Origin of the sequence: Pseudonocardia aurantiaca (assembly GCF_039526725.1) — a bacterium.
GTDB classification, from domain to species: Bacteria; Actinomycetota; Actinomycetes; order Mycobacteriales; family Pseudonocardiaceae; genus Pseudonocardia; species Pseudonocardia aurantiaca.
This window is the reverse complement of sequence record NZ_BAAAJG010000015.1, coordinates 55,232-165,629: the sequence shown is the minus strand read 5'-3', so window position 1 is coordinate 165,629 and position 110,398 is coordinate 55,232. Positions and strand designations below refer to the sequence as shown.

119 protein-coding genes, 2 pseudogenes and 2 riboswitches (1 of these 123 only partly in view) are annotated in these 110,398 nt (G+C 71.6%); of the genes and pseudogenes, 61 read left to right on the top strand and 60 right to left on the bottom strand.

What is annotated here, in order from left to right:
- The 8 genes from ABD143_RS22985 to ABD143_RS22950 all read left to right on the top strand — a co-directional run.
- Window positions 1-1,290, top strand: partial view of an aerobic carbon-monoxide dehydrogenase large subunit gene (locus tag ABD143_RS22985; RefSeq protein WP_343982056.1) — the 3' portion only. 1,107 nt of this gene lie to the left of the window's left edge; 1,290 of the gene's 2,397 nt are visible here — the last part of the coding sequence; the start codon falls outside the window, past its left edge; its stop codon occupies window positions 1,288-1,290.
- Window positions 1,287-1,874: an SRPBCC family protein gene (locus ABD143_RS22980; protein ID WP_343982053.1), complete on the top strand. Its 588-nt coding sequence runs from the start codon at window positions 1,287-1,289 to the stop codon at window positions 1,872-1,874. The genes ABD143_RS22985 and ABD143_RS22980 overlap by 4 nt, the downstream gene beginning before the upstream one ends.
- Window positions 1,875-1,890: 16 nt before the next feature.
- Window positions 1,891-2,151 carry a hypothetical protein gene (locus ABD143_RS22975; protein ID WP_343982050.1) on the top strand — a complete coding sequence of 87 codons (261 nt, stop codon included), beginning with the start codon at window positions 1,891-1,893 and terminating at the stop codon, window positions 2,149-2,151.
- Window positions 2,152-2,163: 12 nt separating this feature from the next.
- Window positions 2,164-2,391: a hypothetical protein gene (locus ABD143_RS22970; protein ID WP_343982047.1), complete on the top strand. Its 228-nt coding sequence runs from the start codon at window positions 2,164-2,166 to the stop codon at window positions 2,389-2,391.
- Between the two features lies 1 nt (window position 2,392).
- Window positions 2,393-2,647, top strand: a complete 255-nt coding sequence (locus ABD143_RS22965; RefSeq protein ID WP_343982043.1) for a hypothetical protein — start codon at window positions 2,393-2,395, stop codon at window positions 2,645-2,647.
- 1 nt (window position 2,648) lies between these two features.
- On the top strand, window positions 2,649-2,957 hold the full coding sequence (locus ABD143_RS22960; protein ID WP_343982040.1) for a hypothetical protein: 309 nt from the start codon (window positions 2,649-2,651) through the stop codon (window positions 2,955-2,957).
- Window positions 2,954-3,304: a hypothetical protein gene (locus ABD143_RS22955; RefSeq protein ID WP_343982037.1), complete on the top strand. Its 351-nt coding sequence runs from the start codon at window positions 2,954-2,956 to the stop codon at window positions 3,302-3,304. The genes ABD143_RS22960 and ABD143_RS22955 overlap by 4 nt, the downstream gene beginning before the upstream one ends.
- Window positions 3,305-3,613: 309 nt before the next feature.
- Window positions 3,614-3,874, top strand: a complete 261-nt coding sequence (locus ABD143_RS22950; RefSeq protein ID WP_379659702.1) for a WhiB family transcriptional regulator — start codon at window positions 3,614-3,616, stop codon at window positions 3,872-3,874.
- Window positions 3,875-3,922: 48 nt separating this feature from the next.
- On the opposite strand, the gene ABD143_RS22945 is transcribed toward ABD143_RS22950, so the two are convergent.
- The 4 genes from ABD143_RS22945 to ABD143_RS22930 form a co-directional block, all read right to left on the bottom strand.
- Window positions 3,923-4,237: a dihydrofolate reductase family protein gene (locus tag ABD143_RS22945; RefSeq protein WP_343982034.1), complete on the bottom strand. Its 315-nt coding sequence runs from the start codon at window positions 4,235-4,237 to the stop codon at window positions 3,923-3,925.
- Window positions 4,219-5,334, bottom strand: a complete 1,116-nt coding sequence (locus tag ABD143_RS22940; protein ID WP_343982032.1) for a lysylphosphatidylglycerol synthase transmembrane domain-containing protein — start codon at window positions 5,332-5,334, stop codon at window positions 4,219-4,221. Before ABD143_RS22940 ends, ABD143_RS22945 begins: the two co-directional genes overlap by 19 nt.
- Window positions 5,335-5,396: 62 nt before the next feature.
- Window positions 5,397-5,720 (bottom strand): DUF3040 domain-containing protein, encoded by a 324-nt coding sequence (locus tag ABD143_RS22935; RefSeq protein WP_343982029.1) that lies wholly within the window; start codon window positions 5,718-5,720, stop codon window positions 5,397-5,399.
- On the bottom strand, window positions 5,690-7,069 hold the full coding sequence (locus tag ABD143_RS22930) for an ABC1 kinase family protein (RefSeq protein ID WP_343982026.1): 1,380 nt from the start codon (window positions 7,067-7,069) through the stop codon (window positions 5,690-5,692). The genes ABD143_RS22935 and ABD143_RS22930 overlap by 31 nt, the downstream gene beginning before the upstream one ends.
- A gap of 291 nt (window positions 7,070-7,360) precedes the next feature.
- On the opposite strand from ABD143_RS22930, the gene ABD143_RS22925 reads away from it, so the two are divergent.
- Entirely contained in the window at window positions 7,361-7,864 is a 504-nt protein-coding gene (locus ABD143_RS22925) for a COG4315 family predicted lipoprotein (protein ID WP_343982022.1), read from the top strand.
- A 101-nt stretch (window positions 7,865-7,965) separates the two neighbouring features.
- On the opposite strand, the gene ABD143_RS22920 is transcribed toward ABD143_RS22925, so the two are convergent.
- The 3 genes from ABD143_RS22920 to ABD143_RS22910 all read right to left on the bottom strand — a co-directional run bounded on the left by ABD143_RS22920 (window position 7,966) and on the right by ABD143_RS22910 (window position 10,024).
- Entirely contained in the window at window positions 7,966-8,664 is a 699-nt protein-coding gene (locus ABD143_RS22920) for a Rieske (2Fe-2S) protein (RefSeq protein WP_343982020.1), read from the bottom strand.
- Complete coding sequence (locus tag ABD143_RS22915) at window positions 8,661-9,104, bottom strand: RNA polymerase sigma factor (protein WP_379659718.1); 444 nt, start codon at window positions 9,102-9,104, stop codon at window positions 8,661-8,663. The genes ABD143_RS22920 and ABD143_RS22915 overlap by 4 nt, the downstream gene beginning before the upstream one ends.
- Before the next feature lie 332 nt (window positions 9,105-9,436).
- Window positions 9,437-10,024: a sigma-70 family RNA polymerase sigma factor gene (locus ABD143_RS22910; RefSeq protein WP_343982014.1), complete on the bottom strand. Its 588-nt coding sequence runs from the start codon at window positions 10,022-10,024 to the stop codon at window positions 9,437-9,439.
- Window positions 10,025-10,204: 180 nt separating this feature from the next.
- Here ABD143_RS22910 and ABD143_RS22905 point away from each other — a divergent pair, with 180 nt between their 5' ends.
- The 3 genes from ABD143_RS22905 (at window position 10,205) to ABD143_RS22895 (ending at window position 13,193) form a co-directional block, all read left to right on the top strand.
- Complete coding sequence (locus tag ABD143_RS22905) at window positions 10,205-11,524, top strand: vanadium-dependent haloperoxidase (RefSeq protein WP_343982011.1); 1,320 nt, start codon at window positions 10,205-10,207, stop codon at window positions 11,522-11,524.
- Window positions 11,525-11,838: 314 nt separating this feature from the next.
- Window positions 11,839-12,237, top strand: coding sequence for a BlaI/MecI/CopY family transcriptional regulator (locus ABD143_RS22900; RefSeq protein WP_343982008.1), 399 nt, complete (start codon window positions 11,839-11,841; stop codon window positions 12,235-12,237).
- Window positions 12,234-13,193, top strand: a complete 960-nt coding sequence (locus tag ABD143_RS22895) for a M56 family metallopeptidase (RefSeq protein WP_343982005.1) — start codon at window positions 12,234-12,236, stop codon at window positions 13,191-13,193. Before ABD143_RS22900 ends, ABD143_RS22895 begins: the two co-directional genes overlap by 4 nt.
- A 95-nt stretch (window positions 13,194-13,288) precedes the next feature.
- Here ABD143_RS22895 and ABD143_RS22890 read toward each other — a convergent pair whose 3' ends face one another.
- From ABD143_RS22890 to ABD143_RS22870, 5 genes are read right to left on the bottom strand one after another with little or no spacing between them, the layout of a single operon-like run.
- Complete coding sequence (locus tag ABD143_RS22890; protein WP_343982003.1) at window positions 13,289-13,744, bottom strand: hypothetical protein; 456 nt, start codon at window positions 13,742-13,744, stop codon at window positions 13,289-13,291.
- The gene (locus ABD143_RS22885) at window positions 13,741-14,028 is read right to left on the bottom strand and encodes a hypothetical protein (protein WP_343982000.1); all 288 of its coding nucleotides are present in this window, start codon (window positions 14,026-14,028) and stop codon (window positions 13,741-13,743) included. The genes ABD143_RS22890 and ABD143_RS22885 overlap by 4 nt, the downstream gene beginning before the upstream one ends.
- 13 nt (window positions 14,029-14,041) lie before the next feature.
- Window positions 14,042-15,184, bottom strand: coding sequence for a vWA domain-containing protein (locus tag ABD143_RS22880; protein WP_343981997.1), 1,143 nt, complete (start codon window positions 15,182-15,184; stop codon window positions 14,042-14,044).
- Window positions 15,181-16,056 carry an AAA family ATPase gene (locus ABD143_RS22875; protein WP_343981994.1) on the bottom strand — a complete coding sequence of 292 codons (876 nt, stop codon included), beginning with the start codon at window positions 16,054-16,056 and terminating at the stop codon, window positions 15,181-15,183. The genes ABD143_RS22880 and ABD143_RS22875 overlap by 4 nt, the downstream gene beginning before the upstream one ends.
- Before the next feature lies 1 nt (window position 16,057).
- Entirely contained in the window at window positions 16,058-16,333 is a 276-nt protein-coding gene (locus ABD143_RS22870; RefSeq protein WP_343981990.1) for a hypothetical protein, read from the bottom strand.
- Window positions 16,334-16,458: 125 nt separating this feature from the next.
- On the opposite strand from ABD143_RS22870, the gene ABD143_RS22865 reads away from it, so the two are divergent.
- Window positions 16,459-17,406: a LysR family transcriptional regulator gene (locus ABD143_RS22865; RefSeq protein WP_343981987.1), complete on the top strand. Its 948-nt coding sequence runs from the start codon at window positions 16,459-16,461 to the stop codon at window positions 17,404-17,406.
- On the opposite strand, the gene ABD143_RS22860 is transcribed toward ABD143_RS22865, so the two are convergent.
- Complete coding sequence (locus tag ABD143_RS22860) at window positions 17,403-18,350, bottom strand: endonuclease/exonuclease/phosphatase family protein (protein WP_343981984.1); 948 nt, start codon at window positions 18,348-18,350, stop codon at window positions 17,403-17,405. The two genes, ABD143_RS22865 and ABD143_RS22860, sit on opposite strands and share 4 nt — an antisense overlap.
- Before the next feature lie 238 nt (window positions 18,351-18,588).
- Here ABD143_RS22860 and ABD143_RS22855 point away from each other — a divergent pair, with 238 nt between their 5' ends.
- Window positions 18,589-18,975 carry a hypothetical protein gene (locus ABD143_RS22855; protein ID WP_343981981.1) on the top strand — a complete coding sequence of 129 codons (387 nt, stop codon included), beginning with the start codon at window positions 18,589-18,591 and terminating at the stop codon, window positions 18,973-18,975.
- A gap of 160 nt (window positions 18,976-19,135) precedes the next feature.
- Here the strand turns inward: ABD143_RS22855 and ABD143_RS22850 are convergent, their stop codons facing one another.
- A complete protein-coding gene (locus ABD143_RS22850; protein ID WP_343981978.1) occupies window positions 19,136-20,371 on the bottom strand; it encodes a PucR family transcriptional regulator in 1,236 nt (411 codons plus the stop codon).
- A 177-nt stretch (window positions 20,372-20,548) separates the two neighbouring features.
- On the opposite strand from ABD143_RS22850, the gene ABD143_RS22845 reads away from it, so the two are divergent.
- From ABD143_RS22845 to ABD143_RS22815, 7 genes are all read left to right on the top strand, one after another.
- Window positions 20,549-21,343, top strand: a complete 795-nt coding sequence (locus tag ABD143_RS22845; protein WP_343981975.1) for an ABC transporter ATP-binding protein — start codon at window positions 20,549-20,551, stop codon at window positions 21,341-21,343.
- The gene (locus ABD143_RS22840) at window positions 21,343-22,074 is read left to right on the top strand and encodes an ABC transporter ATP-binding protein (RefSeq protein ID WP_343981973.1); all 732 of its coding nucleotides are present in this window, start codon (window positions 21,343-21,345) and stop codon (window positions 22,072-22,074) included. The genes ABD143_RS22845 and ABD143_RS22840 overlap by 1 nt, the downstream gene beginning before the upstream one ends.
- A 27-nt stretch (window positions 22,075-22,101) precedes the next feature.
- Window positions 22,102-22,980, top strand: coding sequence for a branched-chain amino acid ABC transporter permease (locus ABD143_RS22835; RefSeq protein ID WP_343981970.1), 879 nt, complete (start codon window positions 22,102-22,104; stop codon window positions 22,978-22,980).
- An 11-nt stretch (window positions 22,981-22,991) separates the two neighbouring features.
- Window positions 22,992-24,107, top strand: coding sequence for a branched-chain amino acid ABC transporter permease (locus tag ABD143_RS22830; protein ID WP_343981967.1), 1,116 nt, complete (start codon window positions 22,992-22,994; stop codon window positions 24,105-24,107).
- Window positions 24,104-25,450, top strand: a complete 1,347-nt coding sequence (locus ABD143_RS22825) for an ABC transporter substrate-binding protein (protein WP_343981964.1) — start codon at window positions 24,104-24,106, stop codon at window positions 25,448-25,450. Before ABD143_RS22830 ends, ABD143_RS22825 begins: the two co-directional genes overlap by 4 nt.
- A gap of 92 nt (window positions 25,451-25,542) precedes the next feature.
- Complete coding sequence (locus ABD143_RS22820) at window positions 25,543-26,307, top strand: HpcH/HpaI aldolase family protein (RefSeq protein WP_343981961.1); 765 nt, start codon at window positions 25,543-25,545, stop codon at window positions 26,305-26,307.
- A gap of 28 nt (window positions 26,308-26,335) precedes the next feature.
- Entirely contained in the window at window positions 26,336-26,800 is a 465-nt protein-coding gene (locus tag ABD143_RS22815) for a group II truncated hemoglobin (RefSeq protein WP_343981958.1), read from the top strand.
- A gap of 13 nt (window positions 26,801-26,813) precedes the next feature.
- Here the strand turns inward: ABD143_RS22815 and ABD143_RS22810 are convergent, their stop codons facing one another.
- On the bottom strand, window positions 26,814-27,389 hold the full coding sequence (locus tag ABD143_RS22810; RefSeq protein ID WP_343981955.1) for an IclR family transcriptional regulator: 576 nt from the start codon (window positions 27,387-27,389) through the stop codon (window positions 26,814-26,816).
- A gap of 195 nt (window positions 27,390-27,584) precedes the next feature.
- Here ABD143_RS22810 and ABD143_RS38305 point away from each other — a divergent pair.
- The 7 genes and pseudogenes from ABD143_RS38305 to ABD143_RS22785 all read left to right on the top strand — a co-directional run.
- Window positions 27,585-27,701, top strand: a pseudogene (locus ABD143_RS38305) (cupin domain-containing protein); the annotation flags it as partial.
- A gap of 119 nt (window positions 27,702-27,820) precedes the next feature.
- The gene (locus tag ABD143_RS22805; protein ID WP_343981952.1) at window positions 27,821-27,970 is read left to right on the top strand and encodes a hypothetical protein; all 150 of its coding nucleotides are present in this window, start codon (window positions 27,821-27,823) and stop codon (window positions 27,968-27,970) included.
- A gap of 174 nt (window positions 27,971-28,144) precedes the next feature.
- Window positions 28,145-29,109, top strand: a pseudogene (locus ABD143_RS22800) (DUF222 domain-containing protein); the annotation flags it as partial.
- A complete protein-coding gene (locus ABD143_RS38300) occupies window positions 29,086-29,427 on the top strand; it encodes an HNH endonuclease signature motif containing protein (protein ID WP_379659717.1) in 342 nt (113 codons plus the stop codon). The pseudogene ABD143_RS22800 and the gene ABD143_RS38300, both read left to right, overlap by 24 nt.
- Window positions 29,428-29,496: 69 nt before the next feature.
- Window positions 29,497-30,054: an isopentenyl-diphosphate Delta-isomerase gene (idi, locus tag ABD143_RS22795; RefSeq protein WP_379659700.1), complete on the top strand. Its 558-nt coding sequence runs from the start codon at window positions 29,497-29,499 to the stop codon at window positions 30,052-30,054.
- A 36-nt stretch (window positions 30,055-30,090) separates the two neighbouring features.
- A complete protein-coding gene (locus ABD143_RS22790) occupies window positions 30,091-31,035 on the top strand; it encodes a ribose-phosphate diphosphokinase (RefSeq protein WP_343981946.1) in 945 nt (314 codons plus the stop codon).
- A gap of 7 nt (window positions 31,036-31,042) precedes the next feature.
- Window positions 31,043-31,177, top strand: coding sequence for a hypothetical protein (locus ABD143_RS22785; protein ID WP_343981943.1), 135 nt, complete (start codon window positions 31,043-31,045; stop codon window positions 31,175-31,177).
- Between the two features lie 289 nt (window positions 31,178-31,466).
- Here the strand turns inward: ABD143_RS22785 and ABD143_RS22780 are convergent, their stop codons facing one another.
- Genes ABD143_RS22780 through glnT form a run of 6 tightly spaced genes read right to left on the bottom strand, consistent with a single transcriptional unit; the run spans window position 31,467 to window position 37,479 of the window.
- Window positions 31,467-32,003 carry an NUDIX domain-containing protein gene (locus ABD143_RS22780; protein ID WP_343981941.1) on the bottom strand — a complete coding sequence of 179 codons (537 nt, stop codon included), beginning with the start codon at window positions 32,001-32,003 and terminating at the stop codon, window positions 31,467-31,469.
- Window positions 32,004-32,046: 43 nt separating this feature from the next.
- Window positions 32,047-33,231 (bottom strand): NAD(P)/FAD-dependent oxidoreductase, encoded by a 1,185-nt coding sequence (locus tag ABD143_RS22775; RefSeq protein ID WP_343981938.1) that lies wholly within the window; start codon window positions 33,229-33,231, stop codon window positions 32,047-32,049.
- 5 nt (window positions 33,232-33,236) lie between these two features.
- A complete protein-coding gene (locus ABD143_RS22770) occupies window positions 33,237-34,568 on the bottom strand; it encodes an FMN-binding glutamate synthase family protein (protein ID WP_343981935.1) in 1,332 nt (443 codons plus the stop codon).
- A gap of 8 nt (window positions 34,569-34,576) precedes the next feature.
- Window positions 34,577-35,266, bottom strand: a complete 690-nt coding sequence (locus ABD143_RS22765; protein WP_343981932.1) for a GltB/FmdC/FwdC-like GXGXG domain-containing protein — start codon at window positions 35,264-35,266, stop codon at window positions 34,577-34,579.
- On the bottom strand, window positions 35,254-36,120 hold the full coding sequence (locus ABD143_RS22760) for a class II glutamine amidotransferase domain-containing protein (RefSeq protein ID WP_343981929.1): 867 nt from the start codon (window positions 36,118-36,120) through the stop codon (window positions 35,254-35,256). Before ABD143_RS22760 ends, ABD143_RS22765 begins: the two co-directional genes overlap by 13 nt.
- A gap of 12 nt (window positions 36,121-36,132) precedes the next feature.
- Entirely contained in the window at window positions 36,133-37,479 is a 1,347-nt protein-coding gene (gene glnT, locus ABD143_RS22755) for a type III glutamate--ammonia ligase (RefSeq protein WP_343981927.1), read from the bottom strand.
- A gap of 105 nt (window positions 37,480-37,584) precedes the next feature.
- Here glnT and ABD143_RS22750 point away from each other — a divergent pair, with 105 nt between their 5' ends.
- Window positions 37,585-38,238 (top strand): helix-turn-helix domain-containing protein, encoded by a 654-nt coding sequence (locus ABD143_RS22750; RefSeq protein ID WP_343981924.1) that lies wholly within the window; start codon window positions 37,585-37,587, stop codon window positions 38,236-38,238.
- 34 nt (window positions 38,239-38,272) lie between these two features.
- Here ABD143_RS22750 and ABD143_RS22745 read toward each other — a convergent pair whose 3' ends face one another.
- The 3 genes from ABD143_RS22745 to ABD143_RS22735 are packed head-to-tail and all read right to left on the bottom strand — an operon-like array spanning window position 38,273 to window position 41,470.
- The gene (locus ABD143_RS22745) at window positions 38,273-39,196 is read right to left on the bottom strand and encodes an MBL fold metallo-hydrolase (protein WP_343981921.1); all 924 of its coding nucleotides are present in this window, start codon (window positions 39,194-39,196) and stop codon (window positions 38,273-38,275) included.
- The gene (locus ABD143_RS22740; RefSeq protein WP_343981918.1) at window positions 39,177-40,115 is read right to left on the bottom strand and encodes a ketopantoate reductase family protein; all 939 of its coding nucleotides are present in this window, start codon (window positions 40,113-40,115) and stop codon (window positions 39,177-39,179) included. The genes ABD143_RS22745 and ABD143_RS22740 overlap by 20 nt, the downstream gene beginning before the upstream one ends.
- Window positions 40,112-41,470 carry an MFS transporter gene (locus ABD143_RS22735; RefSeq protein WP_343981915.1) on the bottom strand — a complete coding sequence of 453 codons (1,359 nt, stop codon included), beginning with the start codon at window positions 41,468-41,470 and terminating at the stop codon, window positions 40,112-40,114. Before ABD143_RS22735 ends, ABD143_RS22740 begins: the two co-directional genes overlap by 4 nt.
- Window positions 41,471-41,607: 137 nt before the next feature.
- On the opposite strand from ABD143_RS22735, the gene ABD143_RS22730 reads away from it, so the two are divergent.
- Together ABD143_RS22730 and sfnG are read left to right on the top strand one after the other, a co-directional pair.
- Window positions 41,608-42,099: a winged helix-turn-helix transcriptional regulator gene (locus ABD143_RS22730; protein WP_343981912.1), complete on the top strand. Its 492-nt coding sequence runs from the start codon at window positions 41,608-41,610 to the stop codon at window positions 42,097-42,099.
- Between the two features lie 284 nt (window positions 42,100-42,383).
- A complete protein-coding gene (sfnG, locus tag ABD143_RS22725) occupies window positions 42,384-43,538 on the top strand; it encodes a dimethylsulfone monooxygenase SfnG (protein WP_343981908.1) in 1,155 nt (384 codons plus the stop codon).
- Here the strand turns inward: sfnG and ABD143_RS22720 are convergent.
- The 6 genes from ABD143_RS22720 to ABD143_RS22695 are packed head-to-tail and all read right to left on the bottom strand — an operon-like array spanning window position 43,522 to window position 49,015.
- The gene (locus ABD143_RS22720) at window positions 43,522-44,070 is read right to left on the bottom strand and encodes an NAD(P)H-dependent oxidoreductase (RefSeq protein ID WP_343981906.1); all 549 of its coding nucleotides are present in this window, start codon (window positions 44,068-44,070) and stop codon (window positions 43,522-43,524) included. The two genes, sfnG and ABD143_RS22720, sit on opposite strands and share 17 nt — an antisense overlap.
- On the bottom strand, window positions 44,067-44,549 hold the full coding sequence (locus ABD143_RS22715) for a flavin reductase family protein (protein WP_379659716.1): 483 nt from the start codon (window positions 44,547-44,549) through the stop codon (window positions 44,067-44,069). Before ABD143_RS22715 ends, ABD143_RS22720 begins: the two co-directional genes overlap by 4 nt.
- A 32-nt stretch (window positions 44,550-44,581) precedes the next feature.
- Entirely contained in the window at window positions 44,582-45,427 is an 846-nt protein-coding gene (locus ABD143_RS22710) for a DUF1684 domain-containing protein (protein ID WP_343981899.1), read from the bottom strand.
- On the bottom strand, window positions 45,424-46,731 hold the full coding sequence (locus ABD143_RS22705) for an LLM class flavin-dependent oxidoreductase (protein ID WP_343981896.1): 1,308 nt from the start codon (window positions 46,729-46,731) through the stop codon (window positions 45,424-45,426). Before ABD143_RS22705 ends, ABD143_RS22710 begins: the two co-directional genes overlap by 4 nt.
- Window positions 46,728-47,870, bottom strand: coding sequence for an LLM class flavin-dependent oxidoreductase (locus ABD143_RS22700; protein WP_343981893.1), 1,143 nt, complete (start codon window positions 47,868-47,870; stop codon window positions 46,728-46,730). The genes ABD143_RS22705 and ABD143_RS22700 overlap by 4 nt, the downstream gene beginning before the upstream one ends.
- Complete coding sequence (locus ABD143_RS22695; protein ID WP_343981889.1) at window positions 47,867-49,015, bottom strand: LLM class flavin-dependent oxidoreductase; 1,149 nt, start codon at window positions 49,013-49,015, stop codon at window positions 47,867-47,869. Before ABD143_RS22695 ends, ABD143_RS22700 begins: the two co-directional genes overlap by 4 nt.
- Window positions 49,016-49,134: 119 nt before the next feature.
- Between ABD143_RS22695 and ABD143_RS22690 the strand changes: the two genes are divergently transcribed.
- Window positions 49,135-49,959, top strand: a complete 825-nt coding sequence (locus tag ABD143_RS22690; protein WP_343981886.1) for a CBS domain-containing protein — start codon at window positions 49,135-49,137, stop codon at window positions 49,957-49,959.
- A 122-nt stretch (window positions 49,960-50,081) separates the two neighbouring features.
- Here the strand turns inward: ABD143_RS22690 and ABD143_RS22685 are convergent, their stop codons facing one another.
- The 5 genes from ABD143_RS22685 to ABD143_RS22665 are packed head-to-tail and all read right to left on the bottom strand — an operon-like array spanning window position 50,082 to window position 56,326.
- Window positions 50,082-51,176, bottom strand: coding sequence for an LLM class flavin-dependent oxidoreductase (locus ABD143_RS22685; protein ID WP_343981883.1), 1,095 nt, complete (start codon window positions 51,174-51,176; stop codon window positions 50,082-50,084).
- Window positions 51,173-52,867: a dipeptide ABC transporter ATP-binding protein gene (locus ABD143_RS22680; protein WP_343981880.1), complete on the bottom strand. Its 1,695-nt coding sequence runs from the start codon at window positions 52,865-52,867 to the stop codon at window positions 51,173-51,175. Before ABD143_RS22680 ends, ABD143_RS22685 begins: the two co-directional genes overlap by 4 nt.
- Window positions 52,864-53,772, bottom strand: a complete 909-nt coding sequence (locus ABD143_RS22675; RefSeq protein ID WP_343981877.1) for an ABC transporter permease — start codon at window positions 53,770-53,772, stop codon at window positions 52,864-52,866. The genes ABD143_RS22680 and ABD143_RS22675 overlap by 4 nt, the downstream gene beginning before the upstream one ends.
- Window positions 53,769-54,713, bottom strand: coding sequence for an ABC transporter permease (locus ABD143_RS22670; protein ID WP_343981875.1), 945 nt, complete (start codon window positions 54,711-54,713; stop codon window positions 53,769-53,771). The genes ABD143_RS22675 and ABD143_RS22670 overlap by 4 nt, the downstream gene beginning before the upstream one ends.
- Before the next feature lie 11 nt (window positions 54,714-54,724).
- Window positions 54,725-56,326, bottom strand: coding sequence for an ABC transporter substrate-binding protein (locus ABD143_RS22665; protein ID WP_343981872.1), 1,602 nt, complete (start codon window positions 56,324-56,326; stop codon window positions 54,725-54,727).
- A gap of 174 nt (window positions 56,327-56,500) precedes the next feature.
- Window positions 56,501-56,595: riboswitch (SAM riboswitch) on the bottom strand.
- Window positions 56,596-57,054: 459 nt separating this feature from the next.
- Between ABD143_RS22665 and ABD143_RS22660 the strand changes: the two genes are divergently transcribed.
- Window positions 57,055-57,543 carry a beta-class carbonic anhydrase gene (locus ABD143_RS22660; protein ID WP_343981869.1) on the top strand — a complete coding sequence of 163 codons (489 nt, stop codon included), beginning with the start codon at window positions 57,055-57,057 and terminating at the stop codon, window positions 57,541-57,543.
- A 55-nt stretch (window positions 57,544-57,598) separates the two neighbouring features.
- A riboswitch (SAM riboswitch) is annotated at window positions 57,599-57,711 on the top strand.
- Between the two features lie 41 nt (window positions 57,712-57,752).
- On the top strand, window positions 57,753-59,117 hold the full coding sequence (locus ABD143_RS22655) for an aminotransferase class V-fold PLP-dependent enzyme (RefSeq protein ID WP_343981866.1): 1,365 nt from the start codon (window positions 57,753-57,755) through the stop codon (window positions 59,115-59,117).
- Between the two features lie 75 nt (window positions 59,118-59,192).
- Here ABD143_RS22655 and ABD143_RS22650 read toward each other — a convergent pair whose 3' ends face one another.
- Complete coding sequence (locus ABD143_RS22650; protein WP_343981863.1) at window positions 59,193-59,396, bottom strand: DUF397 domain-containing protein; 204 nt, start codon at window positions 59,394-59,396, stop codon at window positions 59,193-59,195.
- Window positions 59,393-60,229: a helix-turn-helix domain-containing protein gene (locus ABD143_RS22645; protein WP_343981860.1), complete on the bottom strand. Its 837-nt coding sequence runs from the start codon at window positions 60,227-60,229 to the stop codon at window positions 59,393-59,395. The genes ABD143_RS22650 and ABD143_RS22645 overlap by 4 nt, the downstream gene beginning before the upstream one ends.
- Window positions 60,230-60,370: 141 nt before the next feature.
- Here ABD143_RS22645 and ABD143_RS22640 point away from each other — a divergent pair, with 141 nt between their 5' ends.
- A complete protein-coding gene (locus ABD143_RS22640) occupies window positions 60,371-60,670 on the top strand; it encodes a hypothetical protein (RefSeq protein ID WP_343981857.1) in 300 nt (99 codons plus the stop codon).
- 38 nt (window positions 60,671-60,708) lie between these two features.
- A complete protein-coding gene (locus ABD143_RS22635) occupies window positions 60,709-61,371 on the top strand; it encodes an NADPH-dependent F420 reductase (protein WP_379659699.1) in 663 nt (220 codons plus the stop codon).
- Window positions 61,372-61,407: 36 nt separating this feature from the next.
- Here ABD143_RS22635 and ABD143_RS22630 read toward each other — a convergent pair whose 3' ends face one another.
- Complete coding sequence (locus tag ABD143_RS22630) at window positions 61,408-62,859, bottom strand: HNH endonuclease signature motif containing protein (RefSeq protein ID WP_343981851.1); 1,452 nt, start codon at window positions 62,857-62,859, stop codon at window positions 61,408-61,410.
- A gap of 50 nt (window positions 62,860-62,909) precedes the next feature.
- Entirely contained in the window at window positions 62,910-64,736 is a 1,827-nt protein-coding gene (gene pabB, locus ABD143_RS22625; protein WP_343981848.1) for an aminodeoxychorismate synthase component I, read from the bottom strand.
- Window positions 64,737-64,958: 222 nt separating this feature from the next.
- Here pabB and ABD143_RS22620 point away from each other — a divergent pair, with 222 nt between their 5' ends.
- Window positions 64,959-66,932 carry an acyl-CoA dehydrogenase family protein gene (locus ABD143_RS22620; RefSeq protein WP_379659698.1) on the top strand — a complete coding sequence of 658 codons (1,974 nt, stop codon included), beginning with the start codon at window positions 64,959-64,961 and terminating at the stop codon, window positions 66,930-66,932.
- Window positions 66,933-67,003: 71 nt separating this feature from the next.
- Here ABD143_RS22620 and ABD143_RS22615 read toward each other — a convergent pair whose 3' ends face one another.
- Complete coding sequence (locus tag ABD143_RS22615; protein WP_343981842.1) at window positions 67,004-67,369, bottom strand: VOC family protein; 366 nt, start codon at window positions 67,367-67,369, stop codon at window positions 67,004-67,006.
- Between the two features lie 116 nt (window positions 67,370-67,485).
- Here ABD143_RS22615 and ABD143_RS22610 point away from each other — a divergent pair, with 116 nt between their 5' ends.
- Window positions 67,486-67,857, top strand: a complete 372-nt coding sequence (locus tag ABD143_RS22610; RefSeq protein WP_343981839.1) for a YciI family protein — start codon at window positions 67,486-67,488, stop codon at window positions 67,855-67,857.
- Complete coding sequence (locus ABD143_RS22605; RefSeq protein ID WP_343981836.1) at window positions 67,854-69,083, top strand: RNA polymerase sigma factor; 1,230 nt, start codon at window positions 67,854-67,856, stop codon at window positions 69,081-69,083. The genes ABD143_RS22610 and ABD143_RS22605 overlap by 4 nt, the downstream gene beginning before the upstream one ends.
- Here the strand turns inward: ABD143_RS22605 and ABD143_RS22600 are convergent.
- Window positions 69,038-69,802, bottom strand: a complete 765-nt coding sequence (locus tag ABD143_RS22600) for a TetR/AcrR family transcriptional regulator C-terminal domain-containing protein (RefSeq protein WP_343981833.1) — start codon at window positions 69,800-69,802, stop codon at window positions 69,038-69,040. The genes ABD143_RS22605 and ABD143_RS22600 overlap by 46 nt on opposite strands.
- 137 nt (window positions 69,803-69,939) lie before the next feature.
- Between ABD143_RS22600 and ABD143_RS22595 the strand changes: the two genes are divergently transcribed.
- Genes ABD143_RS22595 through ABD143_RS22560 form a run of 8 tightly spaced genes read left to right on the top strand, consistent with a single transcriptional unit; the run spans window position 69,940 to window position 76,987 of the window.
- Complete coding sequence (locus ABD143_RS22595; RefSeq protein ID WP_343981829.1) at window positions 69,940-70,905, top strand: acyl-CoA desaturase; 966 nt, start codon at window positions 69,940-69,942, stop codon at window positions 70,903-70,905.
- Window positions 70,906-70,926: 21 nt separating this feature from the next.
- Entirely contained in the window at window positions 70,927-71,196 is a 270-nt protein-coding gene (locus tag ABD143_RS22590; protein ID WP_343981826.1) for a hypothetical protein, read from the top strand.
- Window positions 71,145-72,188: an RNA polymerase sigma factor gene (locus ABD143_RS22585; RefSeq protein WP_379659715.1), complete on the top strand. Its 1,044-nt coding sequence runs from the start codon at window positions 71,145-71,147 to the stop codon at window positions 72,186-72,188. The genes ABD143_RS22590 and ABD143_RS22585 overlap by 52 nt, the downstream gene beginning before the upstream one ends.
- A gap of 58 nt (window positions 72,189-72,246) precedes the next feature.
- Window positions 72,247-73,491 carry an MFS transporter gene (locus ABD143_RS22580; RefSeq protein ID WP_343981823.1) on the top strand — a complete coding sequence of 415 codons (1,245 nt, stop codon included), beginning with the start codon at window positions 72,247-72,249 and terminating at the stop codon, window positions 73,489-73,491.
- Between the two features lie 23 nt (window positions 73,492-73,514).
- Window positions 73,515-74,174 carry a class II aldolase/adducin family protein gene (locus tag ABD143_RS22575; protein ID WP_343981821.1) on the top strand — a complete coding sequence of 220 codons (660 nt, stop codon included), beginning with the start codon at window positions 73,515-73,517 and terminating at the stop codon, window positions 74,172-74,174.
- Window positions 74,171-75,121: a carbohydrate kinase family protein gene (locus tag ABD143_RS22570; RefSeq protein ID WP_343981818.1), complete on the top strand. Its 951-nt coding sequence runs from the start codon at window positions 74,171-74,173 to the stop codon at window positions 75,119-75,121. Before ABD143_RS22575 ends, ABD143_RS22570 begins: the two co-directional genes overlap by 4 nt.
- Window positions 75,121-76,497, top strand: coding sequence for a flavin monoamine oxidase family protein (locus ABD143_RS22565; RefSeq protein ID WP_343981815.1), 1,377 nt, complete (start codon window positions 75,121-75,123; stop codon window positions 76,495-76,497). The genes ABD143_RS22570 and ABD143_RS22565 overlap by 1 nt, the downstream gene beginning before the upstream one ends.
- A gap of 1 nt (window position 76,498) precedes the next feature.
- Window positions 76,499-76,987 (top strand): SRPBCC family protein, encoded by a 489-nt coding sequence (locus ABD143_RS22560; RefSeq protein WP_343981811.1) that lies wholly within the window; start codon window positions 76,499-76,501, stop codon window positions 76,985-76,987.
- Window positions 76,988-77,022: 35 nt separating this feature from the next.
- Here the strand turns inward: ABD143_RS22560 and ABD143_RS22555 are convergent, their stop codons facing one another.
- From ABD143_RS22555 to ABD143_RS22540, 4 genes are all read right to left on the bottom strand, one after another.
- The gene (locus tag ABD143_RS22555) at window positions 77,023-77,943 is read right to left on the bottom strand and encodes an alpha/beta fold hydrolase (RefSeq protein ID WP_343981808.1); all 921 of its coding nucleotides are present in this window, start codon (window positions 77,941-77,943) and stop codon (window positions 77,023-77,025) included.
- Window positions 77,944-77,951: 8 nt separating this feature from the next.
- Window positions 77,952-78,104 (bottom strand): alpha/beta fold hydrolase family protein, encoded by a 153-nt coding sequence (locus tag ABD143_RS22550; RefSeq protein WP_343981805.1) that lies wholly within the window; start codon window positions 78,102-78,104, stop codon window positions 77,952-77,954.
- 24 nt (window positions 78,105-78,128) lie between these two features.
- A complete protein-coding gene (locus ABD143_RS22545; protein ID WP_343981802.1) occupies window positions 78,129-78,332 on the bottom strand; it encodes a hypothetical protein in 204 nt (67 codons plus the stop codon).
- A 248-nt stretch (window positions 78,333-78,580) separates the two neighbouring features.
- Complete coding sequence (locus ABD143_RS22540; protein ID WP_343981799.1) at window positions 78,581-79,399, bottom strand: class I SAM-dependent methyltransferase; 819 nt, start codon at window positions 79,397-79,399, stop codon at window positions 78,581-78,583.
- A 420-nt stretch (window positions 79,400-79,819) separates the two neighbouring features.
- On the opposite strand from ABD143_RS22540, the gene ABD143_RS22535 reads away from it, so the two are divergent.
- From ABD143_RS22535 to ABD143_RS22525, 3 genes are all read left to right on the top strand, one after another.
- Window positions 79,820-80,992: a cysteine--tRNA ligase gene (locus tag ABD143_RS22535; RefSeq protein WP_343981796.1), complete on the top strand. Its 1,173-nt coding sequence runs from the start codon at window positions 79,820-79,822 to the stop codon at window positions 80,990-80,992.
- Window positions 80,993-81,210: 218 nt separating this feature from the next.
- Window positions 81,211-81,639 carry a response regulator gene (locus ABD143_RS22530; protein WP_343981793.1) on the top strand — a complete coding sequence of 143 codons (429 nt, stop codon included), beginning with the start codon at window positions 81,211-81,213 and terminating at the stop codon, window positions 81,637-81,639.
- A gap of 1 nt (window position 81,640) precedes the next feature.
- Window positions 81,641-82,423: a bestrophin-like domain gene (locus tag ABD143_RS22525; RefSeq protein WP_343981790.1), complete on the top strand. Its 783-nt coding sequence runs from the start codon at window positions 81,641-81,643 to the stop codon at window positions 82,421-82,423.
- A 184-nt stretch (window positions 82,424-82,607) separates the two neighbouring features.
- Here ABD143_RS22525 and ABD143_RS22520 read toward each other — a convergent pair whose 3' ends face one another.
- Complete coding sequence (locus tag ABD143_RS22520; protein ID WP_343981787.1) at window positions 82,608-82,733, bottom strand: hypothetical protein; 126 nt, start codon at window positions 82,731-82,733, stop codon at window positions 82,608-82,610.
- 963 nt (window positions 82,734-83,696) lie between these two features.
- On the opposite strand from ABD143_RS22520, the gene ABD143_RS22515 reads away from it, so the two are divergent.
- The 4 genes from ABD143_RS22515 to ABD143_RS22500 all read left to right on the top strand — a co-directional run bounded on the left by ABD143_RS22515 (window position 83,697) and on the right by ABD143_RS22500 (window position 89,501).
- On the top strand, window positions 83,697-84,227 hold the full coding sequence (locus ABD143_RS22515) for a CAP domain-containing protein (RefSeq protein ID WP_343981784.1): 531 nt from the start codon (window positions 83,697-83,699) through the stop codon (window positions 84,225-84,227).
- A gap of 91 nt (window positions 84,228-84,318) precedes the next feature.
- Window positions 84,319-84,801: a hypothetical protein gene (locus ABD143_RS22510; protein WP_343981781.1), complete on the top strand. Its 483-nt coding sequence runs from the start codon at window positions 84,319-84,321 to the stop codon at window positions 84,799-84,801.
- Window positions 84,802-84,831: 30 nt separating this feature from the next.
- The gene (locus ABD143_RS22505) at window positions 84,832-88,020 is read left to right on the top strand and encodes an ATP-binding protein (protein WP_343981778.1); all 3,189 of its coding nucleotides are present in this window, start codon (window positions 84,832-84,834) and stop codon (window positions 88,018-88,020) included.
- A gap of 74 nt (window positions 88,021-88,094) precedes the next feature.
- A complete protein-coding gene (locus ABD143_RS22500; protein ID WP_343981775.1) occupies window positions 88,095-89,501 on the top strand; it encodes a YlbE family protein in 1,407 nt (468 codons plus the stop codon).
- On the opposite strand, the gene ABD143_RS22495 is transcribed toward ABD143_RS22500, so the two are convergent.
- From ABD143_RS22495 to ABD143_RS22435, 13 genes are all read right to left on the bottom strand, one after another.
- Window positions 89,491-91,029 carry an AllF/FdrA family protein gene (locus tag ABD143_RS22495; protein WP_343981772.1) on the bottom strand — a complete coding sequence of 513 codons (1,539 nt, stop codon included), beginning with the start codon at window positions 91,027-91,029 and terminating at the stop codon, window positions 89,491-89,493. The genes ABD143_RS22500 and ABD143_RS22495 overlap by 11 nt on opposite strands.
- On the bottom strand, window positions 91,026-92,003 hold the full coding sequence (locus tag ABD143_RS22490) for a carbamate kinase (protein WP_343981769.1): 978 nt from the start codon (window positions 92,001-92,003) through the stop codon (window positions 91,026-91,028). The genes ABD143_RS22495 and ABD143_RS22490 overlap by 4 nt, the downstream gene beginning before the upstream one ends.
- 110 nt (window positions 92,004-92,113) lie before the next feature.
- Window positions 92,114-93,298: an ABC transporter substrate-binding protein gene (locus tag ABD143_RS22485; protein ID WP_343981766.1), complete on the bottom strand. Its 1,185-nt coding sequence runs from the start codon at window positions 93,296-93,298 to the stop codon at window positions 92,114-92,116.
- Window positions 93,299-93,784, bottom strand: a complete 486-nt coding sequence (locus tag ABD143_RS22480; protein WP_343981763.1) for an ABC transporter substrate-binding protein — start codon at window positions 93,782-93,784, stop codon at window positions 93,299-93,301.
- A 25-nt stretch (window positions 93,785-93,809) separates the two neighbouring features.
- Window positions 93,810-94,658, bottom strand: a complete 849-nt coding sequence (locus tag ABD143_RS22475; RefSeq protein WP_343981760.1) for a hypothetical protein — start codon at window positions 94,656-94,658, stop codon at window positions 93,810-93,812.
- A 9-nt stretch (window positions 94,659-94,667) separates the two neighbouring features.
- Entirely contained in the window at window positions 94,668-94,967 is a 300-nt protein-coding gene (locus ABD143_RS22470) for a hypothetical protein (protein WP_343981757.1), read from the bottom strand.
- A 5-nt stretch (window positions 94,968-94,972) separates the two neighbouring features.
- Complete coding sequence (locus ABD143_RS22465; RefSeq protein ID WP_343981755.1) at window positions 94,973-95,452, bottom strand: sigma-70 RNA polymerase sigma factor region 4 domain-containing protein; 480 nt, start codon at window positions 95,450-95,452, stop codon at window positions 94,973-94,975.
- Window positions 95,453-95,516: 64 nt separating this feature from the next.
- Complete coding sequence (locus ABD143_RS22460; RefSeq protein ID WP_343981752.1) at window positions 95,517-97,172, bottom strand: FtsZ/tubulin family protein; 1,656 nt, start codon at window positions 97,170-97,172, stop codon at window positions 95,517-95,519.
- Window positions 97,173-97,186: 14 nt separating this feature from the next.
- Window positions 97,187-97,486, bottom strand: a complete 300-nt coding sequence (locus ABD143_RS22455) for a hypothetical protein (RefSeq protein WP_343981749.1) — start codon at window positions 97,484-97,486, stop codon at window positions 97,187-97,189.
- A 30-nt stretch (window positions 97,487-97,516) separates the two neighbouring features.
- Window positions 97,517-99,061 carry a hypothetical protein gene (locus ABD143_RS22450; RefSeq protein WP_343981746.1) on the bottom strand — a complete coding sequence of 515 codons (1,545 nt, stop codon included), beginning with the start codon at window positions 99,059-99,061 and terminating at the stop codon, window positions 97,517-97,519.
- Window positions 99,058-99,378, bottom strand: a complete 321-nt coding sequence (locus ABD143_RS22445; protein ID WP_343981743.1) for a hypothetical protein — start codon at window positions 99,376-99,378, stop codon at window positions 99,058-99,060. The genes ABD143_RS22450 and ABD143_RS22445 overlap by 4 nt, the downstream gene beginning before the upstream one ends.
- A gap of 280 nt (window positions 99,379-99,658) precedes the next feature.
- Window positions 99,659-101,104, bottom strand: coding sequence for a DUF2252 domain-containing protein (locus ABD143_RS22440; protein WP_343982825.1), 1,446 nt, complete (start codon window positions 101,102-101,104; stop codon window positions 99,659-99,661).
- Between the two features lie 87 nt (window positions 101,105-101,191).
- Window positions 101,192-102,061, bottom strand: coding sequence for an MIP/aquaporin family protein (locus tag ABD143_RS22435; protein WP_343981740.1), 870 nt, complete (start codon window positions 102,059-102,061; stop codon window positions 101,192-101,194).
- Between the two features lie 408 nt (window positions 102,062-102,469).
- On the opposite strand from ABD143_RS22435, the gene ABD143_RS22430 reads away from it, so the two are divergent.
- Window positions 102,470-103,459, top strand: a complete 990-nt coding sequence (locus tag ABD143_RS22430) for a cyclase family protein (protein WP_343981737.1) — start codon at window positions 102,470-102,472, stop codon at window positions 103,457-103,459.
- Window positions 103,460-103,561: 102 nt separating this feature from the next.
- On the opposite strand, the gene ABD143_RS22425 is transcribed toward ABD143_RS22430, so the two are convergent.
- A complete protein-coding gene (locus tag ABD143_RS22425) occupies window positions 103,562-103,771 on the bottom strand; it encodes a CbtB domain-containing protein (RefSeq protein ID WP_343982823.1) in 210 nt (69 codons plus the stop codon).
- A 278-nt stretch (window positions 103,772-104,049) separates the two neighbouring features.
- On the opposite strand from ABD143_RS22425, the gene ABD143_RS22420 reads away from it, so the two are divergent.
- From ABD143_RS22420 to ABD143_RS22395, 6 genes are read left to right on the top strand one after another with little or no spacing between them, the layout of a single operon-like run.
- On the top strand, window positions 104,050-104,814 hold the full coding sequence (locus ABD143_RS22420; protein WP_343981734.1) for a phosphosulfolactate synthase: 765 nt from the start codon (window positions 104,050-104,052) through the stop codon (window positions 104,812-104,814).
- Window positions 104,814-105,722 (top strand): XcbA family protein, encoded by a 909-nt coding sequence (locus tag ABD143_RS22415; RefSeq protein ID WP_343981732.1) that lies wholly within the window; start codon window positions 104,814-104,816, stop codon window positions 105,720-105,722. The genes ABD143_RS22420 and ABD143_RS22415 overlap by 1 nt, the downstream gene beginning before the upstream one ends.
- The gene (locus ABD143_RS22410) at window positions 105,707-107,032 is read left to right on the top strand and encodes a class-II fumarase/aspartase family protein (RefSeq protein ID WP_343981729.1); all 1,326 of its coding nucleotides are present in this window, start codon (window positions 105,707-105,709) and stop codon (window positions 107,030-107,032) included. The genes ABD143_RS22415 and ABD143_RS22410 overlap by 16 nt, the downstream gene beginning before the upstream one ends.
- A complete protein-coding gene (locus ABD143_RS22405; RefSeq protein ID WP_343981727.1) occupies window positions 107,029-107,976 on the top strand; it encodes a 1-aminocyclopropane-1-carboxylate deaminase/D-cysteine desulfhydrase in 948 nt (315 codons plus the stop codon). Before ABD143_RS22410 ends, ABD143_RS22405 begins: the two co-directional genes overlap by 4 nt.
- Window positions 107,973-109,484 carry an argininosuccinate lyase gene (gene argH / locus ABD143_RS22400; protein ID WP_343981724.1) on the top strand — a complete coding sequence of 504 codons (1,512 nt, stop codon included), beginning with the start codon at window positions 107,973-107,975 and terminating at the stop codon, window positions 109,482-109,484. The genes ABD143_RS22405 and argH overlap by 4 nt, the downstream gene beginning before the upstream one ends.
- Window positions 109,481-110,278, top strand: coding sequence for an oxamate carbamoyltransferase subunit AllH family protein (locus ABD143_RS22395; protein ID WP_343981721.1), 798 nt, complete (start codon window positions 109,481-109,483; stop codon window positions 110,276-110,278). Before argH ends, ABD143_RS22395 begins: the two co-directional genes overlap by 4 nt.
- Window positions 110,279-110,398 lie beyond the last annotated feature (120 nt).

Sequence of the window (110,398 nt, the reverse complement as noted above, 5' to 3'; positions counted from 1 at the left end):
TGCTCGTTCCGCGTCACCGAGGCGATGTTCTTCCAGGAGCGGATGGTGGCGGCCGCCGCGGCCGATCTCGGCATGGACCAGGCCGAGTTCCGCCGCGTCAACCTGCTGCGTGACGACCAGTTCCCGCACCGCACCGCGTTCGGGTTCCTCGTCGACTCCGGCCAGTACGCGAAGTGCCTGCGGATCGGGCTCGACGCCATCGGCTACGACGAGTTCCGCAAGGACCAGGAGATCGCCCGCTCGCGCGGCCGCCGCCTCGGCATCGGGATCTCGACGATGACGGAGCCGCTCGGGGCGGGCAACAGCCGCGAGTACGACATCCTCGGCATCAAGATGTTCGACTCCGCCGAGCTGCGGGTCCACATGACCGGCAAGGCGATCCTGCGCACCGGCGCGAAGACTCAGGGCCAGGGCCACGAGACGACGTGGGCGCAGATCGTCAGCCACGAGCTGGGCATCCCGGCCGCCGACGTGATCGTCGAGGAGGGCGACACCGACACGGCGCCGTTCGGGATGGGCACCTACGCCTCCCGGTCCACGCCGGTGGCGGGCGCGGCCGTCTCGATGGTGTCGCGCAAGGTGCGGGCGAAGGCCCGCAAGCTCGCCGCGCACCTGCTGGAGGTGTCGGAGGAGGACGTCGAGTGGGAGCTCGGGCGGTTCTACGTCCGGGGCGCGCCCGAGCGCGGCGCGACGATCCAGGAGTGCGCGATGGCGGCGTACTCGAACATGCCCGACGGGATGGAGCCGGGCCTGGAGTTCAACGCCTACTACGACCCGCCCAACCTGACCTGGCCCTTCGCCTGCTACATCGCGACGGTCGAGGTCGACCCGGAGACCGGTGTGTGGGACGTGCTGCGGGTGGTGGCCGTCGACGACTGCGGCGTGCGGATCAACCCCATGGTCGTGGAGGGCCAGATCATGGGTGGGCTCACCGAGGCCTACGCGATGTCGAGCATGCAGTTCCAGACCTACGACGCCGAGGGCAACCTGGTCGGCGCCAACTACATGGACTACCTGCTGCCCACCGCCTGGGAGACGCCCGGGTTCGAACTGCACGAGGTCGTCACCCCGTGCCCGCACCACCCCATCGGCGCCAAGGGCGTGGGCGAGTGCGCCGCGGTAGGCGGCCCCGCCGCGTTCGTCAACGCCGTGCTGGACGCGCTGTCCGACACCGGCGTCCGCAACATCGACATGCCGCTGCTGCCCGACCGGGTGTGGCAGGCCATCCAGGACGGGCGGGACGTCTCGGGCGCCCCGCCGATCCGCGGCGCGGAGGCGGAGACGCCGTGATCATCAACAGCGAGTTTCAGGTCGCCGCGCCCGTCGAACGGGTGTGGGCGTACTTCAACGCCGTGCCGAGCCTTGCGCCGTGCCTGCCGGGCGCCGAGCTCGTCGGGGACGACGGGAACGGCACGTACGAGGGCAAGGTCGTCGCCGCGCTGGGGCCGGTGAAGCTGAACTTCAGCGGCACCGCGCGGATCACCGAGTCCGACGAGGCCGCGCACCGGCTCGTGCTGCACGCGTCGGGCGCCGAGGACCGCGGCCGCGGCACCGCGGACATGACGATCACCGCGCAGCTCGTGCCGTCCGGCGGCGGGACGACCGTGCGGGTGGCGCAGGACCTCACGATCTCGGGCGCGGCGGCGCAGTTCGGCCGCGGCATGATCGCCGACGTCACGAGCGTGCTGATGGCGAGCTTCGCCGAGTGCGTCGAACACAACATCACCCAGGCCGGCAGCGGCGGCGCGGTCACCGCCGTGCGGACGGCCCGGCCCGCAAGCGGGTTCGCCATCGGCGTCCGGGCCGCCGTGATGGCGCTCAAGCGCGTCTTCGCGCGGTTCTTCCTGCCCTACGACGTGTCCCGGCTGCGCTGAGAGAAGGGGGATCGACATGGTGCTGTGGTGGATCGGCAACGCGGTGCTGCTGTTCGTGGTGCTGCCCGTGGTGATCGCCCTGCTCAACCGGGTGCTCGCCGCGGTGGAGCGCATCCGTGCCGCCGCCGACGACATCCTCGAGCACGGCGGCGAGCTGGCGGGGCTGGTGGAGGACGTCCCCGAGCTGCTCGCCCGGACGGACGCGACCGTCGAGCAGATCGCGGTGGGCGCCACGAGGTACGCGGGCAGCGTCGCGACGCTGCTCCCGCCGAAGTAGGGGAGGGACGTCATGCCTGCTGCCGCCTGGGCCACGATCGTGATCGCGGCGCTCATCATCGCCGTCACCGCGGTCGGCCTGCTGCGGGTGATCCTGCACCTGCGGCACGTGCACTCCACCCTGGGCTCGGTCGTGGCCGGGGTGCGCGCGATCGCGCACTCCACCCGCACGGTGCCCCAGGTGGTCCCGTCCGTGAACGCCAACCTGGCCCCCGTACGGGCCTGGTCGGAGACGGTCTGACATGCAACCGGTTGACCTGTCCGGATGGACCCTCGGTCTCGTCATCGGGCTCGTGGTCGTCGTCGTGGTGGTCGCGCTCGTGACCCCGATCCTGGTGCTCGCCTACAAGATCGGCAGCCAGGCCCGGGAGATCGACGAGGCGCTCGGCCGCGCCCGCACGCACACCGCGGGCCTCGCCGGGCTCAACGAGACGATCGACCACGCCACCACGATCATCGGCGGGCTGCAGCGCGGCCGCGCCCGGTTGGGAGGCTGACGTGCTCGCACCGGAGGAGATCACGTACTGGACGGTGATCCTCGTGATCGGCGCCGTCGTCATCGTCGCGGTGGTGGTGCTGCTGAGCCTGCTCATCGCGTTCGTCAAGCGGATCGACGCGGGGGTGGTGAACGTGCGCGACACGCTCACCGACATCACGCACAACACGAAGGACACCGCGCTCATCACGACCACCGGCGCCGGCCTCGACCTCGTGCTGGCCGAGGGCCTGCAGCACCACCTGTTCCTGGGCCGCGCCGTCGGCGCGATCCCCACCCCTGCTCCCGCGTCGGGAGGACAGCAGCCGTGACCACACTCGTGGTGCTCACCGTCGTCGAGATCGTGCTGCTCATCGCCGGGCTCGCGTTCTTCCTGTACTGGACCGGCTCCCTGCTCACCCGCATCGCCACGAACCTGGAGCAGTGCGACGAGCACGTCCGGGACATCGTGGACGACGCGCGGGCGATCAAGCCGGGGCTGGAGCACGTCAACCGCTCGGGCGGGGTGGTGGCGGCGGCGCTCCCGCTGCTCTACGGATTCGCCGAGCAGATCGTCGTGAAGGTCTCGCCCAACCCGCAGCGCGCGGCGGTGGCACGCCCGGCGGCGGGCCGCCGCCGCTCCCGCATGCACGAGGCGGTGGGCTACCGGGCCCGGTAACGACCCAACGCCAACCCCAACCCCCAACTGCCTGGAGAGCCACGTTCACGGCGGCTGCCGCCCTGAACGTGGCTTTCCAGGCGTTTCGATGAGCACTGACCGGGCCAAGGGCTACTCGACCGTCGGCCCGTCACGTCCGGAATAACTCGCGCGCGACGGCACGTTGCATGAGTCATCGTGTAGGCGTAGTCGACTGCGCCCGCGGTCACCCTCGCTATGCCGCCCCGGGTGGGGCGCGCCCACCAACAACCTTGCTCGCCACGGTCACCCGCCGCGGGCAGACCTCGCCGTGATTGGAGGCGGCACCTCATGCCCATGTACGACGACTGGCGCCTTCGCGCCGCCTGCCAGGACGAGGACCCAGAACTCTTCTTCCCCGTGACCGAGATGGGGCCTGGCGCTACACAGGCCGAGCAGGCCAAGGCAGTCTGCGCGCGTTGCCCTGTGCGCGCGAAGTGCCTTGAGTACGCGCTCGACAACGGTCTGGACCACGGAATCTTCGGCGGCACGACGGAGCTGGAGCGCCGGACGCTCCGGCGCCGCACGCGCGCCGACCGCCGAGCGGCGTAACCCGGCCGCCAAGGTCAAGGGCCTCACGCGTCGGGTGTGGCAGCGCGCTCATCTCCGTACGGGTCGATAGCAGAGCAGGACCGTGCCCGAGCGGTTGGTCGTCGAACGCAGGAGTTCAAGCCCGACGCGCTCGGTCAGCCCGGCGAACAGCGAAGGGCCGGCCCCCAACAGCGTCGGATTGACCATCACCCGGACCTCGTCGACCAGCCCCTGGTCGAGCAGACTCACCGTCAGCCGCGAACTGCCGAACACCGCGAGGTCCTTGCCCGGTAGCTGCTTGAGGGCGGTGATCGTTCCCGCGACATCGTCGGGGACCAGCGTGGTGTTGTGCCATGCCGCGTCCGTCAGGGTCGTGGAGAACACGATTTTCCTGGCGTCGGCGGGAGCGGAGCGGTGTTCGAGGGCGTCGGAGTACTCGCCGATCCACTCGGCCCGCCACGCGTTGTCGTACTGGTAAGCGCCTCGGGGTCGCGGTGCGTGCGTGTGATCAACAGCCAAGACACCCAGCCGGTGCTGATCACCAGACCGAAGCTGATCAGCCGGTACACGATGGTAGTGGCGATCGCGGCGTCGGCGGGAGTGCCGCAGGCGATCAAACCCAGCACCAGAGCGGCGTCGACCACGCCCAGGCCGCCGGGAACCAGCGGGATGCTCGCGGCCGCCATACCCGCGGTATAGGCGATCAGCACTGTCGCAAGGCTCCGGATATCAGCTCCCACCGCCAAGGCCGACAACCCGAAACACGCTGCGTCCAACAGCCAGTTGCCCACCGCGAACCCCGCCACCATCAGCAGGTCGCGCCCGGGCAGGCGCACGGTGCAGAGCTGCTCGACGATCGCCACGACCTGCACACGGCCCCGGTCGACCGGGCGTCGCAACATGCTGTTGACCACCCTCAGCGCCCGGGTCACCGCGCCCGCGAGCAGGTTGGGGTGCCGGACAAGCGCGCGGACAACCACCGCGACTGCGCAGGCGACGACGATGTCGATCGCAACGGCCGACAGGCCGTGATGTCGCTGACCGATGACCTCGCCAAGGGCCCCGACGAGGACGAGCGCGGCGCTGGACAGCGTCCCACTCAGCGCGACAGTCCAGGCCGCGGCGGCAGGGGAGGCCCCGAAGCGGCGCATCTGCGCGAGGTTGAACGCGGTGGAGAACACCGGCCCACCGGGCAGGGTCACGCTGAGCGAGTGCGACGCGTAGGCCAGCGCAACCGCGCGGTGCAGCGGCACCCAGGTGCCCGCGGCCGCCAGCAACCGCCGCTGCATCCGGGCGAATACCCCCATCGAGGCGGCCTCGGCGAGGACGGCTAGACCGATCCAGGACCAGACCGGCGCCCGCAGATGGTGCAGCGCCGATCCGAGCGCCGGAGCTCCGACCACCAGCTCGACGCCCAGCACCACGACGACCATGGCGACGACGCCCACCCGCCGGTGCCGCCCGCGTCGCGTCCGACTCATGGCGCCAGAAGGCGCCCGCAGACCCTCAACCGGGACGGGTTCGGCGTCGGCCGCGCGCGCGCTCACCACTCGGTCCGACGTCGCGACCGCCGTTGATCAGGCCGCGGCGGACCATGGCGTGGTCGTAGGTAGGAGGTTGCGGCGGCGAGCAGGGCGGCCATGACGCCGGCGCCGACCAGCGACAGCGCCAGGCACAGCATCGCGGACAGGGCGGCGACCGCGATGATCGCGTCGTAGCCGCGGCGGCCCCACCGGTCCGCCCGATTCGACGGGTGTTGCATCGAAGCCGCGAACTGCGGGTCGTCGGCCAAGATCTGCAACTCGATCTCCTGCAGAGCCCGGCGTTCCCGCTCGGTCAGCACGACGACCGCCCGATCCCGCGACATTCGTTCGTCCCCGACCTGCCGACGAACCCGGGCATCCAGCGCTGTGCGAGGCCGCGCGCCTCGACGGTGCAGTCGAGCTGGGCCAGAATGCTCATCCACCCCGACAGCACCCGCATCACCAGCAGGTAGTGGGCGGGCAGGGACAGCGCGCGCCCGGTCTGCCAGTACGCCGAGCCGCGCAGGTTGACCATTCGCTCGCCCTGAGCCTCCATCCATGCCCGGTGGAAGTGGAACCGCTCGACGCGCAGCGGGTCGCCCAGCGCGCCGATGTAGTCCAGGACATCCTGGGCTGCGACGTCGCGGGCGACGAAACCCTCGGCGCGCAGCAGCGCCATCATCGCGTCGGGCTCGGCGTCGGCGACGTGGCGCAGGATCCGCGCGAGCGCGGGTGGGATCCCGCCGGGCAAAGCCGCCACTGCGCCGTAGTCGATCATCGAGAGCCGGCCGTCGGCCAGCACCATGAAGTTGCCCGGGTGTGGGTCGGCGTGCAGTAGGCCCAGGCGCGCCGGCGAGGAGAACATCGTCTCGAGGATGGTGTGCGCGTGCCGGTCGCGGCGGGATTGGTCGGCGGCGTCGACGGTCGGGCGCCCGGTGATCGCGCCCAGCGTCACCCCGTCCAGCCACTCCGAGACGAGCACCTTCGGCGCCGACGCCACCACCGCAGGAACGACGAGCGCCTCGTCGCCGGCGAACGCCGCCGCGAAGGCGCGTTGCCGGTCGCCCTCGGCGCGGTAGTCGAGCTCCTCGAGCATCCGCTCGCGCAACTCTCGCATCACGGCCCGCGCGTCGAGCCCGGGGACGATCAAGGTGAACAGCCGGGAGAACCGCTGCAGGGTGCGCAGGTCGGCGCCGAGGGCGAGGTCGGCGCCCGGGTACTGGACCTTCACAGCCACCGCGCGCCCGTCAGTGCACACCGCCCGGTGCACCTGACCGAGGCTCGCGGCCGCTGCGGGGGCGTCGTCGAAGTCGCGGAAGCGCCGCCGCCACTGCCGGCCCAACTGCTCGTCGAGCACGCGGTGCACCTCGCGCCCGGGCATCGACGGCCCGGAGGACTGCAACCGGCTCAGCGCCCGGTGGTAGGGCTCGGCGATCTCGGCGGGGATCATCACGTCGTAGACGCTCAGCGCCTGCCCGACCTTCATCGCCCCGCCCTTGAGCTGCCCGAGCACACTGAACAGCTGCTCTGCATTACGCTCCACCGCCGCAGCCGACGCCGTCGCGTCGGCCCCGGCGAGCCGGCGACCCCAGCTCGCGGCCACGCGCCCGGTGAACGCCAGCGGCAGCGCGGCGATCCTCGCGGACCGCGCCATCCCGCCACGCGGGATCCCGCCGTAGGCCGAGTTCGTCATCGCTCTCCGCCCCCAGACGCCTCGCGGCGCGCTCGTCCTCGACGGAGGCGGGGCCGACGACCCGCGCAAGCATCACGTAGTCCAGACCGAACGTGGGCGGCGGCCGCAGGGAGTCGCGGCGGACGAACGAGAACCGTGGTCATGTCTACTAACACGCGTAGTAGTTGCAAGACGTTCAGCCACGCCTCGTGAACGCCGATTGCCTACTACGCGTGTTAGTAGATGGTGGGCGGCACGCCGGAGGCCCCCCCACCACTCAGGACACGAGCCCCGGCGTCGGAGGCAACTGCAATGAATCGCAACTACATCATCGGCGGCGTCCTCGCCGCCACAGTTTTGGCCGGCGGTGGGATCGGGCTGAACGCGGCGTTGTCGGGCGGCGGCCCGAGCGGGGCGGTCTACTACGGCGCGCCTTCCGCCGCGGCAGCGGCGCCCGGGGTGGGCACCGCGGCGCTCGCGCCGGGAGCTGCGCTGGTCGACAGCAACGGCCACACTCTGTACCTGTTCGAGGCCGACACCGCCACCACCTCAGCCTGCAACGGAGTGTGTGCACATGTGTGGCCGCCGCTGCTCACCCACGCCAATCCGCCGACGGCTTCGGGTGCGGTACAGGCTCAGCTGTTCGGTACCACCGCTCGCGGCGATGGCACCCGGCAGGTCACCTACAACGGCCATCCGCTCTACTACTTCGCCGGCGACATCGCCCCCGGCGACACGCACGGGCAGGGCCTCAACCAGTTCGGCGGCCACTGGTACGTGGTCACCTCGGCAGGCGACAAGATCGATCCGTCATAGCTCCCGCCGTTCGCACGATTCGCCATGGCGCCCGTTGTCGACACCGCCGCGAAGAAGTAGGGCCGCGTGATTACATCGGGAATCGGCCGTGGGCCGGCTCGTCAAGTGGAGGCGGGAGGCGCGTACACCTGCACGGCGCCATTGGCCTCGCGCGTGGCGAGCTGGGGCAGGGGCGGGGGCGTGACGGGCAACTGGTGGGTGAGCGGCTCGCCGGTCACGGCAAAGACGGTTGTGTGACAGGGACAGTCGAGCCGTCGGGTAGTTGTGTCGAGCAGCAGGCGGCAACCCTGGTGGGTGCACGAACCGGAGACAGCCCTCGCGACGCCGTCTGTGCGGTGTACGAACCCGGCGATGGTGCCCAGGTCGAAGGCCCGCACCGCGCCGTCGGGCAGCTGTTCGCTGGCCGCTACCGTCCGCCAGTCTCCGGTCGTAGGGGTCAACGTGTCTGCCGCATGGCCCGTTTCCGGCCTGGCGTCGCTGCGGCCGGCGGTAAGGGTGTGGTCGACCACCGCGCCCACCGCCGCCGCCGCGGCCGCGATCGCGGCACCTTTCCCGAACTGGCGCCGGGTGCCGACGATGCGGGTGGCCCCCCAGGTGGGAGTGTCGGCAAGCTCGGTGGCCAGCCGCCGCCGCAGCTGGGTCACGAACTCCTCGCGCGGCACACCGCTTCCCGGGCGCGCGGCCCGCAACTCAATTGCGGTGCGCAGCTCGGCGACGTCGGTTTGCTCGGCGCGGAAGGGCCGGGGCCGGTTTCCACGGAGCAGGTCCTCGATGTATCGGAGTAGCCCACGCCCGGTCACTGGTCCACCTCCTGCGCTATCTGCGCCGCCCGACGCAGGGCCCGATGCTGCAACACCTTCGCGTTGGCCACGCTGACGCCCAGCTCGGCCGCGGCCTCGCGCACCGAACAGGAATCGAGGAACCGTAGTTCGAGGATGCGGCGATACTGGTCGGGCAGCGCGCTCAGGATCGCCGCAGTTCGGCGCGGGGCGTTCGACGGGGCCGGTGGATCGGCGAACACCGTCTCGATGTGCTCCTCGTCGAGCGTGGTTACCTCTTTACCCAGGGTGCGCCGCCAGTACTCGGCCAACACTGTCCGGGCGGTGGCCAGCAGATAGGCCCGCACCTCCCCGACGCTGGCCGAGACCCGCAGCGGGCGTAACACCGCCACGAACACCTCCGCCGTCAAATCTTCCGCATCGGGCCGGTTACCAACCTTCGCGAACATCAACCGGTACATCCTGTCGATGTTGTCCCGGTACACCGCCTCCCAATCCGGGTAGACCTCGTCGGCCACCACACTTCAACTGTGGCGGACCCGCAGGAAGCCCACCAGCCTCGACACCGGCAACCGGACCATGTCCGGTGGGTGGCGAGCAACGCGCCTGCCGCCCGACAATAGATACGCTGCCGTGTTACACCGTAGGTGCCAAGGCCGGTGCTGCAACGCCGGTGTCAGGAGCCGCATGTCGGCGATGGGCAGGTCCGGCTTCCTTCAGGATCCTCGCCCAGCACAACGACCGGGCTCACGGTCGCGCAGACGGCGGTGCGTTGTTGCGAACCGCTCCAGCGTCAACCTGGAGCCGGAGTCGGCTCGGCGCCGGCGAGCTCGTGGCGCAGCGCGCCCAACGCGTAGTGCAGCCTGGACCGCACGGTGCCCACCGGAATGCCCAGCGCCGCAGCGACACGGCTGGCTGGGGCGTCGTGGTAGTAGATCTCTATCAGCACCTGTCGGTGGGCCGGGGACAGCCGGTGCAGTGCCCGGGCAAGCAACCCGCGGTCCAGCAGGACGTCGTAGCCGCCGTCGACCTCCCGGTCGATGAGGGTGTCGTCGAGCAGGCTGACCGGGTGGGTCCGGGTGGCTCGGGCGGCGTCGATCAGGACCCGGCGCAGCACCTGCCGTAGCCAGGGCCGCAGCGGCCGGTCGTCGGCGAGTAGACGGGGCAGGTGGCGCCATGCGCGCAAGAACGTCTCCTGCACGGCATCCTCGGCGGCCGGCCGATCGTCGGTGAAGTGCTGGGCGTAGGCGAGCAGGGCCGACGCATGGTCGCGGTAGAGGGCGCGCAGCGCATCCCCGAAACCGGAGCGTTGCCGGACCGGCGCGGTTACGTGGGCGGTGGTCGCGCAGGGTTGGAGCGGACGGGCGGGAGCCGTGGTCATGACTACTAATACGCGTAGTAGTTACAGGCAGGGCCGAGCCGGGCGTGCAGGGCCGAGCCGGGCTTGCAGGGCCGAGCCGGGCTTGCAATGAACGAGCCGGACCCGCAGCCCGTGCTAGTTGGCACGCGCCCGGAGGGGGCGCGCCCGGCACGAGCGACACGATTGGCAGGGAAGCCAGGTATGCGCACGACAACCAGAACAATCGTCACCATGGGGGGCGCTGCGGCAGTGGTCGCGGCCGTCGCCGTCGCGGCGCTGACAACGACGTCCAGCAGTGCCGCGCCGGCAGCGGGCCTCGCGGATACTCCGGGATCCGGGCAGTCAGTGATCGACTGGAATCGACAGCTGATCTCGATCCTGGGCACCCCGAACACCCAGCCGGCCACCGTCCATCCCACCCGCAGCTTCGCGATGCTGCAGGCCGCCGAGTACGACGCGGTCGCCTCGATCACCCACGCCGCCCCGCCCTACCGGTCGTCGGTGCCCGCGGCGGGCGACGCCCGCCCCGACGCCGCGGCCGACCAGGCGGCTCACGACGTCCTGGTCTCCCTTTACCCCACGATGCGCTCAGACCTCGATGGCCGATTGGCAAGCGAGCTGGCCGGCATGCCCGACGGCCAGGCCAAACAGGACGGTGTCGCGGGCGGCATGGCGGCGGCCCGCCAGTTGATCGCCCTGCGGTCCTCGGACGGCTCATCGGCGGCCGCGGCGCCGTTCGTGGCCGGTACCGGCCCGGGCGACTACCGGCCGACCCCACCGAAGTTCCCGGCGCCGATGTACACCGGCTGGGGATCGGTCACCCCATTCCTGCTCGACAACGCCCAGCAGTTCCGCCCGGCCCCACCGCCATCGGTGAGCAGCGCGACGTACGCGACCGCGCTCAACGAAGTCAAGAGCCTCGGGCGCGACTCCAGCACCACCCGCACCCCGGATGAAACCGTGGCCGGCAAGTTCTGGAGCGCCACGCCGGTCTGGAACACCTGGAACCAGGTCGCACAGCAACTGGTCGCCGACCGCCACGCCAGTCTGGCGCAGGCGACCGGCGTGTTCTCCGCCCTGGACCTGTCGCTGGCCGACACGACCATTGCAATGTACGACGCGAAGTACCACGACGACGTATGGCGACCGGTCACCGCGATCCAGCTCGGCGACTCCGCACGCAGTCCGGGCATCGTCGGCGACCCGACGTGGATGCCACTGACGCCCACCGCCGCCGATCCGTCCTACCCCGGTGCCCACAGCGCGCTCAGCGAGGCGGCTGCAACCGTGCTGACCGCCTTCTACGGTTCGCACCAGCCAGTCGCGATCACCTCGGCCGCCGACCCCGGGGTCACCCGCAGCTTCGCCAGCCTCTCCGACGCCGCCGACGAGGCCGGGCTCAGCCGGATCTGGTCCGGGCAGCACACCCGGATCGATCACCAGGCGGGCCAGAAGCTCGGCAGCGAAGTCGCCGGCCGGGCGCTGGAGGATCTGTCGGTGCGCCAGTCCACCGGCGGTTGACGTCTGATTCCGGACCAGGAGTGACTGATGAGCAAGCGTGACCGCGCCGGGCAGCGGCAAGGACCGCGCAACCGCGTCGCGGGCGGCACGGTCGCGCTCGCCGGAACGCACGGACCCCGTGTCGCCGTTCGTCGTGGGCGGCGCAGGCTTCTACGCGCAGGCTGTAACCCCGCCCCGTATCCCAGACCGACCCTCACAGAGGGTGCCTCGGCGCTGCGATGAATACCTCGGGGATGAATACCTCGGGGGTTCCGGTACGTGTAATGGGTAGGGAGACCGTCGGTTGCCCGCTCGTCCAAGTCCGGAGGTACACGATGCCGTCCCCGCGCCGTTCACGCCCGTTCGGTGATCTGGAGGCCACGGTGATGGACCAGTTGTGGAACGCGGAACGCCCGCTGCTCGTGCGTGACGTGGTCGACCTCCTGCACCCGCAGCGGGCACCCGCCTACACCACCGTCATGACGGTGCTGGACAACCTGCACCGCAAGGGTTGGGTGCGACGCAGCCGCGACGGCAGGGCCTGGCGTTACGAACCGGCGCTCAGCCGGCAGTCCTACACCGCCATGCTCATGCGCGAGGCGCTGGCCATCAGCGACGATCGGGCCGGGGTACTGGCGCGCTTTGTCGAGGAGATCGACCCGGAGGATGCCGCCGCGCTCGCCGCGGCGCTGCGCGAGGCGGCCGAGGGGCCCCACCCGGGGACGGCGTCGTGACCGTCGGCGGCGCCCTGATCCTCTACGCGATGGTGGTCGGGTTCGCTGGGCCGGCCGTGTTCCGTCGTGCAGGCTGGCCGCTGCGGGCGCCGCGGTTGGGCGCGGCGGCGGTGCTCGCGGCGGCCTGGTCGGTGCCCGTCGCGCTCGTCCTGGCCGGCGTGACGATCGCCCTGCCGGCCAGCGCCCTTTCCACCGACCTCGGCCAGTTGATCGGAGCGTGCCTCGTCCGGTTGCGCGCCGCCTACGGCACGCCGAACGGGGCCGGGATGGTCACGGCGGGACAGGTTCTCTCCGCGGCGACCACAACGCGGATCGCGTGGGCCGCGGGGCGGCTCGCCCACCGACGGCGCACGGAGCGCCGCCGCCAACGGGTGCTGCTCAGGTTGGCCGGCCATCCCCGACCGGACCTCCCGGCCGTGGTGCTCGACTACCCCGGCGCCGCCGCCTACAGCGTCGCCGGCCGGCACTCGACCGTCGTCGTCACCAGCGGGGCTATCGATCTGCTCACCAAGCCGCAACTGGGCGCCGTGCTCGCCCACGAGAACGCGCACCTGCTCGCCCGCCACCACCGCTGGCACGCCGCCGCAGCGCTCGCCGCCGCAGCGCTGCCCATCCTGCCTCTGCTGCGCGAGACCCCGGCCCGGGTGGGCCGGCTGCTGGAGATGGACGCCGACGAACTCGCCGCGGATCACCACGAGCCCCACGTGCTCGCGAGCGCGCTGGTCGCCGTCGCGTCCCGTGGTCGCCCGGCAACAGGCAGTGCTCCGGACAGGGCGGCCTCGACGCTGACCCTGACCTCTGCGGGGGCTGACACCGTCGCTCGGATCCACCGCCTCCTGCGCCCCCCGGACCAGCTGCCCCGCCGGGGCCAGACGATCACCCGCGCGGCGGTCGTGGCGCTGACCGTGGCGCCGCTCGTCCTCGCTGCGGCGCCCGCCCTCATCGCGCTTCAATAGCCCAGGGCCGACGCAGCCGCACCTGGCATGGGATCCCCGTGACGATCGCCGACCTGCCTTGCGCAGATGTGCGACGTTCCCGCGTTGGAAGCGCATCAGCGCGACTGCGGTCCTGAATGTGGCTTTCCTGGCGCCGGCGGGAGCGGAGCCGTGTTCGGGGCGTCGGAGTACTCGCCGATCCACTCGGCCCGCCACGCATTGTCGTACTGCTGCTCGTTGCAGGACGGGCGGTAGACGGCGATCAGCTCCTGCGCGATCGACTCCCGGTGCGCCCTGGTCCCGCCCGGGACCTCCAGGTAGGCGACGTGCACCTTCCACCGCGACCCCGCGCGGCGCGTCCAGCATGCGGCGCGCGGGTGGGCGAACGGGAGACCCGCCGCGGTGAGGTCGTCGGCGTGCCCGACGTAGGTCACCGCGTAGCGCTCCGGTTTCGTCACCGGGTCGGGTTTGTAGAGCACCGCGTACACGCCGGGACGGGCAGGCGGGGTCCACCCGCCGAGCAGCCGCGGCCCGGAGAATGCGTAGCCCGCGAGCGAGCCGAGGCGGATCACCCGTCGTCCCCGTCGGCCGCGTCCTCCGGCTCGCTGACGGCCTCCACCCGCACCACGGGGAAGGCCGGCAGCCCCGCGGTCGTGACGGCGGCGGCGAACGCGCTGCGGCCCAGCTCGATCGCTTCCTCCCGGGTGGCGGCGACCACGAGGAGCTGCGCGCCGTAGCCGGTGCTCCCGATGCCGGAGGCGATCCTAAGCGCGACCGCGTCGGCCGGCTCGACGATCTCGGCGAGCTCCATCACGCGGTCACCCTCGGCCTCGATCCCGACGCTCCACCTGATCACTGCGCGTTCCCTCCTACCCCAGCTCGGGCAGCAGCCCGGCCAGCTCGGCGAGACTGTCCAGGTCGTGCCCGGACAGGAGCACGTCGATGTGCGGCTCGGCCACCAGCATGCCCACGGTCTGCGGCCGGAACCCCTCCCCCGCGTGCGGGTGCATCCAGACGACCCGGTGGCAGAGCCGCCCGAGCCGTTCCATCGCGGTGGCGAGCAGGTCGGGGTCGCCCCGGTCGAGCCCGTCGGAGCAGATCACCACAACTCCCCCGCGACACACCCCGCGCCTGCCCCACGTCCGCACGAACTCGTCGAGCGCGCCGCCGATCCGTGTGCCGCCCTCCCAGTCGACGACCAGCTCGGCGGCATCGGCGAGCGCGTCGTCGGGGCTGCGGCGGCGCAGCGGCACCGTGATGCGGGTGAGCCGGGTGCCGAAGCAGAACACCTCGACCTTCTGCCCCGTGACGCCGTGGGCGGCGCGCCGGGCCGAGTGCGCGAACTGCAGCAGAGCTCGGGAGTAGTCGGCCATCGAACCGGAGACGTCGAGCAGGAGCACCAGCGGCCGGAGCTTGCGCTTCCGCAGCCGCCAGCGCAGCTGCACCGGCTCGCCGTACATCCGCAGCGACGCCCGCACGGTCCGGCGCATGTCGGGACGGCGGCCGCGGCGCGCCGGGCGGGTGCGGCGGGTGCGGCGCCGAGGCGGGGTGAGCCGCATCCGCGCCATGATCCGGCGCAGCTCCCACAGCTCGTCGGGAGTGCAGGCGGCGAACGACCGGTGCCGGAGCGTCTCCGCGTCGGCGGCCATGAGCCCCAGCCGGGCCTCGTCCTCCTCCTGCTCCTTGTCCCGCGCGGGCGGGTCCACGGCCGGGACCTGCAGCACGGCGGTGGCGTCGGCGCCTGCCTGCGCGGTGAGCGTGAGGACCTCCTCGACCGGGTTGCGCTCCCCCAGGAAGTAGGCGCGGAACACCTCGTCGTAGACCGGGATGTCCTCGCGGCGGGAGACGAGCGTGGTGCGCCCGCCCCAGTACAGGTCCACGAGGTCGGTGGGGTCGAGCGGCGCCATCGCCGCGCAGAAGGTGGAGATGTCGCCGGAGCCGACCGCGATCCCCTCCGCGCGCAGCGCCCGGCCGAACGCCACCAGCACCGTGACGAGCGGGGAACCGGTCACGTGCGGGAGGTGATCTCGTCGAGGTGGTCGCGGGCCACCGCCATGTCCTCACGCTCCTTGAGCACCGAACCCAGCGTCAGGTCGGCGGCGTCCGCGGTGAGCGTCTCCTCCCCCAGGAAGTCGAGCGTGCGGGCCCAGTCGATGGTCTCCGCGACGCCGGGCGGCTTCGCGAGGTCCAGCTCGCGCAGGCGGTGCACCGCGGCCACCACCTTGCGGGCGAGCTCCGCGCTCACCGCGGGCTCCCGCACGGTGACGATCTCGACCTCGCGCTCCAGCGTGGGGTAGTCGATCCAGTGGTAGAGGCAGCGCCGCTTCAGCGCGTCGTGCAATTCCCGGGTGCGGTTGGAGGTGAGCACCACCAGCGGCGGCGCGCTCGCGGCGACCGTGCCGACCTCGGGGATCGTGATCTGGAAGTCCGAGAGCATCTCCAGGAGGAATGCCTCGAACTCGTCGTCGGCGCGGTCGATCTCGTCGACCAGCAGCACGGCGCGATCCCCGGCGCGCACGGCCTGCAGCAGTGGGCGCTCCAGCAGGAACCGGGGCCCGAACAGCGCGTCGACGGCGTCGTCGTCCGCGGCGTCACCGCGGTCCGACACGGCACGGATGTGCAGCAGCTGGCGCGCGTAGTCCCACTCGTACAGCGCCTGCCCGGTGTCGATGCCCTCGTAACACTGCAGGCGGATGAGCTCGCGGCCGAGCACGGCGGCGAGCACCTTCGCGATCTCGGTCTTGCCGACGCCCGGCTCGCCCTCCAGCAGGAGGGGGCGGCGCAGCGACAGCGCGACGAACACGGCGGTCGCGAGCCCGCGGTCGGCGAGGTAGTCGCCCCGGCGCAGCGCCTCGGTCAGCTCGGCGACGCTGGTCGGCTGCACGTCAGCCGTTCTCCGGGCCGAGCACGAGGTCGCGCACGCTCGACGAGCCGGGGGCGATCTTTCCCTCCCGGGCGAGGCGCTCCCGCCATGCGCTGCGCAGATCGTCATCGACGGGCCCGGCGTCGCCGCCGAAGCCGATGTTCTTCATGTTCTTGCAGACCTTCGTGCTGCTCGGAGCGTCGAGGGCGGCCCCGCTCTGCCGCTGCGCCGTCCAGATGCCGCGAAGCACCGACAGCGCCTCATCCTGCTCGTCGGGAGCCTTCTCGTCCTGGGCCATCAGCCCTCCTCGCCACGCAGCGGAGAAGAAGTTCCCATGGTAGGCGGCCACGAGCCACTCCGCCGACGGCAAATAACCGATCGCTTAGGCGTGCCCTGGGTCACACGCTGAGCCACAATCAGATCATGACACTGACGCAGCTCAGCGCGTTCGTGCTCGTCGCTCGGCTCGGCTCGGTGAAGGCCGCGGCCAGCGCGTTGGGGGTGAGCGAGCCGGCGGTGTCGCAGGCGCTCGCGTCGCTGCGCAAGTACCTGGACGACCCGCTGCTCACCCGCAGCGGCGGCGGTATGGCCATGACGCCGGGCGGGAGCAGGCTGCTGACGATCGCAGCCCAGATGGTCTCGCTCGGGGCGGAGGCCGAGTCGGCGGTGCGGTCGGCGCAGGGTGCAGCCGAGCAACTGCGGCTGGTAGCGCCTAGCACGATCGTCGAGTTCGTGGCCGGACCCCTCGCCGACGCGTTCACAGCTCGCTCGGCGGGGTCGATCGAGGTCTCGGCCGGGGTCTCGGCCACCGCGGAGATGGCCGTGCTCGTTTCGCAGCGGCTCGCCGACGTCGCGCTGGGCCCGTATCTGGGCGCCGACCGCAGCCTCGGGCTGGTCAGCGAACCGATCTTCCGCTGCCGGCTCGTGGTGCTGGCGGCCCCGGACGCGCGGCTGCGCGGGGCGCCCCCGCAGTGGCCGTGGCTGGTGGAGCCGGGCGCCACCGACCCGGGCAGCGACGTGAGCAGGCTGCTGCGCGCGCTGGGGGTGCCCGAGTCGCGGCTGAGCGTCTTCCCGAACCAGACCGCGGCGTGGGAGGCCGCCGGGCGCGGCGGCGGTGTCGCACCCGGGATCGCCCACCTGGCCGTGCACCGGCTGCGCAGGCGCGAGCTGCAGGTGGTGGACGTGCCGGGCACGCCGATGGAGCTCTGCTGGCACGCCACCACTCCCCCGGTCGACCGCCGCTCCGTGGCGGCGGCATCGATGCGGCACTTCCTCGGCACACCGGAGGCGATGAAGCTGCTGCGTTCCCCGGGCGCGGGGGTGCCACCGTCGCGGTTCCGCCCGCCCGTCTACGTGACGATCTGGAGCTAGGAGCGGGGCAGCCACACCCTGGCGAGCACCGCGCGGTGGTCGGTGCCGGGCACGTCGAGCACCGCGAAGCGTGTGGTCACCGACCCGGCAGGCACGAGCACGTGGTCGATCTGCACGCCGCACCAGCGCGGGAGCGCCGACGGGTAGGTGCCCACCAGCCCCTGGCCCGTGCCCTCCGCCGCGCTGCGGCACCCATCGGTGGCCGAGCGCAGCTGCGGGTGGTCGAACGTGGCGTTGAGGTCGCCCGCCACGATCGGCGCCACCCCGCCGCCGCACCACCGGCCGATCAGCTCCAGCTCGGCACGCCACCACGCTGTCCGCCCGCGGCCCGTGGGGGCCGTGGTGTGCACCGCGAAGAACCGCCGGGCACCGAGGATGCCGCCGGTGGCCTCCAGGTGGGGCTGCCGCATCCCGGTGCCCCGCCGCACCCGCACGTCGCCGGCCTGCTCGGCGACGAGCAGCACCACACTCGGCCCATCGGGCACATCGGCATCGGTGGAGACCCACGAGCGGTAGCCCAGCCCGGCCAGCAGCGGCATCAACTTGTCGCGGAAGTCCGTGCCCGCTTCGGGGAGGACCACGAAGTGCGGTGACTCGCGGGCGATGACGGCGGCCATCGCACCGGTGTCGCCGCGGCCGTGCAGGACGTTGGCTGTGAGGACGAGAAGGTCGTCCGGCCCGGGTGGCGGCGCCCCCCGCCGGACCGCCCGGCCGGCCACCCCTGCGGCCCCGAACAGCCCAGCCCCGAACAGCAGCCCGCCGGCCAGCGGATGGCGACGCGCGGCCAGCGCAGCGGCTCCCACCAGCGCGGACACCGCCAAGTGCGGACGCCACGCCACGGCCACGGCCCTGAGGGTGTCTGCACCGCCGTGGGCGATGGAGCGCCCCGTGATGCCGATGCGGCCCAGCTTCTGACGGGCGGCGGCGACGCGCCGGATGAGCATTTGCGGCCGGGTCCTCTCCTCGCTGGTGCCCGGCAGTCCCATCGACGGGCGATCAGAAAACGATCGCAAGGCCGCGAGGGTTCCGCGCAGAAACGTCGTCCTCATCGTTGACGACGTTCTAGGGGAGGCGCTACGTTGTCCACGCAAGAGACGATGTACGACTGCTTCCGTCGCCGCTCGGCCCCGCGTGGTACTCATGACGCTCTTCAGGAGGCCGGACCGGACGGGGCGATGCCGCATGCCCGAGCGCTATCTCGGTGTCCTCGGCATCGCCGACGCGCTCGGGTTGACCCGCCACGCCGTGCACAAGTGGCGCTCCCGCTACCCGAGCGACTCGAAGCACCCGTTCCCCGAACCCGACGTCGAGGTCGACGGCATGCCCGGCTGGGCAGCCGACCGCTTGGAGGAGATCATGCAGTGGCGCAACAGCCTGCCCGGCCGAGGGGCCGGTGGCGGCCGCCCCTCGGCCGTCCGGCAGGACTATCTCACGGAGGCGCTGGCGCGTGGCTTCACCCGCGACGAGGCGATGCGTGCGCTCGCAACCTTCGGCGACGAGTTCCCGGAGATGACCGAGCCGGAGCTTTGCGCGTGGCTCATCGAGAAGTGGCGCGGTCTGGATTTCTAGTGTCCCGCGCCGGAAGTCCGGTGCGTATATCGGCGGATCCAGGTTTCCGCTGGGTGTGCCGGGGCGCGGTCCTCGTACCGGGCGTACCCGGGCCGTGCGCCGGTGCGCCCAGCGGGGAGCTGGGCCGTCGAGATATGTGGTGGACTTGCGGCGCGGGGCACTAGGACCGCTCGGCGCGCGCGGCCATCACACCGAGCGTGAGCAGGAGGCGGTCCCGCGGGTCGCCGATCGAGCGGCCGGTGGCTGCCTCGATCCGGCGCATCCGGTAGATCACCGTGTTGCGGTGGCAGAACAGAGCCGCGGCCGCGTGGGTGGGGGAACCGCCGTTGGCGAGCAGCTCCTCCAGGGTCGTGAGCAGCGTGTCCCGCTCGGCGGCGGGCAGCTCGAGCAGGCTGCCCAGCGCGGTGCGCACCACCCGCGCCTGCAACTCGGGGCTGTCCACGAGCAGCGCCTCCGGCAGCCGCTCGTCGAGCACCGCCAGGCCGGGCGCGGCCAGCGTGCGCGCGGCGGTGTGCGCCATCCGGTAGCCGGCGTCGATGGTGCCGAGGCCGTCCACGACCGGGGAGATGCCCACCCGCCCGACCGCGCAGGGGCGCAGCGCGTCGAGCACCACCTGCTGCGGCCTCGAACCGAGCGCGACCAGCCCGACCTCGTCACGGGGGCGCAGGAACCACGCCGACTGGATCCCGTGGGCCGCGAGCGCCTCCTGCGGTGAGCGCAGCGGGTCCTCGCCGGACGGGTCGACCGGGGCCACCACGCACAGCACGGCGCCGGCATCGGGGAGACCGAGCACGGTGGCGGCGTCGCGCAGGAAGGCCGGGTCGCCGCCGCGGCCCTCGATGAGCCCGTCGAGCACGGCGTGGCGACGGCTGAGGTCGTGGCTCTGCATCCGCAGCTCCTCGAGCCGGTAGGCCTGCACGAGGGCCGAGGAGCTGCTGTCGTTGACCCGCCACACGTAGCTGGCGGCGTCCAGCAGCGCGGTGTCGTAGGCACCGGAGAACCGGCCCCGCGACGTCCTGAGCAGCGCCTCCCACAGCACCCGCCCACCCAGCCGGTACGCGCGCAGCACCACCTCGAGCGGCACGCCCTGGCGGGCCCTGCGGCGTCCGGTGCGGCGCGAGGTGTCCTCCGGGTCGACCCCCTCCGGCACCTGCTGGGCGATCACCTGGACCCCGCGCTCCAGGTTCGCCCCGCACGCCGCGCGCAGCTCCTCCACGAGGTCGCGCTCGGCGTAGACGGGCTCGCGCTGCAGGACCATCACGGTGAGCCGGTCGGCGAGGACGTCGATCTCGTCAACCAGCACGGAGCCGAGCGCCCGCAGCGCGTCCGCGGACGCCTCGGGGAGCAGGCGCGCCGGTGTCTGTTCGGACCCGGCGCTGCGACCGACGAGCGGCATGAAGGGCACTGTGCAACAGCGCGCACAGACGCGTCCACTCCTCCGGGCGCTCTGCCCAGTTCCCCCGAACGGATCCAGGGCGCTGCGCCCATGGTGCGAGGTGGGCGCGGCGCCCAAAGTGGGCACATCCCCGGGATCGGGGTCAACGCCGCCTCCGACCCCGGGGAGACGCCTGTCGTGACTGCCCCGCTCCCCGCTCCCCCGCCCGAACCGGTCTTCGCCGTGTCCCGGATCGGGGTGCGGTTCGGCGGCCTGGTCGCCCTGGACGACGTCTCGCTGGCCGTCGAGGCCGGGGCCGTGCACGGCGTGATCGGGCCGAACGGGGCGGGGAAGACCACGCTGTTCAACGTCTGCTGCGGGTTCGTGCGGCCGGACACCGGCACGGTGTTGCGGCACGGCCGGCCGGTGGGCGACATGCGCCCGCACCGGCTCGCCCGCATGGGCATCGCCCGCACGCTGCAGGGCGTCGGCCTCTTCCGCGGGCTGACCGTGGCCGAGAACGTGATGGTGGGCGCCGACCGGCACCGCCGCGCCGGCTTCGCGTCGACGCTGTTCGCACTGCCCCGCTCGGACCGCGACGAGCGCGCGCTGCGGGAGCGGGCCATGGCCGCGCTCGCCGAGTTGGGCGCCGACGGCTACGCGAATCGCCTCCCGGGGAGCCTTCCCTACCCCGTCCAGAAGCGGGTTGCGCTCGCCCGCGCGCTCGCCACCGAACCCGACCTGCTGCTGCTCGACGAACCGGCGAGCGGCCTCGGCCACGACGAGATGACCGAGCTCGGCGAGCTGATCCGCTCGCTCACCGGGCGGATGTCGGTGGTGCTCGTCGAGCACCACATGGACCTGGTGATGAGCGTCTGCGACCGGATCACCGTGCTTGACTTCGGCCGGGTCGTGGCCGACGGCACCCCGGACGAGGTGCGCGACGACCCGGCCGTGATCGACGCCTACCTCGGCGAGGAGGCCAGGTTCTGATGACGGCAGGGACGCTGGAGGTCGCGGGCCTCACCACGAGCTACGGGCCGGTCACCGCGCTCGACGGGGTGGACGTCACGGCCGAGCGCGGCCGGATCACCGCTGTGCTCGGCGCCAACGGGGCGGGCAAGTCCACGCTGCTGCGCACGGTCTCCGGGCTCGTCCGCCCGGACGCCGGGCACGTGCGCCTCGACGGCGTCGACCTGACCCGCGCCCCGGCCGAGGACGTCGCCCGCGCGGGGGTCGCGCACGTCCCGGAAGGGCGGGGTGTGATCACCGAGCTGACGGTCGAGGAGAACCTGCGCCTCGGGGCATTGCTCGGCAGCGCGCGCAAGCGGACCGACCGGCGGCTCGCGCACGTCTACGAGATGTTCCCGCCGCTCGCCGAGCGCAGGCGCCACGACGCGCACGTGCTCTCCGGCGGCGAGCGGCAGATGCTCGTGATCGGGCGGGCGCTGCTCACCGGCCCGTCGGTGCTCCTGCTCGACGAGCCGTCACTCGGGCTGGCGCCGCGGGTCGTCGCGCAGATCTTCGGGCTACTTCGCGGGCTCGTCGACGACACGACCACCGGCCTGGGCATGACGGTGCTGCTCGTGGAGCAGAACGCGCGGAGCGCCCTCTCGGTCGCCGACGTCGGGATCGTGCTCAACCTCGGCCGGGTCGTCGCGCGCGACGCCGCCGCCACGCTCGCCGCCGACGAGAACCTCCGCCACGCCTACCTCGGTTTCTGACCCCGCGACCCTCTGCGCAGGAGTGCGATGCAGCAGTTCCTGAACGTCACGCTCACCGGCCTCGGGCAGGGCGCGGTCTACGCCGCCTTCGCGCTGGCCCTCGTGCTGATCTGGCGCTCCACGCGGATCGTCAACTTCGCCCAGGGCGCGATGGCCATGTTCACCACCTACCTGGCGCTCGTCGTGATCGAGTCGGGCCAGTCGTACTGGGTGGGGCTCGCGGTGGCGCTCGTGGCGGGGCTGGTGCTCGGCGCGGCCATCGAACGGCTGGTGATCCGGCCCGTGGAGGGCGGCCCCGAGCTGAACGCGGTGATCGTCACGCTCGGGCTGTTCGTGGCGCTGCAGGCGCTGGCGGCGATCCTCTTCGGCTCGACGTTCCGGTCCTTCCCCGCCCCCTTCGACCTGCGCGGGTTCACCGTCGGCGGCGTGAACATCGCGTTCACCGCCAACAGCATCTACACGATCGTCGCGGTGGTCGTCGTGATGCTGGCGCTGGTGGCGCTCTTCCGGTTCACCGACCTCGGCCTCAAGATGCGCGCCGCCGCGTTCAGCCAGGAGGTGTCGCGGCTGCTCGGCGTGCGCGTCGGGCGGATGCTGACGCTCGGCTGGGCGCTCGCCGCGGTGGTCGGTTCGCTCGCCGGGCTGCTCATCGCGGGCGGGAGCCTCGTGTTCCCCGGCTACATGGACTCGATCATCGTCTACGGGTTCGTCGCCGCCGTGCTCGGTGGCCTCGACTCCCCCGGCGGCGCCGTCGTCGGCGGCCTGACGATCGGGCTGCTGCTGTCCTACGTCAGCGGGTACGTCGGCAGCGAGCTGGTCGCGCTGGCCGCGCTCGCGATCCTCGTGGCGGTGCTGCTGGTGCGCCCGCAAGGACTGTTCGCCCGCACCGCCGCGCGGCGAGTCTGACCGGGGGTCCGATGACGCAGCAGACCGATCGGCCCGCCACCGGCGCCCGCGATCCGGGGCCGATCCCGGCCCGGCGCAGGTTCGCGGCGCTGCGGCGCAGGCTCCCGCACTCGACGTTCGGCCGGCACGCGCTCGCCGTGCTGCTCGCGCTCGTCGCCGTGGTGCTGGTGCTGGAGCTGACGAGCCCGTTCCGCAACTCGCAGTTCGCGACGATGTCCTACTACGCGATCGCGGCGGCCGGGCTGACCGTCCTGACCGGACTCAACGGGCAGATCTCGCTCGGCCACGGCGCGCTCATGGCCGTCGGCGCGTACACCACGGGCTTGCTGCTCGGCCCGGAAGCCGACGCGGGCTCCGGCCTGCCGCTGCCGCTCGTGATGCTGGTCGCGGCCGCCGTCACCGCGCTCGTCGGGGCGGTGGTCGGCGCGGCCGCCGCCCGGCTGCACGGGCCCTACCTCGCGGGCGCGACGCTCGCGCTCGCCGTCGCGGTGCCCGGGCTCGCCATCTACTTCGACCACTGGCTCGGGGGCGAGCAGGGCCTGCGCATCGCCTCGCCAGAGGTGCCGGCCTGGTTCGCCGACGCCGTCTACTTCCTCTCGGCCAACGAGACACCGACAGCCAAGTACCTCGCCTACGTCGGCTGGGGCACGCTGCTCGTCGTCCTGCTGCTGCTGGCCAACCTGATGGCCGGGCGGGTCGGGCGGGTGTGGCGGGCGGTGCGCGACGACGAGGTCGCCGCCGAGCTCGCCGGGATCCGGCTGGGGCAGGTGCGGGTGCTGGCGTTCGTCGTGAGCGCCGCCTGCGCGGGGCTCGCCGGCGCCGTGCTCGGTGTCGTGGTGCGGCTGGCGGCACCCAGCGGGTTCACGATCGTGCTCTCGCTCGGGCTGCTCACCGCCGTGGTCGTCGGCGGACTCGGAAGCCTCACCGGAGCGCTGCTCGGGAGCGCGCTGCTGGTGTTCCTTCCGCCTGCCGTCACCAACTTCGGCACCGCAGCCGGGTTGGACGGCACCCAGGCAGCCCAGCTCGCCCCGTTCGTCTACGGCGTGGTGCTGGTGCTCGTGATGTTGCTCGCCCCGTCGGGGGCCGTCGGCGTGGCAAAGAAGCTCGCCAGGAGGAGGACGGGATGACCATCGGGTTCGGCAGGAACCGGCGGGCCGCGTTCGCGGCTGCGGCCGTCGCGGCGGCGCTGGTGCTCAGCGCATGCGGGGCGGGCGGACGGCCCGACGAGGGCTCGGGCAGCGACCCGGGTGCCGCGGCCGACCCCGGCATCACCGCGACGTCGGTGAAGGTCGGCGCGCACTTCCCGCTCACCGGCGTGGCGGCTCCGGGCTACAGCGAGATCCCGACCGGTGCGCAGGCCTACTTCCAGTTCGTCAACGCGGCGGGCGGGGTGAACGGGCGCCAGATCGAGTACGTCTTCCGCGACGACGCCTACAACCCCACACAGACCAGCCAGGTCGTCAACGAGCTGGTGCTGCAGGACCAGGTCTTCGCGCTCCTCGCCGGGCTTGGCACGCCCACGCACTCCGCCGTGCTCGACTACCTCAACAGCGAGGGCGTGCCCGACCTGTTCGTCTCCTCCGGCTCGCTGCTGTGGGACCAGCCGCAGAAGAACCCGATGACGTACGGCTGGCAGCCCGACTACGAGATCGAGGGCAAGATCGTCGGGCAGTACGTGGCGCAGAACTTCCCGAACGCGCGCGTCGGGCTGTTCCTGCAGGACGACGACTTCGGCCGGGACGGCGAGCTCGGCGCCCGCCGGTTCCTGCAGAACCAGATCGTGGCCGCCGAGCGGTACACGCCGGGCAATACCGACGTCGCCCCCCAGATCGCGGCGCTGCAGGCGGCGGGCGCCGACGTGGTGATCGGCTTCAACGTGCCCTCCTACACCGCGCTCTCGCAGCTGCAGTCGCTGCGGCTGAACTACCGCCCGCAGTGGATCTACTCCAACGTCGGCTCCGACCCGACGCTGGTCGGCTCCCTGCTCGCCCGGTTCTCCGAAGGCGCCGTGACCGGCGCCGGGATGCTCGACGGGGTGATCACCACGGAGTACCTGCCGGGCGTCGACACCCCGGACAACCCGTGGACGCAGCTGTTCCAGCGGGTCTGGGACGAGCACGGCGGCGAGGGCGAGCTGACGAACTACCGCGTCTACGGCATGTCACAGGCGTACACGTTCGTGCAGGCGCTGCAGGCCGCGGGCCCCAACCCGACGCGCGCGGGCCTCGTCGAGGCCGTCGAGCGGGCGGGGGCGCAGTTCGAGGGCCCGTGGGTGGCGCCGTTCCGGTACTCGGCCGACCGGCACGCGGGGATCTCCGGAATGGAGGTCACCCGGATCACCGGTAAAACCACGGAGAGCCTCACTCCCGTACAGGTGACCGACAACGGCGACGCCCCGATCACCGAGGCCACGACCCAGCCGGCACCACCCCCCGCGGGGGGCATCCCAGACGTGCGGCCCGGAAGCTGAACGTCAGCGGGGTGGCCCCGCTGACGTTCAACGTCAGTAAGGCCACCCCGCTGACATTCGTTGCGCGAAGCCGGCCTGGCAGAGTGCCGGGCGTGCATGCTCTCGAACTCTCCCCCGACGTCGTGGGCGGCTGGTTGCAGCTACCGGGTTCCGCCACCGCCGAGCTGCTCGGCTCGGTCGGGTTCGGATTCGTCTGCGTCGACCAACAGCACGGCCTGATCGGCGACGACGCCCTGCTCCCCATGCTTCAGGCGCTGGCCGCCACCGCCACCCCGGCCGTCGTGCGGGTCGCGGAGAACGAGCCGGGCGCGATCGGGCGGGCGCTGGACCGGGGAGCGGCGGGTGTGATCGTCCCGATGGTCGACACGGCAGAGGACGCGGCGAGCGCGGTGTCCGCATGCCACCACCCGCCCGGCGGCACCCGCAGCTACGGGCCGACCCGCCTCGCATGGACGCGCACCGCGGCCCCGCCGCAGTGCATCGTGATGATCGAGACGCTCGCGGCGGTGGAGGCGGCCCCCGCCATCGCCGCCGTCGACGGGCTCGACGCGGTCTTCATCGGTCCGTGGGACCTCGCACTGAGCGCGGGCGTCCCGCCGTCGGCCCAGCTCGACGACCCCGGCTACGAACAGCTCCTGCGCCGGGTCGTCGCCGCGTGCCAGGAGCGCGGGCTGCCGGTCGGGATCTACTGCGCGAGCCCGGCCCACGTGCACCGCTTCCGCGGGCTCGGGTTCACGTTCTTCGCACTGATGTCCGACGCCGGCATGCTCCACGCCGCGGCGACCACGCACCTGGCCGCGGCGCGGAAAAGCGCAGCGGCGAACGTCTCCCGCAGTTGGCCGTTTGATAGTGTGTAATCACGTAATCAACCGGGAGGTGTGAGGGGTGGCCGACTCCGTCCCGACGCTGTACGAGTGGTGCGGCGGCGCGCCGGCGCTGCACCGGCTCACCGACGTCTTCTACGCCCGGGTGCTCGCCGACCCCGTGCTCGAGCCGGTGTTCCGGCACATGGGCCCCGACCACCGCGACCACGTCGCGCGCTGGCTGGGCGAGGTGTTCGGCGGCCCTGCCGAGTACACCGACGAGCTCGGCGGCTACCCGGCGATGCTCTCCCACCACATCGGCCTCGGGATCACCGAGGAGCAGCGGGCGCGCTGGGCCACCCTGATCGCCGCGAGCGCCGACGAGGCAGGCCTCCCGGACGACCCGGAGTTCCGCTCCGCGTTCGTGGCGTACGTGGAGTGGGGCACGCGGATCGCCCGCGCCAACTCCGCGCCGGGCGCCGACCCCCCGACGAACTACCCCACCCCGCGGTGGGGCTGGGGCGAGGCCCCGCCTTTCCAGCCCTGACGCCGCGACGCCGTCAGGAACCCATGCGCTGCGATATCGCCGCCGCCGTTGCCAGCAACGGGCCGCTGAGCTGGTCGAGCGCCCGGCCGCGGGCCCGTGAGGTCGGCGCGGCCACCACCACGGCCCCGGCGGCCCGGCCCAGGCCGTCGCGCACACACGCCCCGAGGGCGCTCACACCCCGCTCGGTCTCCTCGATGTTGCGCGCGTAGCCCCGGCGCCGGATCGCAGCCAGCTCCCGGTGCAGGGTGCCGGGCGCGGGCCCGGCGGCGTCCGGGGTGAGAGCCAGACCGCGCGGGTAGAGCGCCCGCAGCTCGGTGGCGGTCAGCTCGGCCAGCAGTGCCTTGCCGCCGGACGTCAGGTGCGCGGGCATCAGCAACCCGACGCGGGGCGCGACATGCCACGTCGAACCGCCCTCCACCACCGCGACGAACCGCGCGCTCGCCCCTTCGAGCACCATCAGGTGCACGGTCTCTCCGACCTCGGCGGTGAGCGCCTCCAGGTGCGGACGCGCGACGGCGGCGAGGTCGACCTGTTGCGGTTGCGGCGCCACGAGCGGCCCGTCATTTCCTAACGTCAGGGTCCGGGGCACGGAGTGATCCCGGAAGGAGCACCTCGATGACGAGCACCGCCACCAGCCACGCCGGACCTACCGCGTAGGAGGCGGCCGCCCTGGAGCAGCTCTACGCCGATTTCGCCGCCGCGCACATGACCCCGCTGTGGACGCAGCGGGAGGGCCTCATGCCGCTGACGCCGCAGCCCGACGCCGTCCCGATGCTGTGGCGCTGGCGATCCGGTCGCCATGCGCCGCGGCGACCTCCTGCTCACCCCCGGCATGCACTTCCACGAGCACCACAACACCACCGACCACCCGATGGCCTGGATCGACGGCCTCGACATCCCGCTCGTTCGCCAGCTCGACGCGGGTTCTTCGGGCGCCGCGGGATCGCCGGGGCACTGCTCGAAAGACTCACCCCCGATGAGCGTGCGATGTTCGTGCTGGGCGAGGAGAGGAGGACACCCATGGCCACCGCAACCAACCGGTTCCGCGCGGCCGTGCCTGAGGCCGCGCATCGCACGATGCTCAACGGGCGGGTCCTGCGGGCCGTCGTCAGCGCGCACGTGGTTGCGATCGTCGGTCAGCCGGTGTTCGCCGGCGTGTGTTGCGCTTGAGATCAACAGAGCGGGACTGCTTGCCCCCGCCGGCGTGGGTGAAGCAGTCCAGGAACCCGGTGTGCACGTCGCAGCCCCGAGCCCCTTCCTGCATTCACAATCGCACACGTTGAATGCGCCGGACCCTGGGCTGAATGGCCCGATCTCGAACAGTAGTTCGAATAGAATGAGGTCATGTCCAGTGGCCCGGTCGGCCTCGCACACCGCCTCCTCACCGAGGCGGTCGATGCGCTGAGCACCGCCGCGGGGCCCGCCGCCACGGATGACGAGCTCCTGTCAATGCTGACGCTGTGCAAGGGCGCGGCCCGGCGGCTGGACCGGCTCGTCGGCGGCGCGGTGGCGGAACTGGAGCGGCGGGGCACGTTCGCCGAGCGCGGCTACAAGTCCGCGGCCGTGGCGCTCGCGGATCTGCTGGGGTGGGAGCAGTTCGAGGCCCGCCGCCGGGTCACCGCTGCCGAGCAGGTCTGCCAGCGGGCCGGGCTGGACGGCACGGTGCTACCGGCCCGGCTTGCGGCCACCGCGGAGGCGTTTGCGGCCGCGCGCACCGACCTGCGGCATGTCGAGGTGATCGCCCGCGTATTGGCGAGCCCGCCCGCGGCCCGATTGGCGCCGCAGGTGTGGGCGGGTGCCGAGGCGGAGCTAGCCGTCAAGTCGGAGGTGTACACCCCGTCGGAGCTGCAGGCCTGGGGCAGTGCCCTGGTCGAAGCCCTCGACCAGGACGGCGCCGAGCCCGACGACGGCGACCCCGCGCCGGTCAACGAGCTTCGGCTGACCCGGCTGGCGCGCGGCGGTGGGAAGCTCGCGGGCCGGTTCGAGGACGCGGCGACGTTCGACGCGATCGCCGCGGTGATCGACGCCGAGGCCAAGCCGCTCGACGCGGACGACCCCCGGAACGCGGCGCAGCGGCAGGCCGACGCGCTCGCCGACGTGTGCGGGTTCGTGCTCGACCAGGGCGACTCCCCGAGTCCGGCGGCCGCCGGCCGCATCTCAACGTGCTGGTGCGGCTGGAGGACCTGGAGAACCGCTGCCGGTCCGCGCTGCTCGACTTCGGCGGCACCCTCACCCCGGGCGCGTTGCGGATGCTCGCCTGCGACGCCGCCGTGGTCCCTGTCGTCATGGGCGCCAAGGGCCAGCCCCTCGACGTCGGCCGGGCGACCCGCACCATCCCCGACGGCCTCCGCCGGGCCGTGGCCGCGCGGGGCGGCGGGTGCGAGTACCCCGGCTGCGGGCGTCCACCGTCCTGGTGCGAGGTCCACCACATCGTTCCCTGGCAGGAGGGTGGGGAGACGGCGATCCACAACAGCGTTATGATTTGCCGCGTCCATCACCGGCTGCTGCACCATTCAGAGTGGGTTGTCCAGCTGAGCGACGGGTTGCCGGAGTTCATACCGCCGATGTGGATCGACCCGCAACGAAGACCCCGAGCCGCTCCCCGACCCCACGCCCACGCGTGCTGATCGCGTTCGGACTCGCCTGACGGGGCGAGCGACCTCGCGGACCCGGCGGGCATCGGCCAGAGTGGACGGGTGGCCGACACTCGTGCCCCCGCACTCCCTGAGCAGGTCGTCCTCGTCGACGACGACGGCGCGCCGATCGGTGTGGCCGACAAGGCGACCGTGCACGGCCCGACCACCCCGCGGCACCTGGCGTTCTCCTGCTACGGCTTCGACCGGACGGGCCGCCTGCTCGTGACGCGCCGGTCGCGGCAGAAGCGCACGTTCCCCGGCGTCGTCACCAACACCTGTTGCGGCCACCCCGCGCCGGACGAGGCGATCGAGGACGCCGTCCGCCGCCGGCTGGCCGACGAGCTCGGCCTCACGGCGGCCGACCTGCGCCTCGTGCTGCCCACGTTCTCCTACCGCGCGTCAGCAGGCGGGGTGGAGGAGAACGAGTTGTGCCCCGTGTACGTGTGCACGCTCGTTGGCGAGCCGCGGCCGCGTCCGGACGAGGTCGAGTCGGCAGAATGGTGGAGCTGGGAGGCCTTCGTCGCGGCCGGCGCGGAGGGTGCACTGTCGCCGTGGGCGCAGCTACAGGCCCCGCTGCTCGACGCCCGGCGCGCCGACTGGGGCCGCCGACCCGCCTGACCCGCCCGGCTGGAAGGCTTGCAGGGTGAGATGCCGATGAAGGAGATCGCGATCTTCAGCGGTTCGGCCCACAGGGAACTGGCCGCCGCCATCTGCCACCACCTCGAAGTACCGCTCGCACCGTCGCGGGTCACGAGGTTCGCCAACGACTGCCTCGAGGTCCAGCTCCTCGCCAACTGCCGCGAGCGTGACGTCTTCGTCGTGCAGCCGCTCGTGCCGCCGGTGCAGGAGAACCTCGTCGAGCTGCTGCTGATGCTCGACGCGGCCCGCGGTGCCTCGGCCGCCCGCATCACTGTCGTCATGCCGCATTTCGCCTACGCGCGGTCGGACAAGAAGAACGCCCCGCGGATCTCGATCGGCGCGAAGCTGATGGCCGACCTGCTGCAGACCGCCGGTGCCGACCGCGTGCTGACGATGACGCTGCACTCGCCGCAGGTGCACGGGTTCTTCGGGGTGCCGGTCGACCACCTGCACGCCCTGCACGAGATCGCCCGCCATTTCCGTGCAGGCGATCTCGACAACTCGGTGGTCGTCTCCCCGGACCTGGGCAACGCGAAGGAGGCGTCCCGGTTCGCCCGGCTGCTCGGCCTGCCGGTGGCGGCGGCGGCGAAGGAGCGGCTCAGCGACGACAAAGTCGTGATCAGCTCGATCATCGGTGACGTCCGCGGCCGCGACGTCGTGGTGCTCGACGACGAGATCGCTCGCGGCAGCACGATCCTGGAGCTGCTCGACCGGCTCGCCGAGCAGGACGTGGCGTCGGTGCGGGTCGCGTGCACGCACGGCCTGTTCGCCGACGGCGCGCTGCAGCGGATCGGCGATCGCGAGGACGTCACCGAGATCGTCTGCACCGACACCGTCCCGGTGCCGCACGCCGAGCGGTCCCCGAAGCTGACCGTGCTCTCGATCGCTCCCGCCATGGCGGAGGCGGTGCGGCGGATCCACAACGGCGAGTCGGTGAGCGTGCTGTTCGACGAGCACTGAGCGCGCGGTGCTGGTCGGGGAGGCCCGGGACGCCGCCGGCGACTGGGTGCGGCGGTATGCGGTGGGAACGGCGGGGTTCCGCGGCGCCTTCCTCGCGGGCTCGGCGCCGCACCGGGAGCCCGACGAGGTGCAGCCGCCGTAGTTCCGGCACGCCGGTGCCCCCTCGATGGGACCACCAGTGCTGGGAATTCCGTCGGACCCACCCCGCTGGCGTGCAAGGGAGGCTCACGGCTGGGTCGCGCGGATGTTGAGCGCCGTCTCGGCGACCGTTTGCAACGAACACGGGGAGATCACGTAGGGGCTGCCGGTGCCGGGAAGGCCGCACGGCCCAGGCGTTGCCCGGCGACACCGGCGCGGTCCGGCTCGATTCCGACGACAAACTGGTGATCCCGCCGTTGTCGGCTGAGGACGTGCCGGGCGAGGTCAAGGAGCTAGAGGCCGAACTGGCTGAGATGCTGCCGTTCGCACCGATTGCCTGACTGCTGATCGAGCTGGACCTTCTCCTGGCGGGCGGCGAATCGCAAATCGCCGCCCGGTCGGTGGTCGAGCAGCGGGGAATCCGCTATGCCCGCCGTGAGCGTCTCGCGGAAATGCGGGGCCATCTCCAGCGCGGCCGCGTCTTCCGGCGTCAGCCACGCGTGCGCCACGTGTTCGTCCGGGCTGAGCGCGACGTCCGCACGCCCGTCCTCCTGCGCCTCGTACACCCGGGCGCGGATCCGCAGATCCTGCCCGGCGACGTCCATCCAGGTGTGCGCGCTGCGCTCCCGCGTGACCTGCACCGCCAGCCCGGTCTCCTCCGCCACCTCCCGCACAGCCGCGGGTTCGGGCCGCTCCCCCGGTCCGACCGTGCCGCCCGGCAGCTCCCACAGGCCACCGAGGAAGGTCGCCGGGTGGCGGCGGAGGAACAGGACCTCGCCGTCGCGCTCGATCCAGCAGTGCACGAGCTGCTTCTCCAGGCTCCCGGACATCGACCCATCCTCGCCGACGGCCGGCGCGTCGGGCGTCGGCGCGTCAGCGGATCCCGCCCGCTCCCGCGTAGGGGTGCGGGCTCACGAGCAGGTCGCCCTCAGCGAAGCGGGAGAGCCGGAAGTCGTGCTCCGGCACGGTTGGGTCGCGGCTGCGCCCGTCGAGCACGAGGTCGGCCAGCAGCTCCCCCACGGCGGGCGAGATCTTGAAGCCGTGCCCGGAGAACCCCGCCGCCACGAACAGCCCGTCGACTCCGGTGGGCCCGATCACCGGGTTGGAGTCGGGGGTGACGTCGTAGCAGCCCGCGTAGGTTCCGGTCACCGCAGGGTCGGGGAGGCCGGGGAACCGCTGTGCCACCTTCTCGACTGTCGCCTCGACGAACGCGGGGTCGGCGCGGTCCGGGTAACGATCGGGGTCGGCGGGCTCGGGGCGGCTCAGATCGCTGTTGCCGACGAGGAGCTGGCCCTCCGGTTCCGGGCGCACGTACTGCAACGACACGAGGTCGGAGAACACCGGCACGCCCCTGAGGTCGGCCCCCGGTGCGACCAGCACGATCTGCTCGCGCACCGCCCGGACGGGCAGCTCGATCCCCAGCGACGCGAGCAGCCCGACCGACCACGGCCCGGCCGCCACCACGACCGTGCGGGTGGCGATCTCCTGCCCCGACCCCAGCCGGACACCACGCACACCCGCCGCGTCGACGAGCAGCCCCGTCACCGAGGTGCCCTGCCGTACGCGCACGCCCTCGCGCCGGGCCGCGGCGGCGAAGGCCTGGGCGGTGCGGTACGCATCGCCGTACCCGCCGCGCGGCTCCCACCCGAACGCCGCGAAGTCGTCGAGACGGGCCGCCGGCCACAGCCGCTCCACCTCGTCGTGGCCGACCTCCTCCGCCGCGACGCCGAGCGCGCGCTGGGTGGCGAGGTTGGCGCGCAGGGCGTCGGCGTTGTCGGGACCGACGCCGACGACGTACCCGGCCGGCACGAACCCGACGTCGTCGCCGAGCACGTCCAGCGCGTTCTCGAACACCGAGAGGCCCTTCCAGGCCATCGCGGCGAGTGACGGCACGCCGTAGTGGCACCGCACCACGCCGCTCGACTTGCCGGTGCCGCCGGAGCCGACGGTGTCCCGCTCGCAGACGATCACGTCGGTCGTGCCGTGCCGCGCGAGCGCCCACGCGGCGGCGGCGCCCGCGATGCCGCCGCCGACGATCACGACGTCCGCGGTGCTCACGTGGGTCACGTGCCCGGCACCCAGTTGGTCCCGGCCAGCGGCACCCGTGCCATCGCCGCCGCCTCGATCGTCACGGCCACGAGATCCTCGGGCTCCAGGTGCAGCAGGTGCGCCTTCCCGCACGCCCGCGCGATGGCCTGGGCCTCCATCGTGAGCACGCGCAGGTAGTTGGCCACCCGGCGGCCGCCGTCCACCGGGTCGAGCCGGGCCGCCAGCTCCGGGTCCTGGGTCGTGATCCCGGCGGGGTCGCGGCCGTCCTGGTAGTCGTCGTAGAAGCCCGGCGCCGAGCCGAGCGCGGCGTACTCCTGCGCGTAGCGCGGCGAGTTGTCGCCGAGCGCGATGAGCGCGGCCGTGCCGACCGCCACCGCGTCGGCGCCCAGCGCCATCGCCTTCGCCACGTCGGCGCCGGTGCGGATGCCCCCGGAGACGACGAGCTGGACCTTCCGGTGCAGCCCCAGCTCCTGCAGCGCCTGCACGGCCTGCGGCAGCGCCGCGAGGGTGGGGATGCCGACGTGCTCGATGAACACGTCCTGCGTGGCGGCGGTGCCGCCCTGCATCCCGTCGACCACGACGACGTCCGCGCCTGCGGCGACGGCGAGCTTCACGTCGTAGTAGGTCCGCGTGGCGCCGACCTTGACGTAGACGGGCTTCTCCCAGTCGGTGATCTCGCGCAGCTCCAGGATCTTGATCGCGAGGTCGTCCGGGCCGGTCCAGTCCGGATGCCGGCACGCGCTGCGCTGGTCGATGCCCGGCGGGAGCGTGCGCATCCCCGCGACGCGCTCGTCGATCTTCTGCCCGAGCAGCATCCCCCCGCCGCCCGGTTTGGCGCCCTGCCCGAGCACCACCTCGATCGCGTCGGCTGCGCGCAGGTCGTTGGGGTTCATCCCGTATCGGCTGGGCAGGTACTGGTAGACGAGCGTCTTCGAGTGGCCCCGCTCCTCCGGGGTCATCCCACCGTCCCCGGTGGTCGTGGACGTGCCGGCCTCCGAGGCTCCGCGCCCGAGCGCCTCCTTCGCCTGCGCGGAGAGCGCGCCGAAGCTCATCCCGGCGATCGTGACCGGGATGTCGAGGCGCACCGGGGAGGTGGCGTTCCGGTCGCCGAGCACGACGTCGCTGCCGCACAGCTCGCGGTAGCCCTCGAGCGGGTAGCGGGACATGCTGGCGCCGAGGAACAGCAGGTCGTCGAAGTGCGGCACGCGGCGTTTCGCGCCCCAGCCACGGATGTCGTACACGCCGGTCTCGGCGGCGCGCTGGATGCCGGCGATGGTCGCGCGGTCGAACGTGGCCGACTCGCGCAGGCCGAACAGCGCCGGATCCAGGGCGGGGTCGATGCTCATGTCCCTCCTCAGTACGCGTGCGAGTTGCCGGACGCGAAGTGGTACAGCCGCCGCGCGGAGCCGTAGCGGCGGAACTCACCCGGATCGGCGTCGAACCCCGCGGCGGCGAGCAGCCCGGCCAGCTCGGCCCGGTGCTCGCCGCGCACCGGCTTCTCGACGCAGTCGGCGCCGAGCGACGCCACCGAGCCCCTGACGTAGAGCCGGGCCTCGTAGATCGAGTCGCCCAGCGCCTCGCCCGCGTCCCCGCAGACGACCAGCCGCCCCGCCTGCGCCATGAACGCGCTCATCGCGCCGACGTCTCCCCCCACGACGATGTCGGCGCCCTTCATCGAGATGCCACAGCGCATGGAAGCGCTGCCCTCCACGACGAGCAGCCCGCCGTGCGCGGTGGCCCCGGCCGACTGGGACGCGTCGCCGCGCACCCGGACGACGCCGGACATCATGTTCTCCGCGACGCCCACGCCCGCGCTGCCCTGCACCGTGACCGTGGCCTCGGCGTTCATGCCGGCGCAGTAGTAGCCCGCGTGCCCCAGCACGTCGACGGTGACCGGGTGGCGGAGCCCCGCGGCGATCGCGTGCGCGCCGCGCGGGTTGCACACCTCGTATGCGGTGGCGGCCGGCGCGTGCAGCTCGGCATTCAGGGCGCGCACCCCGACCTCGGCGAGGTCGACGCACACCGACGTGCTCACCGCGCCCACGCGTACACCTGTTCCGGCTCGGGCTCCCAGATCCGCGCGCCGTCGATGCCGGGCAGGTCGGCGAGCGCCCGGAACTCCGACGCCATCGCCACCCAGCGCGGGGTCTCGGCGATGATCGCGGGCTTGCACGCGATGCGGTCGCGCACCACGGCGAACCCGTCGCCGGTGGTCACGAGCAGTGTGTAGAACCCGTCGAACCGCTCGCACACCATCCGCAGGGCCTTGTCCAGGTCCTCGCCCGCGGCCAGCCGGGCCGCGACGAACCGGGCGCCCACCTCGGAGTCGTTCTCCGAGTCGAACACCACGCCGTCGGCCTGAAGCTCCCGGCGGATCGTGGCGTGGTTGGCGAACGAGCCGTTGTGGACGAGGCACTGGTCCTCGCCGACCGAGAACGGGTGGCAGCCTTCCGGGGTCACCGCAGACTCCGTGGCCATGCGGGTATGCGCGAGGCCCTGCCAGCCCTGCGCGTCGGCGAGCCCGTAGGCGGCGGCGAGGGCTCGCGGGTGTCCGGTGCCCTTGTAGACGACGAGGTCGCGGCCGGTGCCGACGATCCGCGCCCCGGGTGCGGCGGCCAGCACCGCGGCGGCGAGCACGGCAGGCTCCCCCGGCGCGGTGACGACCGTGGTGGCACCGACCCTCGTCACGGTTGCGCCGAGCACCGCCAGATCGGGCGGGGCGTCGAGCACCGACACCGCGGCGTGCCCCTCGGGGCAGCGGCGCCGATCGCCGTACACGGCCACGCCGGCCGAGTCGGGGCCGCGCTCCTCGACCCCGCACAGCATGGTGGTGAGCAGTCGGCCGAGCTGCGGGTGCAGCCCGGGGTCACGCAGGTGCAGCCCCACGATCCCGCACACAGCCCTCCCCTTTCAGAACGCCGTCAGGTAGCGGTCGACCTCCCACGGGCCCACCGCGGCGTGCCAGTCGAGGAACTCCTCGCGCTTGAGCCCGGCGAAGTAGTCGCAGACCCCGGGCCCCGCCGCGTCGAGCGCCCCAGCCACCACGGGGTCGGCGCGCAGCGCGTCGACGGCGTGGAGCAGCGTCGGCGGCAGCTCGGTGACCCCGGAACCGGCCGGACCGGGGTCGAGGCCGCGGCCGATCCCGTCGAGCCCGGCGGCGAGCAGCGCGCCCGCCGCGAGGTACGGGTTGGCGGAGCCGTCCCCGCCGCGCACCTCGATGCGGTCGCCGTCCGGGATCCGCACGAGGTGCGTGCGGTCGTTGCCTCCGTAGCTTGCCAACCGGGGTGACCAGGTCGCGCCGGACCGCGTGGACCGCGCGCCGGTGCGCTTGTAGGAGTTGACGGTCGGGGCGAGCACGGCCTGCAGGCCGGCGGCATGGTCGAGGATCCCGGCGAGGAACGCGTAGGCCGTGCCGGAGAGCCCGAACCCGCGGGCGTCGGCGGCGTCGGGGAAGAGCGGCTCGCCGCCACGCCAGAGCGACAGGTGCAGGTGCAGCCCGCTCCCGGTGCGGTCGCCGAACGGTTTGGGCATGAAGGTCGCGGTCATCCCCCGCTGCTCGGCGAGCACCGAGATCAGGTACCGCGCGGTGACCACGCGGTCGGCCGTGGTGAGGGCGTCGGCGTAGGCGAAGTTCTGCTCGAACTGCCCGTTGGCGTCCTCATGGTCGTTGGCGTAGTTGCCCCAGCCCAGCGCGTTCATCGCCCCCGACACCGCGGTGAGGTGGTCGTACATGCGGGTGAGCCCGCGGGCGTCGTAGCAGGGCTGCGCGGCCACGTCCTTCACGTCGGCGGGGACGAGCGTGCCGTCTGCGCCCCGGGTGACCAGGAAGTACTCCACTTCCGCCCCGACCTGCAGGTCCAGGCCCTCGGCGCGGGCCCGCTCGAGCAGCGCCTTGAGCACCACGCGTGGCGCGTACTGCCACGGCTCGCCGGCGACGTGCGGGTCGCAGTGCACGAGCGCCAGCCCGTCGCGCACCCACGGCAGCGGCGTGTACGAGGCGAGGTCGGGGAGCGCGATCAGGTCCGGGTCGCTGGGCTGCTGCCCGATCGCGCCCACCGCGTACCCGGCGAACCCGACGCCCTCGTGCTGCAGCGCGTCCGCGGCGCTGACGGGCACCAGCTTGGCGCACGGCTTCCCCGTCAGGTCGACAAAGAGCGCGAGCAGGAACTGGACGCCGTCCGCGCGCGCCATCGCGACCAAGTCTGTCCCGGTCGCCGCGGTCGCCTGGGCCGGCGGATCGGTCACGTCGAGCGCCATCAGGGACTCCTCGGTCGGAAGCCGGTATCTTGCTGTGAAACGCAATCTCTCATGGAGAAACAGTCGAGGTGTTACCGCGATGTATCGCCGTGTGACGAGCGAGTGATGGACGCCGATGAGCCGGTCGAGCTGCCGGTGGAACACGGCCCGGCTGCGCGGGAGGTCGACCGGCCGGCGCCGGTCGAGGGGCAGTTGGAGCGCATCCTCGGGGCGCAGGTCCGGCATCTGCGGCAGGGGCGCGGGCTCACGCTCAGCGACCTGTCGCTGCGTTCCGGGATCTCGAAGCCGATGCTCTCGAAGATCGAGAACGCCCAGACGTCGTGCAGCCTGACCACGCTGACCCGCCTCGCCGACGCCCTCGACGTGCCGCCCACCGCGCTGTTCCGCGGCGCGGACAGCGAGCGGGAGGCCGTGCACACGCCGGCCGGGGCCGGAGCGCGGATCGTGGCCCGCGGCACTCGCGTGGGCCACGACTACACGCTGCTCGGCGGCCTGCGCGGCCCGCACAGGCGGATGGAGGCCCACATCGTGACGCTGACCGAGCGCAGCGAGGTCTTCCCGCTGTTCCAGCACCCGGGCACCGAGCTGCTCTTCATGCTCGAGGGCGAGATGGTCTACGGGCACGGTGAGCTCAGCTACCCGCTGCGGCCCGGCGACGCGCTGCAGCTCGACGGCGAGGGTGCGCACGGCCCGCAGGAGCTCGTGGACCTGCCGATCCGGTTCCTGTCCGTCGTGGCGTACGGCGACGGGGAGCGCTAGCGAGGACGGCTGCCGCGGGGATCTCGTGCCGGCGTCAGGCGAAGCAGCCGATCGGGCCGCCGTGGAACGCGACCATGTCCGGCCAGATCGCCGGAAGTGGGAGCGGGGTGCCGAGCGGGTCGCCGTTCAGCTCCGAGTAGGCGCGGTGCAGGTTGCCCACCAGCCGCTCGCTCTCCTGCCACGCGGCGAACCGGTTGTCCGGCGCCGCGGTGGCGGTCTCCAGCGGGGTCCGGCCGGCGGCGTGCCCGTCGCGGGCGAGCGCGTCGACGAACGCGGCGTACTCGCCGAGGCCGTCGAGCAGCGCGGTGACCTCGCCGCCCCGGCACACCGGCCCGTGGCCGGGCACCAGCACCTCGGGCTCCAGCTCGCGGATCCGCGCCAGCGCCACCGGGTAGCCCGCCACACTCCCCTCGACGAGGAACGGCTGACCGCCCGCGAACGCGATGTCGCCGGCGAACAGCACCCGCTCGTCCGGCAGCCAGACGACCACGTCGCTGCGTGTGTGCGCGGGCCCCACGTGGATCAGCTCGACGGCCCGGTCGCCCAGGTGCAGCGTCATGGCGCCACTGAACGTGACGTCCGGCGGGCGGACCTCGATGTGCCCGTAGTCCGGGCCGGTCAGCACGTGGGCGGCGACCAGCCCGGCGGCGAGCACGTCCTCCCGGCACAGGACGTGGCCGATGATCGGCGTTCCGGTGGGCAGCAGCCAGTTGCCGAACGTGTGATCGCCGTGGTGGTGGGTGTTCACCAGGGCCCGCGGCGCACCAGGGCTGATCCGGGCGACCGTCTCCAGCAGCGCGCGGTTGCGCGCCTCGGTCGACGTGGTGTCGACCATCACGAGCTCGCCGGCCCGCCCGGTGACCACGCCGGTGTTGTTGACCATCCAGCTCCCGTCGGGCTGGACGTAGGCGAAGACGCCTGGGACGAGCTCGATCAGATCAGGTGGTGGAAGCGCCATGTGCCCGATGCTCCACCCGCCGCTGGTGCACCCGCAGCTGCAGGGTGGCCACATCGAGCAGCGGCACGGGGACGCGCAGCTCCCGGGCCCGCGCGACGAGGTCGCCGAGGATGGGCTCCACCTCGGTCGGGAGCCCGGCGACGACGTCGCGGTACATCGACGACGCGAACGACGACCCCACCCGGGTGGTCATCGCCGCCGTGTTCGCCAGCTCCGCGTCGGGCAGCGGGTACCCCCCGGCGGCGGCGACGGCCGCGGCCTCTGCGAGCAATGCCGGGCCCAGCTCGGTCCCGCCCGGCTCGGCGACGATCTCGCCGACGGTGCCGCGGGCCAGGCAGTTCAGCGCGCCGACCGTGGCGATGAAGACCCACTTGTTCCAGAGGTCGGCGACGATCGCCGGAGATTGCACGACGTCGAAGCCGGCTGCGGCGAGCTGCGCGACGAGCTTTTTCACCCGTGGCGAGTCCGAGCCGTCGAGCTCCCCGACGGTGAGGTCGGCGAACGGCGCGAGCCGCACGATCTCCCCGTCCTGGCCGACGGTCGTAGCGATCCGGATGACTCCGCCGAGCACGCGGTCGCCGAACCGCGCGGTCAGCGTGTCGACGTGGGCCATGCCGTTGAGGAACGGGACGACCATCGTGTCCGGGCCGACGGCGGGCGCGAAGTCCTCGGTCGCCTGCTCCAGCGCGAGCGCCTTCACTGCCACCAGCACTACGTCGTACGGGCCGTCGAGCTCGGCGGCCGTGACCGTCCGGGGTGTGATGACCTCGTCGTCCGCGCCCGTGAGCCGCAACCCGCGCTCCCGCAGCACGGCGACCCGGCCCGCCCGGACGAGGAACGTGACGTCCCGGCCGGCGGCCGCGAGCCTCGCTCCGTACCAGCCGCCGGTGGCACCCGCCCCGACCACGAGGATCTTCATGTCCCTACCTCCTGTTCCTGCGGGGCGCGGGCGAGCACCAGGCTCGCCGCCGCCGCAGCGAGTGCGAGCGCCGCGCCCACCGCCCAGCCTGCTGTATAGCCCGCGACGTTCGCGGTGGCGGGGCCGAGGATCGTGACGAGCACCGCGACGCCGAGTGCCGAGGCGACCTGGCGTGCGGAGTTGACGATGGCGGTGCCCGTGGCCGCGTGGTGGCCGGGGAGAGCGGTGGCTCCGGCGGCGATGAGCGTGCTGAGCGCGAGACCGACGCCGGCGCCGCTCAGCAGCATGCTCGGGAGCAGGTCGCGCAGGTAGTCCGGCTCGGCGCCGGCGAAGAGCACCCGCCACAGCAGGGACACGGCGAACACGACGCTCCCGGCCGCGGCGACCGGTCCCGCTCCGAGCCTGCGCACGAGCCGTGCGGACGCGATCGTCACGACGGGCACGAGCGCCGGCCCAGGCACCATCGCGAGCCCGGTGAGCAGCGGCGGGTAGTGCCAGACGTCCTGGCACCACAACGAGTTGGACAGCAGCATGATCGCGAACGACGTGCTGAACAGGAACACGGCCACGTTCGCGGCCGCGAACCGCGGCACGCGCATCAGCGGTAGCTCCAGCAACGGAGCGGGGTGCGACCTGCAGCGCAGCACGAACCCGGCCCAGCCCGCGGCTGCGAGCCCCAGCACGGCGAGCGTCCTGGCATCGAGCCAGCCCCACTCGGGGGCCTGCACGAGCGCGCCGACGAGGGCGCCGACGGCGAGGACGAGCAGGATGCTTCCGGCCAGATCGGGGACCGGCCCGGCGGCGCGGGCGCGGTCGGCGGGGAGCGCGAAACGGGCCAGCAGCCAGGCGCCGACGCCGATCGGGATGTTCACGAGAAACACCCACCGCCAGCTCGCGGTGACGAGCAGCCCGCCGAGCACCGGCCCGGCCACGGCGGCGAGGGCGCCGACGGCCGTCCACCCGCGGGCAGCAGCCATCCGCCGTCCCGGCTCCACGCTCGCGAGCAGCAGCGCGAGCGACGTCGGCACCAGCGCTGCGGCCCCCACCGCCTGGACGAGCCGCGCGACCACCAGCAGCGCCACGTCCGGCGCCGCAGCGCATGCCGCCGAGGCGAGGGTGAACCCGGCGATGCCGCCGAGGAACACCCGCCGGTGCCCGAAGCGGTCACCCAGGCGCCCTGCGGGCACCAGGAACGCGGCGAGCGCCAGCGCGTAGGCGTTGACCACCCAGGACAGCACCGCGATCGAGCTGTCCAAACTGCGGCCCATGTCGACGAGCGCGACGTTGACAATCCAGAGATCGAGGTTCGCCATGAACACCGCGGTGAACGCGACGACCGCCACCCGCGCCCTCACGTGCGGCCCCGCTGACTTGCGACACGGGAGTCAGGCATGCCTCCCGACAGTAGCCAACTGACTTTCGCTGAACAAGCCAGAGTCTGGCGTGGCACACTCGGCTTGCGTAGAGCAAGCCAGCACTGTAGGAGGGGCCCGTGAGCCGACGCACCAGCTGGACGGGCGTGCCCTGCCCGATCGCACGGGCCGTCGACGTGCTCGGCGAGCCGTGGACGCTGCTGATCCTGCGCAACGCCACCACCGGCACCACGCGCTTCGACGTGTTCCGCGCCGAGCTCGGGATCGCCGACAACGTGCTCGCCGCCCGCCTCGCCCGGCTCGTCGACGCCGGGCTGCTCGTCCGCAGGCCCTACCGGGACGGGGGCCGTACCCGCGAGGAGTACCGGCTCACGCAGGCAGGCGCCGACGCGCTGCCGGTGCTCGAGGCACTCGGCGAGTGGGGGGCCCGGTACACGGCTTCCGCCGAACCGACCGACCCGATGCAGGTGGTGCACCTCGGTTGCGGTGAGCCCACCCGGCCGGGCCGCGGCTGCGACGCATGCGGCGCCCCCCTGCGGCGCAGCGACCTGGGCTGGCGGCGCCCGTGGCGCTCGCCCGAACCCGTGCCGCTCGCCGAGCCGGTGGCTTGACCCGCCTGACCGGCCGACCCGGCAAAACCCTGACCAGGCGAAACCCTGACCAGGCGACACCCTGACCCGGCAATTGTCCGTGCAGCTCAGCAGGCGATGTTCCTCCATGTGGGATCTCCTGGCGAAGGCCCGCGGGGTGTGCTGTATTCGAGAGCGTGACGCCTGCCGCCGCTCCCGCGTGCCTACGGCCCGCCGCGTGCCCCACGTGCGTCACGCCCTGCGGTCCGGCCTGCTGACCGCGCGTCCGCCGGACTACCCGCGCACCTCCCGATCCGAGGAGAGCCATGTCCCGAACCCGACCTGCCCCCCTGAAGTTCGCCTACTGGGTGCCGAACGTCAGCGGTGGCCTCGTGACCAGCACCATCGAGCAGCGCACCGACTGGGGGTACGACTACAACCGCAAGCTCGCGCAGACCGCGGAGAACAACGGTTTCGAGTACGCGCTGTCCCAGGTTCGCTACATGGCCAGTTACGGGGCCGACCACCAGCACGAGTCGACAAGCTTCTCCCTCGCCCTGCTGCTGGCCACCGAACGGCTCAAGGTCATCGCCGCCGTGCACCCCGGGCTCTGGCAGCCCGGCGTCCTCGCCAAGTGGGTCGCCACCGCCGACCACCTGTCCGGCGGCCGCGCGGCCGTCAACGTCGTGAGCGGCTGGTTCAAGGGCGAGTTCACCGCGCTCGGCGAGCCGTGGCTCGAGCACGACGAGCGTTACCGCCGCTCCGAGGAGTTCATCCGGGTGCTGCGCGAGATCTGGACGAGTGACAACGCGAACTTCCAGGGCGACTTCTACCGGATCCACGACTTCGACCTGAAGCCGAAGCCGCTCGACGTCCCCGGCCGCCCGCACCCGGAGATCTTCCAGGGCGGCAACTCCACCGCCGCCCGGCGCAACGGCGGGCGCGTCTCCGACTGGTACTTCTCCAACGGCAAGGACTTCGACGGCTTCTCCGAGCAGGTCACCGAGGTCAACCAGCACGCCGAGGACGCAGGCCGGGCGGGCGCCGTGCGGTTCGCGCTCAACGGGTTCATGATCGCCCGGGACTCCGAGCGCGAGGCCCGCGAGACACTCCGCGAGATCATCGCGAAGGCCAACAGCGACGCCGTCGAGGGCTTCCGCAGCGCCGTGCAACAAGCCGGGGCGTCCACCTCGGACAAGCGCGGCATGTGGGCGGACTCCACGTTCGAGGACCTCGTCCAGTACAACGACGGTTTCCGCACGCAGCTGATCGGCACGCCGGAGCAGATCGCCGACCGCGCCGTCGAGTACAAGCGCCGCGGCGCCAACCTGCTGCTGCTCGGCTTCCTGCACTTCCAGGAGGAGGTCGAGTACTTCGGCCGGCACGTACTCCCGATCATCCGGGAGAAGGAGGCAGAGCTCGACGCCCGCAGCCCGGAGGCTTTGCTGCAATCAGTGCCGGGTCCTACACCTGCGGCGTGATCGCCTGCAGGGCTTCCGAGGACTTCACCGCTGCCGCCAGATCCGCCAGCGCCGCCCCGTGTGCCGCCGCGAGGGCGGCGCTGTCCTCGGTCAGCGTGGAGCGGTCGACGTAGCCGCCGTGGTCGAAGTACAGCCCCGGCGAGAGCACCTGCACCGCGAAGAACCCGGCGAGGACGTTCCGCAGGTCGCCCACGGCGAGGAAGTGGTGCCCGCTCGCCCCCGTCAGCACGGTGGCGGCGACCTTGCCCTGCAGCGGGGCGCTCTTCTCCCCCCACTTCCCGCGTTCGGTGCGCTCCAGCAGGTCCTTGAGCAGCGCGCTGTAGGTGGCGCGGTAGACCGGGCTGCCGAACACCACGGCGTCGGTGGTGGCGAACGCCGCGATCACGGCGTCGGCCCCGGACTCGCTCAGCTCCAGCAGCGAGGTCGACGCCCCCACCTTCGCCGCGCCGGCCAGCACCCCGGCCACGGCGGTCGCGGTGCGGCCACCCGGCTCGGGTCCTGCGACGACACCGAGCACGTTCACGCCGGTCATCCGTTCTCCTCCTGCGAGCAGTCGTCGGGCCGGGCCAGACCGTAGCCGCCCCGGTGGAACAGCAGCGGTGACCGGGAGGCGTCGGCGGCGAGGTCGTGGACCTGCCCGACGACGATCGTGTGGTCGCCCCCGTCGTACTCACGCCAGAGCGTGCAGCCGATCCACGCGCAGGCCCCGCCGATAAGCGGCGCGTCGTCGGGCCCCGGCCACCAGTCCACGCCCGCGAACTTGTCGACTCCGGAGCGGGCGAAGCCCACGCTGAGCGCCTCCTGGTCCTCGGCCAGCACGTTCACACAGAACGCGCCGGCCTCGCGTATCCGCGGCCACGTCGACGACGTCCGCGCCGGCGCGAACGAGACCAGCGGGGGCTCCAGCGACAGCGATGCGAACGACTGGCAGGTGAACCCGAGAGGGCCATCCGGGCCCGTCGCCGTCACCACCACGACACCCGACGCGAAGTGCCCGAGCACGTCCCGCATCGCCGCGGGGTCGACGGTGATGTCGGTGGGGTTCACGGCGCGAGGTCGGGCCGCAGCGGCGTGCGCTCCCCCGCCTCGACGGCCACGGTCAGCCGGTTCCCGGCCGGTGGGAGCGGGCAGGTGGCGTGGGCAGTGAATGCGCACGGCAGGTTGAGCGTCCGGTTGAAGTCGACGGTGACACGGCCGTCGGCGTCCGGGTCGTCGAGCCGGAGGCTGCGCCCCCCGCCGTAGGTGCTCTCGCCCGAGGTGGCGTCGTGGAAGTGCAGCGACAGGCCGCCGTCCTTGCCGGGGAATGCGACGAGTGAGTGCTCGGCGCCCTCGAGGGTGAACCGGACGACGCCGACGGCCACCGGGAAGTGCTGCAGCCCGTCCACGACGGCGCCGACGGTGAGACGCTGCGGCTCGGCGTAGGGCTCGAACCGGCCCTCCGCGACCCAGCGCTCGTCCGCGGGGAACGCCGGGGCGCCGGCGAACGCGGTGCGGGTGATCGCCTGCGGGTCGCGCACGCGCAGCGCGTAGGTGTCGGTGCGCCGGATGACCTCGATCTTCCGCTCGCCGACCGTCACTAGTACTCCGGGCTGCCCGTCGACCGGCTCCAGCCGCACCGTGCCGGTCACCGGGGCCCCATCGAGCTCCGTGTCGAGCACCGCGTCACCGTCGGCGGTCAGCTCGACGCCGCCGTCGCCGGTGGCCCGCCAGGTGCCGGGCAGGCCGTCGTAGGCGCGCGTTGTCTCGTCGAGCCAGTGCAGGGCGGTGAGGCTCAGCCAGCCGTGCGGGGTGGCGAGCTGCTCCTCGCGGTCGGCGTGCCAGACCGCCCAGTCCTGCGCAAACGTGGCTGCGGTGCTGGACGCGTTCGGGCCGGAAACCGTGCTTGTCATGCGCTCTCCTGTGCGGTCAGCGGTGCGTGCGGGTGGCGCAGGCCGAGGTGGTCACGCAGCGTCGGGCCGGGGTAGGCGGTGCGGTAGCTGCCGCGGTCCTGCAGCTCGGGCACGACGTCGGTGACGAAGCGGTCGAGCCCGCCAGGGGTCAGGTGCGGCACGAGGATGAAACCGTCACAGGCGTTGCTCTGGACGAACAGGTCCATCTGGTCGGCCACCGTCTTGGGCGAGCCGATGAACGACTGGCGACCGGTCTTCTCGATCACGATCTGGCGGATCGACAGCCCGCCCCCCGCCGCTGCGAAGTCGCGCCACTCCTGCGCGACCGCACGCGGGTCCTTGGCGTGCCGCACGCGGCCGAGCGTGATCGAGACGTTGTCGACGTCCGGCTCGACGTCGGGCAGCGGCCCGTCGGGGTCGTAGCCGGAGAGGTCGCGCCCCCAGATCTGTTCGAGGAACGCGATCGCCGTGGGCGGCGAGACCTGCTGACGACGGATGTGGTCGGCGGTGTCCTGGGCCTCGGCGTCGGTGTCGCCGAGCACGAACGTCACCCCGGGCAGCACCTTGAGGTCCTGCTCGCTGCGCCCGTGCCTGGGGAGCCTGCCCTTCACATCCGCATAGAACGCCTGCCCGGCCTCCAACGTTCCGTGCAGCGTGAAGATCGCGTCGGCGGTGGCGGCCGCGAAGTCGCGGCCCTCCGCGGAGTCGCCCGCCTGGATCAGCACCGGGTGCCCCTGCGGTCCCGGCGGCAGCGGGAAGCGGCCACTCACGTCGAACTGCCGGCCGTGGTGCTCGACGGGCTCGCCGCGGGAGTCCCACAGGGATCTCGTCACGGCGACGACCTCGGCCGCCCGCTCGTAGCGATGGGCACGGTCCAGGAAACCGCCGCGGCGGAAGTTCTCGCCCGTGAACGCGTCGGACGTGGTGACCATGTTCCACGCGGCCCGGCCCCCGGAGAGGTGGTCGAGGGAGGCGAACTGCTTCGCGAGCTCGTAGGGCTCGTTGAAGGTGGTGTTGATCGTGCCGGCGAGGCCGAGGTGGGTCGTGACGGCGGCGATCGCGTTGAGCACCGTGAACGTGTCCGGGCGCCCGACGACGTCGAGGTCGTGGATCACCCCGCGGTGCTCGCGCAGCCGCAGCCCCTCGGCGAGGAACACGAAATCCATCAGACCACGCTCGGCGTTCTGCGCGAAGTGGACGAACGACGCGAAGTCGGTCTGGCTGCCGGCTTGGGGATCGCTCCAGACCGTCGTGTTGTTGACACCCGGGAAGTGCGCGCCGAAGTGGATCTGCTTCCTGCTCACGACTGTGCTCCCCCAACGGTCGACGGCGCGAACGAGTTGACCGGCCGGCCCAGGCCGAAACGTGACCGCAGTGAACCGCCCGACCGGCCGGTGCGGAACAGGCCCCGCCCGGCCAGCAGCGGCACGGCCTGGTCGGCAATCGCGCCCAGGTCGGCCGGCAGCACGAGCGGCACGAACGTGACGCCGTCCGCCGCCCCCAGTCGCACGGCCCGGCCGAGCAGGTCGGCGAGGTCGGTCGCGGTGCCGGTGACCCGCACCGACGACGGTTCCAGCGCAGCGCGGGCGTCCAGCTCGGCGACGTCCGCGCGGGCACGGTGGGCGTCGGCCGCTAGGTGCACCTCGACGTCGAGCAGCACCGTCACATCGTCCGGGTCGCGCCCGGCGCCGGCCACGGCGGCCCGCACCCGCTCCCGGGCGACGCCCGCCGCGTCCAGGTCTGGTGCCGCGATCCGCACGACGTCCGCCCAACGCGCGGCCACGGGCAGCGCCTCGGGCTCGTCGGCGCGCAGCACGACCAGCGGGTGCCCCTGTGGCGGCCGCGGGGTGATCGACGGCCCCTTCACGGAGAAGAACTCACCCGTGAAGTCGACGTAGTGCAGCTTGTCGCGGTCCACGTAACGGCCGGTGGCGGCGTCGCGGATCACGGCGTCGTCGTCCCAGGAGTCCCACAGCCGCACCACCACGTCGACGGTGTCGGCGGCCTCGCGCCACAGCACGTCCGGCGCCGCGGCGGGCTTGCGCCCGAACAGCGCGGCCTCGGCCGGAGTCCTGGAGACCGTGGGCTCCCACCCGGCCTGCCCGCCCGAGACGATGTCGAGGGTCGCGATCGCCTTGGACAGGTGGAACGGCTCGGTGTGCGTGACAGTCGCTGTGGGCACGAGCCCGATCCCCGGCACGACCGGCGCCACGCGCGCCGCGATCGCGACCGCGTCGAGCACGGGCTCGCCTGCGACGAAGGTGTCCGGGAACAGCGCGAGGTCGAGGCCGCGGCGCGCCGCGGCCCTCGTCAGCGAGACGTAGTGCTGCGGGGTGAGCAGCGACGCCGGGTCGAGCCCCGCCCACTGGGCCGCGGCCGGGTGCCGCCCGGCCCCCTTGAGCTCCACGGCGAGGTGCATCCGCGCCTCCGTGAACGGGCTCATGCTCTCTCCCTCCAGGCCTGCGCGAGCAGCTCAGTGCTGCGGACGCGGTCGGCGTGTTCGGTGGTGATGGTCGTGACCAGCAGCTCGTCGGCCCCGGTGACGCGAGCGAGGGTCTCCAGACGTTCCACGACGGTGGCGGGCGAACCGACGAACTGGGTGCCCACCCGGTCGGCGACGGCGGCGCGCTCCTGCTCGGTCCACACCCGCGCCCGCGCCTCCTCCGACGTGACGTAGGGCTGCGCGCCGCGCCCGGAGCGGATGTCGAGCACCCATTGCCCGTACGGCGCGGCCAGCTCGGCGGCCCGCTCGTCGGTCTCGGCCACGACGACGTCGGCCGACACCATCACGCGCGGCGCGGCCAGCCGCTCGGACGGCCGGAACGCGTCCCGGTACGCCGCGATCGTCTCGAGGACGGTGCTCGGCACGATGTGGTAGCTCGCCGCGAACGGCAGCCCGCGGGCCGCGGCCACCTGCGCGCTCGCGCCCGGGCTGGAGCCGAGCACCCACACGTCGAGGTCGGCGCCCTCCGCGGGCAGCACGGTGATCGGCTCCCCGCCGGTGCGCTTCGCGGTGCCCGCGAGGTAGTCGAGGATCGCGCCGACCTGCTCGTCGTAGTCCGGGGGCGGGTCGTCGGCGCTGAACCCGAGCAGCGCGCCCAGGAACCCGAACATCGACGGGTCGCCGACAAACCGGGCGGGCGAGGGGATGAGCAGCCCGTCGACGACTTTCGAGGGTGGCGGGGGCGGCGGTGCCCCCGGCTCGCCGGAACCGGCCGCCTGCGAGTCGCGGATCAGCTTCAGAACCTTGTGCACGTCGAGTCGTCCCAGGCCCAGGTCGATCCGGCCCGGGTGCACCGCGGCCACCGTGCCGAACTGCTCGGCCACCTGCAGCGGCCGGGTGTTGGGCAGCTGCACCGCCCCGGACCCGACGCGGATGCGTTGGGTGGCCGACGCGATCAGCGCCACCAGCACGGGCGTGGACGACGACGCCACCCCGGGCACGAGGTGGTGCTCGGCGACCCAGTAGCGCAGGTAGCCGGCCCGCTCGGCGACGCGCGCGAGGTCGATCGAGTTGCGCAGGGCGTCGGCCGCCGTCCCACCGCGGGGCACCGGAGCGAGGTCGAGGATCGACAGCGGCGGCGTCACGGCGACTCCCCTCGGACGGCCGGGCGTCGTCCCGGCTCAGCGGCACGGGACACTGCCGGCGCGTGCGCCGAAGATCGACAGATCTCGCGAACGGTAGCCACCGACGCTACGTTCTGCACATGGCATTGCGCGCCCGGGACGTCATGACTAGCCGCGTCGTCACGGTCCGCCCGCAGGACGCGATCTCCGCGGCGGTCCACAAGATGACCGAACTCGGCTTCAGCGCCCTCCCGGTGGTCGACGAGGCGTACCGGCTCGTCGGCATCATCAGCCTCCTCGACGTACTGCGGCACCGGGTGGAGAGCGGCGACGACACGGACACCGTCGGCGCTGTGATGAACCGGGACGTGCTCTCCCTCCCACCCCGGGCCAGCCTCGGCCTGCTCGCCCACCGGCTGCGCGCGTACGGCGAGCTGCGGGTCATGCCGATCGTCGAGCGCGGGATGCTGGTCGGGGTCGTGACCCGCAGCGACGTGCTGCGCGGCTGGTCGCGACCCGGCCTCCTGGGACGGCTCGCCGGACGGCTGCGCGGTGCCGAGCCCGTGGAGACGCTGCGCAGCACCCGACGGGCGGGCAACCGCTCGGACGCCGCCCACGTACGCGACATCGTGAGCACCCCGGTCGTCACCGCCCGCGTGTCCGAGCCGGTCGAGGAGATCGGCGCGCGGCTCGTCGAGCACCGGTTCAAGTCCCTGCCCGTGGTCGACGAGCAGCAGCGGTTGATAGGCCTGGTCAGCGAGGCCGACCTGCTCGGCCGCGAGCCCCTGTCCGGACGCCGGGGGCAGACGGCGTCCGCCGTCATGACGCGCGAGGTCGTCACGCTCGCACTCGACGACACGGTGGCGCACGCCCGGCTCCTGTTCGCCGAGCGCGGGCTGCGCGTCGTGCCCGTGGTCGAGAACGGCAGGCTGGTCGGCGTCGTGAGCCGCAGCGACCTCCTCTGACTTCGGTCGGCCTCCTCCGACCTGGTCCGAGCGGCTACGCCTGGTGCGGTTGGTCCGCTCGTGGACGAGGAGGACCGGCGCGAGGTCGAGGTTCGACGGGGGCGGTGTTGACAGCGACGGCGTCACGGGGAGTCGCCCTCGGACGGCCGGGCGTCGTCCGGGTCCGGCGGCACGGGACCCGCGAGCGGACGGCTCGGCACAGCCGCGCGGAGCGCGGGTGCGACGTCGGACTGGAACTGCTCCAGCATCTCCCGCTGCCTGCGCGGGCTGAGCCCGTCGCCGTCGAGGTGCAGGTGGATGACCTCGTGGCCGAACACCTCGTGGTAGCGCAGCACCTTGTCGACGACCTGCTCCGGGCTGCCGATCAGCGCGGAGCTGCGCTCGACGAAGTCCTCCACCGTCGGGAACACCACCGGCAGCCCGAACCGCTCCGCGAGCGCGAGCCGCTGCGCGAACGCCGGGCGGAACTCCTCGATCGCCTGCTGCGAGGTCTTCGCGATGTGGAAGCCCGCCGTGCCCGCGCCGACCAGCGCGTCGGCCGGGTCGTGCCCGTAGGCGGCCCAGCGCTCCCGGTAGTAGGCGACCAGCTCCCCGTACGGCTCGATCGGGTTGGTGACGTTCGCCGAGAACAGCGGGTCGCCGTAGCGGGCGGCCAGCTCTACGGAGTCCTTGCTGGTCGCGCTGCCGTGCCACACCCGGATCGGCTGCTGGCGCGGTGGCGGCCACGTCTCGGCGTCGGTGAGCGACGGGCGGAACTGCCCTTCCCAGGTGGTGCGCTCCTCACGCCAGAGCCGCCGGAACAGCTCGTACCCCTCGGCGTTGCGGTCCCACTGGTCCTCAGGCGTGACGTGGAACAGCTGCGCCTGCGCGGCCCCGTTGCCCTTGCCGATGATCAGCTCCAGGCGGCCGTCGGCGAGGTGGTCGAGGGTGGCGTAGTCCTCGTAGGCGCGCACCGGGTCGAGCAGCGAGAGCGTCGTGACGCCGGTGAACAGCGTGATCCGCGACGTGCGGGCCGCGATGTGCGAGAGCACCACCGGAGGCGCCGAGGAGAAGAACGGGCGCTCGTGGCGCTCGCCCACCGCGTAGCCGTCGAACCCCAGCTCCTCGGCCTGCACCGCGTTCTCGACGACCCGGTGCAGGCGCGCGTTCGGCGTAGGGGTCCGGCCCGTGGCCGGGTCGGGCCCGTTCGAGATCAGGGTGAGGACCAGGAACTTCATGCGGGCTCCTTCGCAGCGGAGGACCAGGACGGGCGCCGCTGCCCCGCGATTGCGGTGAGCAGCTCCCTTGTGTACTCGTGCCCCGGCGCGTCGAAGAGCTGCTCGGCGGGCGCCAGTTCGAGCAGCCGCCCGTCACGCATGACACCTACATGGTGAGCGATCCGGCGCACCACCGCGAGGTCGTGCGAGATGAACAGGTACGTGAGCCGCGCCTCGGTCTGCAGCTCGGCGAGCAGGTCGAGCACCTGCGCCTGCACGCTCACGTCGAGCGCCGACACCGGCTCGTCGCACACGACCAGGTCGGGCTGGAGCGCCAGCGCCCTGGCGATCGCGACGCGCTGGCGCTGCCCGCCCGACAGCTCCGCGGGCAGCCGGTCGAGCACCGCCGCCGGCAGTGCCACCTTGTCCACCAGCTCGGCAGCCCGCGCCCGCCGGGTCCGGGCGTCGCCGACGCGGAACGCGCGCAGCGGTTCGGCGATCACCTCCGCGATGCTGAACCGCGGGTCCAGCGAGGCGTACGGGTTCTGGTAGACGAGCTGGGCGCGCCGCCGCAGCTCGCGCCACTCCCGGCCGCTGATCGCCGAGATGTCGGTGCCGTCGAAGAGCACGGTGCCCGACGTCGGGTCGGCCAGCCGCAGCAGCAGCCGGGCGGTGGTCGACTTGCCCGACCCCGACTCCCCCACCAGCGCCAGCGTCTCGCCGCGGGCAATCGCGAAGCTCACCCCGTTCACCGCCCGCAACGAACGCCGCTCGCGGCCCACACGCGGGAGCGGGAAGTCCTTCACGAGGTCGCGGACCTCCACGAGCGGCGACTCGCCCGCGGCCGGGGCGGGCCGGAGAGCCATGCTGCGCACCGGCTTCAGGCCGGGCGCGCTCTCCAGAAGCCTGCGCGTGTACGGCTCCCGCGGCCCGGCCAGCACCTGCCCGACCGGGCCCTCCTCGACGATGCGCCCGCCGTGCATGACGACGAGCCGGTCCGCCCGGTCCGCGGCCACCCCCAGGTCGTGGGTGATCAGCAGTACCGCCGTGCCGGCCTCCCGCGTGAGGTGCTCCAGATGGTCGAGGATGCGCCGCTGCACCGTGGCGTCGAGAGCGCTCGTCGGCTCGTCGGCGATGAGGAGCTGCGGGTTCGCCGCGATCGCGATCGCGATGAGCACCCGTTGGCGCATCCCACCCGACAGCTCGTGCGGGTACTGCCCCGCCCGAACGTCCGGCTCGGGCAGCCCCGCCTTCGCGAGCAGCGCCACGGCGTCGAGGTGGGCGGTGCGCTTGTCCGCGAGGCCGTGCACCCGCAGCACCTCGGCGACCTGCTTGCCCACCTTCTGCACGGGGTTCAGCGCCACCCCGGGGTCCTGCGGGACCAGCCCGATCCGCCTGCCCCGCACAGCGCGCAACGCCTTGTCCGGCAGCCCCACCAGGTCCTGTGCGCCGCCGTCGGGCGCGCTGAGCCGGATGCGCCCTGAGTCGACGCGGCCGGTGCCGGGCAGCAACCCGATCACGGCCTGCGCCAGCGTGGACTTGCCCGATCCGGACTCGCCGACGACGGCGACGACCTCACCGGGCGCGACGGTCAGCGAGACACCCTGCACGGCGTGGAGTGCACCCGCCGAGGTGCCGTAGGAGACGTGCAGGTCCTCGACCTGCAGCAGCGGTTCACCCTGCGTCGACGATTCGCTCGTCAGCTCCCTCATCGGGCCCTCGCCCACTCGCCGTCCAGGGCCCGGGAGATCCGGTTCACCGACAGCACGGTGGCCGCGATCGCCGCACCGGGCATCGCGCACAGCCACCACGCCGTCGCCATGTAGTTGCGGCCCTCCGCGATCAGCGAGCCCCACTCCGGCGCCGGCGGCGGGGCGCCGTAACCGAGGAACGACAGCGACGACACCGCGAGGATCGCGAGCCCGAACTCCAGCACCGCGAGCACCACTACGGGCCCCGCGGCGTTGGGCAGCACGTGCCGCAGGAGGGTCACGTGCCAGCGCGTGCCGACCGACCTCGCGGCCTCCACATACACCGACTGCCGGATCCGCAGCGTCTCCGAGCGCATCACCCGCGCGAAACTCGCCACACTCGCGACGCCCACCGCGATCGCCACGTTCGCCGTGCCGTAGCCCAGCGCCGTGATCAGGGCGAGCGACATCAGCACGGCCGGGATCGCGAGCAGCACGTCGACGAACCGCATCAGCCCCTCGTCGACCCACCCCCGGACGAACCCCGCGAGCAGCCCGATCAGCCCGCCGACGACCAGCGCGACGGCCACCGCGATGACCGTGGCCTGCAACGACAGCGCCGCGCCGTGCACCACCCGCGTGTAGACGTCGCGGCCCAGGTAGTCGGTGCCGAAGACGTGCGCGAGGCCGGGGGCCTGGAGCCGATCGGCCGGGACGCCGAGGTTCGGGTCGGCCGGAGCCAGGGCGCCCGGCGCGAACGCCGCGAGCAGCACCAGCGCCACGAAGACGACCGACACGATGAGCCCGGGACGGCGCCGGAGGAACCGCCAGAGCCGGGCGAGCCGCTCCCTCCGGGTGGCGGCGACCGGGGCAACGGCTCCGGGACCGGGAACCGCGGCCGGTTCCCGCACCAACAACTCGGTCATGCCGCCGCTCCTGTCGCGATCCGGGGGTCGAGCAGCGGATAGACGAGGTCGACCAGCAGGTTGACCACGACGAACACCGCAGCCGCGAACACGACGATCCCCTGCACCAGCGGGATGTCCTGCACACCGACGGCGCTGACGGTCAGCCGCCCGAGCCCCGGCCGGGTGAACACCGTCTCCACCACGACGGCCCCCGCCAGCAGATTGCCCACCACGTACCCGAGCACGGTCAGCGCCGGGAGCGCGGCGTTGCGCAGCGCGTGCCGCAGGTGGATGTCCACCCGCCCCACACCCTTGGCCCGCGCGGTCGCCACGTACGGCTCGTCGAGCGCCTGGGAGAGGCTCTTGGCGAGCACCTGCGCCACCAGCGCGCCCGTCGGGAGCCCGAGTGTGATCGCCGGGAGGATCAGCGCCTGCGGGCCGTTCGCGCCGACAGAGGGCAGCAACCCCAGCCCGAACGAGAAGACCTGTACGAGCATGAGCCCGACCCAGAACACTGGCATCGACACCGCCAGCGACGGCAGCCCCATCAGCACCTGCCGCAGCCAGTGCGCCCGCGTGTACGTCGCGACGAGCGCGACCGTCCCGCCGACCACGATCGCGAACGCGAGCCCGGCCAGCGAGATCTGGATCGTCGGCGGCAGCGCCTCCATGATCGCGCCCCGCACGTCCTGGCCGTTCTGGATGGACGCCCCGAAGTCGCCGTGCAACGCCCCCCACAGCCGATGCCCGTACTGCACGATCAGCGGCTGGTCGAGCCCGTAGCGGGCGCGCAGCGCGTCGAGCTGTTCCGGGGTCAACGGTTCGCCGTCGAGCCCGCCGCTCGCCATCGTCGCGACGGGGTCGCCCGGCAGCAGGTAGAGCACGACGAACGAGACGGTGAACGCCGCCCACAGCACGCCGACCGCCATGCCGGCGCGCCGGAGGAGGTATCGGGCCATCGGTGACACGGCTACTCCGACTTCCAGGCGTCGTGGAGGTAGATCCGGGACGAGGCGTCGAACGCAATGTCGTGGGTGGTGGCCCCGACGCCGAGGACCGTGGTCAGCTCCACCACCGGCACCGTGTAGTGGTTCTCGGCGAGAAGCTGCTGCGCCTGCGCCACCGTCGCCGCCCGTGCCGTCTCATCCGGTTCGGCGGCCTGCTCGGCGAGCAGCGTGTCGAGCGGGCCGGGGGTGAGCCGGTAGAAGTTGTTGCCCGCCGTCGAGTACGACGAGCGGAGGATGTCCGGGTCGGCCCTGGTCGTGTTGCCCCAGCTCGCGGTGAAGTCGCCGCTCTGCTGGACCTGCGTGTTGTCGGAGATCGGGCGCTCCCGCAGCTGCAGGTCGATCCCCACCGCCCGCAGCTGCTGCTGGATCAGCTCCAGCGTCGGCCGGTTAGCGGCCGCGTTCGCGTACCACGTCAGCTCGATGGTCAGCGGCTGTCCGCCGCGCGTCCGGATGCCGTCCGGACCGGGCACCCAGCCGGCGGCGTCCAACGTGGACGCGGCGCGGGCGGCGTCGAACCCGAGCAGTGCGGACTGGTCGGCGTAGGCGGGTGTGCTCGACGCCAGCGAGCTCGTCGCGGCCACGGTCTGCGACGTGTAGACGGTGCTGACCACCTCCGGGCGGTTGATCGCGAGCGAGATCGCGTCGCGCACCGCAGGCTCCGAGACGATCGGCTTGCTGAGGTTGAAGCTGATGCTGTACGGGATGCCGGGGTTGGGCCGGGCAATCAACTGCACCCCGGCCGCGGTCAGCGGGGCCTCGTCCTGCTGCGCGAGGTTGCCGATGGCGTCGACCTCGCCCGACTGCAGGCCCCCGACCCGCACACCCGACTCCGGCACGATCCGGAACTCGACGCGGTCCAGGTACGCCTCGCCCGGGTGCGTCCAGAGCGAGGATCCCCAGTCGTAACCCGCCCGCTTGGTCAGGACGATCGACTCGTCGCGGACGTAGGAGTCGATCACGAACGGCCCCGACCCCACCGCCGACGCGCACCGGGCGTCGTCCGACTCCGCGACGGTCGCGGGCGACAGGATGCCGAGGCTGTGGGTGGAGGTGCCCTGCAGGAACTGCACGTTGGGCCGGGAGAACGACACCGTGAACCGGGTGGGGCTCTCGACCGTGGTGCCCGCGTAGCTCGCCAGGTAGCCCTTGGGCAGCGTGCCGCGGGCCCCCAGGTCCTGCACGCGGTCGAAGTTGGCCTTGACCGCCTCGGCGTCGAGCGGCGTGCCATCGCTGAACGTCACGCCCTCGCGGAGGGTGAACGTGTAGGCCGTGGCGTCGGTGTTCGACTCCCAGGCCGTGGCGAGCCACGGCCGCAGCTCGCCGGTCTTCGGGTCCTGGTCGGTGAGGGAGTCGACGATCTGGCGCAGCGAGTAGATGGTGTCGTTGCTGCTGACCTGCTGGGGGTCGACGCAGCCCTGGTCACTGCTGACGGCGAAGCGCAGGGTGCCACCGGGCTGGGGAGTGCCCGGGTCGGCGCCGGCTGCCGGCGCGGCGCCACCGCCGCATGCCGTCAGGAATACGGCGGCGGCGGCCAACAGGCCTGCTCGGACGGGGAACGCGATCATTGGGGTCCTTCTACGGGCCACCGCACCGTCGTCGACGGCGCGCGCTCTGGATTCGGGGATCGTCGGAGCGTCAGGCCGGACAGAGCGCCGCGCTGGTGCGGCAGAGGTCGATGTGGTGGCGCCAGGCGTGCCACGTCGTGTGCAGCGGGGTGCTCCCCGGACCCGGCACGGCGACCTCCATCGCTCCCGGCGGTAGCACCCGTTCCCGCTCGCGCGGGGGGTTGCTGCGGCGTCGTCGAGCCAGGTCTCTCAGCCGCTCTGGATGGTGGCGGCCGTCGCCGGCCGCGATCCGACGGTACGTATCTGAGGAGCCGATTATCAAGCGCTTCCCGGGGAACTGTGTCGTGCGCCATTCACGGACCGAAATGACCGGACAGTTCCGCTCGCAAAATGTCCGACGCCGGCATTCCTTGACAGCAGTGGCAGTCGTCGGCCGTCGCTTGCCCAGCTCAGCGGGGCCGCGGCAACCCCAACGGGCGGGGTGCTGCACCCGCTGGCCACAGGGGTTGCCGGAACGGGTCCGCCGCGATTCACTGATGGCGTGATGCGCATGGTCCTGGAGCAGTTCTGGCCGGGCCGGCGAGGCGAGCAGTTCGACCAGTTCTGTCGCCCGGCCGCGTCGCGGCCCGGGCCCCACGAGCGCGCATTTCCTGCGCACTCCCATCTGCCCTGAGGCCGTGGCGCGGCCGCCCCGCGTCCACCGTCCCTCCCCGAACGGGAGATCCGCCGTGTCCGTCACCGACGAACTGCTCGCCCACAACGCCAGGTACGCCGCGTCCTTCGAAGGTCCCCTGCCGCTTCCGCCCGCCAAGCACCTCGCAGTCATCGCGTGCATGGACGCCCGGCTCGACGTCTACAGGATCCTCGGGCTCGAGCCCGGCCAGGCGCACGTCATCCGCAACGCCGGTGGTGTGGTCACCGACGACGAGATCCGCTCGCTGGCCATCAGCCAGCGGCTGCTCGGCACCGAGGAGATCATCCTCATCCACCACACCGACTGCGGGATGCTCACCTTCACCGACGACGAGTTCAAGAAGGCCGTGCAGGACGAGACGGGCATCAAGCCCGAATGGGCGGCCGAGGCCTTCGGTGACCTGGAGGAGGACGTCCGCCAGTCGATCGCCCGGATCAAGGCCAACCCGTTCGTCCCGCGCAAGGACTCCATCCGCGGATTCGTCTTCGACGTCGCCACGGGAAAGCTGAACGAGGTCGTGTGACGGTCGGGCGGGCCGGCTTGACCGGCCCGCCCGGCCGCCCGTACCTTCGCTGTCAGGTCAAGAGCGCCAGCGCCAAGCCCCGGCTCGCTGGCCGGCAACCCTCCTCCGCGGTGGGGTGCTCCGGGTGACGACCAGGCCGCCGTGCACCCACGGCGGCAAGCGCGGACCCGTCACGACACCGGGTCCTGAAGAGGGTCCGGAGGACCGTCATGACCGCTGTGCTGCCCGCCCGTCCCGCAGCCGCCGCCTCCACGCAGCCCCTCCCCCGGCTCATTGGAGCCGAGCTGGAGGTGCCGCTCGTCACCGGCGACCGCGTGCGCTACGCCAACCTCGACCTCGCGGCGAGCGCCCCCGCTCTCGCAGGCGTGGCCGACCACGTCACCGAACTCCTGCCCTTCTACGCGAGCGTCCACCGTGGGGCGGGCTACGCCTCCCAGGTGTGCACGGCGGTGCTGGAGCAGGCCCGCGAGACCGTCGGGCGGTTCGTCGGGGCCCGCGGCGACGACGTCGTGGTGTTCACCCGCAACACCACCGACGCGCTCAACCTCCTGGCCGGCTGCGTCCCTGGGCGCGTGCTGCGCCTCGACGTCGAGCACCACGCCAACCTGATCTCGTGGCGCACGGGCCGGGTGCTCCCCGCCGCGCCGACCGTGGCCCAGACCCTCGCCGACCTGCGCGCCGCGCTCGCCGCCGAACCCACCGCGCTGCTCGCCGTGACGGGCGCGTCGAACGTGACCGGCGAGATCCTCCCGCTCGCCGAGATCACCGCGATCGCCCACGCGGCAGGCGCCCGGGTCGTCGTCGACGCCGCCCAGCTCGCCCCGCACCGGCGGATCGACATCGCCGGCGCCGGCATCGACTACCTCGCCCTTTCCGGCCACAAGCTCTACGCCCCGTACGGCGCGGGCGCGCTGGTGGGGCGCCGCGACTGGCTCGACGACGCCACCCCCTACCTCGCCGGTGGGGGCGCCGTTCGCGCGGTGGCCGTGCCGAACGCCTCTGGCGTCAGCGAGGTGACCTGGGCGGCCGCGCCGCACCGCCACGAAGCCGGCACCCCGAACGTCCTCGGCGCCGCCGCGCTCGCGCAGGCGTGCCGATGCCTCGACGCCGTGCTCGACGACGCTCTCGACCACGAACGCGCCCTGCTCGCCCGGCTGGAGACCGGCCTCGCCGCCGTCCCGGGCGTGCGAACCCTGAACGTCTGGCCGGACGCCACGGACCGGGTGGCCGTCGCCTCCTTCGTCGTGGACGGGTACCCGGCCGGCCTGGTCGCCGCGGTCCTCTCCGCGGAGCACGGCATCGGGGTGCGCGACGGGAAGTTCTGCGCGCACCCGCTACTGGCCCGCCTGGCCGGCACCGCCGACGGCTGCGCCGTGCGGGCGAGCCTCGGGCTGAGCACGAGCACGTCCGACGTGGACCGGCTGGTGGAAGGCGTCCGCGCGCTCGTGGCGGACGGACCGGGGTGGGACTACGCGGTGGTCGACGGGCGGTGGACGCCGGTGCCCGACCCGCGCCCGGCCGACCCGCTGGGCGTGGGTCTCACAGGTCTGCTCGCGCCGGGCTGCGGGGGCTGACGCGAAACAGCAGAAGCCCTCAGACGCCCGGATCACCGGGATCTGAGGGCCTCCGTGCTGTAGAGGAATGCGGCGTCAGTCGAACTCGCCGAGCTTCACACCCGCGACGAACGCCTGCCACTCCGAGGCGGTGTACCGCAGGACTGGACCTGCGCCCTCGTCCTTGGTGTCGCGGACGAGACGGCCCCCGTCCGGGAGATCAGCGACCTCGACACACCCGCCGCCGTTGCCGTTGCTGGCGCTGGACTTGCGCCAGACCACCCCGTCCAGATCGATCATCGCAGCTCACCTATGGCCTTCTCGATGGCACGCGCCGAACCCTGCTCGTCCAGCGCGGACGCGCAGAGCCGGTCGAACACCACACTATAGGCGCCTACCTGCTGTGATCGATCGACATACTCCGCGCTCCACAGCCCTTCGAGCACCACCACCGCACCGCCCGGAGGGTCGGGCAGCCGGAACACCGTGAACGCTGTTCCCATCGCCGCGTGCGACCCGGCTGCGAATGGCATGAGCTGCAGAGACACTGTCGGCAGGCGAGCCACCTCCAGCAGCCGCTCCAACTGCTCGCGCATCACGGCCGGACCGCCGACCACTCGCCGAATCGCGGCCTCGTCGAGCACCACCCAGAGCTGCGGAGGACTGTCGCTCTGCAGGCGGGCCTGGCGCTCGCGGCGGATCGCCACCAGCCGCTCGACCTCCGCCGGATCCCGGGTCGGGTCGGCCGCCTTCGTGATCGCACGGGTGTACGCCTCGGTCTGGAGCAGGCCCGGCACGAGGTCGATCTGGAAGGCCTTGATCTCGGCGGCCTCCGCCTCCAGGCCGACGTAGGCGCGCACCCACTCCGGTACCCGGTGCGTCACCCGCTTCCGAGCCTCCCGAGCGACCCCGAGGATCTGCTCGGACTCGTCGGCGTCGACGCCGTAGAGGGCCAGCAGCGCCTTCACCTCGGCCAGGGCGATCGTCATCTTGCCGCCCTCGATCTTGCTGATCTTCGAGACGCCGCACTCGAGTTCCGCAGCGGCGTCGTCCCGGCTCACACCCGCCTGCTCCCGCAGACGTCGCAGTTCCCGGCCGAGCTGGAGGCGGCGAACGGTAGGGCTCTGTGCCACCCGGGGAGTCTGGCACGACCAAGCCAAGAAGTGATCTCGGCATGTCCGTTCCTAAGTGGAATGTTCTAGCTGTAGTGTGCCGCAATGGTTTGGTCGCCGGGCGATGTGCCGACCCGCAGTATCGACTTGGATACTGCCATCTTGGTCACCTCACCCGACGGTCACGACCACCTGGTGGACGAGCGCGTCTTCGCGGCGTCCTGGGACGGGCACTACCTCGCCCGATGCGGTTCCTTCGTGATCAGCACCGCGCTGACCGCCGGACCCGAGCCGCTGTGCCCGCTCTGCTTCCCCGGCCCGGGGGCGGCCCGGGAAGACCGGCACCACGAGCGCCTCGGCACGTGGACCCAGCTGGGCGGGGCAATCACCTGCCTGCCGGGGCTGCGCTGGCTGAACGCGTGGCCGGCGCAGGTAGCTGAAGCGTCACACCGCCCACGGTGATCGGAATGCCGGCGCGGCCCACCTCGGTTTCCCCACACATGCATATCGGCATCATCGGAGCGGGCAAGATCGGCGGCACGCTCACCCGCAGGTTCACCGCACTCGGCCACTCCGTGCGCGTCGCGAACTCCCGCGCGCCCGAGACCCTCGAGGACCTCGCGGCGGAGACCGGCGCAACCGCGGTCTGGGCCGTGGACGCGGCGACCGGCGCCGACGTCGTGATCGTCAGCATCCCGCAGAAGAACGTGCCGGACCTGGCGCCCGGGATCACCTCGAAGGCGAAGCCGGGCGCGCCCGTGATCGAGACGAACAACTACTACCCGCGACCCCGCGACGGCCGCATCGACGCGATCGAGGACGGCACCCCGGAGAGCGTGTGGGTGGCCGGGCAGCTCGGCACGCCGGTGTTCAAGGTCTTCAACGGGATCTTCTGGAAGCACCTGCTCGAACACGGCACGCCCGCGGGCACCCAGGGCCGGATCGCGCTGCCGATCGCCGGCGCCGACGGCCCGGGCAAGCAGCTGGTCTTCCAGCTTGTCGACGAGCTCGGGTTCGACCCGGTGGACGGCGGCACCCTGGAGGAGTCCTGGCGCCAGCAGCCAGGCAACCCGGTGTACGGCAAGGACCTCGACGCCGAGGGCGCGCGCCGCGCGCTGGCGGCGGCGTCGCCCGAGCGGACGGCGGAGTTCCGCGCTGCCTGACCGCGCCCCCAACCAGACCCGCTGGTACATCGCGGATCAAAAGGGCGGGGGATCGTCTGCGGGGTCGTGGTGTTGCGGTGTGGGCTCGTCCGGTGGTGGTCGGGCCGCCCAGGTCTGGGGGAACGGGTCGTCGTCGTCGTCGCGGTAGTCGTGGGGGGTGCTGCGGTAGCGGTGCCCGGTCGGGGTGATCCACTCGATGACGCCGTCGGCCAGGGCGTGGACCTGCCAGCCGGGGCTGTGCTTGAGGTGGTGGTCGTGGCTGCACCCGGTGGCCAGGTTCGCCTCGCTCGTCGGACCCTCGGGGAACGGGATCAGGTGGTCGAGTTCGCTGTCGATCGCGCGGCGGCGGCAGATCGGTTGGCGGCAGTGGACGTCGCGGGCGCGGACGTGGTCGGCCAGCCCGGCCGGGGGCCGGTAGGTGCTGCGCCCGTAATCGAGCAACGTCCCGGAAAGCGGGTCGTAGACCAGTCGCACGAGGGTGGCGTCGGCGGCGATCTCCCGGGCGTGGTCGGCGGTGATCGGGCCGTGCCCGACCAGCTCACACGGCTGCTGGTCGGCGCCGAGCAGGGTGGTGAACGGCATCACCACCTGCACCAGCGGCTTCCCGGGGGACACCGGCCGCGGACCGGTGTCGCCGCCGCCGGGGTCGGTGGCGGGGGTGAGGCGGCCGGTCAGCAGCGCGGCGAGCAGGTCGGCGCGGCGGGCGTCCATGGAACGCGGGTCCTGCGCGCCGCAGCCCCGGGCCAGCCGGGTCAGCCACCCGAACGCGGCGACCGCGTCGGTGGCCGGCAGCAGCGCCCACAACGAGGCCATCCCGTCCGGTTCCGGGTTGACCGCGACGCGGCGGTCGCGGCGGGCGGCCGTGTGCCGGCGTTCGGCGCCTTCGGGGTCGGCCGCGATCACCGCCCGGGCCAGCGCGGCCTTCAGCTGGGAGAGGGTTTGCTCGGGGGCCCGGGGCAGCACCCGCTCCTGCACCGCCCGCGCCGTCTCGACCGTCAGGTGGCGGGTGGCATCGCAGATCGCGGTCACCCGGCGTTCGTCCAACCGCCCGGCCTGCCACAGGGCCAGGGTTTCCGGGAGCCGCTCGACCAGTTCCCGCGACTGTGCGATCCGGGCGGTCGCCGACCAGCGGGACAGCCGTAGCGCCAGCCCGACCTCGTCCGGGGCGTACGGGCTGGCCGCGCAGGTCCGGTCGGTGCCGGCCATGTCCTTGGCATCCGGCGGCCGGCGCCGCGCGAACTCGGCCACGATCCGGGCCTGCCGGGCCTGCGCCCACGCGGCCTGCCGCGCGAACCCGACCATCGCATCGATCAACTGCGCATCCGACAGGCACGCCGGATCCGCCGTGTCCACATCCAGTTCCAGCGCGGCGATCCCGGACGGGGCGGTGTCGGCCCAGGTCCGGTCCGGTGGCGGCTCCGGCCAGGTGAGCAGGTCCAGATCCGTGAGCTCATCCCCTGCGAGGGAAGGCGTCACGGTCTCGAACATGTGTTCGATCGTACCAGGGTCTAGTGCGTCAGACCGAATCTAGAAAGCGATCACCTGAAATCGGGCGGTGGATCGGGGCTCAGGTCGGGAACCGTCGTCCGGCCGGCAGCCTTCGCGCGACCTGGCGCAGCGAGTGTCGCGGAGCGCCAGCCGCGAAGGGCGTTCACTACCGCCAGGCCGGTGGCGCGATGCAGGTCATCGGGACGCAGGACGCGTTCGGCCAGCGCCCCGAGCTCGATGAGGCGGCCGCGTTCGACGCCGGGTAGACAACCGCCGCCAAGGGGAGGGGTCCACCACCGGCCGTCGAGGTGAACGGCCAGGTTCGCCGTCGTCGTCTCGGTGATCTCGCCCCGCTCGTTGACGAGCACGACCTCGTCGGCGTCCGGATGGCGGGCGCGCCGGCTGGTGTAGGGCTTTCTGCGGCTGGTCTTGTGGTGCGGCCAGCAGTCGCGGGAATCGATCGGGTCGTCGTCCACCGCGAGGAGCACCGGCCGGTCGGTGCGCGGCGGGAGCCGGTCGACATTGACGGCGATCTTCCCGTCGCGGAAGGCGAGTAGCCGGACCCTGGCGTCGCCAACGCCCGCCAACCGAGCGGCCAGGAAGGAGCGCGCCGCGCCCGGATCGAACGGGAATCCGAAGTAGGCAGCGGAGGCCTGCAGGCGGGCCAGGTGCCGGCCGAGAGCGACCAGACCTGCCTCCCGGTCGTGGCGCATGGTCTCGATGAGATGGAAGTCGTCCGGTCGGGTGGCGAGGACCCGTGCCTTCGCGAGCAGCTCCGCGTACTCGGCGGCGGGATCGGACTCCCACGTGATGCCCCCGCCAGTCCCGTACGTCGCCGTACCGGCCTGCCGGTCGACCAGCACGGTCCGGATCGCGACGTTGAATCGGGCGCGGACCGGCGAGCCTGGTGGCGCGACGAAGCCGACGGCGCCGCAGTAGATCCCGCGCGGTCCCGGCTCGAGGTCGCGGATGATCTGCATCGTCCCGGCCTTCGGTGCCCCGGTCACCGACCCGCATGGGAACAGGGCTCCGAAAACGTCCGCCAGGCCGACGTCCGGACGCAGGTCCGCAGTGACGTCGGAAGTGAGCTGGTGCACGGTCTCGTACCGCTCGGGGCGGCAGAGCGAGGTGACCTTCACGCTGCCGGTCCTCGCTACGCGAGCGATGTCATTGCGCACCAGGTCGACGATCATGACGTTCTCGGCCCGCTCCTTGGCGCTGGTCCGCAGCCGCTCGATGAGGACGGCATCCTCGGCCGTCGTCCGCCCCCGTGAGGCGGTCCCTTTCATCGGGCGCATGTGCAGCCGTCCGTCGCGGATCTCGAAGAACAGCTCGGGGCTCGCACCGGCGATCACGAAGCGACCGACGTCGAGGTAGGCGTTGTGGGCGCCGCGCTGGCCGAGCGCGAGGTCGGTGTAGAGCTGAGTCATGTCGCCGCGGACCGCCGCGCGCATCCGCGTGGTGAGGTTGGCCTGGTAGGTGTCGCCGTCGGCGATGTGCGCACGCACTGCGTCGACGCCACGACGGTGCTGGTTCGCGTCCCAGTCGCACGTCCACGGCCCGACCCGGTAGCGACGCTCGCCGGGCGGGACGACGACCGGCACCTCGCGGGGCGGAGCGCAGATCCCGAACCAGGCCAGCGGCAGCCCGGCGATCGGCTCCCGGACCGGCAAGGCGGCGTCGAATCCCGTGGCCGCCTCGTAGACGACGAATCCGAAACTCCAAGCCCCGCCTGCCGTCGCTCGCTCCACCTCCCGCAGGACGCCCGTGACCTCGCCGGCGCTGTGTGCGACGAGCGGGCCGGACACGCTGGTGAAGTGAAGGGCAGCGCCCGCACGCAGGTCGTCGAATCGCGCCCACGGCGCCACGGGCGTCACCGGTACGTCGATCCGACGCTGGTGACGTGGAAGAAAGCTCCGCTCACGGGAAGAGGTTGACACAGGGCTACTCACGACCCCCGGGCTCGGGGGAGGCGTCCATGGCCGCAGGGATGCGCGTCCCTTCGTCCCGCCCTGATGCCGCGCGGGACACGCAGCCCTGATCGTCGTTCACTCGCCCTCGCGCTGGGTATGCCCGTGCAGCCAGGCGCAGGCCCGACGATGAAGGGGATGGCTGTGGCGGTATCGGAGTCGAACCGTTCGGACCGGACGGGAGCCCAGGTCAGCGAGCGTGAGGCTCGCCAGGTCGCCGAGGAGGCCCGGGAGGGGACGTGGCGGAAGCCGAGCTTCGGCAAGCAGTTGTTCCTTGGACGGTTCCGTCTCGACCTGATCCACCCGCACCCGCGAGGCAAGGCGGAGGCAGCGGGGCGTGGGCAGGATTTCCTCGCTCGGTTGCGGGCGTTCTGCGAGGACGAGGTCGACCCGACCGTGATCGAGCGGGACGCCATGGTGCCGGACCGGGTGTTCGCCGGACTCGCAGAGCTGGGCGCGCTAGGCATGAAGATCGACCCCGAGTACGGAGGCCTGGGGATGTCGCAGGTCGACTACAACCGTGCGTTGATGTTGGCCGGCTCGGCACATCCGGCGATCGCCACAATGCTCTCGGCGCACCAGTCGATCGGGGTGCCGCAACCGGTGGCGTTGTTCGGTACCGAGGACCAGAAGCGGAGGTTCCTCCCGCGGTGCGCGCGCAGCGACATCAGCGCGTTCCTGCTGACCGAGCCCGACGTGGGCAGCGACCCGGCCCGGCTGCGCACCACGGCCACCCCGACCGAGGACGGCTCGGCCTACCTGCTCAACGGGGTGAAGCTGTGGACGACCAACGGCGTGATCGCCGACCTGCTGGTCGTGATGGCCAGGGTCCAGCGGTCCGACGGGCATCGCGGCGGGATCTCCGCGTTCGTGGTGGAAGCCGACGCCGCCGGGATCACCGTCGAGGCCCGCAACACGTTCATGGGCCTGCGCGGGATCGAGAACGGGCTCACCCGCTTCGATCAGGTACGGGTGCCGGCGGACAACCGGATAGGAGCCGAAGGCGAAGGCCTCAAGATCGCGCTCACGACGTTGAACACCGGCCGGCTGTCGCTGCCGGCGATCTGCGCGGGCTCGGCGAAGTGGTGCACCATGATCGCCCGCGAGTGGTCGCGGGAGCGGGTGCAGTGGGGACGGCCGATCGGTGAGCACGATGCGGTCGCGGGCAAGGTCGCGTTCATCGCCGCGACCGCGTTCGCCATGGAGGCGGTGGTCGAGCTGGCCGGCGCGCTGGCCGACGAGAACCGTCACGACATCCGGATCGAAGCAGCGCTGGCCAAGCTCTACGGCTCGGAGATGGCCTGGCGGGTCGCCGACGACCTGGTGCAGATCCGCGGCGGTCGCGGCTTCGAGACCGCCGCGTCCCTCGCCGCACGGGGCGAGCGCGGCGTGCCCGCCGAGCAGATGCTGCGGGATGTGCGGATCAACCGCACTTTCGAGGGCTCGACCGAGATCATGCACCTGCTCATCGCCCGGGAGGCGGTCGACGCCCACCTGGCCGCGGCCGGACAGCTCGTCGACCCGGACACCACTCTCGCGCAGAAACTGACCGCGGCGGCCCGCGCCGGACGCTTCTACGCGCGATGGCTTCCCGGCCTGGTCGCCAGGCCCGGCCAGAGCCGGCGCGCGTTCGCCGAGTTCGGCCCGTTGGCCCGGCACCTGCGGTTCGTCGAGCGCTCCAGCCGTCGCCTCGCCCGGCAGACCTTCGCCGGGATGGTCCGCTGGCAAGCGCGCCTAGAACACCGGCAGCGCTTCCTGGGCCGCTTGGTCGACATCGGCGCGGAACTGTTCGCGATGAGCGCCTGCTGCGTTCGAGTACAGATGCTGGCCGGCGAGGACGCCGAGCGCGCCAACGGGGCACGCGAACTCGCCGACGCCTTCTGCAAGCAGGCCCGCGTGCGCGTGGAGGAGCTGTTCGGCCGACTGTGGACCAACACCGATGACACCGACCGGACAGCCGCCCGCCGCCTGCTCGACGGGCGGTACATCTGGATCGAGGACGGAATCCTCGACCCCTCCATCCCCGGGCCGTGGATCGCCGAGCCTGCCCCCGGTCCCACCGCCGTGCCGAACCTGCACCGCACGGTCCGTCCAGCGCGCTGATCGTCCGAGCGATCACGTGTTCGCTCGCCAGGGGCTGGTCTGCCCTGGTTCGGCGGCGATCGGGCCCATCCTCAGTCCAGCTGGATCACCGAGAGCACGTTGCCCGCCGGGTCGCGGAACCACGCGATCGTCGGCCCGTAGTCGCGGGCGATGCCCTTCTCGTCGGTCCAGTCGTACTTCTCGAACTCGACGCCGCGGGCACCCAGCTCGGCCACCGCCGCCTCCACGTCGGGCACCGGGAAGTTGAGGATCGTGAACGTCGCGGGCGTGTGGTCCTCCTTCGGGTACACCAGCGTGTCCCGTCCGCCCGCGATGTGCAGCGTCAGCATCCCGTGCTCCTCCGACACGCGGATGCCGAGCACATCGCCGTAGAACCGCCTCGCGGCCGGGATGTCGTCCACCGAGAAGGCGCTGAACGCCTTGACGTGCTCGAACATGGTTGCCCCATCCTGTGCACCGCACCCCGGACGGGTGCGACTCATGGGGAACGTAGAAGCTGGCGCGGGGAACTCGACATGCTCGGCATGGAGTTTCGGAACTTCGGGAGGAACGCGTGAGGTACGTCGTCCTGATCTACCACAATCCGGAGTCGCTGAAGGTCTGGGAGTCGCTCTCGGCCGACGAACGCCACGAGGGCCTCGGCGTCTACCGCGCGCTGAACGAGGATCTCGAGGAGTCCGGCGAGATGGTCGTGAGCCATGCCCTCGCCCCTCCCGGCCAGGGCAAACGCATCCCGGCCGCCGATGGCACCGGGCTGCCGACCGACGGGCCGTTTGCCGAGGTCAAGGAGCACCTGGCCGGGTTCTACCTGCTGGAGTGCGAGAGCTTGGAACGTGCGGCCGAGATCGCGGCGCGGGTGCCCGAGGCCGACCTGGGGCTGGTCGAGGTGCGGCCCGTGCAGGACCTCAGCACATTCGAGGTATGAGCACGGCCACGGGTTTCGAGGGCCTGCTCCGGGAGCTGGCGCCGCAGGTCCTCAGCGCGCTCGTGCGCCGCTTCGGCGGGTTCGACACGTGCGAGGACGCCGTTCAGGAGGCGCTGCTGGCGGCCGCTGTCCAGTGGCCGGCCGAAGGGCTGCCGGACAACCCCAAGGGCTGGCTGATCACCACCGCGTCCCGGCGGCGGATCGAGCTGTGGCGCGGCGACACCGCTCGCAGGCGCCGCGAGGAGACGGTCGCCGCGATGGCCCCGCCTCCCGCCGAGCCCCCGACGGGCGTAGACGACACGCTCACGCTCCTGATGCTGTGCTGCCACCCGTCGCTCACGACGCCGTCGCAGGTGGCGCTCACACTGCGCGCCGTCGGCGGGCTCACGACCGCGGAGATCGCCCGGGCGTTCCTCGTGCCGGAAGCCGCGGTCGCGCAGCGGATCAGCCGGGCCAAGCAGCGGGTCAAGTCCAGCGGCGGGCGGTTCCGGATGCCGCCGGAGGACGAACGGCCCGAGCGCATGGCCGCGGTCTTGCATGTCCTGTACCTGATCTTCAACGAGGGGTACACGGCGAGCTCCGGTGATGCGCTGCTCCGCACCGACCTCACCGCTGAGGCGATCCGCCTCACCCGGCAGGTGCACGGCCACCTGCCGCCGGACGGCGAGACAGCGGGCCTGCTCGCGCTGATGCTGCTCACCGAGGCCCGTCGCCGCGCCCGCACCCGGCCGGACGGCGCGCTCGTCCCGCTCGCGGAGCAGGACCGGACGCTGTGGGACGCCGCACTGATCGCGGAGGGCATCGCGCTGGTCAGCGACGCGCTCGCCACCGCGCCGATCGGGCCCTACCAGCTCCAGGCCGCGATCGCGGCCGTCCACGACGAGGCCCCGCGCGCGGGCGACACCGACTGGCCGCAGATCCTCGCGCTCTACGACCACCTGCGCGCGCTCGCGCCCGGCCCGATGGTCACGCTCAACCGCATCGTCGCCGTCGCCGAGGTGCACAGCCCACGGGCCGCCCTCGACCAGCTGACGGGCGCGCAGGCCGATCCGGCCCTGGCGGGGCATCACCGGGTGCACGCAGTGCGCGCGCACCTGCTCGACCGGACCGGCGAACGGGAGGCCGCCGCCGCCGAGTACCGGCTCGCCGCCCGCAGCACGCTGAGCGAACCCGAGCGGCGCTACCTGGAGTCGCGCGCCGAGCGACTGGCGTCGGGCACGGCCTGAGCCACCGCAGGCGGGCCCGCCCCGAGCTGGCGGCGCAGACCGCTGAGCACCACCTCGAGCCCTTCCTCGAGCTCCTGCACCCCGTCGTAGGCGGCCAGCTGGGCGGCGAGCGACCGGAGCCGCGGGAACTCCCGGACCGGGAGCCGGTGCAGCCCGAGCCGCAGGAGGTCGTCCGACTCCTCCGGGTCGTGCACGCGTTCCTGCAGCTCATTGAGCACGTGTCCCTGCAGGAACCCCATGTAGAGGCGGTAGGCGTGAAGCGCGCCGCGCTCGTCGAAGCCGACGCTGATCAGCAGCTCCAGCAGGTTCTCCAGCGCGCGCAGGATCCCGAGCGGGCGCAGGGCGAGCGGAGTGGCCAGGGGCCGCGTCACCAGCAGGGGGACGACGTGCGGATGAGCCAGCGCGATCCCGCGGAAGGCGTGTGCGGTGCGCCGCAGCACGTCTTCCCACCCCTCGCCGGCGTTCGGCACCGCCAGCTCGCCCAGGACCAGCTCGACCACGCCGTCGAGCAGCTCGTCCTTGCTGGCCGCGAACCGGTAGAGGCGCATCGGGTCCCGGCCGAGCGCCTTCCCGAGCCTGCGCATCGACAGCGCCTCGACGCCGTCCTCGTCGATCAGCCGCAACGCGGTGGCGAGCACCTGCTCGCGTGTGAGGACGGACCGGCGAGGTGCCGGGTCATCCTCGCCGGTCCCGGCCACAGCGGCCATGCTCCCGGTCATCCCAGGTCCCGCCCCTCCGCGTTGAAGATCACGGCACTACAGCGTAGCTTCTACACCGTAGCGCTACGGGAACATCCGCTCGGGCAAGGGCGGCGCTCGCGGACGCACCGACGAGAAGTGAGGGAGCACCCTCCGCCGTGACGACAGTGACCGCCGACGAGCGTCCCGAGCACACTGGCGGCCCGAAGCCCCTCCTCGACGGACAGCAGTCGCAGGGCAGGACTGTGCTCGTCCACATCTTCGTGCTCGCCCCCACACTCGCACTGGCCGCAGCCGTGCCATTGGCGTGGGGCTGGGGGCTGACCTGGCTGGACGTCGGCCTCGCCATCGGCTTCTACCTGCTCTCCGGCTTGGGAGTCACGGTCGGCTTCCACCGCCTTTTCACCCACCGGTCCTTCCGTGCCGACCGGGGCCTGCGCATCGCGCTCGCCGTCGCCGGCAGCCTCGCCATGCAGGGCGACGTCGTCTCCTGGGTCGCCGACCACCGCCGCCACCACGCCTACTCCGACAAGGAGGGCGACCCGCACTCCCCGTGGCGCTTCGGCACCACACCCGCCGCGCTGGCCAAGGGATTCGTGCACGCCCACATCGGCTGGCTGTTCGGCCGCGACCGCACCAACGCCGCGCGGTTCGCGCCCGACCTCCTCGCCGACCGCGACATCGCCCGGATCGGCAGGCTCCTCGTGCTCTGGACGGTCGTGGCGCTGCTCGCCCCCGCGCTCGTGGGCGGGCTCGTCACCATGTCGTGGTGGGGGGCGCTGACCGCGTTCTTCTGGGCCGGGCTCGTCCGCGTCGCGGTGCTGCACCACGTCACGTGGTCGATCAACTCGATCTGTCACATGATCGGCGAACAGCCGTTCGCGAGCCGCGACAGGGCGACCAACGTGTGGCCACTGGCCGTCCTCTCGATGGGCGAGTCGTGGCACAACCTGCACCACGCCGACCCCACCTGCGCGCGCCACGGGGTGCGGCGAGGACAGGTCGACATCTCCGCGCGGGTGATCTGGTTCTTCGAGAAGCTCGGATGGGCGCACGACGTCCGCTGGCCGACGCCCACGAGGCTCGCCCGGCTCGACGCCGCACCGCGCGCGGGAGCTCGTTGAACACCGATGAACGGAGCTGACGTGCAACCACCGCCCGGGGACCTCGTCGAGTCGTTCGCCTCGCTCGACCGCGCACGCCTGACGAGGATGAGCGAGGCGGCGAGAGCCGACCAGCTCGAGGCCCGCCAGCTCCTCATGGACTACGTCGAGTCCCTCTGGGCGGACGTGCGACGCGCCGGTGAGCGTCCCGACGTCGGGGAGAAGTACCTCGCGCTCGGGGTCATCCGGGAGCTGTCCCGATCCATGACGACCATCGCGTTCGAAGCGGTCTACGGCAGCAGGCCCCGATGAGCACGTCGCTGACCGGGGCCGGGCGAACGACCGGAGAGCGGGTGCGCCAGGCCGCCATCGACTCGGGAGCGTCCGCCGACCCCGTCCGCGACTACCTGCGCAAGATCAGCCGGACCGCGCTGCTCACCGCGGCCGAGGAGGTCGACCTGGCGCAGCGCATCGAGGTCGGCATCTTCGCCACCGAACGGCTGCGCCACCCCGAGTCGACGGGTGGGCCGTTCTCGCCGGCCTTCGTCCGCGACCTGGAATGGCTCATCCGCGACGGCGAGCGCGCCAAGCAGCGACTGCTCGAGGCGAACCTCCGCCTCGTCGTCTCGGTCGCGAAGCGGTACGTGGGTCGCGGCATGGCGTTCCTGGACCTGATCCAGGAGGGCAACCTGGGCCTCATCCGCGCGGTCGAGAAGTTCGACTACGTCAAGGGCTACAAGTTCTCGACCTACGCCACCTGGTGGATCCGGCAGGCCGTCAGCCGCGCGATGGCCGACCAGGCCCGCACCATCCGCATCCCCGTGCACATGGTGGAGGTCATCAACCGGCTCGACCGGCTGCGCCGCGAGATGCTGCGCGACCTCGGACGCGACCCCACGTCGGCGGAGCTGGCCGAGGCGCTGGACACCACACCGGAGAAGGTGCAGGAGTACCAGCAGTACGCCCGGCAGCCGCTCTCCCTCGACCAGAACCTCGGCACCGAGGGCGACGCCCAGCTCGGTGATTTCATCGAGGACACCGGCGCGGTCATCGCGGTCGAAGCCGCGAGCTTCGGTCTGCTCCAGGACGAGCTCAAGTCGGTGCTCGCCACGCTCTCCGAACGCGAGGCCGGCGTCGTCCGCATGCGGTTCGGGCTGACAGGCGGGCGCGCCCACACCCTGGACGAGATCGGCCAGGTCTACGGGGTCACCCGCGAGCGGATCCGGCAGATCGAGGCGCGGACGATGTCGAAGCTGCGCCACCCGTCCCGCTCCCGGACGCTGGAGGGCTACCTGGACTCCTGAGAACCTCACATCGGGCGGCCGCGGACGGCTACCCTCCCGGCGTGGCTGGTCGGCGCGGGTGACGGACCGGTCGCTGCGGCTTCGCCGGAATGCGGGGTTCCGCAGGTTCTGGGCCGCGTCGACGATCTCGGACTTCGGCACGCAGATCGGCACCGTGGCCATCGGCGTCCTCGTCGTCGCCGATCTCGGCGGCACGGCCACCGACGTCGGGCTCGTCCAGAGCGCGGGTGTGGCGCCCTACCTCGCCGTCGGCCTGTTCGCAGGCGTGCTCGCCGACCGCGTGCGGCGCAAGCCGCTGCTCGTCAGCACCGATGTCGGCCGGGCGCTCGTGCTCTCCTGCGTGCCGCTGCTCGCCGTCACCGGCACTCTGGACGTCCCGGTACTGGCCGCGCTGATGGTGGCGTTCGGCCTGCTGTCGGTGCTGAACGCCGCCGCCCACCAGTCCTTCCTGCCGAGGTTGCTGCCGCGTGAGCTCCTGCCGAGGGCGAACGCGCGCCTGGAGCAGAGCGACGCCGTGGCCCAGACGACCGGGCGGCTGCTGGGCGGCGGGCTCGTGGCGGCGGTCGGCGCACCGCTGACCCTGCTGGTCGACGCCGCGAGCTACGCGGTGTCGGGCCTGCTCACCGCCGCGACACCCGTGCTCGACACGCGGCCGCAGCGGGCGTCCCGCTCGGTGCTCGCCGATCTGGCGGAGGGCACCCGCTGGGTGTACCGGCACCCCACGCTGGCGCCGCTCGCCATCGGCACCCACGGCTGGTTCCTGTTCAACGCCGTGATCAGCGCCGCATACGTGCCGTACGCGCTCCTCGAACTGGGGACCGGCGCGCTCGGCCTCGGCGTGACGTACGCCCTGGCCGGCGTCGGGGCGCTGCTGGGCAGCTCGGCGTCGGTGCCGCTGAGCCACCGGCTGGGGATCCCGGCGACCATCGCGGGCTCGCGGGTGCTGGGGGCCGGCGGGATCCTCGTCGTCACCGCGGCGGCCGGAACAGAGGGTGCCGCTGCCGTCGCGATCGCGGCGGCGGGCCAGTTCCTCTACGGCCTCGGCCTCGGCGCCGGGGGGCCGATCGAGATGGCGTATCGCCAGGGCGTCACCCCGGACCGGCTGCAGGGCCGGATGAACGCCACGATGCGCTCGTTCAACCGCGCCGCGGTGGTCGTCGGCGCCCCGCTCGGCGGGCTCTTCGCCGACGCCGTGGGCCTGCGGCCCGCGCTGTGGCTCGGGGCCGCCGGGATCGGCGCCGCGGGCATGCTGCTCGCCGCGTCCGGGTTCCGGACGGCAAGCCACGACGACGAGGCGCCATGACGCGAGGGGGGACGGTGCATTCCATGGAGGACGAACGGGCCCTGGTGGCCGCCACGTGCCGGCGGCTCGCCGCCGATGGGCTGGTGATCGGGACGGCGGGCAACGTCAGCGTGCGCAGGGACGACCGGGTCGCCGTGACCGCGACGGGAGCCCGGTTCGAGACGATCACCGCTGACGAGGTGACCGTCGTCGACCTCGACGGCCGGGTCCGCGGCGGCGGGCCGGCACCCACCTCGGAGATCGGCCTGCATCTGGGCATCTATCAGCGGTTCGGGTCGGGCGCGGTCGTGCACACGCACGCCCCGGCGGCCACGGCCGCCGGCCTCGTCGTCGACGAGCTGCCATGCGTGCACTACCAGATGCTGCAGCTCGGCGGGTCCGTCCGCGTCGCGCCGTATGCGCTGTTCGGGAGCCCCGAGCTCGCGCAGGCGGTGCTCGCCGCGCTGGAGGGGCGGGCTGCGGCCCTCATGGCCAACCACGGCGCCGTCACCCACGCCGGCGACCTGGCCTCCGCCGTGGAGCACGCGCTCCTGCTGGAGTGGGCGTGCGATCTCTACCGGCGGGCCGCCTCGATGGGCCGCCCCCGCGCGCTGGACTCCGACGCGCAGCACGAGGTGGTCGCGGCCGTGATTGCGCGTGGCTACGGCACGATCCACCCGACCGCAACGGAGGAGCCGCGATGACGACCACATCGGACATGACCGTGATCGCACTGGGCGCGCACGTGCTGGACACGCTGGTGCGCCCCGTCGAGGCGATCCCGGACGGCCAGGGCGGGCATCTGGTGGAGGAGATCCGGAGCAGCGCGGCGGGCCCGGCGGGCGGGACCGCGCTCGTACTGAGCAAGCTGGGTGCCACCGCCCGCAGCGCGGGCGCAATCGGGACCGACGCCCTCGGCGACCAACTCCTGGCGCTGCTCGCCCGCGACGGCGTCGACACCACGCACCTGATCCGCCGCGAGGGCGTGCAGACGTCCGCGAGCGTGCTGCCCATCCGCCCGGACGGATCGCGGCCCGCGTTCCACGTGATCGGGGCCAACGCCGCGTACGGGCCGGACGACGCCCCGTGGGAGGCCATCGCCGCCGCGACCCACCTGCACCTGGGTGGGCCGGAGTTCATGGGCGGCGACGCGGCGGCCCGGATCCTGTCCTTCGCCCGCGAGCACGGCGTCTGCACCTCGATCGACTGCCTCGCCCCGGGCGACCCGGGGGTGCTCGAGTGGATCGCAGGCGTCCTGCCCCACGTCGACCACTTCCTGCCCAACGACGAGCAGGTGCTGGGCTGGACCGGGGCGCCGGACCTGGTGTCCGGGTGCCGGCGGCTCGTCCAACGAGGGGTGACCGCGGTGGTGGCGACCGCGGGCGCGGACGGGGCGGTCGTCGTCACCGCCGACGGCGAGACGCACGTGCCGGCCTTCGACATCGAACCCGTCGACACCACCGGCTGCGGCGACGCCTTCTCCGCGGGCTTCCTGCGCGGCACCGGCCTCGGCCTCCCCCTGCCCGAGGCCGCCGTGATCGGCTGCGCGACCGCCGCGATCGTCGCCGGTGGCCTGGGCACCGACCACGGAACGTTCGATCTCGACGCCGTGCGGGCCTTCGCGGCCGCCACTCCGGCCCGGACGGCCTGATGCCCGCAGCGCAGCGGGCCGACGTGGTGGTTGTCGGCGCCGGCCTCGCGGGGCTCACGGCCGCGCGCGCACTCGCCGCGGCCGGGCTGGACGTCGCGGTCGTGGAGGCGCGGGACCGGGTGGGCGGGCGCACGGTCAACCACGACCTCGGCGACGGCCAGGTCGTGGAGGCAGGCGGGCAGTTCGTCGGCCCAACGCAGAACCGCGTGCTGGCGCTGGCGACCGCGCTCGGCATCGCGACCTACCCGACGCACGACCGCGGAGCGCGGGTCTACGTCCACAACGGACGGGCGCGGCGGTTCACCGGCGACGTCATGCCGGACCCGGCCGCGCTCCCCGGCCTCGCGCTGACCATCCTGCGCGTCGACCGGCTGTCCCGGCAGGTGCCGCTCGACGCCCCGTGGCGAGCCCGGCACGCCCGGCGCTGGGACGCCGTCCCGTTCGCGAGCTGGATCCGCCACGCCGGCGCCGGTCGGGGCGCCCTCGACCTCGTCGACGTCTTCCTCGCCAGCGGCTTCGGCGCCCCCGCGACCGAGGCGTCCCTGCTGTACGCGCTCTGGTACATCGCCGGCATGGGCGACGAGCGGACGCCGGGCACCATCACGCGCGGCATCGCCACGACCGGCGGCGCGCAGGAGGCCCGGTTCGTCGGCGGCTCCCAGTCCCTGTCGACCACGATGGCCCAGGCGCTCGGGGACCGCGTGACGCTCGGCGCGCCGGTGCGCGCCATCGAGCAGGACGCGAGCACCGTGACCGTTCGCTCGGAAGGGCGCACCTGGATTGCCCGCCACGCCATCGTGGCGCTCCCGCCTGCGCTCGCCGCGAGGATCGCGTGGACGCCGCTGCTGCCGCCCCAGCAGGACGCGCTGTTCCAGCGGATGGCGTTCGGCACGCTGATGAAATGCGAGGCCGTGTACGACGAGCCGTTCTGGCGCGACGACGACCTTTCCGGCCAGGGCGTGTTCCGTTCCGGGTCGCCGCTGTGCTCGACGTTCGACAACACCCCGACCAGCGGGCACCCCGGCGTCCTGATGGGGTTCCTCGGCGGGCAGCAGTGGCGCACGTGGAGCGGCCGGTCCGCGCGGGAGCGCCGGGGCGCGGTGCTGCGCAGCTTCGCGCAGGTCGCGGGCCGGCGCGCGCTGCACCCGCGCGGCTACTTCGAGCAGGACTGGACGTCCGAGGAGTGGACCCGCGGCGGCCCGACGTCGGCGATCGGGCCCGGCGTGCTCACCACACTCGGCGAGTGGCGCGACCGGCCCTTCGGCCGCGTCCGCTGGGCGGGCGCGGAGCACGCGAACCATTGGAACGGGTACATGGACGGCGCGGTTCGCTCGGGTGAGGCCGCCGCCCGCGCCGTGCTCGATCAGGAGGATTGACGTGACCGTGGCCCCGCTCAGCGAGGTGGCCGAGACAGCCGTTCTCGCCGCGCCCGTCGAACGCGTCTGGGCCGTCGTCGACGACACCCGCCGCTACGGGGAATGGGTGGTCGGCGTCCTGGAGGTCACCGAGCACCACGGCCCGGCCACGGTCGGACGGAGCTACTCCGAGCACAACCGCACGGTCGGCCCGCTCACCACCCGCTCGACCTGGACGGTCCGCGAGATCGAACCCGTGCGGCTGCGCGTCGACACGGGCACGGGTTTCGCCCCGATGCACGACATGACCAACACCTTCACCTTCCGCCCCGTCACCGTCGACGGGGCGGCGGCGACCGAGATGACATACCGGGTCACCTATCGGCCCGGATGGGGAGCGGTCGGGCGCCTGATCGACCGGGTGCAGCAGCCCGGCCTGCGCACCGCCTTCCAGGCGTCCATGCGGAACCTGGAGACCATCGCGATCTCCGAGGCGGAACTACCGGAATAGTCGCGGCTCCCAGGGGCCAACCGTGAAGCGAGCTGCTAGGTGAGGAACTCGCGGATAGCGGTTGCGATCTCCTCGACGTGGGTCTCGAGGGCAAAATGACCGGTGTCGACGAAACGAACGTCGGCGTCCGGGATGTCACGCTTGAAGGCTTCGGCCCCGGCCGGCAGGAAGAACGGATCGTTCCTGCCCCACACCGCGAGCAGAGGCGGCTCGCTGGTGCGGAAGTACTCCTGGAACGTGGGGTAGAGCGCCACGTTGCTCGCGTAGTCGAGGAACAGGTCGAGCTGGATCTCGTCGGCACCGCTGCGCGCGAGGTAGTAGTTGTCGAGCCCGTAGCCGTCCGGACTGACGCGCGTCTCGTCGGGGGCACCATGCGTGTACTGCCAGATCGTCGTCTGCGGCTCCACGAGCATCCGGATCGCTTCCCGGTTGGCCTTCGACGGCTCCTTCCAGTAGGCCTGGAGCGGGTTCCAGCCGTCGCTCAGCCCTTCCTCGTACGCGTTGCCGTTTTGGGAAATGATGGCGGTGATGCGCTCGGGATGCCGTGCGGCGATCCGGAACCCGACCGGCGCGCCGTAGTCGAACACGTAGAGCGCGAAGCGATCGAGGCCGAGCATTTCCGTCAGGCGATCGATGACGTCGGTGATGTGCTCGAACGTGTAGTTGAAGTCACCTCGGTCGGGCATGTCCGACTTGCCGAAGCCGGGCAGGTCAGGAGCAACGATGTGGAACCGGTCGACGAGCAGCGGGATCAGCTCGCGAAACATGTGGCTCGCGGACGGGAAGCCGTGCAGGAGTACCAACGTGGGTGCGTCAGATGCTCCGGCCTCCCGATAGAACACTGTCAGGCCATCCACGTCCGCCGTGCGGTATGCGATGTCAGCCATGACGGTTCTCCCTTTCCTCCAGGGCGCAGATGCGCTGGTGCTTGAGGTACCCCTCGACCGGCGGTTCATCGGAGTCGTTATCGGCGCGACCCGATCTCCCGCACCGCTTCCAGCACGATGCCGACGACCGCGGCCGGTGCCGTGATCATCGGCATGTGGTCGGCGGGGACTGTATGCACGCGCGCCTTCATGCGCTCGGCCATGAAACGCTGGTTCTCCGCGGCGATCATGCGATCCTCCTCGGCCACAAGGAACTAACTAGGCCGGTCCTTCCAGGTCGGAGGCCGCACCGGGACGCCGATGCAAGCCGCCGCGAGCGGCCGCTGGGTGGCGGCCAGCAGTGCCTGCTCCAGCGTCGAGGCGTGCTGGGCGAAAGCCCTGCCGAACGCCTCCTCGGGAAGCCAGATCAGCCCGTGGCGATCGGGACCGAGCACGGGGGCCTGTGGATGCGGTTCCACTCGGACACACTCACCGCCCTCAGAGATCGACGCGACGAGCGACCCCGCAGACGCGAGGACCGTGATCACCGCGCTGCTGTGTTCAAAGCCTGCGAGGTCGCGTCACCCGCCGTCGACAGTGATACGCCCGGATCGTAAGCGAGATGATCGACCTCTCCATCGCGGTTCTGTTTCATCAGAACGGACAGGACGAAGCCCGGACCGGACCAGAGCAGACCCGACCGGACCGGACTGGCCTCGCGCTCTCGTCAGGGCGTGAAGCGGAGCAGGCAGATGGCGAACCGGTGGTTGCGCACCACGGGGAGCGCGCCGACCGTGGCCACCGCCCGGCGGCGCCAGCCGCGGCCCGCGGGTGGGCGGAGAACGACGGCGGACTCCACGCCGTACACGTCGTCGGCGAGACGCAGCGCATCGCGGGCGGTCATGCCGAACGGCACCGGCGGCACCGTGAAGCTCCGTCCGCGCGCGGTGCCCGACTTGGAGCGCTTGCTGTGCCACGGCGGAACGAGGTCGAAGATCATCCGGCCGCCCCGGAACTGCGCGGCGCAGCCGAGGATGAGGCCGATCGCATCCTCGGGCTGCAGGTAGGGCAGCAGGCCCTGAGCGTTGACGAAGACCGGGGCCGACGCGTCGACCTCGTCCATCCAGGACAGGTCGAGGGCCGATCCGGCGAGGTGGCGGATCCGGTCGCACTCGGGCAGCAGTTCCCGCCGGAGCCGGACGACCTCTGGGAAGTCCAGCGACACCCAGCGGATGCGGCCGTTGTCGGTGCGCCAGAAGCCGGTCTCGAGACCCTCGCCGAGCGCGACGACGGTGCCGTCGGGATGGTCACGGACGTAGTCCGTGACCGCGCGATCGAAGGCGACTGCCCGCAGGGAGTGGCTCTGGTCGGGTTCGCCCAACACCGCCTGGAACGGGTAGTCGATGGCGTCGAGGAGGTCGATGGCGACCGGGTCGCGAAGAACGCCGTCCGGCCGGGCGGCTTCCGATGCCCGGTTGTACAGGGTCCACAGCGTGGTGGAGGCGACGCCACGCAGATGCGTCGCGTCGGTGGTGACTCTGTCCACCGTTCACTCCTTTCTCAGGCGTCGTCGCATCCGGTCGGGGGCCCGGGCGACGGCGTGGCGGCAGAACGAGATCGGTTGGCGCGGTCGAAACCGGTGGTACGGCCGCGTCGATGCGGCTTCCGTCGAAGCAGCGCACCCGCGGGCACGGCCGGAACCGCGCATGGCGGAGTCGACGACGTCCTGGGGCATGAGCGGTCCGATTCGTGGGGAGCGTGTCTGACCGTGCTTGAGGGGTGCGTCGCGTCGCAAACTACGCCCAACGGACTTTTTGCCCGTCGACGACACGCAGAACTCACCAGGTGTTCATCTGTCGTTCATGTTCGGCTGGCCTGAACGGCGGCGCTACACCCGGGCTGGGCCAGGAGCAAGGAAGGCAACGAACGAGTCGTCGACCTGGGCGTTCCGTGCCACGATGGGGCGATGGCGGGACCAATGGATCTTGCGGCTGGTTCGGACTTCGCCGTCCCCGAGTCGCGCCTCCGGACGAGTCCTTTCGAAAGGCTGATGCTGGCCGGTGAGTCGCTCCCGCTGACGATCCCGGCCCGGATCTACGTCTGCGGGATCACCCCCTACGACGTGACGCATCTCGGTCACGCGTCGACGTTCGTGTGGGCCGACGTGGTCAGGCGGGTGATCCGCATGACCGGTGTCGACACGGTTCTCACGCGCAACATCACCGACGTGGACGACGTGCTGACGCGCACGGCGACCGAACGGGGCCGCCCTTTCGACGAGTTCGGCCTGACCCAGGAGTACTACTTCGACCGCGACATGGCCGCACTCCACGTCCGGCCCCCGACGCACACACCGCACGCGCGCCATCACATCGAGCACGTGGTCCTGCTGGCATCGGCACTCCTGGCGAACGGTGCCGCGTATGAACGCGACGGTCACGTGTACCTCCGCGGCGCCCACGTGCCGAACGCGGTCGGCTTGTCGAGAGAGGACGCGCTGGCGCTGTCGTCGGAGTACGGCGACCGACCGGATGACACCCTCCGGGACGACCCGTTCGACGTCGCCGTCTGGCACCCCGCCGGCCCTGGCGATCCGGCGTGGCCGAGCCCCTGGGGAGCCGGCCGTCCCGGCTGGCATGCCGAGTGCACGGCGATGGCACTCGCCACGCTCGGAGGTGTAGTGGACGTGATCGTTGGCGGCGCCGACCTGTCGTTCCCGCATCACGCATACCAGGCCGCGATGGCCGAGGCGGCCTTGGGCGTCACGCCGTTCGCCCGGCGCTACGTCCGAGTGGGAACGGTCCATCTCGACGGACTGAAGATGGCGAAGTCGACCGCCAACCTCGTACTGGTGAGCGACCTCCTGCACAGCGCATCCGGCGCCGCGATCCGACTCATGCTGCTGGACAGGCAGTGGAACGAGGCGTGGGAGTATCGTCCGGACGCGCTGCGGGATGCGTCACGGCTGCTGGAGGACCTGTACACGGCGGCAGGCACCCGTAGTTCGTCCTCGACCGCTGTCACGGGAGTGCGCGCGGCCCTCCTCGATGATCTCGACGTGCCGACCGCCGTTCGGATCGCGGTCGAATCAGGCGGCGACGCCGCCCGCCAAGTCATCCGCACGCTCGCGCTCCAGTAGCCACCGGCACCGCCCCCGATCGCGTCGGCAGAAGTGACACGGCACGCGCGCCGGCTGCTCGGACAGCCGCAGCGGGCGCGGCCGACCCGGACCCTTCCCCGCGGGGGTTTACACCACGTGTAGGCACCGGACTTTTGGGGATCACATCCCGAGGCCCGCTGTCACCGCCACCAGGCGATCCGACCCCCGGGGCCACCGCATGGGGAGGACCCAGGTTGATGCGAGTCGTAGTCGTCGATGATCACCACCACGTCCGCGCGGGACTGGTCGAGCTCCTCGATGCAGAACCGGATCTCAGCGTCGTCGGCGAGAGCGCGGACGGAGCCGCCGCCGTCGAACTGGCCCACCGGCTACTGCCGGACGTGATCGTCATGGACCTGCACATGCCCACCCTCGACGGTGCCGCGGCGGCCACCGAGATCCTCCGCCACCGCCCCGGCACGCAGATCCTCATCCTCACGGGCGCCCCCGACGGCTACCTCGCGGCCCTCGCGCGAGCCGCCGGGGTCGCCGCGTGCCTGCCCAAGTCCGCCGCACCCCAGACGCTGATCGACACCGTCCGCGCACTCGCAGGCCCCCGCACCACACCGCAGGCCCGGCCCCCGTTGCACCTTGAATCCGTCGCCGGCAGCGAGGACGCTCCATAGGGTGCCGGGCTGGCTGCACGAACTCTCCGTGCTCTGGTTGGCCGCGTTCGTGTTCGGGGTTGCCCTCGTCGTCGCGGCGGCGATCTACGCGACGGTGATGTCGCTCTCGAGCGGCGAGCGCGGCCGGGCGTTCACGTCAATCTCACCGGGGATGCTCCCGCCGATGGGAATCGTGTTCGCGCTGCTGGTGGGGTTTCTGGCCGCGCAGGTCTGGAGCTCGGGAGACCGCGCTGCGGCCGCGGTCAGCGAGGAGGCGAGTTCGCTGCGCTCGGTCGTCCTGCTGTCCTCCGAGTTTCCTGGCGAACCGGGGGCGCAGATGCGCAGCCTCGTTCGCGGTCACATCGAGGACGCGGTCACGAAAGAGTGGCCACAGATGTCCGAACAGGGAGTGACGCTCTCCGTCGTGCCGCAGCCGGTCGCAGATCTCCTCACGATGGCGCTCGCCCTGCGCCCCGAGACTCCCGGTCAGACGATCGCCCAGGGGGAGATCGTCACCTCGCTCGAGCAGGCGCTGGCCGCGCGGCGCCAGCGCATCATCGTGAGCCAGTCGTCCGTCAACGGGGCCAAATGGGGAGCCGTGGTCACCCTGGCGGTCCTCACCCTGTTCGCGATCGCGTTCGTCCACAGCGGCAACCGAGGCGGGGCGGCGATCGCGATGGCGCTCTTCGCTTTTGCGGCCGCGGCGGCGATCGTCATGATCGCGTCCCAGGAGCGCCCGTTCGCGGGGCCCTTCGCTGTCAGTCCGACGCCACTGGTGCAGGTCGAGCCCGCGCTACCGGGCTAGCCTCGGGCTGGCCGAGCACACGCTGCTTGCCGGCGGCGACTAGTGGCCGGCGATCTTCCTGTCCACTTTCGTGATGATCGGCCAGAATCGGTCTGCCGCGTTTCAGCAGGCGAAGGCAAATCACGACTTCGTCGAGCAGGAGCAGGAACTCAAGACCAACACCCCGCTGACCCGCGGGACGCCGTCAGATGGCGTCGAGCGGCCGATTGTTGGCCCGCGGCCCGAGCAGCCGCATGACGACGGCCATGGCCGCGAGCGGCAACCCGCTGCCGGCGTAGCGGCCCCGCAGCGACGGCGACGTCTCGGCCACTAGAAGGAGTAGTCCCGAAAGGTCATGAGCCACCCGAATGCTGCGGTAGCGATGCCGACTGCCCATAGTGCGATCGACAACCCGCGTATGGGAATCGACGAGCCCAGCCAGAACAAGAACAGGGCCGCATAGATGAGCAAAACACCGTAGACCGGCGTGCGCTCTGGACGATCACCCCGAGCCATTTTGGAACCACCTCACCTACCGCCATAAACGCTCCGGCGGGTACGCTTTCACCCTTGGTTGACCTTTTCAAGATTACACCGCAGCAATCAACAACCCGGATCCAGTGTAGGGTAGCTCACTTTATGCGCGTCCCCACTCACATCCGGACGCATATGCCATGAATGCCCGATTTAAAACAGTTCGGTGGATCTGTCCGAGTACTGCACGGCACTCGGTCAGGGTGGTGGTCGGTGGCCAGGCCCGCGACCAGGTCTATCGCCCCTCCGGGCGGCGACCCTGACCGGCTTCGTATCGACCGGGTGATCTGGAGCGGTGAGACGATCCAGCAGTCGCATGGACGGGATGACGTTCGACGGCATCCGACGAGTTGGCCGACGGCCGATATCAGGTCCAGGCCCGCCACCACGTGGTTTCCGCAGAAAGTGCAGACGACGACGGCGACAGCCGGTACTCCCAGGACTGGGCCGCCCTTACTACGTGGCTCGGGAAGAAGGACCTGCCGAGGGTGCGCCATCTAGCGCGTGAGGACGGGACCGTCAGTCCCCATCTGGCGGTTGCCAACGGTCGCCGCCCTCCTTTTACTGGCCCGTACCCGGATCGCGTCTCGACTGAGGGCTGTCCGCACCTGCCGCCACCGCTGGAGGGCGTCATGTGGTCCCGGACTTTGACCAATCGCGTTACAGTTTCTGGCGCGGTGACTGTCGAAAATGCAAATGGGTACATCACCTGCGGAGGAGCACGGATATGATTGGTTTGTCGGGTACCAATAATCGCTGGATGCGTGGGGCCGCGGGTGCGGCCATAGTGGTGGCGGCCACGGTGCTATCGGCGCCTGGGAGTGCGGTCGCGACCACCAGCGCCCCCGCCCCCGCCCAGCTCAGCCCTCAAGATCGCGACGAGATGCTGGCCGATCACAATAGGGCGCGCGCTGCGGTCGGTGTGCCGGCGCTGGTGTGGGACGACGCCCTGGCCGCCGAGGCGCAGGCGTGGGCGAACGACCCCGCGTCCACCGCGGGCGGCGAACTCCGCCATAAGGAGCCGTTCGAGGCGCGCAACCGCCACGGCGAAAACATGAGTGGCGCTCCGCCGGCTGACGCGACCGACCAGTGGGTCTCGGAGAAGGCGGGGTACGACGTCAATCCGATGGATCCGGCCACCGGCCATTACCGGCAGGTGGCCTGGAACACAACCCAGCGGGTGGGTTGTGGCGCGAGGAGCGGGGCCCCCATCCGGGGCGCGGGCTGGGTCACGGTGTGTCGATATGACCCGCCCGGCAACTGGCCCGGCCAGCTGCCGTATCCCGCTTAGTACTGCAACGGCAGTAGCGGCGTGTCGTGAGAGGCGGACGCGCGGCGGGAGGTGATGATCACCTGGTTGATCTTGGTGAACCGTGTTCTGGGTGACCAAGGTGCTGACCACCGGCATGGGTGAGACGGGCGCCGGTCTTCCACAGGCGCGACGTGTTGCAGGCCGCTGCAACATCGATGCAACAGGGGCCTGCAGGGTGATGTCTCCCGGTCACGTCGAGGAGGCCCAGATGGAGCCTGCGAAACGGCACGACGGCCGGCCAGTGCTGCTGATCGGTTGCGCCTACCGGTGTGGCTACGCCGGCCGAACCCAAGCACATCATGATCGCCTGCTGGCGATCGCTGACGACCCGACCGCTGTGCTGGACCTGATGGAGCTGGCTGTCACCTGGGGCGAGCTGGACTACTCCGGCACCGACGTCATCCCGCCCGACCTGTGGTCCCAATTCTGCGAGCGCCACGTCTGGCGGGACCCCGAGCAGGCGATGCGGATCTTCGCACTGGCCAACGACATCGCGATGCACTCGCGGTCGCGCTGCAGCTTGCTGCCGCAGCCATGCCCGCATGGCGCCTGACCAGGCCGATTGCAGGCGTAAGCTCTCTGGGTGGCCGATCGCGGTCTCCGGCTAACCCTCGTCGGGCGGTTCGAGGTGGTCGGACACCTCGCAACGCCGATTCCTGGCGGGCGCGCCGCGCGCCTGCTGAAGATCCTTGCCGTACGTCAGGGCCGGTTCGTCCCCCTCGCCGAGATCATCGAGCTGCTGTGGCCGGACACTGTGCCGCTGCGGCCGGACCGGATCGTCGCCAGCTTGGTCAGCCGGCTCCGGCACAGCCTCGGCCCCGGTCGGCTGGACGGCGGCAGCAGCGGCTACCGGCTGGTCCGCGACCGGCAGACCGAGGTCGATCTGCTCGACGCCGAGCAGCTCGTCGTCAACGCCGAGCACGACATCCGTGGCGGCCAGTACGGTTACGCCGCCGTTGCCGCCGAGCAGGCCACCCGCATACTCACCGCCGGTACCACGCTGGCCGACGAACCGGCCGCGGTCTGGGTGGAGAACACCCGGCGACACGTCCGCGGGCTGGTCCGCAGGGCATGGGCGGCGCATTGGGACGCCGCGTTGGAGCTCGGCGAGTACCGGGCGGCGATCAGGGCCGCCGAGGCGGCGCGGGCAGCCGACGTGCTCGACGAGGCCGCCTCCCGCGCGCTGATGCGGGCCTACGCGGGGGCCGGCGAGCATGCCGCGGCGCTGCGCACCTTCGAGTCGCTGCGTGCCACGCTCGCCGACGAGCTCGGGGTCGAGCCGTCGGAACAGACCACGACGCTGTTCGGGCTGTTGCTCAGCCGACCGGGGCCTGCCGACGCCAACGGTCGGCGAACCACAGCGGCCCGCCCGGCCCCGTCGGCGCTGGTCGGGCGCGACGCCGAGCTCGACACCATGAACGAGCTGTGGTCGGGCGCAATGCGCGGCCGCGGCGGCATCGTGATCGTGCTCGGCGAGGCCGGGATCGGCAAGAGCGCGCTGCTGTCGGCATTGATCATGAAGGTGGAGCGGACCGGCGGGCTGGTGGTCACCACGTCCTGCTTCGAGGCCGAGCACTCGCTGTACCTGCAGCCCCTGGTCGAGGCCGTCGGCCGGGTCGCGGGCCGATTCGACCTGGGCACCGTGCGCGAGATCGGTGGCGAGTGGCTCGGACAGCTCGGACAGCTGGTGCCACAGCTGGCCCGCACCGCCGACGCGGCGCCGCAAATGCGGGCCAACGCCGAGATCGAGCACCTCCGCAACCTCGAGGCGATCACCGAGTTCTTCCTGCGCACCGCGGAGCACCAGCCGCTGCTACTTGTCGTGGAGGACATGCAGAACGCGGGGCAGTCGACCGTCGAGGCGCTGCACTTCCTGGCCTCGCGGCTGAGCAGCGCGCGGCTGCTGACGGTGGTGACCGAGCGGACGGTCGCTGACCCGCCGCGCACCGCAACGCTGGCCGACGTTGCCACCCTGCTGCGGCTGGACCGGCTGACCCGATCCGACGTGCACGCCCTCGTCGCGAACTCCGGGGTGCGCTACCAGGCGGAGGAGCTGTACCAGCTCACCGGCGGGTCGCCCTTGTTCCTCACCGAGGTGATCCGACACGGGCGCCATCGGGCCAACGACGACGCGAGCGAGCTGGTGATCCCGGAGTCGCTGCACCAGACGGTGTCCGCCCGGCTGGCCACGGTCGGCGACGACGTCCGCAGCCTGCTGCAACAGGGGGCGGTGCTGGGCAGCTCCTTCTCCCTGGACGACGTCGCCGCGCTCGCCGGCGAGCCGGTCGAGTCGCTCGCCCTGGCCGCGGGGCGTGCGTTGCGGATGGGGCTGCTCGTCGAGCAGGACACGATGTTCAAGTTCGCCAACGACATCGTGCGCAAGGTCGCCTACGCGTCGGTGCCGCGGCCGGTGCTGGTGAGCCGGCACCGGCGGGCCGCGACGCTGCTGGCCGACCAGCCCGAAGCGGCGGCGCACCAGTTCGTCGCAGCCGACGACTGGGCAGCGGCGGCGCAAGCGTGGCTGCGCGCGGCGGAGATCGCCCATCTGGACTTCGCCAACGAGGACGCGGAGCGGTTGCTGGGGTACGCGCTGCGGTGCGCGACCCGGGCGGCCGAGCGGCGCACCGCCGGCCAGATCCACCTGCGCCGGGCCAGGGTGCGGGCCGACCTCGGTCACCTGGCCGACGCCAAGGAGGACTGCGAGGCCGCGGTCGCCATCGCCACCGAGGTCGGTGACGACGAGCTGGAGGCATACGCCCTGGAGCAGCTGGGCTGGACGGCGCTGTACGCCCGCGACGTGCTGGGCGCGACCGACCTGGCCGAGCGGGCCAGCCACCTGGCCGAGTCGGCCGCTGCCGCACCCGCTGCGCGGCCGAGTTCGTTGCTGCTGCTCGGGCGGGTGCGGCACTGGGACGGGGACTACGACGGCGCGGCCTCGGCGTACGACTGCGCCGTGAACGCAGCGGCCGACCCGTCGACGACCGCGACCGTGCTGGCCTACCGCGGCGCGCTGCTGCAGCACATGGACCGGTTCACCGAGGCGCGCTCGGTGTTGCAGCAGGCAGTGGTGATGAGCCGCGATGCCGGGGAGTTCCGGGTGCTGCTGCAGGCGTTGTTCTTCAGCGGGCTGGCGCGCGGCGACCTCGGCGACTTCGACGGCGCGTTGCGGGCGCTCGACCGAGCGCTGCGGCTGATCGACAAGTTCCGGATCACCTACTACCGGGCCGGGATCCTGAGCACCAGCTCGTGGCTGTGGCGGGAGATCGGCGATCTCGGACGGGCGCGGGAGCACGCCGAGGAGGCGATCGACCTGGCGCACCGCGGGGGCGGCGCACTGGAGCTGGAGCAGGAGCTGCACGCGCTGCTCGCGCTGGCCGACTGCGAGCTGGCGCTCGGCCGGGTGGACGAGGCCGCGGCGCTGGTCGATCGGGCCCTGCCGATGCTCGACCGGTCATTGCCGTTCCGGCCGCGCGCCCTGCTGCGAATGCTGGAGATGCGGACCAGGTTCGACCCCGCGCTTGCAGAGGAGTTGCTGGCCCGGTCCCGGCAGCACTCGTCGACGAAGTACGAGGCGCTGGCCTTGCGCCACCTCGGCCGGCCCGTCGAGGCGGCGAAGGTTGCGGCGGCCACCGGCTCGGATCTGATCATTGCCGAGCTGGGCCCGCCGGACGCCCGTCGCCCTGCGCTGGAACGGATCACCGGAGCGCTGCCCAGCGAGCTGAAGGAGACGTTCGCCGCCGGTGGGCGGTTGCTGCAGGTGCACCGGGGCTGAGCTGCCGATCGATATCCGACATCGTGTCTGGACGTTTACTATTGTGAATTTCCCTGGACGAACGGATCTGGACCATGGCGGTTGGGCTGCCTACCGAGGCCAAAGTCGTGAATATCGGCCTGTCCTGGTTCGCCGAGTCGATCCGGGCGCAGGGCGGCGACGTCGAGCACGTCGACTGGCGCATCCCCGCCGACGGCGATCACGTCGTGGTCGCGGCGCTGACCAGGCTGTACGGCCCGGCAAGCGGCCGGGTCGAGTCGGCCAACGCCGAGGTACTGCGCCGGCTCGACCGCGGTGTGGCGCTACTGCACGACATCCGGCCGGCGATCGACGTTGTCCCGGGTGTCACCGATCGCACCCTGCTGCACTGCGGTCCGGCGATCGACTGGCCGGACGTCTGCGACCCGCTGCGCCGCTCGATGCGCGCCGCCGTCGTCGCCGAGGGGTGGGCGCCGGACGTGGAGCACGCCGACCGGCTGCTGGCCGGCGGCGAGGTCACTCTGGCACCGGCCAACCTGCACGCCACGGTGGTGCCGATGGCCAGCGCGATCGGCCCGTCGGCACCGGTGTACGTCGTCACCAACGCCGACGGCCCGACCACGGCATTCGCCCCGATCAGCCAGGGCCCGGGCGAGGTGGCCTGGTTCGGCCGCGAGACCCCCGCGGCGATCGAACGGCTGCGATTCCTGCGCGACGTCGCCGGCCCGACCCTTCGGGACGTCGTCCGCGCAGCCGGCCCGATCGACGTGTTCAGCCTCGCCACCCAGGGCATCCACATGGGCGACGACCTGCACATGCGCACCCAGGCGACGACGAACCTGCTGATCCGCACCCTGCTGCCGCAGCTGATGGACGTCGGCGGCCGGGCAGGCCGGGAGCTGGGGCGGTTTCTGGCCGGCAACCACCTGTTCTTCCTCACCATCGCCATGGCCGCCGCCAAGTCGCTGACGCTGTGGGCCGAGCAGGTGCCGGACTCCGGCATCGTGACGACGATGGCCCGCAACGGGACGACGTTCGGCATCCGGCTGGCCGGGTCGCAGCGCTGGTCGATCACCGACGCGCCGCCGGTGCAGGACGCGCTCTATTACGCCGGCCAGGGCCCGGAGACCAGCGCCAAGGACATCGGGGACAGTGCGGTTCTCGAGCTCGTCGGATTGGGCGGACCGGCTGCGGCGGGGTCGCCGGCGGTCGCCGCGTTCCTCGGCGGGACGATGGCCGATGCGCGGCGGGCGACCGAGCAGATGGTGGCCATCTGCGCCGCGGAGAGCTCCCGGTTCACCCTGCCCGTGTTGGACGGCCGAGGCACGCCGGTCGGGGTGGACGTCCGCAAGGTGGTCGAGCTCGGGATCACCCCCAAGATCAACACCGGGATCCTGCACGCGAGCGACGGCAGCGGGCAGGTGGGCGCAGGCGTCGCGACTGCGCCGCCTGCCTGCTTCGTGGACGCGCTGCTCGATCTGGACCGCCGGCTCAGCGGCTGATTGCCGCACGGACGATCGCCGGATCGCGCACAGCGAGGGCCGCGGCGGCCAACGTCGCACGGGCCGCGGTCTCGGTGACGATGCAGCCGGCGTCGCGCAGGATCGCGCGCTGCCGGTCCAGGCCCTGCGGGTCCAGTTCGGTGCCGAGGCAGTAGGCGACCACCTGCGGGCCGGCCGCGATCTGCGCGCACGCAGGGGCGAGCAACCCGGCCGGGTCCGGCGCGGAGCCGTGGCCGAGGACGACGTCCAGGATGATCGCCGCGACGGACGGGTCGGAACCGTGCTCGAGCAGCATCTCGATCCGGGCCTCCGGGTCGATCATCGGGTGTGGCCTGCCCCGGGTGAACTCCTCCTCCCCGAGGTCGAGGCACGCGCTGGCGCCTGCGGGGATCGGCAGGTCGAGCGTCTTGTCCAGCGGCGCGTTGGAGTGCACCGGGCCGAACACCTCGGCGAGGATGACCTGCGACTCGTAGCAGAGCGTCCCGCCGGAGAACAGCCCGCGGATCGCCCGCCGGTCCGGCCCCAGCCGACACATCGCCGCGTCGACCTGATCCCCGAGATCGCCGAGTAGATCCGGACGTGGCAGCCCGAGGAGATCCAGCGTGCGCAGCACCCCGGCCTCCAGGGTGCGAGCGACGGTGACGTTCCCCGGCAGGTCGATGTCCTCCGGGAGCCCGATCAACGCCGCGACCAGCGGACGCCCGCCCGCGGCGGCGACCACCGCAGCTGCCACCCGCGGCGACGGCGGCTTGGACACCAGCAGGATCGCCTCGGTGCCCGGGTCGGCGCGCAGCGCGGCGACCGCCTGCTTGGCCATCCGGCCGTCGACCGCCTCGGTGAGGTCACGGCCGCCGACCCCGATCACGGCCGAGACTCCGGCACCCCATCGGTCCAGCAGGCTCATCGCCTCCTGCGCGCCGGTGCCGGCCGCCGCGACGATGCCGACCCGGCCGGGGCGTACCACGTTGGCGAAGCCCAGGCAGGTCCCGCCGAGCAAGGCGGTGCCTGCGCCTGGCCCCATCATCAGGCGGCCCTCGGCCACCGCGCGGTCCTTGAGCTCGATCTCGGCCGTGACGTCGACGTTGTCACTGAACAACAACACGTCCAGCCGAGCGGCCAGCGCCTTGTGCGCCTCCAGCGTGGCGTAGTCGCCCGGCACCGAGATCACCGCAACGGTCCGGTCCGGCTTGCGCGCAAGCGCTTCCTCGAGGGTTCGGGGTATCGCCCCGGGCCCGACTTCCGCCGCAGGCCGCGCAGCGAACATCGCCTGCTCGCCGGCCTGCAAGGCTGCCCGCACTGCCTCGTCGTCCTCCGCCCGCGCCGCGAGCACCAGGTCGTTGGCCCGCGCGCCGGCCAGTTCGGACTCGGGGAAACCCTCGCCGAGCAGGGTCTCGACGTTGGCCGCGGTCGCCATCGCCGCTGCCGCCCACTCCACGCCGGGCTGCTCGCGCATCGCCCTGGTCCCGGCGAGCTGCAGCACGGAGTCGACGTAGGTGTCGGGGAACAGCCGGATGCCGGTGCTGGTCAACGGAGCGCGCTCACCTTGCGAAACGAGGGCACCACACGGGTACCGCCCTGGCCCGGCTCCCGCACCCCCCGCAGCGAGTTCGCCGCGTGGTCGGGCGTGGTGATCACGACGATTCGCCCGCCGCGACGCAGGAAGCCCACCCCGGCGCGCACCTTCGGACCCATGCTGCCCTCCGGGAACTGCCCGTCGGCGAGGTACCGATCGGCGTCGTCGACGGTCATCTCGTCGATCGCGCGCTGGCTGGGCGTGCCGAAGTCCAGCGCCACCTGCCGGACGCCGGTGAGCATGACCAGCGCCTCGGCACGCAGCGAGTTGGCCAGCACCTGGGCCGCGTAGTCCTTGTCGACCACCGCGTCGACCCCGCTGTACCCGGCGTCAGGCGCGGCGACGACCGGGATACCTCCCCCACCTGCGGCGATCACCAGCACGCCGCAGTCGAGCAGCGCCCGCACCGTCGCCGACTCGACGATCCGCTGCGGGTGTGGCGACGGCACGACCCGGCGATACCCACGTCCGGCGTCCTCGGCCATCGTCCAGCCGCGGGTCCGGGCCAGCGTTGCCGCCTCGTTCCTGCTGTAGAACGGCCCGATCGGCTTGTGCGGTGCGGCGAACGCCGGGTCGTCCAGCGAGACGACGATGTGCGTCACGAGCGCTGCGATCTCCACCGGCACCCCGCCGGCCCGCTGGTGCAGGGCCATCGTAATCAGACTGCCGATGTGGCCCTGGGTCATTGCGTCCAGGCAGAACAGCGGCTGCGGCGGCACCTGGCCGGCCGCTTCCTCCTGCTGGATCGCCAGGTTGCCGACCTGCGGTCCGTTGCCGTGGACGAGCACGACGGCCCAGCCCGCCTGTCGCAGTGCCCACACCGCCTCGGCCATCTCGGCCGCGTGCCTGGACTGTTCGGCATGGGTGCCGGACTCGCCGGTCTGGGTCAGGGCGTTGCCGCCCAGGGCGACCACCGCGATCTTGGCCATCCGTCGCATCCTTTACCATACGATCCGCTTCGTCCATCATAATTGACGTCACAGCTGTAGGCATCGGATGAGCGGCGCGCCGCCGGGCACAAGCCCGAAGCAACGATCGCTCAGCAGGCGTTACCCGAGGCGCCGGAGAACCCGGGCTTGGGCCGGTTCGAGCCGGACTGCACCGCGCCGACGCGCCGTGACCAGTGCTCCTCGTCCACGGTCACCTCGGCGATCTCGAACGTCGTCTTGTACGGCCCGAAGCTGATGTGGTTGTTCACCGCGTACAGCGCCTGCGGCGCGCACAGGAAGACGGCCAAAGCGTTGTCGAAGCAGTATCGGTCGATCTCCTCGGCAATCTCGACCAGCTTGCCTGGCTCGAGCGAGGTCGCCATCCGATGGAACAACCGGTCGAAGCCCTCGTCCGGCGGCCCTGCCCGAAACGCGCCATCGGTGCCGAAGAACTCGCGATGCACGGCCGCGGGCGGGGCCTCCGACGACAGGTCGAACCAGGCGTGGACCAGCACGTCCCAAGGCAGGTCGAGCTTCTTCTCAACCAGCGCGCGCAACCCGGGCAGCAAGGCATCGTCCGGCACGACCATCACCTCGACGGCTACGTCCAGTGCCCCACGCAGATCCCCTGCCATCAGCTGCGTGATCCCGACGAACGGGCTCGGGCTCGCGATTCGGATCGGCCGGCCTGACGGCCACCCGCCCTTCTCGAACAGCCTTCGCGCCTCTGCCGGGTCGTACGGATACGGATGCGCATCCTGCGGGTAGCCCGAGCACCACGGAGGGGTCAACGCCGCAATCTCGTTGGCATAGCCGAGCAGGCCGTCGGAGATGATCCGCTGCTTGTTCACCGCGAAGTTGAGTGCCTTGCGCACGTCGACCGAGTTCAGCGGAACGTCGGCGCGGCCGCGATTGAGGATGCAGGTCAGCACCCGGTTGGCGTCGACTGTAACCAGCCGCGCGTACGCGGAGGCGAGCACCCGCTCCGCGTCCGCCGGGTTCACCTCGGTGAGGATGTCGACCTCGCCCTCGGTCGAGCAGCACAATTCCAGCGCTTGGGACGGGGAAAGGTCGTTGCGGAACACCGCGCGCTGCACGCGTGGGCCGCGGGCCGCCCGGTTCCAGTGCTCGAGATTGGCCTCGAGCACCAGCTCAGGCGTGCGGTCCTCCGACTCGATCAGCCACGAACACGTGTACGGGTCGGGGGACATGATGGCATTGCGGGTGAGGATGGAGGAAGCACCCTGGACCAGGGTGAATGGGCCGGTTCCCCAGGGACCCGGCTCGTCGATCACTCACCAATGGCCTTCGCCGGAGCCATACTTGTGGTAGCCGAAGCCCGGGGCGTCCGGGCCCTTCCAGAACGCGGTCGAGGCGATGTGGAACCCGCGCATCTTGCCCACGGCGAGGCCGTCCGGGCCGGGGAAATGGAAGCGGATGGTGTGGTCGTCGACCACCTCGGCGACGGACTCCGGCGGGAAGTTCAGCCATGTGCCGGGTGGGTGCGGTGCGGCCCAGCGCTGCATCTCGTCGAAGTTGAGCTTGATGTTGTGCGCGGTGAACGGCTCGCCGTCCTGGAAGCGTACGCCCGTGCGCAACTGCAGTTCCAGCGTCCGCTCGTCGGGCCAGGTTGCGGACTCCGCGAGCGCAAAGACGGTGCGCCCGTCCTCGTCGATACGTATTGGCTCCTCCATCGTGTTCCACGTGATGAAAAGCCAGTTGAGCGGTGACGGATCGACGATGTGGATCGTCCCAACCGGCACCGGCGCCGACGTACTCATCGGGTCTCCTTTCGATTGTGCAGAATCAGCCGAGATAGCCCAGGTCCTTCAGGATGACAGCGGAGAGAGTCGGGATCCGGGAACAGTCGGTCACCGCGTTCGGACCACTCGCATAGTAACGCCGCAACTCCTCGGCAAACTCGATCGCACGCACCGGAGACGGGCGGTTACCGAGAACAGCTACCGCTGTCTCGAGGGCCGCTCGGCTGACGCAGTCGCGCCACAGTCGCTGCTCGACGCACACCTTCTCGTCATCGACATCGATGATCTGCAGGATGGAACCACCGCTGAGCGGTTGCACGATCGGATACTTCGCGTAGCGTGCCCGCACGGCCGCCCAATCGAGCGTCATCGGGTGATCTCGGACCAAGGCGGCCTCGTGCCAGGCTGCGGTGTTCCGGTACCGGCCGAGCCCGACAGCGACGAACTCGTCGTCTCGGCCGTCACGCATTGCGCCCAGCCGCCGCAGCGCCTCCGCCGCAGGTGACTCGCCACTGGGCGGGAACGGCTCTGTCGGATGCAGGTACTCCGGGCCGTAGACGATCACGCCCTCCGACCAGACCGCCGCCGTCTGCCATCCGTCGCGCCCCATGTAGTCCGCCTCCAGGTAGGCGATCGGCGCGGCCATCGACGCCACACGCAGTGCCCCGTACAGGCCCGCCGTCAGAGCGCGGAACCCAGTCTCCGGCGGCGGACGGCGCACGTGGGAGCAGTGCAGCGCGGCTGCCACCTCGTCGGTGACGGGGATGAGCGCCAGGCCTTGGTCCAGCAGCACGACGCGGGCGGGCGGCCGCGTCGCCGCGAGCGGTGTCAGCACGTCCGGAAACGAGATCATCGCCCGGATCTCATAATGAATTCCCTGGTCAACGGCCATTGTGGGTTCTCATTCCAGGAAACCGAAATCCTTGAGGACGTGCGCCGCGGATGTAGCGCGGGCGTCTGCGACCTGGGCCCGATACTCCTCGGCGAACAGGCCGGCATGCCGGGTCAGCCGGCCCTGCTCGATCAGGTCAACCGCCTTCTGCAGGTGCTCGCGCCGTAGCGCGTCCGACCACAGAGGGTTGCGGATGAAGACAGCTTCGTCGTCGACACCGGTGATCTCCAGCGTCCGACCACCGGCCACGGTCGGGATCTTGGTCCCGCCCTCGTAGCGCTTCTTGACCTCGGCCCAATCCAGCGGCATCCATCTCACCCTTCCGATTCGGCGAGCCTGGAACCGGCCGACTGGCCGATCTCGCGCATCAACCGGAATGCCTCGTCGCACCGCGAATTCGCGGCGTCGCGGTCGCAACCCAGGTCCGCGGCAAACTCCGCGACATCCCGGCCGTGCACGCAGGACAGCACGAAGACGTCCTGCACGTCCGGTGGCACCCGGGCGAGCGCGACCCGCAGCCGGGACCACTCGGGCCCGGTTGGCAGCCGCCCTTCTCGCGCCTCGGCCAGCAGCGGCTCGGCGAGGGCTGCGATCCGCCCGGAGAACGGCAATCCCTGATACCGGAAGACCCCTGGCCGGCGCACCAATCCGACGACAACAGCCGCACCCACCCGCCGGCCGAGTTCGCGGTCGTGCAGGCGGTAGCCGCACGTATAGGCGACCGCCTCATAGGTTGCCCGCACCCGCTCCAGCCAGGCTGCATATTCTGGCCGCAGCACCTCGGTTTGGTCCATCTCCCGCTCTCCCGGGCAGGCCGACCGGCGGAGCAGCGCTTCAGCGGCCGGCCAACCCCCGGCGTTACGGCGTCCGCACCACCGTCCGGACCATCGGCGCGATGTGCTGTTGCTGCACCTCGGCGATGCTCTTGGACGACGGAGCGTCGCCGCGAATCGCTTCGTGTGGAACCACCACCCAGCAAGCGCAGCCCCAGATGCATTCTCCCGCCATACCCTCGAACCGGATGGACTGCTCGCTGAGCATGACTCCGAGGTCAAGGAGCCAGGAGTGCATGAGCAGCTTGTCCTCCCAGTTCTCGACCTGGTCGTATGCGTCACGGGCCTCGAAGAACAGCTCGAGGTCTGTCTTGGCGACACCTGGGATCACGATGTTGGCGTAGGAAGTCAGCTCGTCGAAGAACTCCCCATGGGTGATGTTCAGCGTGCTGTCCTCACCCGGCAGCAGGTACGTCTGCAGGGTCTCCCGGAGCTTGTTCTCCAGAGTGTCGTTCCATATCTCACGCGGCGCGACGGCGTGCGCCTCGATGTAGTCGGTCTTGAAGCCCTCCGTCAGCCCGTCCCATTGCGGGATGTACCCGATCCACTTGCTCATCACCTCGCGCCACTTGCTCTTCGGCTCACCGGGCAGCACTTCGACCCCAGGGTGAGTGAATTTGGCGACCTCGAAGAGCGTCCACGCGCGATCGCCAGAGGTGTTCCGCTCGTGGGGTGCGCCGGTGAAACCGGCAGGCCGCAGGATCTTGAACAGCAGCCGCCCGGAGTCCTGCACGATGAACCGCGTGAACGAGTCGTCGATGAACTTGCGAGTGACTCCCCTGCGCAGCGCGTCACGGATCGTCGGCTGCCCGGTCTTGGTGTAGGTGCCCAACCGCTGCCAGGAGTGTTCCATCGGAATAGCGAAGAACCCTCCGGTGAAGGGGTTCTTGTACAGATCACCCCAGACCGCCATGACGCCCTGGTTCTTGTTGTCGTCGAGCATGCAGTCCAGCTCGTTGATCGTCGGGAACAGCGCAGCCTTGCCGCCGGCCCGCTCTTCATCTCCCGAGAACGGCATTGTCGCGACACCAACGACGGGGATGCGACGGCCGAGCTTGACGTTTGACAGGTGCCGGACAAGATCGACGATCATCCCGCTGCCGGTGCCACCGGCCAGGGAGAAGAAGACCAGTACGATCGACGGCAACCTGGTGGCGTTGATGCTCTCGACGAACTTGTCGAGTTCCTTCTCCAGTAGTCGTTCGCCACCATAGTAGTAGTGCCCGTAGATGCCCTTGGCGACGGCCCGCTGGAAGCTGTCCCCGGCCTTGGGCAGTTCGAGGTCGGCGGGCAGCCACGGCTCGTAATTGGGGTTCCAGTAGTAGCGCGGGTACTCCATCTTCAGGAACTCCCGCCACCGGTTCAGGCTGGTTTGCAGTTCGGCGCGCTCGGGCACGTCCAGCGCCACTGTCCGGACCTGCGCCCGGTCCTGCGGAATACCCCGTTCGGCCAGCCGGCCGTTGAGCCCGTTCGCGTACTCCCGGAGCTCGTGCATATCCTGGTCACCGATGTCGATGGCGAGGCCGGTGAATCGTGCCCGCGGGTCCTCGAGCATGTCCTCGATCTCGCCGGTACGCAGCATCGCCTCGACCATGTACGCACCGGTTCTTCCGACGCCGATGGCATGGATGCAGTGCGGCGACTGGCTCCCGGTCGCGCTGTGGTACATGGACATACCCATGGCGGGTTTCCTTCCTATGTCACAAATCCAAGATCCTTCAGCACCGTGGCGGCGGTCGTTGGTCGTTCGTCGGCGATGTAGGTCCGGTAATGGTCGACGACGTCGCCGTAGTCGCGCGTCATGCGGCCCTCCTCGAGCAGCCGCACGGCCTTCTCCAGATTGGCCCGGGTGAGCTTGGCCTTCCACAGTCGGTGCGAAACGTAGATGTAGTTGTCATCCGCGCCGGTCACCTTCAGCGTGTGCGCGCCGGGCATCGACGGGAGCTCGGCGCCGTTCTCATATCGCTTGACGACATCAGCCCAGTCCAGCGGCATCAGCGACCCTCCTCGGTCACTCAACAAGTCTCAGGTAGCGGTCGTCGGCACGGTGGAGACGGGCGCGGCCAATTGCTCTCCACGAATCGCGGCATGCGGGACGACAACCCAGCACGCGCAACCCCAGATGCATTCCCCGCCCATACCGTCGAACCGGATGGACGGCTCGCACAGCATGACGCCGAGGTCAACCAGCCAGGAATGCTTGAGCAGCTTCTCTTCCCATTCGAGAGTGTCGTACTTGTCCCGGGCCGGGACGAACTGCGTCAGATCCAGCTTGGATGCTCGTGGCACAACTATCGAAGCCATCGGGGCATCCTCGGTATCGAACGTCAGGACGTTCGGTCCAAGGGGGGTGTCGGCGACCTCCGCGATGCGGCCGGCAAGTGCCTCTGCGACCTTCGAGGTGTCCTTCTTGGGCGCGAAGACGCGGGCCTCGGCGTACTCGGTGTGGAAGCCCTTGTTGAGATCAAACGTCGCCACCGAGTCGGCGTCGGCGAGCTTGCGGACACCGAGCAGGTTCAGCCACCGGTCACTCTGCTGCCCACGGATCGCCGGATGCCACTGGTCGCCTGGTACCGCTAACCAGTTCAGCGCCTTGAGGGTCTCGTAGAGGTGCACAGAGTCGTCGCGGGCGAGGAAGGTCGCGACGCCCTCGTCGAGATAGCGGTGGGTGGCGGCAAGGTCACCGGTCATCCGGTACACGTCGTTCTGCGGCACTGCGAAGAAGCCTCCGGTGAAGGGGTTCTTGTACAGGTCGCCCCAGACCGCCATGACGCCGTTGTTCTTCTCCGCGTCGATCATGCAGTCGAGCTCGTTGATGGCGGGGAAGAACGAACCGTCGAAGAGCTCATCGGGATCGCCCTCGCTCGGGAGCACGCCGAGACCGACGACCCACGGCCGCCGCCCCAGTTTGATGGTGGACAGGTGCCGGGCGAGCTCGACGACGACGCCGCTGCCGACCCCGCCGGCGAGCCCGAACGCGATGACCACGATGGGGGTGGTCGCGCTCGCGTCCACGCTCTCTGCGAAGGCATCGAGCTCGCGGGTGATCTCACGGTTCTGGTAGTACTCGGCCCCATAGATCGCCTTGGCCACGGCGCGGGAAAAATGCTCGCCAGGTCCGGGGATCTTGACGTCCGACGGCAGCCAGGGTTCGTAGTTCGGGTTCCAGTAGTACCGCGGGTACTCCATCTTGAGGAACTCGCGGTAGCGGTTGAGCGCGGTGGTGAGCTCCTGCGGGGTCGGAGCCGGCATTTCAACTGTCCGAACCTGCGCCCGGTCCGCTGGTAGGCCCGTGGCAGCATCTCGGACCTTGGCGAGGTCGGCGTCGTGGCCGATGTCAACTGCGAGCGCCGTGAACCGGGAGGATTCGCCGGCGAGGAAGCCAGGCGGCCGGTTGTTGAGTAGGGCCGTGATGATGCCCGCGCCCGCTCCACCAAGCCCGACGACGTGCAGGGAGAACGGCCCCTCGTGCTCGCCCGCCCGGTGAACCCCTTCGTTCTGCAGCGCATCGACGCGGGCCGTGCTGGACTCGGCGCCGTGGTCGTGGCCGTGGCCGTGGTCGGTCGTCATGGGTATTTGCCCTTCGAACTGGTTGCGTCGCGGTCATCTGACTGCCGCTCGACAGCTGGGGCGAACAGCAGACGTTGGGGATCTCCATCACCCCCGAGCACCAGAGCCTTGGCCTGGGCGGCGCCGAGCAGCGGGGGCTCCGCGAGATGCTCTAGCCGGACGTCTTCAGGCGGGCCACCGGGACCCTGACCAGGGCTGACGAACTCGTCGTAGCACGGCTGGTCCCGGGCCGGGATGAGCGCGGGGTTGATGGTCGCCCCGCAGGCCTGCATCCCGCCCTTGATCGCGTAGACGTAAAAGCCGGTTAACCCGCCCATTGGTCGCCCGCAGAAGGTGCCTTCCCCTCACAGCAGGAGAAAGCACAGGCCGCGAAGAAACCCTCCCAGCGCGGTCTAGATGTGTCAATAGGCCCGACTGACGTCGACGGCGGCGAGACTCTCAGACCTGCCCAGAGGCACGCGACCCCGCTGTCCGAGGGCATGATCCGCTGGGCCGCGATCAACACCATGACCCGACGACTCGACCGCGGAGGCCCCGCCGCCCGACAGCAGCGGCGGACCCTTCACCGCCACAAGTTGATCTTCTCAAACACGCTCTTTAGATTTCGGTGGTCGCCTCGACTCTGCCGTCCTTCACGTCGGCTTGGAACGCAGCGTAGTCGCGTTCATTCTGGTCGGCGTAGGTTTCGGCGAAGTCGGCGATCGCGTGGTCGAACTTGTTGGAGCCGCCGAGGTAGGCGGCCAGAGCGATGCGGTCGCCGGACCGGGCGTGTGCCCGAGCGAGGGTCCATCCGCACATGTGCGCGTAGACCTTCAGGCCAGATGGAATCATCGTTTCGATCGGCACGGAGAATTTCCAGTCCTTCAGCTGGCGAACGTAAAAGTCGCGATCTATCCCGTTTGGGTCGACCACGTGGGTCCAGCCGAGGAGAATGTCGCTTTCGGCCTGCATCAGACGCTGCCCCACGACGACCCGCTCGCCCTGGTTGTTGTACTGGCTGTGCCCGCAGAAAGCTGCCAGCACCGATGGCTGGGCCTCCTTGGCCTGCATGAACAACGGTTCGGTGCCGTCTTCGGCACCCATGAGCGCGATCCACGCGCGGGTGCCGACGCTGCCGACCCCGACCACCTTGCGGGCCACCTGGACCAGCGTGAAGTACTCGAGCAGGTGCTTGCGGTCGGACTGCAGAGTGCGCCGATATGTGTCCAGCACCGAGCGCACCATCTCATTGACCTTCCCGGCCTGCACATCGGCGAAGATCTCTTCGATCGGCTCGATCAGCGGGGGGTTGCTGATGATCCGCCGCTGCCCGTCGACCAGGGTCGTGAGTTTGCTCAGCGCCTGCATGCTGTCCCGGGTATGTGCCTTGGCCACCATCTTCTCGGTGCGCTTGGCACCTTTCTTCGTCAGCTGCGACTTCACCTCGCTTAGGGTGGCCGTTACGTCCACGTGCGCATACCACACGTCCAGGAAATGCTGCTCCGCGAACGCCCGCATCGCAGTCCGGTATGCCTCGACCGCCGAGAGCACAATCGCGCGGCAGTCCTTCCTGCTGAACTGGTTGTCCCGGCCCGCCACGGCCAGGCTTGCCGCTAGCCGTTTGACATCCCATTCGAACGGCCCGGGCAACGTCTCGTCGAAGTCATTGACATCGAAGACAAGTCGTCGCTCCGGCGAGGCGAACGCCCCGAAATTGGACAGATGCGCGTCGCCGCACAACTGCACCCGTAGCCCCGACGTTGGCGTTCCGGCCAGATCAGCCGCCATTGGCAGTGCCGCCCCACGGAAGAACGTGAACGGCGACACCAGCATCCGCCCGTGGCGGACCGGTACCAGCTCCGGCACCCGGCTCTTTGCCTGCTCCAGCAGGAGGCCAACCGGGTCCCGCGATCCGTCCGGCGTGAACTCCGCGTGCGACTCCAGCGGGGCCGAGGCCCTGGCATCCTTTCCCAGGGCCGCCCGATCTGCGCGGGTCAACTGCTCCGCGTTCCGGGCCCGCACCTGGCCCTTGCCGGACGCTCGAACGTCACTCTTCACGGCCATGGCCACCCTTTCCGTTGCTCGTTCTGATGCCAGCGGGGCCATGACCCGTCACGGGACGTAACCAGGAAACCCCTACCGGCCACGGGTTCAGGGGCGCGGCTGGGAGCCGGGGCGCCAGCTCACGCCGAGCGTGCCCTGCGCCGCGGACACCCCGCTGCGGCCGCCGCCGCGGCCTCGCAAGATGTAGGCGATGCCCACAGCGACGACCGCGCCCGCCACCGGCCCGACCAGGTACGCCCACCACGACGTCCAGTCGCCGAGCAGCAGGGCGGGTCCGAGCGAGCGGGCCGGGTTCATCGACGCGCCGCTGACCGGAGCCCCCCACAGTCCGGCCAGGGCGATGTAGCTGTCCACGCCGATGGCGGCAAGCGGCCCGATTTGCTGGGCACCCGAGGCCGTTCCCAGGATCACGCTCACCAGGCCGGTGGTCAGGACAAGTTCCCAGAGCATCGCCGTTGTGGTCGAAATGCCGGCACCGGGCAGGGTCAGGCCCGCGCTGCCTTGCCTCCCTATCAGCGCCCACAGCACCATCGTCGCGAGGATGGCGCCGACCAACTGGGCCACGATGTATGCGGGCAGCCGCTTCCACGGGAAGTCGCCACGCAGCGCGAAGGCAATACTCGCCGCTGGGTTCAGATGCGCGCCGGAGACGGTGCCCATGAACAGGATGATGGCCGCCACCATCAGCGCCGGCGCCACCACGCGCGCGCCGGACGGGACCGCGTCGCCGCCGAAGCGGGCGTTGACCATGCCGCCGCCGACGGCGACAAGGACCAGGAAGAAGGTGCCCAGCAGCTCGGAGAACAGGCGCCGTCCCTCGTAGTGGTCGTTCCAGAAGTCGAACTGGCTGGCCACCGAATTCGGCTGCCCGATTGATCGCAGAGCGACCTCGTGCCGCTCGGCATCCTGCTGATCGAGCTCCGATTGCCTGACTAGGTCATCTGGTTGGCTGGTCATCTCGCACCCTTCGCCGGCTTCGCTTGACGTGGACACCTGCAGGCGTGCGGGCGCTGGCGCGCCGGTGGTACCTAGAGCAACATCACAGAATCGCCTCGGAGCATTGCATTATGGTCCCTCGAGACGCGGAGGTCCACGTCCAGATCTGGCTGATCAAGTGATCATCGTGCTAGCCGCAGGCGGTCAACGAGGACAAATCCGGAGCAGCTAGCGATTCTGCGTTGGAAATCTTCGCAACATATTTCAATAGGACTGGAGGGTGTCTTCCGCAGTCTTCGTTCGGCGGGGATTCTACGAACGGATGTCGGCCTGGGCACCCGGCCGGGGCCTCATCCCGGAACCCCGGCGCTGACTGGGGTGGACAGGACCAGGTCCAGCCCGATCGTGCACTGTTGCCCGCGGGTCGGCGTGGCAGCGGAATCACCCGCTTCAGACGAGGCACGCCGAGCCTCGCCGCCTAGATTTGTATTGGTGACGCGTGTGGATATGACGGCGCCTGAGTTTCGGAAGCTCTTTGACGCGGTCTCGAACTGGGGCCGCTGGGACGACCGGGGGCGAGGGGCTCTGCACCATCTCACCGCTGCTCGCGCCGTCGCCGCCGCAAGGCTCGTTCGCAGTGGAGCGACGATCACGCTCAGCCGGCCCCTCACGACCGAGCCGCGAAACGATGTGCCGGAACCTGCCGACCACCACATGACGATGCTGCCCAACGTCGACATCGGGTCCGGGTCGGTGCGGTTCGCCAAGGACTACATCGGCGTCGACTACCACAATGAGGGGCACAGCCACATCGACGCCTTCTGTCATGTCGCGTTCGATGGTTCGTTCTTCGACGGGACGCCGGTGGGGTCGGTGACCGCTCAGGGCGCCCAGGCCGGCGCGATCGATGCCCTTGAGAACGGACTGGTCGGTAGGGGTGTGCTGCTCGACGTCCCACGGGCACGCGGCGTGCGCTGGATCGAGCCGGGCGACCACGTCTTCCGCGAGGACCTCGAGGCAGCGGAGCGCCAGCAGGGCGTACGGGTGGGACCCGGCGACATCCTCCTTGTCCGCACCGGCCACGCTCGCCGGCTCACCGAACTCGGACCCTGGGACACCCGCGAGGCGAAGGCAGGCTTACACCCAACCGCGGCCCTGTTCCTGGCGGAGCGCCGGATCGCCGCACTCGGGTCGGACGGCAACAACGACACCGCCCCGAGCACCACCGAGGGCATCGGCTTCCCGATTCACGTCCTGGCGATCAACGCGATGGGTGTCCACCTGCTCGACTATCTCCAGTTCGAGGACGTCGTGCCGCATTCCGAAGCGACCGGACGCTGGGAGTTCTGCTTCATCGCTGCTCCGCTGCGGATCATCGGCGGGACGGGTTCGCCGCTCAATCCGATCGCGATTTTCTGAGCTCAGCGCAGCTGGGTGGAGTGGACGCGAGCGCCAGGCCGGCGAGCACGCCGGCGATCATGCCGCGGACCAGCAGCACCCGCATCATCGTGGCCGACCAGGTCAGTGGCAGGGGAACCCGAGAAGGTGGCGGCCGTCGTGCAGGAACTCGTGAATCAAGCTTCCAGAGAACAACGACGTCGCGCCCTGATCCATGCCGACCAGATACAGAAGGGCGAGCAGGACCACCCCCGCGAACACCGCCCAGGGCAGGATCTCCCGCAGCGGAATCGGCGACGCGAGCGGGCGAGTGGCGGGAACTGCAGATGACACAGCCACGTCGACCTCCGGTTGGTCAGACACGAGACGAGCCCGGCGGACTACCTCATACCTGAAGAGGTGTTCAGAGGACCCGTCAGTCTGCATCCCGGGCGGTACCACCGTCAAGGCGTTGCCGGCTGACGTCTCGACGACGAGCCCGTGCCTGACCTGCTGCGTTACCACCAGCGACTGGCTGCACAACTGTCGAGCTGTTCAGATATCCATCTCACTGCGTCCCGCAGAGTTTCCGATAGTAGACGATCCTGTCGTATGGGAACTAGCATTGGCTGGTGCGCCCTCAGTTCCTCGATCTTCCGCAACGTCCGCAGAAGCCGCGAACGAGCGGGCTCACCCACGTGCTGGACAAGGGCGTCGATCCCGCCACCGCGCGGGCGGTGCTCGCCGCGGGCGGTGAGTTCGTCGACATCTGGAAGATCGGCTGGGGTACCGCCTACATCGACAAGGCACTGCCGGAGAAGCTGGATCTCCTGGCCGCGTACGACGTCAGCGCCTGCCTCGGCGGCACGCTGCTCGAACTGGCCTGGCTGCAGGGCAGGTCCGTGGAGTGTCTGGACTGGGCCAGCGCCCTCGGCTGCCCGTGCGTCGAGGTCTCCCGCGGCATCGCGGAGATGTCGCCGGCCGAGAAGCACCGGCTGATCGCGACCGCGGCGGAGCGGTTCATCGTCTACGCCGAGGTCGGGTCCAAACGCGCGGACGCCCACGCCGATCCGCAGGAGTGGGCCGACGAGGCTGCGGCCGACTTGGCCGCCGGTGCCGCGATGATCATCGCCGAGGGCCGGGAGAGCGGCACCGTCGGGATCTACCACCCATCCGGCGAGGTGCGCCGCGACATCATCGACGCGCTGGTGTCGACGGTCGGCCTCGGCTCGGTGCTGTTCGAGGCCCCGCGCAAGTCTCAGCAGGCCTGGTTCGTGCGCAACCTGGGCAGCAACGTCAACCTCGGCAACGTCGCGCTCGACGAAGTGGTCGCGGTCGAGACGCTGCGGCTGGGGCTGCGCGCTGACACGATCTCCGTCGCACACGTCCCGGCCTAATGCTCGCGCGGCTGACCGGACCGAACATCGTCCCCGCGGCGTATCGGGGTGTTTCGGTTGCGCGCACCTCCAGTGACCTGGACGCCGAGGGGCTACGCGCGCACCTCGTCGGCCGGGAGGCGTACCGGCGGACCCGGTTCATCGTGGTCCACAGCCCCGGCGGCACGTCGCTGCTGCACGTCGCGAAGCGCTCCAACGCGGAGCTGTTCAGCCCGATCACCGAGGTCGAACTGCTGGCCGGGATCGACGACTGCGAGTTCGTGCGCGAGCCGGAGGCCGACACCGCGGTCCCGTCCGCGCTCGCCGAGGTCGCGGGACGCCGAGCGCCCGGGGCGCGGGCCGTCGTGGTGGAGGGCCGGTACGAGCACGTCAGCTTCATCGTCGACCCGCGGCCGCTCCGGATCCGGGTCCGCGAGGTCGTCCCGCCGCTGCCCGCCAAGCTGCACGACCAGGCGAGCCGAGTGCTCGCCACCGCCGAGGAGCTGCCGCCGATCTCGCTGGTCCCCGAGCTGGTCCAGCTCACTGACCTGGCCGCAACGCACCCGGCACCGCACTACCTGCTTCCGTGCCGCGGTTCCGGGGCCAGCATCTCCGGCGCGACCACGTCCTACCTGGACGAACGGCCCGCCGACCAGGCATGGACCCTCATCGGCTGCGCCCGGTCCGAGCAGATCCACCACTGGTTCTACGGCCGGGACGTGACGCGAGCCGATCTGTGCCCGCTTCGCACCGCCCGGCTCGACGACGGCAGCGAGGCCGGCCTGCTGACCAAATGCTGCCTGCGCGAGGACGGTGCAGAACGCGGCGACGGGTGGATCTCGGTGCCGTGGGGCTCGACCCTGGACCAGGTCCGGCAGGCCCTCGCCGAGCTGGCTACGCAGCGGGAGCCGTCGTGGGCGCGCGTCTGAGCGACTCGCCGCTGTACGCGCACCTGTGGGGCACCGACGAGCTGCGCGCGATCTTCGACGAGCGGAGTCGACTTGAGTCATGGCTGGACATCCTCGCTGCGCTGGCGCGCTGCCAGGCCGGACTGGGCATCATCCCGACGGCCGCGGCGACCGAGATCACCCAGCGAGCCCGGGTGGACGCGCTGGACCTCGACCTGGTTGCGGCGCAGACCCGGGCGACCGGCCACTCGACGCTCGGGCTGATCAACGGCCTGCAGCGGATCCTCGGCGAGCAGGCCCGCGAGTACGTCTACTACGGCGCGACGGTCCAGGACCTGACCGACACCTGGTTCGGGCTGGTGATGCGGGAGGTCTCGCGGATCGTCGCCCGCGACACCGCGGCGATCGAGCGGGCGCTGCTGGACCTCGCGGCACGGCATCGGGACACCCGGATGGCCGGCCGCACGCACGGCCAGCCCGGCGCGCCGACCACCTTCGGGCTCAAGGCCGCGTCCTGGGCCGACGAGATCCACCGGCACCGGGAGCGCCTGCGCCACGGCGGGCCGCGGTGGGCGGTCGGCCAGCTGGCCGGGGCGGTCGGCACGCTGGCGTTCTTCGGTGCCGACGGGCCGCGGCTGCGCGCCGCGCTGTGCGCCGAGCTGGGGCTGGCCGACCCCGGCATCTCCTGGCTCACGGCCCGGGACCGGATCGCCGAGTTCGGCCACCTGCTGGCGATGATCTGCGCGACGCTGGCCCGGATCGGCGCCGAGGTCTACGAGCTGCAGCGCCCGGAGATCGGCGAGCTGCGCGAGCCCGCCACCCCGGGCGCGGTCAGCAGCATCACCATGCCGCAGAAGCGCAACCCCGAGCTGGCCGAGCACCTGGACACGCTGGCTCGGCTGGCTCGCTCCTCGGCGACGGTGCTGCTGGAGGGCATGGTCGGCCAGCACGAGCGGGACGGGCGCAGCTGGAAGGCCGAATGGATCGCGCTTCCCGAGGTGTGCCTGCTCACCGGCGCCGCGCTGCAGTCCGCCCGCACGATCGTCACCGGGCTCGAGGTCGACCCCGCCGCGATGCTGCGCAACCTGCCGGACGAGCAGCTCGTCGAGCAGGTGCTCGCCGGGCTCTCGGCACAGCTGGGCAAGCACCGGGCCCAACAGCTGCTGCACGAGGTGCTGCGGGAGTCCCCGGCGACCGGCGAGAGCCTGCAGGCCCGGCTGGTCGAGTTGGGCGTGGCCGACGCGGCCCAGGTGAAGGCCTGGCTGGACCGCGACCCGGTGCACGTCGCCGGGCTGATGATCGACCACGTCGTCGCCCGGGGCACCTCATGACCGGCCCGCCCCGGTTCCCGCTCGCCGTGCTTCCCACGCCGCTGGTGCCGGCGCCCCGGCTCGCGACCGGGAGCCCGGTCCTGATCAAGCGCGACGACCTGACCGGGTTCGGCACGACCGGCAACAAGGCCCGCGCCATGGAGTTCCTGCTCGGCGCGGCGCTGCGGGACGGCTGCGACGTGCTCGTCGCCGGCGGCAGCTCCGGCTCCAACTTCCTGCAGGCCGTGGCACTCGCCGCGGCCTGCGGCGGGCTGGGCTGCGAGCTCGTCATCGCCGGTGAGCAGGACTCGGCGAACCTGCGGATCGCCTGCGGGGCCGGCGCACAGCTGCACCCGCTCGGGCACGGCGACCGCGCGCAGCTCGACGACGCGGTCCGCCGGCTGTCCGACGAGCTGGCCGCGGCCGGCCGGCGGCCGTACCCGATGCCGCGCGGCGGCTCCACGCCAACTGGCGCGATCGGGTTCGCCACCGCGGCAGGCGAGCTGCACCGCCAGCTCGCCGAGCGCGACGCCGACCCACGACTTGTCGTGATCGCCGTCGGCTCGGGTGGCAGCTGCGCCGGGCTGCTGGCCGGCGCCTCGGACTGGCCGGCCCACCGGCGGATTCTCGGCGTGTCGGTCAGCCGCCCGCTCTGCGAGATCACGCCGATCCTGCACCGGCTGGCCACCGCCTGCGCCGACGAGCTCGGCCTGCCGCAGCCCGACATGGGGAGACTCGAGCTCCTCGATGCGATCGGCCCCGGCTTCGGGCTGCCCGAACGTGCCGATCTGGTCGCGGCGTCGACCGCTCTGACCGCGGAAGGGCTGCTGTTGGACGACACGTATACCGCCAAGTCGATGGCCGCCCTGCTGGCCCGGGCGGGCTCTGCTCGAAGTCGGCTCGGGGCGCCGGCCGTCTACTGGCACACCGGCGGCCTGGCCTCGGCGATCGGCCGGACGCGGTGACCCGCCGGCGCGAGGGTGGCCCACCGACGAGCGGACCGGCCGCCGAGCTCGTCGAGTCCGGGTTCGCCCTGGAGAACGCCGACGCGCCGGTGCTGCACGCCGGGATGAACCTGGCCGACATCGCGCACGTCCTGGACCTCGGACGCCGCGGGCTGATTCCGGCCCACGCGCAGCGCGAGCTGCTGCGACTGCTGGTCGAGGTCTCCGAGCTGCCCGCCGAGAAGTTCCCCTACGACGCGGCGTACGGCGAGCCGTACAACTCCCGGGAGCACTACTTCGTCTCCCGGCTCGGCGACGTCGGCGGCTGGCTGCACGCCGGGCGCCCGCGGCGCGAGGCCGCGCGAATAGCGCTGCGGCTGCACCTGCGCCGCCAGCTGGTCGAGCTCGTCACGGAGACCGTCCGATTCTGCCGCGTGGTCGCCGATCAGGCGTCGGCCAACGACCGGACCCTGATGCCGGACCAGACCTACCTGCAGCAGGCCCAGCCGTCGACGTTCGGGCACTACCTGCTGTCGTTCGTCTATTCGACGGTCCGCGACGCGCGGCGGCTGCTCGACGAGCTGGAATGGGTGGACTGCAGCCCGGGAGGCGCGGGCTGCGTCAACGGAACGCGGCTGCAGGACGACCGCAGGTTCGTCGCCGACGCGCTGGGCTTCGACGGGCTGATCCAGCACACCCGCGACGCGATGTGGCAGGTCGACGGGCTGATCCACATCCTGGCGATCGCAGCCAGCCTGCTCACCAACTTCACCAAGCTGGCCGAGGACCTGGAGATCTGGTCCAGCGCGGAGTTCGACTTCGTCAACCTCGCCGACCCGTACACCCGGGCGAGCATCCTGATGCCGCAGAAGCGCAACCCGTACGCGCTGTCGATCGTGCGCGGCGCCTCCGGGATCATGATCGGACGGCTGACCGGGTTCCTCGCGGTGACCAAGAGCCCGTCCGCCCGCAGCGACAACCTGATCTTCGCCTACGGCGAGGTGCCGCGCGCGCTCGACCTGTCGATCCGGATCACCCGCCTGATGACCGGGGTGGTTGGCACGCTCGCCGTGAACCCCGACCGGATGGTGGAGGAGCTTCGCCGCGGCTACACCCAGGCGACCGACCTGGCCGAGTACCTCGTCCAGACATGCACGGTGGACTATCGCACCGCCTATGTCGTGGTCGGCAACGCGGTGCGGGCGGCCAGCCGGGCCGGCGTCCCCGGGGTCGAGATCACCGGGGCGATGCTGGACGCGGCTGCGGTGGCCCACACGGGCCGATCGTGGGGCCTCGCCGGGCGGGACTTGTCGGCGGTGCTCGACCCGTGGCAGATCGTGCAGTCGCGCACCGCGCAGGGGGGCGCCGCCCCGCAGGCACTGACGGACATGATCAGCCAGATCGGGCCGGTGTTGGACAAGATCGACGCGGACGCGGCACGGGCCGCCGCCCGGTTCGACCGCGCCGAGAACGAGCTGATGCGCGCCGCCCGCGCGGTGATCGATGCTCCGGCGGACGAGCAGCCGTGACCGGCCGTGTCGCGATGGCGGTCGCCGCGCTGCAGGTCGGTGTCGGCGCGGCCGAGGTGCTTCGGGTAGCCGCCCGTGGCGACATCCTGGCCACGTTCCCGGCGGCGGCGTACGTGCGGCTGGACAGCGGGGTGATCTGCCTGACCGGGCCCGCGGTCGACGCCGGGCCGGTCCACGTTCGCTGCCGCGAGCTGCCGGCCGCGGTGCCGGGCGAGCCGGTTGACCGTCATGGCGCGCAGCTCGTCGCCCAGGGCTGGACCCTCGACCTGCAGGCCCCGACCTACCGGGCGACGCTCCCGCCCGTCGCGGATCTCCATGCAGGCGCGACGTTGCTGCTGGACGCCGTTGCCGACCTCCCACCCGCCTCGCTGCTCACCGGCGACGTCCCCGCCGTCTGGCCCGACCATGCCGGAGTGCTCGCTCGTGGCGACCTCGGCATCGCCGCCGCGGTGCTCGGCGGCCGCGGCAGCGGTCTGACCCCGGCAGGCGACGACGTCCTCGCAGGTTTGCTCCTCATCGCGGCGGCGTTCGGCGTCGCTTCACCTGCTGAGCGCGAGCATGCGGCCGCGCAGGCGCGCACCAACGACATCGCCGCGAGCTTCCTGCGCTGGGCAGCCCGCGGCCAGTGCATCGCGCCGGTCCACGACCTGCTCGCCACGGCCGCGGCCGGCGACCGCGCGGCCACCCGCCGCGCGGCGGCCCGGCTGCGCGCGATCGGGGCGAGCTCCGGCGCCGACCTCGCATACGGCCTCGCCCTCGGCCTGCGCCACCTACCACGGCTAGGAGCGCCCTGAACAACTCGGCCCTACTGCGCGACGCTCGCTACGGGCGGAGTCGTTCAGGACCCTCCTAGGTCTTCCGTGACACGCCGTCGACGTTTAGTATAGTAAATTGCCGTAATTGATACTACACGG

What these genes read in the sequence shown, in the direction of transcription:
- ABD143_RS22975 (WP_343982050.1), top strand. Translation starts at nt 1,891, where the DNA reads ATGGTGCTGTGGTGGATCGGCAACGCGGTGCTGCTGTTCGTGGTGCTG.
- ABD143_RS22970 (WP_343982047.1), top strand. Translation starts at nt 2,164, where the DNA reads ATGCCTGCTGCCGCCTGGGCCACGATCGTGATCGCGGCGCTCATCATC.
- ABD143_RS22965 (WP_343982043.1), top strand. Translation starts at nt 2,393, where the DNA reads ATGCAACCGGTTGACCTGTCCGGATGGACCCTCGGTCTCGTCATCGGG.
- ABD143_RS22950 (WP_379659702.1), top strand. Translation starts at nt 3,614, where the DNA reads ATGCCCATGTACGACGACTGGCGCCTTCGCGCCGCCTGCCAGGACGAG.
- ABD143_RS22940 (WP_343982032.1), bottom strand. Translation starts at nt 5,334, where the DNA reads ATGAGTCGGACGCGACGCGGGCGGCACCGGCGGGTGGGCGTCGTCGCC.
- ABD143_RS22935 (WP_343982029.1), bottom strand. Translation starts at nt 5,720, where the DNA reads ATGTCGCGGGATCGGGCGGTCGTCGTGCTGACCGAGCGGGAACGCCGG.
- ABD143_RS22930 (WP_343982026.1), bottom strand. Translation starts at nt 7,069, where the DNA reads ATGACGAACTCGGCCTACGGCGGGATCCCGCGTGGCGGGATGGCGCGG.
- ABD143_RS22925 (WP_343982022.1), top strand. Translation starts at nt 7,361, where the DNA reads ATGAATCGCAACTACATCATCGGCGGCGTCCTCGCCGCCACAGTTTTG.
- ABD143_RS22915 (WP_379659718.1), bottom strand. Translation starts at nt 9,104, where the DNA reads ATGTACCGGTTGATGTTCGCGAAGGTTGGTAACCGGCCCGATGCGGAA.
- ABD143_RS22910 (WP_343982014.1), bottom strand. Translation starts at nt 10,024, where the DNA reads ATGACCACGGCTCCCGCCCGTCCGCTCCAACCCTGCGCGACCACCGCC.
- ABD143_RS22905 (WP_343982011.1), top strand. Translation starts at nt 10,205, where the DNA reads ATGCGCACGACAACCAGAACAATCGTCACCATGGGGGGCGCTGCGGCA.
- ABD143_RS22900 (WP_343982008.1), top strand. Translation starts at nt 11,839, where the DNA reads ATGCCGTCCCCGCGCCGTTCACGCCCGTTCGGTGATCTGGAGGCCACG.
- ABD143_RS22870 (WP_343981990.1), bottom strand. Translation starts at nt 16,333, where the DNA reads ATGGCCCAGGACGAGAAGGCTCCCGACGAGCAGGATGAGGCGCTGTCG.
- ABD143_RS22865 (WP_343981987.1), top strand. Translation starts at nt 16,459, where the DNA reads ATGACACTGACGCAGCTCAGCGCGTTCGTGCTCGTCGCTCGGCTCGGC.
- ABD143_RS22860 (WP_343981984.1), bottom strand. Translation starts at nt 18,350, where the DNA reads ATGCTCATCCGGCGCGTCGCCGCCGCCCGTCAGAAGCTGGGCCGCATC.
- ABD143_RS22855 (WP_343981981.1), top strand. Translation starts at nt 18,589, where the DNA reads ATGCCCGAGCGCTATCTCGGTGTCCTCGGCATCGCCGACGCGCTCGGG.
- ABD143_RS22850 (WP_343981978.1), bottom strand. Translation starts at nt 20,371, where the DNA reads ATGCCGCTCGTCGGTCGCAGCGCCGGGTCCGAACAGACACCGGCGCGC.
- ABD143_RS22840 (WP_343981973.1), top strand. Translation starts at nt 21,343, where the DNA reads ATGACGGCAGGGACGCTGGAGGTCGCGGGCCTCACCACGAGCTACGGG.
- ABD143_RS22835 (WP_343981970.1), top strand. Translation starts at nt 22,102, where the DNA reads ATGCAGCAGTTCCTGAACGTCACGCTCACCGGCCTCGGGCAGGGCGCG.
- ABD143_RS22830 (WP_343981967.1), top strand. Translation starts at nt 22,992, where the DNA reads ATGACGCAGCAGACCGATCGGCCCGCCACCGGCGCCCGCGATCCGGGG.
- ABD143_RS22825 (WP_343981964.1), top strand. Translation starts at nt 24,104, where the DNA reads ATGACCATCGGGTTCGGCAGGAACCGGCGGGCCGCGTTCGCGGCTGCG.
- ABD143_RS22805 (WP_343981952.1), top strand. Translation starts at nt 27,821, where the DNA reads ATGGCCACCGCAACCAACCGGTTCCGCGCGGCCGTGCCTGAGGCCGCG.
- ABD143_RS38300 (WP_379659717.1), top strand. Translation starts at nt 29,086, where the DNA reads ATGGGCGCCAAGGGCCAGCCCCTCGACGTCGGCCGGGCGACCCGCACC.
- ABD143_RS22790 (WP_343981946.1), top strand. Translation starts at nt 30,091, where the DNA reads ATGAAGGAGATCGCGATCTTCAGCGGTTCGGCCCACAGGGAACTGGCC.
- ABD143_RS22780 (WP_343981941.1), bottom strand. Translation starts at nt 32,003, where the DNA reads ATGTCCGGGAGCCTGGAGAAGCAGCTCGTGCACTGCTGGATCGAGCGC.
- ABD143_RS22770 (WP_343981935.1), bottom strand. Translation starts at nt 34,568, where the DNA reads ATGAGCATCGACCCCGCCCTGGATCCGGCGCTGTTCGGCCTGCGCGAG.
- glnT (WP_343981927.1), bottom strand. Translation starts at nt 37,479, where the DNA reads ATGGCGCTCGACGTGACCGATCCGCCGGCCCAGGCGACCGCGGCGACC.
- ABD143_RS22750 (WP_343981924.1), top strand. Translation starts at nt 37,585, where the DNA reads ATGGACGCCGATGAGCCGGTCGAGCTGCCGGTGGAACACGGCCCGGCT.
- ABD143_RS22745 (WP_343981921.1), bottom strand. Translation starts at nt 39,196, where the DNA reads ATGGCGCTTCCACCACCTGATCTGATCGAGCTCGTCCCAGGCGTCTTC.
- ABD143_RS22740 (WP_343981918.1), bottom strand. Translation starts at nt 40,115, where the DNA reads ATGAAGATCCTCGTGGTCGGGGCGGGTGCCACCGGCGGCTGGTACGGA.
- sfnG (WP_343981908.1), top strand. Translation starts at nt 42,384, where the DNA reads ATGTCCCGAACCCGACCTGCCCCCCTGAAGTTCGCCTACTGGGTGCCG.
- ABD143_RS22720 (WP_343981906.1), bottom strand. Translation starts at nt 44,070, where the DNA reads ATGACCGGCGTGAACGTGCTCGGTGTCGTCGCAGGACCCGAGCCGGGT.
- ABD143_RS22715 (WP_379659716.1), bottom strand. Translation starts at nt 44,549, where the DNA reads ATGCGGGACGTGCTCGGGCACTTCGCGTCGGGTGTCGTGGTGGTGACG.
- ABD143_RS22710 (WP_343981899.1), bottom strand. Translation starts at nt 45,427, where the DNA reads ATGACAAGCACGGTTTCCGGCCCGAACGCGTCCAGCACCGCAGCCACG.
- ABD143_RS22700 (WP_343981893.1), bottom strand. Translation starts at nt 47,870, where the DNA reads ATGAGCCCGTTCACGGAGGCGCGGATGCACCTCGCCGTGGAGCTCAAG.
- ABD143_RS22690 (WP_343981886.1), top strand. Translation starts at nt 49,135, where the DNA reads ATGGCATTGCGCGCCCGGGACGTCATGACTAGCCGCGTCGTCACGGTC.
- ABD143_RS22685 (WP_343981883.1), bottom strand. Translation starts at nt 51,176, where the DNA reads ATGAAGTTCCTGGTCCTCACCCTGATCTCGAACGGGCCCGACCCGGCC.
- ABD143_RS22680 (WP_343981880.1), bottom strand. Translation starts at nt 52,867, where the DNA reads ATGAGGGAGCTGACGAGCGAATCGTCGACGCAGGGTGAACCGCTGCTG.
- ABD143_RS22675 (WP_343981877.1), bottom strand. Translation starts at nt 53,772, where the DNA reads ATGACCGAGTTGTTGGTGCGGGAACCGGCCGCGGTTCCCGGTCCCGGA.
- ABD143_RS22670 (WP_343981875.1), bottom strand. Translation starts at nt 54,713, where the DNA reads ATGGCCCGATACCTCCTCCGGCGCGCCGGCATGGCGGTCGGCGTGCTG.
- ABD143_RS22665 (WP_343981872.1), bottom strand. Translation starts at nt 56,326, where the DNA reads ATGATCGCGTTCCCCGTCCGAGCAGGCCTGTTGGCCGCCGCCGCCGTA.
- ABD143_RS22655 (WP_343981866.1), top strand. Translation starts at nt 57,753, where the DNA reads ATGACCGCTGTGCTGCCCGCCCGTCCCGCAGCCGCCGCCTCCACGCAG.
- ABD143_RS22650 (WP_343981863.1), bottom strand. Translation starts at nt 59,396, where the DNA reads ATGATCGATCTGGACGGGGTGGTCTGGCGCAAGTCCAGCGCCAGCAAC.
- ABD143_RS22635 (WP_379659699.1), top strand. Translation starts at nt 60,709, where the DNA reads ATGCATATCGGCATCATCGGAGCGGGCAAGATCGGCGGCACGCTCACC.
- ABD143_RS22630 (WP_343981851.1), bottom strand. Translation starts at nt 62,859, where the DNA reads ATGTTCGAGACCGTGACGCCTTCCCTCGCAGGGGATGAGCTCACGGAT.
- ABD143_RS22620 (WP_379659698.1), top strand. Translation starts at nt 64,959, where the DNA reads ATGAAGGGGATGGCTGTGGCGGTATCGGAGTCGAACCGTTCGGACCGG.
- ABD143_RS22615 (WP_343981842.1), bottom strand. Translation starts at nt 67,369, where the DNA reads ATGTTCGAGCACGTCAAGGCGTTCAGCGCCTTCTCGGTGGACGACATC.
- ABD143_RS22605 (WP_343981836.1), top strand. Translation starts at nt 67,854, where the DNA reads ATGAGCACGGCCACGGGTTTCGAGGGCCTGCTCCGGGAGCTGGCGCCG.
- ABD143_RS22600 (WP_343981833.1), bottom strand. Translation starts at nt 69,802, where the DNA reads ATGACCGGGAGCATGGCCGCTGTGGCCGGGACCGGCGAGGATGACCCG.
- ABD143_RS22575 (WP_343981821.1), top strand. Translation starts at nt 73,515, where the DNA reads ATGGAGGACGAACGGGCCCTGGTGGCCGCCACGTGCCGGCGGCTCGCC.
- ABD143_RS22570 (WP_343981818.1), top strand. Translation starts at nt 74,171, where the DNA reads ATGACGACCACATCGGACATGACCGTGATCGCACTGGGCGCGCACGTG.
- ABD143_RS22565 (WP_343981815.1), top strand. Translation starts at nt 75,121, where the DNA reads ATGCCCGCAGCGCAGCGGGCCGACGTGGTGGTTGTCGGCGCCGGCCTC.
- ABD143_RS22555 (WP_343981808.1), bottom strand. Translation starts at nt 77,943, where the DNA reads ATGAACCGCCGGTCGAGGGGTACCTCAAGCACCAGCGCATCTGCGCCC.
- ABD143_RS22550 (WP_343981805.1), bottom strand. Translation starts at nt 78,104, where the DNA reads ATGATCGCCGCGGAGAACCAGCGTTTCATGGCCGAGCGCATGAAGGCG.
- ABD143_RS22535 (WP_343981796.1), top strand. Translation starts at nt 79,820, where the DNA reads ATGGCGGGACCAATGGATCTTGCGGCTGGTTCGGACTTCGCCGTCCCC.
- ABD143_RS22530 (WP_343981793.1), top strand. Translation starts at nt 81,211, where the DNA reads ATGCGAGTCGTAGTCGTCGATGATCACCACCACGTCCGCGCGGGACTG.
- ABD143_RS22515 (WP_343981784.1), top strand. Translation starts at nt 83,697, where the DNA reads ATGCGTGGGGCCGCGGGTGCGGCCATAGTGGTGGCGGCCACGGTGCTA.
- ABD143_RS22500 (WP_343981775.1), top strand. Translation starts at nt 88,095, where the DNA reads ATGGCGGTTGGGCTGCCTACCGAGGCCAAAGTCGTGAATATCGGCCTG.
- ABD143_RS22490 (WP_343981769.1), bottom strand. Translation starts at nt 92,003, where the DNA reads ATGGCCAAGATCGCGGTGGTCGCCCTGGGCGGCAACGCCCTGACCCAG.
- ABD143_RS22480 (WP_343981763.1), bottom strand. Translation starts at nt 93,784, where the DNA reads ATGAGTACGTCGGCGCCGGTGCCGGTTGGGACGATCCACATCGTCGAT.
- ABD143_RS22475 (WP_343981760.1), bottom strand. Translation starts at nt 94,658, where the DNA reads ATGGCCGTTGACCAGGGAATTCATTATGAGATCCGGGCGATGATCTCG.
- ABD143_RS22470 (WP_343981757.1), bottom strand. Translation starts at nt 94,967, where the DNA reads ATGCCGCTGGATTGGGCCGAGGTCAAGAAGCGCTACGAGGGCGGGACC.
- ABD143_RS22465 (WP_343981755.1), bottom strand. Translation starts at nt 95,452, where the DNA reads ATGGACCAAACCGAGGTGCTGCGGCCAGAATATGCAGCCTGGCTGGAG.
- ABD143_RS22460 (WP_343981752.1), bottom strand. Translation starts at nt 97,172, where the DNA reads ATGGGTATGTCCATGTACCACAGCGCGACCGGGAGCCAGTCGCCGCAC.
- ABD143_RS22455 (WP_343981749.1), bottom strand. Translation starts at nt 97,486, where the DNA reads ATGCCGCTGGACTGGGCTGATGTCGTCAAGCGATATGAGAACGGCGCC.
- ABD143_RS22450 (WP_343981746.1), bottom strand. Translation starts at nt 99,061, where the DNA reads ATGACGACCGACCACGGCCACGGCCACGACCACGGCGCCGAGTCCAGC.
- ABD143_RS22445 (WP_343981743.1), bottom strand. Translation starts at nt 99,378, where the DNA reads ATGGGCGGGTTAACCGGCTTTTACGTCTACGCGATCAAGGGCGGGATG.
- ABD143_RS22440 (WP_343982825.1), bottom strand. Translation starts at nt 101,104, where the DNA reads ATGGCCGTGAAGAGTGACGTTCGAGCGTCCGGCAAGGGCCAGGTGCGG.
- ABD143_RS22435 (WP_343981740.1), bottom strand. Translation starts at nt 102,061, where the DNA reads ATGACCAGCCAACCAGATGACCTAGTCAGGCAATCGGAGCTCGATCAG.
- ABD143_RS22415 (WP_343981732.1), top strand. Translation starts at nt 104,814, where the DNA reads ATGCTCGCGCGGCTGACCGGACCGAACATCGTCCCCGCGGCGTATCGG.
- ABD143_RS22405 (WP_343981727.1), top strand. Translation starts at nt 107,029, where the DNA reads ATGACCGGCCCGCCCCGGTTCCCGCTCGCCGTGCTTCCCACGCCGCTG.